The sequence below is a fragment of the Thiobacillus denitrificans ATCC 25259 genome (genome assembly GCF_000012745.1).
In the GTDB taxonomy this organism is placed as follows: domain Bacteria; phylum Pseudomonadota; class Gammaproteobacteria; order Burkholderiales; family Thiobacillaceae; genus Thiobacillus; species Thiobacillus denitrificans_B.
The window spans coordinates 1,752,136-1,864,576 of sequence record NC_007404.1; the positions used below are offsets into that span (position 1 = coordinate 1,752,136).

Annotated in this window: 101 protein-coding genes, 8 tRNA genes and 3 rRNA genes (2 of these 112 running past the window's edge); 30 read left to right on the forward strand and 82 right to left on the reverse strand. The window is 64.8% G+C overall.

The genetic code is table 11. The features are described from left to right. The 4 genes in view from TBD_RS08340 to TBD_RS08355 are tightly spaced (each overlapping or abutting the next) and all read right to left on the reverse strand, a layout consistent with a single transcriptional unit that may run on beyond the window. On the reverse strand, positions 1–1,203 hold the 5' portion of the coding sequence (locus tag TBD_RS08340; RefSeq protein WP_011312180.1) for an ABC transporter ATP-binding protein. It extends 777 nt beyond the left edge of the window; 1,203 of the gene's 1,980 nt are visible here — the first part of the coding sequence; the start codon lies at positions 1,201–1,203; its stop codon lies beyond the left edge, outside the window. Beyond that, entirely contained in the window at positions 1,200–2,606 is a 1,407-nt protein-coding gene (locus TBD_RS15135) for an ABC transporter permease (RefSeq protein ID WP_011312181.1), read from the reverse strand. Before TBD_RS15135 ends, TBD_RS08340 begins: the two co-directional genes overlap by 4 nt. Then, complete coding sequence (locus tag TBD_RS08350; RefSeq protein WP_011312182.1) at positions 2,603–3,580, reverse strand: ABC transporter permease; 978 nt, start codon at positions 3,578–3,580, stop codon at positions 2,603–2,605. The genes TBD_RS15135 and TBD_RS08350 overlap by 4 nt, the downstream gene beginning before the upstream one ends. Next, positions 3,580–5,721 carry an ABC transporter substrate-binding protein gene (locus TBD_RS08355; protein ID WP_011312183.1) on the reverse strand — a complete coding sequence of 714 codons (2,142 nt, stop codon included), beginning with the start codon at positions 5,719–5,721 and terminating at the stop codon, positions 3,580–3,582. Before TBD_RS08355 ends, TBD_RS08350 begins: the two co-directional genes overlap by 1 nt. Before the next feature lie 79 nt (positions 5,722–5,800). Between TBD_RS08355 and fabI the strand changes: the two genes are divergently transcribed. Further along, positions 5,801–6,583 carry an enoyl-ACP reductase FabI gene (gene fabI, locus TBD_RS08360; RefSeq protein ID WP_041432584.1) on the forward strand — a complete coding sequence of 261 codons (783 nt, stop codon included), beginning with the start codon at positions 5,801–5,803 and terminating at the stop codon, positions 6,581–6,583. A 43-nt stretch (positions 6,584–6,626) separates the two neighbouring features. Here the strand turns inward: fabI and TBD_RS08365 are convergent, their stop codons facing one another. From TBD_RS08365 to TBD_RS14810, 9 genes are all read right to left on the reverse strand, one after another. Beyond that, positions 6,627–8,528 carry a SurA N-terminal domain-containing protein gene (locus TBD_RS08365; protein WP_041432586.1) on the reverse strand — a complete coding sequence of 634 codons (1,902 nt, stop codon included), beginning with the start codon at positions 8,526–8,528 and terminating at the stop codon, positions 6,627–6,629. Between the two features lie 123 nt (positions 8,529–8,651). Then, positions 8,652–8,728, reverse strand: a tRNA-Asp gene (locus TBD_RS08370). A 45-nt stretch (positions 8,729–8,773) separates the two neighbouring features. Then, a tRNA-Val gene (locus TBD_RS08375) sits at positions 8,774–8,849 on the reverse strand. Between the two features lie 63 nt (positions 8,850–8,912). Further along, the gene (locus tag TBD_RS08380) at positions 8,913–9,185 is read right to left on the reverse strand and encodes an HU family DNA-binding protein (protein WP_011312186.1); all 273 of its coding nucleotides are present in this window, start codon (positions 9,183–9,185) and stop codon (positions 8,913–8,915) included. 148 nt (positions 9,186–9,333) lie between these two features. Continuing rightward, the gene (gene lon, locus TBD_RS08385; RefSeq protein ID WP_011312187.1) at positions 9,334–11,751 is read right to left on the reverse strand and encodes an endopeptidase La; all 2,418 of its coding nucleotides are present in this window, start codon (positions 11,749–11,751) and stop codon (positions 9,334–9,336) included. A gap of 117 nt (positions 11,752–11,868) precedes the next feature. Continuing rightward, a complete protein-coding gene (clpX, locus tag TBD_RS08390) occupies positions 11,869–13,140 on the reverse strand; it encodes an ATP-dependent Clp protease ATP-binding subunit ClpX (protein ID WP_011312188.1) in 1,272 nt (423 codons plus the stop codon). A gap of 12 nt (positions 13,141–13,152) precedes the next feature. Continuing rightward, entirely contained in the window at positions 13,153–13,791 is a 639-nt protein-coding gene (gene clpP, locus TBD_RS08395; RefSeq protein ID WP_011312189.1) for an ATP-dependent Clp endopeptidase proteolytic subunit ClpP, read from the reverse strand. Continuing rightward, entirely contained in the window at positions 13,791–15,089 is a 1,299-nt protein-coding gene (tig, locus tag TBD_RS08400) for a trigger factor (protein WP_011312190.1), read from the reverse strand. Before tig ends, clpP begins: the two co-directional genes overlap by 1 nt. 53 nt (positions 15,090–15,142) lie before the next feature. Continuing rightward, positions 15,143–15,220 (reverse strand) — tRNA-Ser (locus TBD_RS14810). Positions 15,221–15,316: 96 nt separating this feature from the next. Here TBD_RS14810 and TBD_RS08405 point away from each other — a divergent pair. After that, a complete protein-coding gene (locus TBD_RS08405; RefSeq protein WP_202943201.1) occupies positions 15,317–16,375 on the forward strand; it encodes an integrase in 1,059 nt (352 codons plus the stop codon). Positions 16,376–16,387: 12 nt separating this feature from the next. On the opposite strand, the gene TBD_RS08410 is transcribed toward TBD_RS08405, so the two are convergent. Further along, positions 16,388–16,777 (reverse strand): hypothetical protein, encoded by a 390-nt coding sequence (locus TBD_RS08410; RefSeq protein ID WP_041432588.1) that lies wholly within the window; start codon positions 16,775–16,777, stop codon positions 16,388–16,390. Between the two features lie 236 nt (positions 16,778–17,013). Here TBD_RS08410 and TBD_RS14290 point away from each other — a divergent pair, with 236 nt between their 5' ends. Further along, positions 17,014–17,670 (forward strand): hypothetical protein, encoded by a 657-nt coding sequence (locus TBD_RS14290; protein ID WP_049750234.1) that lies wholly within the window; start codon positions 17,014–17,016, stop codon positions 17,668–17,670. A gap of 243 nt (positions 17,671–17,913) precedes the next feature. Here TBD_RS14290 and TBD_RS08425 read toward each other — a convergent pair whose 3' ends face one another. From TBD_RS08425 to TBD_RS14820, 11 genes are all read right to left on the reverse strand, one after another. Further along, positions 17,914–18,375 (reverse strand): thermonuclease family protein, encoded by a 462-nt coding sequence (locus tag TBD_RS08425; RefSeq protein ID WP_011312194.1) that lies wholly within the window; start codon positions 18,373–18,375, stop codon positions 17,914–17,916. Positions 18,376–18,397: 22 nt separating this feature from the next. Next, the gene (locus TBD_RS08430; RefSeq protein WP_041432593.1) at positions 18,398–18,703 is read right to left on the reverse strand and encodes a hypothetical protein; all 306 of its coding nucleotides are present in this window, start codon (positions 18,701–18,703) and stop codon (positions 18,398–18,400) included. Positions 18,704–18,826: 123 nt separating this feature from the next. Further along, positions 18,827–19,279, reverse strand: coding sequence for a hypothetical protein (locus tag TBD_RS08435; protein ID WP_011312196.1), 453 nt, complete (start codon positions 19,277–19,279; stop codon positions 18,827–18,829). 15 nt (positions 19,280–19,294) lie between these two features. Next, positions 19,295–21,292, reverse strand: a complete 1,998-nt coding sequence (locus TBD_RS08440; protein ID WP_011312197.1) for a DotA/TraY family protein — start codon at positions 21,290–21,292, stop codon at positions 19,295–19,297. Continuing rightward, positions 21,289–24,012 (reverse strand): MobF family relaxase, encoded by a 2,724-nt coding sequence (gene mobF / locus TBD_RS14295; protein ID WP_011312198.1) that lies wholly within the window; start codon positions 24,010–24,012, stop codon positions 21,289–21,291. Before mobF ends, TBD_RS08440 begins: the two co-directional genes overlap by 4 nt. Beyond that, positions 24,012–26,366 (reverse strand): type IV secretion system DNA-binding domain-containing protein, encoded by a 2,355-nt coding sequence (locus TBD_RS08450; protein ID WP_011312199.1) that lies wholly within the window; start codon positions 26,364–26,366, stop codon positions 24,012–24,014. The genes mobF and TBD_RS08450 overlap by 1 nt, the downstream gene beginning before the upstream one ends. Continuing rightward, complete coding sequence (locus TBD_RS14815; RefSeq protein ID WP_148203029.1) at positions 26,363–26,533, reverse strand: type IV secretion system DNA-binding domain-containing protein; 171 nt, start codon at positions 26,531–26,533, stop codon at positions 26,363–26,365. Before TBD_RS14815 ends, TBD_RS08450 begins: the two co-directional genes overlap by 4 nt. Further along, positions 26,530–27,699, reverse strand: coding sequence for a conjugal transfer protein TraW (gene traW / locus TBD_RS08455; RefSeq protein WP_011312200.1), 1,170 nt, complete (start codon positions 27,697–27,699; stop codon positions 26,530–26,532). Before traW ends, TBD_RS14815 begins: the two co-directional genes overlap by 4 nt. After that, on the reverse strand, positions 27,696–28,151 hold the full coding sequence (locus TBD_RS08460; RefSeq protein WP_011312201.1) for a hypothetical protein: 456 nt from the start codon (positions 28,149–28,151) through the stop codon (positions 27,696–27,698). Before TBD_RS08460 ends, traW begins: the two co-directional genes overlap by 4 nt. Then, positions 28,148–28,651, reverse strand: coding sequence for a hypothetical protein (locus tag TBD_RS08465; RefSeq protein WP_011312202.1), 504 nt, complete (start codon positions 28,649–28,651; stop codon positions 28,148–28,150). The genes TBD_RS08460 and TBD_RS08465 overlap by 4 nt, the downstream gene beginning before the upstream one ends. Continuing rightward, complete coding sequence (locus tag TBD_RS14820) at positions 28,648–28,875, reverse strand: hypothetical protein (protein ID WP_148203030.1); 228 nt, start codon at positions 28,873–28,875, stop codon at positions 28,648–28,650. The genes TBD_RS08465 and TBD_RS14820 overlap by 4 nt, the downstream gene beginning before the upstream one ends. Positions 28,876–29,735: 860 nt before the next feature. Between TBD_RS14820 and TBD_RS08470 the strand changes: the two genes are divergently transcribed. Together TBD_RS08470 and TBD_RS08475 are read left to right on the forward strand one after the other, a co-directional pair. Next, positions 29,736–30,704 carry an AAA family ATPase gene (locus TBD_RS08470; protein WP_011312204.1) on the forward strand — a complete coding sequence of 323 codons (969 nt, stop codon included), beginning with the start codon at positions 29,736–29,738 and terminating at the stop codon, positions 30,702–30,704. A gap of 20 nt (positions 30,705–30,724) precedes the next feature. Then, entirely contained in the window at positions 30,725–33,217 is a 2,493-nt protein-coding gene (locus TBD_RS08475) for a S8 family peptidase (protein WP_011312205.1), read from the forward strand. 260 nt (positions 33,218–33,477) lie between these two features. On the opposite strand, the gene TBD_RS14825 is transcribed toward TBD_RS08475, so the two are convergent. Together TBD_RS14825 and TBD_RS08480 are read right to left on the reverse strand one after the other, a co-directional pair. Then, positions 33,478–34,440, reverse strand: a complete 963-nt coding sequence (locus TBD_RS14825) for a hypothetical protein (protein ID WP_148203031.1) — start codon at positions 34,438–34,440, stop codon at positions 33,478–33,480. Between the two features lie 831 nt (positions 34,441–35,271). After that, a tRNA-Leu gene (locus tag TBD_RS08480) sits at positions 35,272–35,356 on the reverse strand. Between the two features lie 76 nt (positions 35,357–35,432). On the opposite strand from TBD_RS08480, the gene hpnC reads away from it, so the two are divergent. The 5 genes from hpnC to TBD_RS08505 are packed head-to-tail and all read left to right on the forward strand — an operon-like array spanning position 35,433 to position 40,428. Continuing rightward, positions 35,433–36,278, forward strand: coding sequence for a squalene synthase HpnC (gene hpnC, locus TBD_RS08485; RefSeq protein ID WP_011312208.1), 846 nt, complete (start codon positions 35,433–35,435; stop codon positions 36,276–36,278). A gap of 2 nt (positions 36,279–36,280) precedes the next feature. Further along, on the forward strand, positions 36,281–37,126 hold the full coding sequence (gene hpnD, locus TBD_RS08490; protein WP_011312209.1) for a presqualene diphosphate synthase HpnD: 846 nt from the start codon (positions 36,281–36,283) through the stop codon (positions 37,124–37,126). Continuing rightward, complete coding sequence (gene hpnE / locus TBD_RS08495) at positions 37,123–38,397, forward strand: hydroxysqualene dehydroxylase HpnE (RefSeq protein ID WP_011312210.1); 1,275 nt, start codon at positions 37,123–37,125, stop codon at positions 38,395–38,397. Before hpnD ends, hpnE begins: the two co-directional genes overlap by 4 nt. Continuing rightward, complete coding sequence (locus tag TBD_RS08500) at positions 38,394–39,137, forward strand: SDR family NAD(P)-dependent oxidoreductase (protein ID WP_011312211.1); 744 nt, start codon at positions 38,394–38,396, stop codon at positions 39,135–39,137. Before hpnE ends, TBD_RS08500 begins: the two co-directional genes overlap by 4 nt. A gap of 13 nt (positions 39,138–39,150) precedes the next feature. Next, positions 39,151–40,428 (forward strand): serine/threonine-protein kinase, encoded by a 1,278-nt coding sequence (locus TBD_RS08505; protein WP_011312212.1) that lies wholly within the window; start codon positions 39,151–39,153, stop codon positions 40,426–40,428. 7 nt (positions 40,429–40,435) lie between these two features. Here TBD_RS08505 and TBD_RS08510 read toward each other — a convergent pair whose 3' ends face one another. The 13 genes from TBD_RS08510 to hisD form a co-directional block, all read right to left on the reverse strand. Beyond that, entirely contained in the window at positions 40,436–41,638 is a 1,203-nt protein-coding gene (locus TBD_RS08510) for an ammonium transporter (protein WP_011312213.1), read from the reverse strand. Positions 41,639–41,783: 145 nt separating this feature from the next. Then, a complete protein-coding gene (gene tatC / locus TBD_RS08515) occupies positions 41,784–42,593 on the reverse strand; it encodes a twin-arginine translocase subunit TatC (protein ID WP_011312214.1) in 810 nt (269 codons plus the stop codon). Then, entirely contained in the window at positions 42,590–43,039 is a 450-nt protein-coding gene (tatB, locus tag TBD_RS08520) for a Sec-independent protein translocase protein TatB (protein WP_011312215.1), read from the reverse strand. Before tatB ends, tatC begins: the two co-directional genes overlap by 4 nt. A 92-nt stretch (positions 43,040–43,131) precedes the next feature. Then, a complete protein-coding gene (gene tatA, locus TBD_RS08525; RefSeq protein ID WP_011312216.1) occupies positions 43,132–43,344 on the reverse strand; it encodes a Sec-independent protein translocase subunit TatA in 213 nt (70 codons plus the stop codon). Between the two features lie 16 nt (positions 43,345–43,360). After that, positions 43,361–43,699 (reverse strand): histidine triad nucleotide-binding protein, encoded by a 339-nt coding sequence (locus TBD_RS08530; RefSeq protein WP_011312217.1) that lies wholly within the window; start codon positions 43,697–43,699, stop codon positions 43,361–43,363. Further along, positions 43,696–44,022 carry a phosphoribosyl-ATP diphosphatase gene (locus TBD_RS08535; RefSeq protein ID WP_011312218.1) on the reverse strand — a complete coding sequence of 109 codons (327 nt, stop codon included), beginning with the start codon at positions 44,020–44,022 and terminating at the stop codon, positions 43,696–43,698. The genes TBD_RS08530 and TBD_RS08535 overlap by 4 nt, the downstream gene beginning before the upstream one ends. Further along, entirely contained in the window at positions 44,019–44,420 is a 402-nt protein-coding gene (hisI, locus tag TBD_RS08540) for a phosphoribosyl-AMP cyclohydrolase (protein ID WP_011312219.1), read from the reverse strand. The genes TBD_RS08535 and hisI overlap by 4 nt, the downstream gene beginning before the upstream one ends. Further along, positions 44,417–45,172: an imidazole glycerol phosphate synthase subunit HisF gene (hisF, locus tag TBD_RS08545; RefSeq protein ID WP_011312220.1), complete on the reverse strand. Its 756-nt coding sequence runs from the start codon at positions 45,170–45,172 to the stop codon at positions 44,417–44,419. The genes hisI and hisF overlap by 4 nt, the downstream gene beginning before the upstream one ends. Before the next feature lie 4 nt (positions 45,173–45,176). Then, positions 45,177–45,932, reverse strand: coding sequence for a 1-(5-phosphoribosyl)-5-[(5-phosphoribosylamino)methylideneamino]imidazole-4-carboxamide isomerase (gene hisA / locus TBD_RS08550; protein ID WP_011312221.1), 756 nt, complete (start codon positions 45,930–45,932; stop codon positions 45,177–45,179). A gap of 35 nt (positions 45,933–45,967) precedes the next feature. Further along, positions 45,968–46,654, reverse strand: a complete 687-nt coding sequence (hisH, locus tag TBD_RS08555) for an imidazole glycerol phosphate synthase subunit HisH (protein WP_011312222.1) — start codon at positions 46,652–46,654, stop codon at positions 45,968–45,970. Between the two features lie 58 nt (positions 46,655–46,712). Beyond that, the gene (gene hisB, locus TBD_RS08560) at positions 46,713–47,300 is read right to left on the reverse strand and encodes an imidazoleglycerol-phosphate dehydratase HisB (protein WP_011312223.1); all 588 of its coding nucleotides are present in this window, start codon (positions 47,298–47,300) and stop codon (positions 46,713–46,715) included. Between the two features lie 50 nt (positions 47,301–47,350). Beyond that, complete coding sequence (gene hisC, locus TBD_RS08565) at positions 47,351–48,424, reverse strand: histidinol-phosphate transaminase (RefSeq protein ID WP_011312224.1); 1,074 nt, start codon at positions 48,422–48,424, stop codon at positions 47,351–47,353. After that, positions 48,421–49,725 carry a histidinol dehydrogenase gene (hisD, locus tag TBD_RS08570; protein WP_011312225.1) on the reverse strand — a complete coding sequence of 435 codons (1,305 nt, stop codon included), beginning with the start codon at positions 49,723–49,725 and terminating at the stop codon, positions 48,421–48,423. The genes hisC and hisD overlap by 4 nt, the downstream gene beginning before the upstream one ends. Before the next feature lie 151 nt (positions 49,726–49,876). Here hisD and TBD_RS08575 point away from each other — a divergent pair, with 151 nt between their 5' ends. Then, positions 49,877–50,287 carry a Fur family transcriptional regulator gene (locus tag TBD_RS08575; RefSeq protein WP_011312226.1) on the forward strand — a complete coding sequence of 137 codons (411 nt, stop codon included), beginning with the start codon at positions 49,877–49,879 and terminating at the stop codon, positions 50,285–50,287. Positions 50,288–50,364: 77 nt separating this feature from the next. After that, positions 50,365–50,673 (forward strand): DUF2007 domain-containing protein, encoded by a 309-nt coding sequence (locus TBD_RS08580; RefSeq protein WP_011312227.1) that lies wholly within the window; start codon positions 50,365–50,367, stop codon positions 50,671–50,673. Positions 50,674–50,686: 13 nt separating this feature from the next. On the opposite strand, the gene TBD_RS08585 is transcribed toward TBD_RS08580, so the two are convergent. Both TBD_RS08585 and TBD_RS08590 read right to left on the reverse strand, forming a co-directional pair. Beyond that, on the reverse strand, positions 50,687–51,055 hold the full coding sequence (locus TBD_RS08585; protein ID WP_011312228.1) for a hypothetical protein: 369 nt from the start codon (positions 51,053–51,055) through the stop codon (positions 50,687–50,689). Further along, a complete protein-coding gene (locus tag TBD_RS08590) occupies positions 51,055–51,999 on the reverse strand; it encodes a LysR family transcriptional regulator (protein WP_011312229.1) in 945 nt (314 codons plus the stop codon). The genes TBD_RS08585 and TBD_RS08590 overlap by 1 nt, the downstream gene beginning before the upstream one ends. Before the next feature lie 152 nt (positions 52,000–52,151). On the opposite strand from TBD_RS08590, the gene lplT reads away from it, so the two are divergent. Beyond that, positions 52,152–53,369 carry a lysophospholipid transporter LplT gene (gene lplT / locus TBD_RS08595; RefSeq protein ID WP_011312230.1) on the forward strand — a complete coding sequence of 406 codons (1,218 nt, stop codon included), beginning with the start codon at positions 52,152–52,154 and terminating at the stop codon, positions 53,367–53,369. Between the two features lie 42 nt (positions 53,370–53,411). Here lplT and TBD_RS08600 read toward each other — a convergent pair whose 3' ends face one another. The 9 genes from TBD_RS08600 to TBD_RS08640 all read right to left on the reverse strand — a co-directional run bounded on the left by TBD_RS08600 (position 53,412) and on the right by TBD_RS08640 (position 60,116). Next, complete coding sequence (locus tag TBD_RS08600) at positions 53,412–53,921, reverse strand: TPM domain-containing protein (RefSeq protein ID WP_011312231.1); 510 nt, start codon at positions 53,919–53,921, stop codon at positions 53,412–53,414. Next, complete coding sequence (locus TBD_RS08605; RefSeq protein WP_041432601.1) at positions 53,915–54,778, reverse strand: TPM domain-containing protein; 864 nt, start codon at positions 54,776–54,778, stop codon at positions 53,915–53,917. Before TBD_RS08605 ends, TBD_RS08600 begins: the two co-directional genes overlap by 7 nt. 130 nt (positions 54,779–54,908) lie before the next feature. Further along, entirely contained in the window at positions 54,909–55,616 is a 708-nt protein-coding gene (locus tag TBD_RS08610; protein WP_041432602.1) for a LemA family protein, read from the reverse strand. Positions 55,617–55,652: 36 nt separating this feature from the next. Continuing rightward, on the reverse strand, positions 55,653–56,705 hold the full coding sequence (locus TBD_RS08615; RefSeq protein ID WP_011312234.1) for a class I SAM-dependent methyltransferase: 1,053 nt from the start codon (positions 56,703–56,705) through the stop codon (positions 55,653–55,655). Positions 56,706–56,796: 91 nt separating this feature from the next. Continuing rightward, complete coding sequence (locus tag TBD_RS08620) at positions 56,797–57,438, reverse strand: uracil-DNA glycosylase (RefSeq protein ID WP_011312235.1); 642 nt, start codon at positions 57,436–57,438, stop codon at positions 56,797–56,799. Next, on the reverse strand, positions 57,432–57,860 hold the full coding sequence (gene rimI / locus TBD_RS08625; RefSeq protein ID WP_041433101.1) for a ribosomal protein S18-alanine N-acetyltransferase: 429 nt from the start codon (positions 57,858–57,860) through the stop codon (positions 57,432–57,434). Before rimI ends, TBD_RS08620 begins: the two co-directional genes overlap by 7 nt. A gap of 50 nt (positions 57,861–57,910) precedes the next feature. After that, positions 57,911–58,600, reverse strand: coding sequence for a tRNA (adenosine(37)-N6)-threonylcarbamoyltransferase complex dimerization subunit type 1 TsaB (tsaB, locus tag TBD_RS08630; RefSeq protein ID WP_011312237.1), 690 nt, complete (start codon positions 58,598–58,600; stop codon positions 57,911–57,913). A 10-nt stretch (positions 58,601–58,610) separates the two neighbouring features. Next, the gene (locus tag TBD_RS08635) at positions 58,611–59,699 is read right to left on the reverse strand and encodes a PQQ-dependent sugar dehydrogenase (protein ID WP_011312238.1); all 1,089 of its coding nucleotides are present in this window, start codon (positions 59,697–59,699) and stop codon (positions 58,611–58,613) included. Positions 59,700–59,702: 3 nt separating this feature from the next. Next, positions 59,703–60,116 (reverse strand): HIRAN domain-containing protein, encoded by a 414-nt coding sequence (locus TBD_RS08640; protein ID WP_011312239.1) that lies wholly within the window; start codon positions 60,114–60,116, stop codon positions 59,703–59,705. Positions 60,117–60,276: 160 nt separating this feature from the next. Between TBD_RS08640 and TBD_RS08645 the strand changes: the two genes are divergently transcribed. The 3 genes from TBD_RS08645 to TBD_RS08655 are packed head-to-tail and all read left to right on the forward strand — an operon-like array spanning position 60,277 to position 62,989. Next, complete coding sequence (locus tag TBD_RS08645; RefSeq protein WP_011312240.1) at positions 60,277–61,674, forward strand: PhoH family protein; 1,398 nt, start codon at positions 60,277–60,279, stop codon at positions 61,672–61,674. Positions 61,675–61,696: 22 nt separating this feature from the next. After that, positions 61,697–62,461 carry a DUF4197 domain-containing protein gene (locus TBD_RS08650; RefSeq protein ID WP_011312241.1) on the forward strand — a complete coding sequence of 255 codons (765 nt, stop codon included), beginning with the start codon at positions 61,697–61,699 and terminating at the stop codon, positions 62,459–62,461. Between the two features lie 24 nt (positions 62,462–62,485). Next, positions 62,486–62,989: a hypothetical protein gene (locus TBD_RS08655; protein ID WP_011312242.1), complete on the forward strand. Its 504-nt coding sequence runs from the start codon at positions 62,486–62,488 to the stop codon at positions 62,987–62,989. A gap of 7 nt (positions 62,990–62,996) precedes the next feature. Here the strand turns inward: TBD_RS08655 and TBD_RS08660 are convergent, their stop codons facing one another. The 4 genes from TBD_RS08660 to TBD_RS08675 form a co-directional block, all read right to left on the reverse strand. Next, positions 62,997–63,584, reverse strand: coding sequence for an NAD(P)H-dependent oxidoreductase (locus tag TBD_RS08660; RefSeq protein WP_041432604.1), 588 nt, complete (start codon positions 63,582–63,584; stop codon positions 62,997–62,999). 81 nt (positions 63,585–63,665) lie between these two features. Further along, the gene (locus TBD_RS08665; protein WP_011312244.1) at positions 63,666–65,177 is read right to left on the reverse strand and encodes a class I SAM-dependent methyltransferase; all 1,512 of its coding nucleotides are present in this window, start codon (positions 65,175–65,177) and stop codon (positions 63,666–63,668) included. 30 nt (positions 65,178–65,207) lie between these two features. Continuing rightward, on the reverse strand, positions 65,208–66,641 hold the full coding sequence (locus TBD_RS08670) for a DEAD/DEAH box helicase (protein ID WP_011312245.1): 1,434 nt from the start codon (positions 66,639–66,641) through the stop codon (positions 65,208–65,210). Between the two features lie 262 nt (positions 66,642–66,903). Beyond that, positions 66,904–66,978: transfer RNA gene (locus TBD_RS08675), tRNA-Val, on the reverse strand. Positions 66,979–67,076: 98 nt separating this feature from the next. On the opposite strand from TBD_RS08675, the gene gltX reads away from it, so the two are divergent. Further along, positions 67,077–68,465 (forward strand): glutamate--tRNA ligase, encoded by a 1,389-nt coding sequence (gene gltX, locus TBD_RS08680; RefSeq protein WP_049750235.1) that lies wholly within the window; start codon positions 67,077–67,079, stop codon positions 68,463–68,465. A 46-nt stretch (positions 68,466–68,511) separates the two neighbouring features. After that, positions 68,512–68,587 (forward strand) — tRNA-Thr (locus TBD_RS08685). 50 nt (positions 68,588–68,637) lie between these two features. Here TBD_RS08685 and TBD_RS08690 read toward each other — a convergent pair. The 4 genes from TBD_RS08690 to TBD_RS08705 form a co-directional block, all read right to left on the reverse strand. Continuing rightward, positions 68,638–69,543 carry a universal stress protein gene (locus tag TBD_RS08690; RefSeq protein WP_011312247.1) on the reverse strand — a complete coding sequence of 302 codons (906 nt, stop codon included), beginning with the start codon at positions 69,541–69,543 and terminating at the stop codon, positions 68,638–68,640. A 68-nt stretch (positions 69,544–69,611) separates the two neighbouring features. Next, a complete protein-coding gene (locus tag TBD_RS08695; RefSeq protein ID WP_041432606.1) occupies positions 69,612–69,950 on the reverse strand; it encodes an ArsR/SmtB family transcription factor in 339 nt (112 codons plus the stop codon). A 272-nt stretch (positions 69,951–70,222) separates the two neighbouring features. Continuing rightward, positions 70,223–71,884, reverse strand: coding sequence for an NAD(P)/FAD-dependent oxidoreductase (locus tag TBD_RS08700; RefSeq protein ID WP_011312249.1), 1,662 nt, complete (start codon positions 71,882–71,884; stop codon positions 70,223–70,225). Next, complete coding sequence (locus TBD_RS08705; protein ID WP_041432608.1) at positions 71,868–73,127, reverse strand: TIGR03862 family flavoprotein; 1,260 nt, start codon at positions 73,125–73,127, stop codon at positions 71,868–71,870. The genes TBD_RS08700 and TBD_RS08705 overlap by 17 nt, the downstream gene beginning before the upstream one ends. A gap of 173 nt (positions 73,128–73,300) precedes the next feature. Here TBD_RS08705 and dsrO point away from each other — a divergent pair, with 173 nt between their 5' ends. Genes dsrO through TBD_RS08725 form a run of 4 tightly spaced genes read left to right on the forward strand, consistent with a single transcriptional unit; the run spans position 73,301 to position 78,694 of the window. Then, positions 73,301–74,038 carry a sulfate reduction electron transfer complex DsrMKJOP subunit DsrO gene (gene dsrO / locus TBD_RS08710; RefSeq protein ID WP_011312251.1) on the forward strand — a complete coding sequence of 246 codons (738 nt, stop codon included), beginning with the start codon at positions 73,301–73,303 and terminating at the stop codon, positions 74,036–74,038. Positions 74,039–74,040: 2 nt separating this feature from the next. Further along, positions 74,041–75,126 (forward strand): NrfD/PsrC family molybdoenzyme membrane anchor subunit, encoded by a 1,086-nt coding sequence (gene nrfD / locus TBD_RS08715; RefSeq protein ID WP_011312252.1) that lies wholly within the window; start codon positions 74,041–74,043, stop codon positions 75,124–75,126. A gap of 10 nt (positions 75,127–75,136) precedes the next feature. Continuing rightward, a complete protein-coding gene (locus TBD_RS08720) occupies positions 75,137–78,229 on the forward strand; it encodes a tetrathionate reductase subunit A (protein WP_041432610.1) in 3,093 nt (1,030 codons plus the stop codon). A 39-nt stretch (positions 78,230–78,268) separates the two neighbouring features. Beyond that, entirely contained in the window at positions 78,269–78,694 is a 426-nt protein-coding gene (locus TBD_RS08725; RefSeq protein WP_011312254.1) for a F0F1 ATP synthase subunit epsilon, read from the forward strand. A 36-nt stretch (positions 78,695–78,730) separates the two neighbouring features. On the opposite strand, the gene TBD_RS08730 is transcribed toward TBD_RS08725, so the two are convergent. Together TBD_RS08730 and TBD_RS08735 are read right to left on the reverse strand one after the other, a co-directional pair. Continuing rightward, entirely contained in the window at positions 78,731–79,360 is a 630-nt protein-coding gene (locus tag TBD_RS08730) for a response regulator transcription factor (protein WP_011312255.1), read from the reverse strand. Further along, positions 79,344–81,092, reverse strand: coding sequence for a sensor histidine kinase (locus TBD_RS08735; RefSeq protein ID WP_202943202.1), 1,749 nt, complete (start codon positions 81,090–81,092; stop codon positions 79,344–79,346). Before TBD_RS08735 ends, TBD_RS08730 begins: the two co-directional genes overlap by 17 nt. A gap of 7 nt (positions 81,093–81,099) precedes the next feature. Between TBD_RS08735 and TBD_RS15040 the strand changes: the two genes are divergently transcribed. Next, complete coding sequence (locus TBD_RS15040) at positions 81,100–81,291, forward strand: hypothetical protein (protein ID WP_202943203.1); 192 nt, start codon at positions 81,100–81,102, stop codon at positions 81,289–81,291. Positions 81,292–81,333: 42 nt separating this feature from the next. Here the strand turns inward: TBD_RS15040 and TBD_RS08740 are convergent, their stop codons facing one another. The 4 genes from TBD_RS08740 to TBD_RS08755 form a co-directional block, all read right to left on the reverse strand. After that, positions 81,334–81,765, reverse strand: coding sequence for a hypothetical protein (locus TBD_RS08740; RefSeq protein WP_041432611.1), 432 nt, complete (start codon positions 81,763–81,765; stop codon positions 81,334–81,336). 77 nt (positions 81,766–81,842) lie between these two features. Then, on the reverse strand, positions 81,843–84,947 hold the full coding sequence (locus tag TBD_RS08745; protein WP_011312258.1) for an efflux RND transporter permease subunit: 3,105 nt from the start codon (positions 84,945–84,947) through the stop codon (positions 81,843–81,845). Between the two features lie 8 nt (positions 84,948–84,955). Further along, positions 84,956–86,647, reverse strand: coding sequence for an HlyD family efflux transporter periplasmic adaptor subunit (locus TBD_RS08750; RefSeq protein WP_011312259.1), 1,692 nt, complete (start codon positions 86,645–86,647; stop codon positions 84,956–84,958). After that, positions 86,644–87,831 (reverse strand): TolC family protein, encoded by a 1,188-nt coding sequence (locus TBD_RS08755; RefSeq protein WP_011312260.1) that lies wholly within the window; start codon positions 87,829–87,831, stop codon positions 86,644–86,646. The genes TBD_RS08750 and TBD_RS08755 overlap by 4 nt, the downstream gene beginning before the upstream one ends. Positions 87,832–88,047: 216 nt before the next feature. Between TBD_RS08755 and TBD_RS08760 the strand changes: the two genes are divergently transcribed. Next, positions 88,048–88,740 carry a heavy metal response regulator transcription factor gene (locus TBD_RS08760; protein ID WP_041432614.1) on the forward strand — a complete coding sequence of 231 codons (693 nt, stop codon included), beginning with the start codon at positions 88,048–88,050 and terminating at the stop codon, positions 88,738–88,740. Then, entirely contained in the window at positions 88,737–90,128 is a 1,392-nt protein-coding gene (locus TBD_RS08765; protein ID WP_011312262.1) for a heavy metal sensor histidine kinase, read from the forward strand. The genes TBD_RS08760 and TBD_RS08765 overlap by 4 nt, the downstream gene beginning before the upstream one ends. A gap of 86 nt (positions 90,129–90,214) precedes the next feature. Here the strand turns inward: TBD_RS08765 and guaA are convergent, their stop codons facing one another. Both guaA and guaB read right to left on the reverse strand, forming a co-directional pair. Continuing rightward, the gene (gene guaA, locus TBD_RS08770; RefSeq protein WP_011312263.1) at positions 90,215–91,777 is read right to left on the reverse strand and encodes a glutamine-hydrolyzing GMP synthase; all 1,563 of its coding nucleotides are present in this window, start codon (positions 91,775–91,777) and stop codon (positions 90,215–90,217) included. A 121-nt stretch (positions 91,778–91,898) separates the two neighbouring features. After that, on the reverse strand, positions 91,899–93,359 hold the full coding sequence (guaB, locus tag TBD_RS08775; protein WP_011312264.1) for an IMP dehydrogenase: 1,461 nt from the start codon (positions 93,357–93,359) through the stop codon (positions 91,899–91,901). 214 nt (positions 93,360–93,573) lie between these two features. On the opposite strand from guaB, the gene TBD_RS08780 reads away from it, so the two are divergent. Then, positions 93,574–93,915, forward strand: coding sequence for a hypothetical protein (locus TBD_RS08780; protein ID WP_011312265.1), 342 nt, complete (start codon positions 93,574–93,576; stop codon positions 93,913–93,915). Between the two features lie 182 nt (positions 93,916–94,097). On the opposite strand, the gene TBD_RS08785 is transcribed toward TBD_RS08780, so the two are convergent. Then, positions 94,098–94,436: an RnfH family protein gene (locus TBD_RS08785; protein WP_011312266.1), complete on the reverse strand. Its 339-nt coding sequence runs from the start codon at positions 94,434–94,436 to the stop codon at positions 94,098–94,100. Next, the gene (locus tag TBD_RS08790; protein WP_011312267.1) at positions 94,433–94,867 is read right to left on the reverse strand and encodes a type II toxin-antitoxin system RatA family toxin; all 435 of its coding nucleotides are present in this window, start codon (positions 94,865–94,867) and stop codon (positions 94,433–94,435) included. Before TBD_RS08790 ends, TBD_RS08785 begins: the two co-directional genes overlap by 4 nt. A 50-nt stretch (positions 94,868–94,917) precedes the next feature. Here TBD_RS08790 and smpB point away from each other — a divergent pair, with 50 nt between their 5' ends. Continuing rightward, the gene (smpB, locus tag TBD_RS08795; protein WP_011312268.1) at positions 94,918–95,367 is read left to right on the forward strand and encodes an SsrA-binding protein SmpB; all 450 of its coding nucleotides are present in this window, start codon (positions 94,918–94,920) and stop codon (positions 95,365–95,367) included. A gap of 420 nt (positions 95,368–95,787) precedes the next feature. Beyond that, complete coding sequence (mnmH, locus tag TBD_RS08800) at positions 95,788–96,828, forward strand: tRNA 2-selenouridine(34) synthase MnmH (RefSeq protein WP_011312269.1); 1,041 nt, start codon at positions 95,788–95,790, stop codon at positions 96,826–96,828. A 25-nt stretch (positions 96,829–96,853) separates the two neighbouring features. Here the strand turns inward: mnmH and TBD_RS08805 are convergent, their stop codons facing one another. Genes TBD_RS08805 through TBD_RS08825 form a run of 5 tightly spaced genes read right to left on the reverse strand, consistent with a single transcriptional unit; the run spans position 96,854 to position 103,753 of the window. Further along, positions 96,854–99,022: a RelA/SpoT family protein gene (locus TBD_RS08805; protein WP_011312270.1), complete on the reverse strand. Its 2,169-nt coding sequence runs from the start codon at positions 99,020–99,022 to the stop codon at positions 96,854–96,856. Then, a complete protein-coding gene (locus TBD_RS08810; RefSeq protein WP_011312271.1) occupies positions 99,019–101,355 on the reverse strand; it encodes a DNA internalization-related competence protein ComEC/Rec2 in 2,337 nt (778 codons plus the stop codon). Before TBD_RS08810 ends, TBD_RS08805 begins: the two co-directional genes overlap by 4 nt. Positions 101,356–101,365: 10 nt before the next feature. Next, positions 101,366–102,046, reverse strand: coding sequence for a lipoprotein-releasing ABC transporter ATP-binding protein LolD (lolD, locus tag TBD_RS08815; protein ID WP_011312272.1), 681 nt, complete (start codon positions 102,044–102,046; stop codon positions 101,366–101,368). Further along, a complete protein-coding gene (locus TBD_RS08820; RefSeq protein ID WP_011312273.1) occupies positions 102,039–103,283 on the reverse strand; it encodes a lipoprotein-releasing ABC transporter permease subunit in 1,245 nt (414 codons plus the stop codon). The genes lolD and TBD_RS08820 overlap by 8 nt, the downstream gene beginning before the upstream one ends. 41 nt (positions 103,284–103,324) lie before the next feature. Further along, entirely contained in the window at positions 103,325–103,753 is a 429-nt protein-coding gene (locus TBD_RS08825) for a secondary thiamine-phosphate synthase enzyme YjbQ (RefSeq protein WP_011312274.1), read from the reverse strand. Between the two features lie 24 nt (positions 103,754–103,777). On the opposite strand from TBD_RS08825, the gene TBD_RS08830 reads away from it, so the two are divergent. Next, positions 103,778–104,782 carry a hypothetical protein gene (locus tag TBD_RS08830; RefSeq protein WP_011312275.1) on the forward strand — a complete coding sequence of 335 codons (1,005 nt, stop codon included), beginning with the start codon at positions 103,778–103,780 and terminating at the stop codon, positions 104,780–104,782. Positions 104,783–104,788: 6 nt separating this feature from the next. On the opposite strand, the gene rimO is transcribed toward TBD_RS08830, so the two are convergent. Continuing rightward, on the reverse strand, positions 104,789–106,120 hold the full coding sequence (gene rimO / locus TBD_RS08835) for a 30S ribosomal protein S12 methylthiotransferase RimO (protein WP_011312276.1): 1,332 nt from the start codon (positions 106,118–106,120) through the stop codon (positions 104,789–104,791). Between the two features lie 27 nt (positions 106,121–106,147). Here rimO and TBD_RS08840 point away from each other — a divergent pair, with 27 nt between their 5' ends. Beyond that, positions 106,148–106,366 (forward strand): hypothetical protein, encoded by a 219-nt coding sequence (locus TBD_RS08840; protein ID WP_041432618.1) that lies wholly within the window; start codon positions 106,148–106,150, stop codon positions 106,364–106,366. Here TBD_RS08840 and TBD_RS08845 read toward each other — a convergent pair. From TBD_RS08845 to TBD_RS08875, 7 genes are all read right to left on the reverse strand, one after another. Next, positions 106,304–107,089 (reverse strand): ZIP family metal transporter, encoded by a 786-nt coding sequence (locus TBD_RS08845; protein WP_011312277.1) that lies wholly within the window; start codon positions 107,087–107,089, stop codon positions 106,304–106,306. The two genes, TBD_RS08840 and TBD_RS08845, sit on opposite strands and share 63 nt — an antisense overlap. Before the next feature lie 154 nt (positions 107,090–107,243). After that, positions 107,244–107,513, reverse strand: coding sequence for a ComEA family DNA-binding protein (locus TBD_RS08850; RefSeq protein ID WP_011312278.1), 270 nt, complete (start codon positions 107,511–107,513; stop codon positions 107,244–107,246). 271 nt (positions 107,514–107,784) lie between these two features. Further along, a 5S ribosomal RNA gene (gene rrf, locus TBD_RS08855) occupies positions 107,785–107,897 on the reverse strand. 180 nt (positions 107,898–108,077) lie between these two features. Beyond that, positions 108,078–111,098 (reverse strand): 23S ribosomal RNA (locus TBD_RS08860). A gap of 319 nt (positions 111,099–111,417) precedes the next feature. Then, positions 111,418–111,493, reverse strand: a tRNA-Ala gene (locus TBD_RS08865). 139 nt (positions 111,494–111,632) lie between these two features. Then, a tRNA-Ile gene (locus tag TBD_RS08870) sits at positions 111,633–111,709 on the reverse strand. A 77-nt stretch (positions 111,710–111,786) separates the two neighbouring features. Further along, a 16S ribosomal RNA gene (locus tag TBD_RS08875) occupies positions 111,787–112,441 on the reverse strand (it continues 880 nt past the right edge of the window). The 16S, 23S and 5S rRNA genes sit together here with 2 tRNA genes alongside, the layout of an rRNA operon.

Below are 112,441 nucleotides of genomic sequence, written 5' to 3' on the forward strand. Positions count from 1 at the left end.
CAGGCGCAGCAGCGCCTTACCGGCGGTGGTCTTGCCGCATCCGGATTCGCCGACCAGCGCGAGCGTACGCCCGGCACGGATCGACAGCGAGACGTCGTCGACCGCGCGAACGTGGCCGATCGTGCGCTGGATCAGGCCGCGGCGGATCGGAAAATAGACCTTCAGTCCCTCCACCTGCAGCAGCGGTGCCGCGTCCCGCGCCGAACCGGGCGGTGGCGAGACCGCAGGTGCCCCCTGCGTTGGCAGCTCGCCGGCCAGATGACAACGCACGCGTTGTCCTCCGCGCACCTGCCAGTCCGGCGCCTCCTCGCGGCAACGCGCGATCGCGCTCGGACAGCGTGGGGCAAACCGACAGCCGGACATCCGCGCATCGAGCTTCGGCACCTGACCGGGAATCGTCACGAGCCGCCCATGGTCCCCCGGCCGTGGCAGGGCCTCGAACAGCATGCGGCTGTAGGGGTGCTGCGGCGCGGCGAAGAACGTCTCGCGCGGCCCCTCCTCGAGCAGTTCGCCGGCGTACATGACGCCGACGCGATCGGCGTTCTCCGCCACGACGCCAAGGTCGTGCGTGATCAGCAGCATTCCCATCTGGCGCTCGGCGCGCAGGCCACGCAGCAGCTCGAGCACCTGCGCCTGGATCGTCACGTCCAGCGCCGTCGTCGGCTCGTCGGCGATCAGCAGGCGCGGCGGGCCGGCGAGCGCCATCGCGATCATCACGCGCTGGCGCAGACCGCCGGAAAGTTCGAACGGATAGGCATCGAGCCGACGCTCCGGGTCGGGCACGCCGACCGACTCGAGCAGCGCACGCGCCGCCGCGAGGGCGTCGCGGCCCGTGCGCCGCTGGTGCAGTGCAAGCGCCTCGACGATTTGAGCGCCGACGTTGGCGACCGGATTCAGCGCGAGCATCGGTTCCTGAAAGATCATCCCCATCTGCCCGCCGCGGACCCGGCGCATCTCGCGTTCCGGCAGCGCCCGCACGTCGGTTTCGCCGAGCCGGATCTCGCCCGAAACGATGCGCCCGCCGTCCGGAAGGAGCCGCATCAGCGACAGCGCCGTCATCGACTTGCCGCAGCCGGATTCGCCGAGCAGCGCGTAGGTCTCGCCCGCGTCGACGCGGAACGACACCCCGTCGACGACGCCCACGGCGTCTTTACCCTCGCCGAACGCGGTGACGAGCCGGTCGACCTGCAACAGCGGCTTCACCGGCGCGCTCCCTGGCGGGGATCGAAGGCGTCGCGGACGCCGTCGGCGAAGAGGTTCGCCGCGAGCACGAGCGTGAACATGAAGACGAACGCGGCCGCGAGCTGCCACCAGACGACGGGCTCGCGCCCGAGTTCGAGTCGTGCGCCGTTGATCATGTTGCCCCAGCTGTACATCGTCGGGTCGACGCCGACGCCGACGTAGGAAAGCACGGCCTCGGCGAGGACGAGCCCCGAGAAATCGAGCACGATCGCGATCAGCACGAGATGGAAAACGTTCGGAAAGATATGGCGGCTGACGATGCGGACGTGGCTGACGCCGAACGCGCGCGCCGCCTCGATGTAGTCGAGCGTCCTGAGCTTGAGCGATTCGCCGCGCAGCAGTCGCGCGAGGCCGGTCCAGCTCGTCACGCCCATGATGAGGGAGAGCGCGAGCAGGCGAACGTCGGCGCGCGCCGCCGCGGTGTCGAAGGCCTCGGGATTGGACTCGATGTAGACCTGAACGATCAGCACGGCGGCGGCGATCAGCAATACGCCCGGAATCGAGTTGAGCACGGTGTAGACGTACTGGATCACGTCGTCGACCCAGCCCCGGAAATAGCCGGCGGCGATGCCGAATCCGATCGCGAGCGGCAAGGTGACGAGCGTCGTCAAGGTGCCGATCACGAGGCCCGTGCGTATGCTCTTGAGGCTGATGTAGAGCACGTCCTGGCCGACCTTGTCGGTACCGAGCACGTGGTAGCCGGCCGCGAGCTGCACGATCACGCCGGCGAGCATCAGCATCAGCGAGGCGACCACGACCACCGTCCGCGCGGGCCAGCCGAGACGGCCCCGGCGCCAGTCGGCAAGCCATCCGCCGAGCGGCCGCCGCAACCGCCTCGCCTGCCACGTGGCGAGCAAGGCGAACAGAACGAGGCTGGCGAAGAGCCCCGCAGCGAGACCGCCGAGCACGCGCAGGGCGATGTCGCCCGCGCGCGCGTCGTCACCCTTCAGATGCGCGCCGCCGTAGCGCAAGCGCGGGTAGTCGTGCACGGTTTCGCCATTGCGCTCGACGAATTCCTTGGCATAAAGCCGCGTCGCGAGAGGCGCCGAATAGGTCTTTTCCTGACGCTTCGGCAGGTCGCCGAGCAGCACGTCGAATGCCGACTTCACGTCGACCGCATAGTGGGGCGTGTCTGCAGGGCTGTCGGCGAGACGCTCGCGGTAGTGCAAGGAATCGAGCAGCCCGATCGTGGCGAACACCGCCAGCACCAGCGCCGCACCGACCGCCATCGGACGCTCGCCGACCGCCCGCCAGGGCGCGCGCAGATGCGGTCGGCGCCGGATGAACCACGCCAGCCCCAGCAAGGCGGCGACCAACAGGAAGACCAGCGCGTCGGTCCACAGGATCACCGGCTGGATCGTCATTGCAGCCGCACCCTCGGATCGACCCACGAGTAGGAGATGTCGGTAAGAATCAGGCCGACGATGTAGAGGAAGGAACCGAGGAAGACCATCGCGCGCACGACCGCGAAATCCTGCGCCTGGATCGCGTCGATCGTGTAACTCCCGAGCCCCGGAATCCCGAAGAAGGATTCGGTGATGAGGCTGCCCATGAAGAGCAAGGGCAGCACGACGACTGCGCCGGTAAGAATCGGGATCATGCCGTTCTTGAGGACGTGGCGGAACAGCACGCGCCCTTCGCCTAGGCCCTTGGCACGCGCGGTACGCGCGTAGTCCTTGCCGATTTCCTCGAGAAAGATCGTGCGATACCAGCGCGCACCGCTGCCGATACCTGCGACGACGCTGACGAGGACCGGAAGCAGGATGAACTTGAACGCATCGATGCCACCGGCGAAGCCCGATATCGGCAGCAGGTTCCACAGCTTCGCGATGAAATACTGGCCGGCGATGATGTAGAACAGTCCCGAGATCGACATCAGCACGACGCAGAGCACGACCCCCCATAAATCGAGGTAGGTCGTGCGAAAGAACACCATCAGGAGCGCGAAGCTGACATTGACCAGCAGCCCGATGACGAACACGGGCAGCGCGATCGCGAGACTCGGCCCCATGCGCGTCTTGATCTCGTGCGCGATGTCGCGGCCGTCGTCGCCCTTGCCGAATTCGAATACGAACATCGCCGCCGAATGGCGGAAGAAGATCGTGTCGGTGAAGCGCGCGCTGCCCTCGGCCTCGGCGTTGAGCAAGAGCGGCTTGTCGTAGCCGTGCTCGGCCTTCCAGCGCGCGATCGCCTCGGGCGTCACGTGCTTCGCGCCCAGTTGCAGGCGTGCCATGTCGTCGGGCGTGTTGACGACGAAGAACAAGGCGAAGGTGAGCAGGTTGACGCCGATCAGGATCGGGACGGCATAGAAGAGACGGCGCAGGATGTAGCCGAGCATCAGGCGACCTTCCGCTCATGCCGCCGCCACGCGCTCGCCGCGGGCGCGATCAGCACGACGAGCCCGACCACGAGCAAGGCGACAGGCCACAGCACCGGCCGGTTCCAGGCCGCGCGCCGTTCCTCGCGCAGCGCAGGATCGATGCGCCGGTACTTCAGGGTGTTGTTCGCCATCAGATTGGGCTTGACGTTGTGGACCCAGCCGTGGCGCAGGCCGAAGGACTTCGGGTAGTACGCGAAGATCCACGGCGCGTCGCGACGCACGATCTCGAGCATCGCGTCGATCACGGCCTGACGCTCGGGGCCGTTGTCCATGTCCTTCATGCGCTCGAACAGCCGGTCGAATTCCGGGTTGTCGTAATTGGCCGCGTTCTCGCCGCCGCTGCTGACCTTCTTGTGCGGCCCGTAGAGCAGAAAGAAGAAGTTCTCGGGGTCGGGATAATCCGCGTTCCAGCCCCATTCGAAGAGCTGGGCGTTGCCCTTGCGGATCTTGTCCTGGAAGCGGTTGTAATCGGTTCCGCGTACCACGAGTTGCACGTTGAGCTTGTCGAGCTGCTTCTTCATCCAGTCGAGCCGCGACTTGGCGTCGGGCCCCGCGGCCATCGTGTCGAAATAGAGCACGAGCGGCTGGCCGGTCTTGGCGTGACGTCCGTTCGGATAGCCCGCCTCGGCCAACAGCTTCTTCGCGGTCTCGATCGGCCGGCGCTCGATTTTTTCGCCGCGCGCCTCGTAGACGTAGGGGTTGAGGCCGGCCGGGCCCTCGACATAGCCGAACAGGCCCGGGGGCAGCGGGCCTTGCGCGGGGATGCCGCGGCCGTTGAGGAAAATGGAAATGAATTCGTCGTAGTCGAAAGCGATTGAAAGCGCCTGGCGCAGCTTGCGACGATCCTCGCCGAGCCCGCCGACGACCGGATCGAGCATGTTGAAGCCGACGTACCAGATCGACGCGGCGACCGCGGTAATGAGATGGATATCCTGCGCGCGCATGCTGGCGGTCAACTCGGGTTCGCCCTTGGCCGAAAAACGGACCGCCTGGTCGAAGCTGTCGGAACTGATACCCGAGCTGTCGTAATAGCCCTGGAGAAACTTGCTCCAGTACGGGATCGTCTCCTTTTCCAGACTGTAAACGGCCTCGTCGACGAGCGGCAGGCGCTTGCCCGCATCGGCGAGCAGCCCGGCCGCGCGATCCTCCACGCTGCCTTCGCCCGGATAGACCTCGCCGTGGAAATACGGGTTGCGCTTCAACACCATCCGCCTGTTGGGATCGTTCTCGGCAAGATAGTAGGGCCCGGTTCCGACCGGCTGCCAGTCGAGCGTGAGGTTCCTGTCGGCCATGCCCGGCTGGGCGTAGAAAGTTTCGGCCTCCCACGGCACCGGCGCGAAAAACGGCATCGCGAGCCAGTAGATGAACTGCGGATACTTGCCGCGGATGCGGATGCGATACGTGTAGCGATCGACCACCTGCGCGCCGGCAAGCGGAAAGCGATCGAGATCCAGCCGGCGTCCGGGTTGCGCCTGCGCCGCCTTCTCGAGTGCCGCGCCAAGCGCCTTGAGTCCGACGATGTGTTCGCTCATCAGGCCGAAAATCGGCGAACTGAGGCCGGGATGGGCAAGCCGCTTGATCTGGTAGACGTAGTCGGCGGCGACGAGCTCGCGCGTGCCTTGGTGGGCGAAGTCGCTGATGCGGCTCTTGCCGTCGAGCGCTGCCGACTCGAGCGCGTGATAGCGATAGCGCCCGGCTTCGTCACGCGCGAAGGCCGGGTGCGGTTGATAGCGTATGCCGGGACGGACGCGGATTTCGTACACGCTCTCGGCGATGCGCGACGACGCTGCGTCGTCGGGCAACCGCTTGCCGGACGCATCGTAGTAGCGCGGCTCAGGCACGCGCGCCGCCGTCAGCGGGACGAGGGTGTAAGGACGTTTGAGGAAATGGTATTGCAGCGGCGGCTCGTAGATCTGTCCGGTGAATTCGACCTCGTTTGCGCTATACGAACGCGCTGGATCGAGATGCTTCGGACGTTCCGAAAACGCGCTATAAAGAACCGGGGCGGCGGCTTGACTGTCCGGGTATGGGTTGTTCCACGTGTCGCCGCATCCGGCGAGCAAAGCGAGTCCGAGCAGTACCGAGCCTGTACGCGTCATGGCGCCAGTGTACCCAAGCGCGCCGTCAACGTCAGCCGTTATAATCTCGCCCTACTCAACTCTTCGCTTCGAGACCATCATGGGATTTCTTGCAGGAAAACGCTTGCTGATCACCGGTGTGATATCCAACCGTTCGATCGCCTATGGCATCGCTGCCGCGTGCAAGCGTGAGGGCGCCGAGCTGGCCTTCACCTACCAGGGGGAGCGTATCAAGGATCGCGTGACGGAGTTCGCCCAGGAGTTCGGTTCCGACCTGGTGTTTCAATGCGACGTCGGCAGCGACGAGCAGATCGACGCGCTGTTCACGGAACTCGGCACGCGTTGGGACGGCCTCGACGGTCTCGTTCACTCGATCGCCTTCGCCCCCAAGGAGGCGCTCGCCGGCGATTTCCTCTCAGCGGTCACCCGCGAAAACTTCCGCATCGCCCACGACATCAGTTCCTACAGTTTCGCCGCGCTGGCCAAGGCTGCGCTGCCGCTCATGGAAGGCCGCCAGGCCGCGCTGCTGACGCTGTCGTATCTCGGCGCAGTGCGCTCGGTCCCCAACTACAACGTCATGGGCCTGGCCAAGGCGAGCCTCGAATCCAGCGTCTACTACATGGCGCAAAGCCTCGGCCCCAAGGGAATCCGCGTCAACGCCGTGTCGGCGGGCCCGATCAAGACGCTCGCCGCGAGCGGCATCGCCAACTTCGGCGAGAAGCTCGATCTCGTTGCGAAGAACGCGCCGCTGCGCCGCAACGTCACGATCGACGAGGTCGGCAACGTCGTCGCCTTCATGCTCTCGGATCTCGCGTCGGGTATCACCGGGGAAATCACCTACGTCGATGCCGGATTCAATTCGACGGCGGGCGCCGAATCGTGAGCCGCTAAAGCCCCAAAAAAACGCGCCCGAAGGCGCGTTTTTTTTAGTCTTCCCGGCCCTCGATCGCGTTCGGCTGGATCTTGACCTTGTGGCCGGCGGTCACCAGCGCGATCAGGGCTTTCATGTCGGCGCGCTGCTGCGCCTGCATGACGCCCGACCCGATCGACTCCATGAGCATGGGATCGAGCGACGCAGGCTCGACCACGCGCGTCACGCGCACGATGCGATACGACCCGTCGGGTCGCGCAAACCCGGTATACGCCGGCGTTTTCTCAGCATTCGCGCGGAACACGGCCTTGACACCCGCCGCGTCGAGGGACGCGCCGGGCTGGCGACCGACGACCTGAAACGCTGTCCAGTCGAGACCCGACTCCTTGCCGTCCTGCAGGGACTTGATCGTCGCCTCGGCCTTTTTCGCAAGCAGCTGCGCGGTCTGTTCCGCGCGCATCGTCCGCTCGATCTCGGCCGACACTTCCGACAGCGGCCGCAGCCGGGCGGCGCGGTGCTCGACGACACGGGCGGCGACGAGCGTGCCCGGCTTGATCTCGATCGCCTCGGTGTTCTGCCTGGACTTGATCGACTCGGGGCTGAAGAGTGCGGCCGAGAGCGCCGGATTGTCGAAGGGCGGCGGTGCTGCCTTCGCGTTCATCCAGCCGCTTTGTTGGACCGTGAGTTTGGCAGCCGCCGCGGCGGGCTGCAGCGACTCGGCATTTTCATAGACGAGATTGCTGAAGTTGTCGGCAAGGTCGGCGAAGGTCTTCTGCGCCTGCTGCTTGCGCAACTCGTCGACGATCGCGGCGCGGACTTCGGCGAGCGGCGCCGCCTTGCCCGGCTCGATGCTGTCCAGGCGGATGATGTGATAGCCGAAATCGCTCTCGACGGGGCCGCGGATTTCCTTCGGCTTCATCGCGAAGACGGCGTCCTCGAAGGGCTTGACCATCATGCCACGACCGAAGCTGCCGAGGCTCCCGTCCTGCTCCGCCGACCCCGGATCCTGCGAGGTGCTGCGCGCCAATTCGCCGAAACGCTCGGGTTGCTTGCGCAGAGTCTCCATCAGCGCGGTCGCCTTCGCCTTGGCCTTGGCACGAGTGGCCGCGTCGCTGTCCTTGTCGGCCGCGATCAGGATGTGACTCGCGCTGCGCTGTTCGGGCTGACCGAACTGCGCTGCATTCGCCGCATAGTAGTCGCGGACGGCCTGTTCGCTGACGCTGATGCCGGCGACGAGTGCAGCCGCATCGAGAACGACATACTCGGCGCGAATCTGTTCGGGTTCGGTAAAGGCCGGTTTGTTGGCGGCGTAATGGCGTTCGACGTCCGCCGGGGTCACCTTGACCTCGTCGGCGACGCTGGCGACCGGCAGATCGACCCAGGAGATTTCGCGCTGCTGCGCGACCAGCCGCGCGACCTGCTCGAGCGTGGTAGTCGCGTTGAAGGCGGCGAGCGTCACCGGGCTCGTCACGCCCTCCAGCATGAACGCCTGGCGCAGTTCGTTCTCGAAGGACGCCGGGGTACGTCCGTTCTGCCGGAGGATCGCTTCATAACGCTGCGGCGAGAACTTGCCGTCCTGTTGAAACGCGGGAATCTGCCCGATCGCGGCGGCGACGTAGGAATCCGGCGCGAGGAATTTGAGCTTCTCGGCTTCGAGCAGCAAGGCCTTGCGCTCGATCAGGCTATCCAGCACCTGTTTGCGAAACGCGGCGGTTTCGGTCATCGAGGGGTCGAATGCGGGCCCGAGCGACTCGCGCAGGCGATCGCTCTGCGCCTGGATTTCGCGCGTCAATTCTTCGCGCGTGATCCCCACCTTGCCGACTTCGGCCACCACCCCGCCGCTGCGATCCCCGGACATGTAGGAGTCGATGCCGAAGAGGGCGAACGTCACGGCGATCAGGCCGAGAATGACTTTGGCCAGCCAGCCCTTTGCATGCTTGCGGATTGCTTCCAGCACTGTTTCTACTCCGGAAATTGGGTCAGGCGAATTCTCGCGCACTTTGCACCCGGCGTCTCGCCCTCCCCGGACGAAAACACGCCGAAATGAAAAAAGGCGAACTCGCGTTCGCCTTTTTGGTGTTGGCGGAGTGGACGGGACTCGAACCCGCGACCCCCGGCGTGACAGGCCGGTATTCTAACCAACTGAACTACCACTCCATGTACTGCACAAACTCGACTGCCTGCTGCTTGTTCTTACTCGGCTGGTGGGTGCTGAGGGGTTCGAACCCCCGACATTCGCCTTGTAAGGGCGACGCTCTACCAGCTGAGCTAAGCACCCGACAAAGACCAAAATTATACAAGACAAATTTCGGCCTTGCCAAGTGTCCGCGACTTTTATTTCTCAGTTGAGCGCGTCCTTCAGTCCTTTGCCGGCGCGGAATTTCGGCACCTTCGCCGCCTTGATCTTGATCGACGCACCGGTGCGCGGATTGCGGCCGCTGCGCGCCGCACGCTTGCCGACGTAGAAGCTGCCGAAGCCGACGAGCGTCACGATGTCGCCTTTCTTGAGGGCCTTCTTGACCGCGTCGACGGTCGCCTCGAGAGCGCGGCCGGCGGCGGCTTTTGAAACATCCGCCGAGTCGGCGATGGCGTCGATCAATTCTGATTTATTCACGTGTTGTCCCCTTCACTCTATGTCACAGGAAAGCCCTGTGGCCGCTTTTATAGCAACGTGAAAAACCTTGTGTCAAGCGGTTTTCCGGGGACCTCAATGAAAAATCCCGCGACTGGCGCGGGATTCGTGGCGATGTGTCGCGGGAAACCTAGTGTTTCAGCGCCCTTGCGGCCGTGCCGCCCTCCTCGGAAACCGCGATCGCGGGGGTTTCCGACTCCGATTCCTCGCTCAGCGGCTCGGGCACATGTTCGAGCGCGAGTTCGAGCACCTGATCGATCCACTTGACGGGATGGATGTCGAGCTTGTTCTTGATGTTGTCGGGAATGTCGGTGAGGTCCTTGACGTTCTCCTGCGGGATCAACACCGTCTTGATGCCGCCACGATGCGCGGCGAGCAGCTTCTCCTTCAGCCCGCCGATCGGCAGCACCTCGCCCCGTAGCGTGATCTCGCCGGTCATCGCGACATCGGCGCGCACCGGGATTCCGGTGAGGATCGAGACCATCGACGTACAGATTGCAATGCCGGCCGAGGGGCCGTCTTTCGGCGTCGCGCCTTCCGGCAGGTGGATGTGGATATCGCGCTTCTGATAGAAATCCTCCTGGATTCCCAACTTGCGCGAGCGCGACCGCACGACCGAGAGCGCAGCCTGGATCGACTCCTGCATGACTTCGCCGAGCTTGCCGGTGGTCGTCATCTTGCCGCGCCCGGGCAGGGCCACGGCTTCGATCGTCAGCAGTTCGCCGCCGACCTCGGTCCAGGCAAGGCCCGTGACCTGTCCAACCTGGTTGTTCTTCTCCGCGACCCCGAAGCTGAAGCGACGGACACCGAGATACTTCTCCAGGTTGCGCGAGGTGACGGCGATTTTCGTGCTTTGCCGCTTGAGCAGAAGCGCCTTGACCGCCTTGCGGCAGACCTTGGATATTTCGCGCTCGAGGCTGCGCACGCCGGCTTCCCGCGTGTAGTAACGGACGATGTCACGAATGGCCGACTCGGCGATCGAAAGCTCGCCGTCCTTGATGCCGTTGACCTTGAGTTGCTTGGGCACCAGGTAACGCTCGGCGATATTGATCTTCTCGTCTTCGGTGTAACCCGAAAGGCGGATCACTTCCATCCGATCGAGCAGCGGCGCGGGCAGATTGAGCGAGTTCGCGGTCGCGACGAACATCACGTCCGACAGGTCGTATTCGACCTCGACGTAGTGATCCTGGAAGGTGTGGTTCTGCTCCGGATCGAGCACCTCAAGCAGGGCCGACGACGGGTCTCCGCGGAAGTCCTGTCCCATCTTGTCGACCTCGTCGAGCAGGAATAGCGGGTTCTTCACGCCGACCTTGGTCAGGCTCTGCAGGATCTTGCCGGGCATCGATCCGATGTAGGTGCGGCGGTGGCCGCGGATCTCGGATTCATCACGTACGCCGCCGAGCGCCATGCGCACGAACTTACGGTTGGTCGCCCGCGCGATCGACTGCCCGAGCGAGGTCTTGCCGACACCGGGCGGCCCGACCAGACACAGGATCGGCGCCTTGACCTTGTCGACGCGCTGCTGCACGGCGAGATATTCGAGGATGCGTTCCTTGACCTTGTCGAGACCGTAGTGATCCTGATCGAGCACTTTCTCGGCCTTCGCCAGGTCCTTGCTGATCTTGGTTTTCTTTTTCCACGGCAGCCCGACCATGGCTTCGATGTAGCTGCGGATCACAGTCGCCTCCGCCGACATCGGCGACATCATACGCAGCTTCTTCAGTTCGCCGAGCGCCTTGGCCTCGGCTTCCTTGGACATGCTCGCCTGCCGGATTCGCTTGTCGAGCTCTTCCAGCTCAGCGCCTTCCTCGATGTCGCCGAGCTCTTTCTGAATCGCCTTGACCTGCTCGTTCAGGTAGTACTCGCGCTGGCTCTTCTCCATCTGCCGCTTGACGCGGCCACGGATCCGCTTTTCGACCTGGAGAATGTCGAGCTCGCCCTCGAGCAGGCCGAGCAGATGCTCGAGCCGCTTGTTGACGCCGATCATCTCGAGCACTTCCTGCTTCTGCTCGAGCTTGAGCGGCAGGTGCGCGACGATGGTGTCGGCCAGGCGCCCGCCCTCGTCGATCCCCGAAAGCGAGGTCAGGATTTCCGGCGGGATCTTCTTGTTCAGTTTGACGTACTGATCGAACTGGGTGAGGAGCGCGCGACGCATCGCCTCGACTTCGACCAACTCCTCGCCTTCCGCGGGCAGGATGCGCGCGCGCGCGCTCAGATGCGTGCCCGTATCCGCGACGTTGAGCACGCGCGCGCGCTGATTGCCTTCGACCAGCACCTTCACGGTACCGTCGGGCAGTTTCAGCATCTGCAGCACGGTGGCGACGCTGCCGGTGTCGTAGAGGTCGTCGGGGGTCGGGTCGTCCTGCGCTGCCGTTTTTTGCGCGACGAGGAGGATGCTCTTGCCGGATTCCATCGAGGTTTCCAGCGCCTTGATCGACTTCGGCCGCCCCACGAACAAGGGGATGACCATATGCGGGAACACCACCACGTCCCTAAGCGGCAACAGTGGCAGATCGATCTCTTCCGTGGATACGTTGTCGCTCATCATGATTTCCTGGCAAGGGTTGGGGAAAGGACGCGCGGCATGTCAACCACGCTTGTCCCAGTTGGGGGGCATAGTTTGGAATTCAAGATGGCCGACTGGTTCCCCGTCGGCCATCATCGATCAGGCTCCGGCCGCGAGCGGTTGGTCACCCTGCTCCGAGTAGATCAGCAAAGGCTGGCCTTCGCCGCTGATGAGGGCATTGTCGACGACGACCTTGCTCACGCCCTTGAGCGAAGGCAGGTCGTACATGGTGTCGAGCAGCGCGTGCTCGATGATTGAGCGCAGGCCGCGCGCGCCGGTGCGGCGCAGCAGCGCGCGCTTGGCGATCGCGTTGAGCGCATCGTCGCGGAATTCAAGATCGACGCCTTCCATCTTGAAAAGTTTCGCGAACTGCTTGGTCAGGGCGTTCTTCGGCTCGGTCAGGATCTGCACGAGCGCCGCCTCGTCAAGTTCGTCGAGCGTCGCAACCACCGGCAGACGGCCGACGAATTCGGGGATCAACCCGTACTTGATGAGATCCTCCGGCTCGACCTGATGCAGCAGTTCGGCGTCGCGCTTGTTCTCGTCGACGTTCTTGACCTGTGCGCCAAAACCGATCCCGCCCTTCTCGGTACGCCCGCGAATCACCTTCTCGAGCCCGCTGAACGCGCCGCCGCAAATGAACAGGATGTTGCTGGTGTCGACCTGGACGAATTCCTGGTTCGGATGCTTGCGCCCGCCCTGCGGCGGCACCGACGCGGTCGTGCCTTCGATCAGCTTGAGCAGGGCCTGCTGCACGCCCTCGCCCGATACATCGCGGGTGATCGAGGGGTTGTCGGCCTTGCGCGAGATTTTGTCGATTTCGTCGATGTAAACGATGCCCTGCTTCGCCTTGTCGACGTCGTAATCGCACTTCTGCAGCAGCTTCTGGATGATGTTCTCGACGTCTTCACCGACATAACCCGCTTCGGTCAGCGTCGTCGCGTCGGCGATCACGAAGGGAACGTTGAGCAGGCGTGCGAGCGTCTGCGCGAGCAGGGTCTTGCCCGAGCCGGTCGGCCCGATCAGCAGGATGTTGCTCTTTGCCAGTTCGACGTCGCCGCTTCCCGAGCTGCTGCGCAGGCGCTTGTAGTGGTTGTAGACCGCGACCGCCAGGGCCTTCTTCGCCTGGCCCTGCCCGATCACGTATTGGTCGAGAATGCCGCTGATCTCGTGCGGCGTCGGCAGATCGGAACTTGCGCCCTTCTGGCTATCGGCCTGCTGGATCTCCTCACGGATGATGTCGTTGCACAGTTCGACGCATTCGTCGCAGATGAACACCGACGGTCCCGCGATGAGCTTGCGCACCTCGTGCTGGCTTTTGCCGCAGAAGGAACAGTAAAGGAGCTTGTCTCCCGAGCCTTTGTCCGCCATGAAGTTTCCTTGCTAGTTGCCTGCTTCGTTGCGGCTGGTCAGGACCTTGTCGACCAGCCCGTACTTCACCGAGTCCTCGGCACTCATGAAGTTGTCGCGATCGGTGTCCCGATCGATCACTTCGAGACTCTGGCCGGTATGCTTCGCGAGCATGCCGTTCAGTCGTGCTTTCAAATAGAGAATTTCCTTGGCATGGATCTCGATGTCCGACGCCTGGCCCTGGAATCCGCCGAGAGGCTGGTGGATCATGACGCGCGAGTTGGGTAGGCAGTAACGCTTGCCCTTGGCGCCTGCGGTCAGCAGGAACGCGCCCATGCTCGCAGCTTGGCCGATGCAGAGCGTCGACACGTCAGGCTTGATGAACTGCATCGTGTCGTAGATCGCGAGGCCGGCGGACACCGATCCGCCCGGCGAGTTGATGTACAGATAGATGTCCTTGTCCGGGTTTTCCGATTCGAGGAAAAGCATCTGCGCGACGATCAGGTTGGCCGTCGCGTCGTTCACTGGCCCGACGAGGAAAATGACCCGTTCCTTGAGGAGGCGGGAGTAAATGTCGTAGGCGCGCTCGCCCCGACCGCTCTGCTCGACCACCATCGGCACCAGGCCGAGCCCCTGCGGTTCGGGGGCGGTCCGTTCGAAATCATATAGCATCAGGCACGTCCCATCAGTTCGTCAAAAGAGGTTGCCACATCTACCACGGTAGCCTGATCTGCGACCCATGCTACCACGTTCTCCTCGAGCGCCAGGGACTCGATCTCCTGCATCCGTTCCGGGCTCTGGTAGTACCACTGGACCACCTGATCCGGCTCCTCGTAACTCTGGGCCTGGTCCTGAATCAGGCTACGTATCTGCTCGGGCTGGGCGGCAAGCTTGTTCGCCTGCACGATCTCGGCAAGGATCAACCCGAGGCGGACGCGCCGTTCGGCCTGCCCGGTAAACATATCGGCACTAAGCTTCATCGACTGAACCCCGCGCGACTGCATGTCGGCTTCGGTCATGCGGCGCAGGCGATCCATTTCCATTTCGACCAGGCTGCGCGGCAGATCGAGCGTGCTTTTCTGCAGCAACAGCTCCATCGCCTGCTCCTTGAGCTTGGCCTGGACCCGGCGTTTGACTTCGCGCTCCAGGTTTGACTTCACTTCGGCCTTGAGTTTCTCGACGTCGCCATCTTCGACACCGAGCGCCTCCGCGAATTCCGCATCGACCGGCGGCAGTACCGGCGCCTGGACTTCCTTCACCTGCACCTCGAAATGCGCGGTCTTGTCGGCGAGTTCGCGGGCCGCGTATTCGGCAGGGAAGGTGAGGTCAAAACCCTTGCTGTCGCCGGCCTTGAGGCCAACCAGAGCCTGTTCGAAATCCTTGAGCAGACGGCCCTCGCCGATCACCGCGGCGAAATCCTCGCCTCGGCCGCCTTCGAAAGGCGCGCCGTCGACGGTGCCTTGGTAGTCGAACTTGACCAGATCGCCCTCGGCCGCCGCACGCGCGGCCGTGGCGAAGGTGCGGCGCTGCTTCTGCAGCACCTCGAGGGTTTTGGCGACGTCGGCGTCACCGAGCTCGACGACCGGGCGGTTCAGCGTCGCCGAATCGAGGGCGTCGATTTTCACCTCCGGGTAGACTTCGAAGCTCGCGCTGAAGGTCATTTCCGCCGCTGCCGACGCGTCGGCCTTGGGCTCGAACCGGGGATAGCCGGCGATTCTGAGCTGGTGCGTCTGCACGGCCTCGCCGAAGCGCGTCTTCAGGGTCTCGCCCAGGACCTCCTGCCGCACGCCGGCGCCATGTTGGCGCGCGACCGCCGAGAGCGGTGCCTTGCCAGGCCGGAAGCCATGCATCTTGACGCTGCGGGCCAAGCGCTTGAGGCGGCTCTGCACCTCGGTTTCCAGCTGATCCACAGGCACGCTGATGTCCAGGCGCCGGGCCAGACCTTCGAGAACTTCAAGATTTCCTTGCATGAGACTTCCTGGCTGAATTGGTTGAAATAGCGGAGAACTGATGTTGAAGTCGATGGTGCGAAAGGGGGGACTCGAACCCCCACGCCTTGCGGCGCTGGAACCTAAAGGCAACTGCCGTTTTGGTTTTTCGCTTTAATTACAATTAATTAAAAAATCACCACTCGAATTTTCGGGAAAATACGGGAAAATCCGGGGGTCCGAGAAAACTAAAGGCCATGAATTCTAGCGTGAATGCAAAAACCCGGAAACCTACGGCCAAAGCCCGCGATGGGGTCAAGGTCGAGAAGAACATTTACCGGCGAGGGGAGTACAGCTACCAGGTAAAGATGATGTTTGGCGGCCATGCCGTCGTGGAAACCTTCGACACCCTGCCAGAGGCTCGCGCCTTCCGGGACAGCAAAAAAGCAGCAAGCGTCATTGACCCGGACTTCAAGCGGGTGCTGGAGAGCCGCATCAAGAAGACCGAGGCGGCCAGTTCAAGCCTGGGCTGGCTGCTCAATCGGTATGAAGCGGAAGTCACCTCGGGGAAGAAAAGCGCTACATCCGAGCGCTACCGGATAGGCAAGCTGAAGCGGTACCGCATCGCCGGGCTCAGTATCTACACCATCAGTGCTGACGATGTGGCCGAGTTCCTTGGCGATCTCAAGGCTGACGGCGTGGCCTCTCCAGGTCAGCGCAAATACTGCGCCCTCCTTTCACACGTCTTCAATACGGCCGCAAAGCGCTGGCGGCTGAAGGTATCGAACCCGATCACCAGCCTGGAACTTCCTGCCGGCGGCAAGGCTCGCGATCGCCGCCTAGAACCGGGTGAGGCCGACACGCTGCTTGCTGAACTGGACAAGGAAAACGCCTACGCCGGTGCCTATGCTCGCCTCGGCATCGAGACCGCCATGCGTCGAGGCGAGCTGCTTGGCCTGGCGTGGGACGACGTGGATCTGAAAAACAGGGTGGCCGAGCTGCGCGACACCAAGAATGGCGAGGGCCGGCGCGTGCCGCTATCCAGGGCGGCAATCAAGGTCCTGCGCGCCCTCCCCCGCCCTCATAAGGGCCCCGTTCTCCCCATTGGGGCTTCCGCCTTACGCGGCGCTTGGGGTCGGGCGAAAGAGAAGGTGGGGATCAAGGATTTGAGGATCCACGACCTGCGGCACGAGGCCACCTCGCGCCTGTTTGAGAAAGGCGTGTTTGACAGCATGGAAGTCGCCAGCATCACCGGTCACAAGACCTTACAAATGCTCAAACGGTACACGCACCTACGGGCCGAGGATCTGGCGAAGAAGCTGGGTTAGAAAGGTGTCGCGTCAGGGCTCGAGAGCACTGCGAATGGCCTCCCTAACCTTCGGCTCCACCTTGCTACTTTTCGACTTCAGAAGGGCGCGCGCCGCCTCTGGGAAGACCTTGCTCCAAAGGAACCTCAGCTCTGCCGAGTACACAAAGTTCTCGTCCTCGCTTTGAATTTTCTTCAGTTCATCCGCCAGCGATTCCCGGAACTTCTTTTCAAATCCATCTGAATCCTCAGCTTCCATTTCATTCCAGCGAATGGCATTCGCAAGCGTCAAATACGCGCCTTTGCCCTGACCTGCGATAACGCCAATACCGCGATAGGCGAGGAGGAGCATGCCCTCCTGTGAGGTCGGCGCGCCGGTCGCAACATCTACGGGCAGCAAATACTGGGATGGATCGAACGGCACGGTGGTCCTCCTCCTGGATGGGGCGAAATGCAGACGGTAGCCTGCCAAGTATTCGGGCACTCGGCAATTGGCAGGGTGAGCCTTGCCCGCCACGCCTGTCGGCGTGGCAAGTCAAAAGCTGGGACTTTAGGGGCGCCTTCGGCGTGTTCCGCCTGTCGGCGGGAGCAGCGAGATTTTGAGCCATGGCAGCGGACACGAATTAGACTGTATTCCTTTTTATCGCCAGCTACTGACGTATGACATTCGACCAGCTCGACCAGCTCTTACCCGTTCTTACACTGATCTTCGGCTGGTTTCTGAGTGAGGGGAGTCATCTCCTACGGAAGAGAGGAAGCCACAGGGAGGCTGTTCGCCTCGCGCTCGCCGAGTTACTTGAACTCCGCCACTCGATGATTGGAAATCGCTTCCTGTTTGACGAGCTTGCCAAACACATTCAGTTGCCGGCGTCAGCAATATTCCAGATAAAAAACGCGCTCCCGGCACCGCTGCAAAAAGACCCCGCTTTAGCAGACCGATTTGACAAAGCCCTGACGGAGGTCGCGAAACACAACCCATTCCTCGCATTTCGCTTGCGGGGAAAGAATATTGTTAATCTCATTGAGATGGCGTTTCACCCGGAGACGATCCAAGACGACCGATTTGCCGAATTCGCGCAAAGAGCACATGAGGAACTGTATGACGAAATTCTGCCTGTGCTCAACGATGTGATTGTTAGCACGGCTCGCCACGCGGGACTTGGGGATTGGAGCAGAGCGTTCTACCTTATTCGACTAAGGCCATCAGTCAACTCAGAAGTTAGAACCGTAGTAGATCGCCTCCTCAAGTCGATAGTTGATCAGCTCAGGGCTTTAGACATAGGTGTCCCGGTCGAGCCGACCACGAATCGCTCATAGTCAAGCACCCAAGCCACCAGTTCGCGCAAGTGGCCGCGTTCGCCATCGTCCAGCGTGCTGATGGCACGAGCGACCGCCTGCGGATAAGTCTCACCCTGAGCACGCGTGATTTTTATCCCACCGCCTAGCCAGGCGCGGGACTGCAATAAGCGGCCGGCCGCCACAAGTGCTGCCGCCTGGTTGCTGTTCATTCGTGTGAAAAGGTGCGCTGAAACACTAACTCGCCTAGACCGCCAACGCTTTTCAGGGGAAAGGGTGAGCGCGGAAAAACCAAGGTGTCACCGGCGCAGGATCGTTCCAGAGGCCGCGACGTTCAGCGCGGGCTTGCTGTTCCAACCCGATCAGTGAACGGTCCCTGAGGTACTGGCGATAAGCCCACGCCATGCCGCGATCAACCATCGCAGCGTTGATGTTCATGCCGGCGACGAAGACGGTGCCTAGCCGGCGGCCGTAATGATCTGCCCCGGCATCGGACACGGTGACCACCCGTCGAAACACCATGGCGGACAAGGCTTGCCGGGCGCGTGTCCCGTACGCCTGCCGGCGCTCCGGCGCATCGATCTGAGCCAGGCGGACGCGTACAGGGCGGTTTTGTACAAGGACGTCCAGCGTATCGCCGTCGACGATGCGAACGACGGTGCCGGAGAAATCCGCGAGTGCGGCCGAGCTAGCGGCCAGCAGGACGGCGACAAGTGCGGCGCGCATAGATCGTCAAGGATTTGATCGTTTACGCAGTAACTTGTATCGCCTTATCAGCGATGGCCGCCAGCACTTCACGGCATGAGTTAACGCCGTCCGATTTCATTTCCTCCAGCAGATGCAAATATCGGCCGATGCTCAGCTCGTACCTACCCCGAAACTCCCGGCCCGCCATGTTATTCCAGGGGCCAGGCCAGCCCCACACCTCGATGCAACCCTCGTCCTCCGAGGCCTGGAGTGTTCCGTCGCCCGCTTGCACGTACACGCCGTCGACTTTGTGGTCTTCGTTACTAGTCACGGCGAGGTCGAACGATTTGCCCTGTGTTTTTTCCATAGTCCTTCCTTTCATGTAAAGACTGATTTGCGACTTCTCTGCGACTGATCCTGACCGGCACCGTCGGCAGGCTCAGGCACAACAACTGATTTGCGACTGATTTCCGACTGATTGCTCAAGCCGTCACGAGGCGACCAAGCTCGGGGAACTGATTTCCGACTGATTTGCGACGTTTTCAAGTGCGCGCCACTCGTCGGTGCCTTCGAGCAACGACACGCGCATGCGCACGTCGCGGCACCCAATCAGGTACGCGGCCCGCTCAACATCGCCAGCGCGTCGGCAATGGAGATAGAGCCGGTCAAGCTCTTCGGGCCGGCAGCTGATGGGATCCAGCGAGTCGAACAGCCAGTCCAGGTCGCCGGCTTCGTCGGCAGGCTGAGGCTCTAGTTCGGGAGCTTCGATGTGGCGGATGAACGCTGCCGTGGCCTCGTCGATAGGTGCGGCGATCGGCGAGAAAAACCGTTGGCACTTAATGCGATCGAGGGCTTTTGCTTTGCGCTCCCGCGCCATCGTCTCGAAGTGCAAGCGGGCAACGTACATAATCGATTCAGCGGTTTGTTGATCCATTTTTTTCATCCCCTTTTCGTTGATTTACAGCTTCGCTGCGGCTTTTCCCGCGAGCACCGCGGACTGGAATTTGCCCTCGTGCTGGGCCTCCTGCTGCCGGCCCAGTCCTTCCCCGACATAGCCGCCGAGCCAGCCCAGCACGCGATCGGGAATGTAGGAGACCAGGTTGAATGCGCCCTGAACGAGGCTGACCAACAGCACGGCGAATAGCATCACGCCGCCGACTACCAGCACCACCGCGCCGACGTCGAAGTTTTGGTAGCCCGCGGTTTCCCACGCGAGCGTGTAGAGCTTGAGGAGCAACGTGCCCAAGGCCAGCATGGCGAGGGATGCAACGACGAAACCGATCACCATCAGCACCGGTCGCAGGAATACCTGCATGATGAAGATGTATCCGTATTCCGTGCGTCGGCCGAGGCCTTCGCCATCGGTGTCGAGGTGGGCAAAGCTCCAGAGCGGGGCAGCCACCAGGCCTTCGGCCAGCGTGCCCAGCCACGTGACGATTCCCGACCAAAACGCGATGAAGGGAATCATCGGCACGTAGATGGAGAGGAAGGCACCGGTCCAAAAGAGAACCTGGCCGATAGTGGTGAGGCTGTCGAATCCAGGAACCTTCGAGAGCACCGTGGACACGACCGGGATCTTCGACACCAGGAAGACAGCCTGGCCTGCGCCAATGGTCGTATCGCCGAGTTTCTGCGCGACCACGAGAGGATTCACCAGGCCGCTGTCATTACCGATGCCAGCGATTCCGGCGTTGATCTTGTTCGAGAGCCAGCGCCACACCTCGCCTTCGCTCGTGAGCCTCTCAGCGAAGTCCTCCATGCCGGCCCAGGCGCCGGACAGGCGGGACATGAACTCGCCTTGCGCGCGGCCTTCCTCGATCTGCACCTCGGCGACACCCTGACCCATCTGCGAGAACGCTGACAGGTCACTGGAGAGTGTTTTGTAGCTGGATCCCAGCGACACCCAACCGCCCTTTTCCATGCTGCCCGCCTTGGCGAGCGCTTCGGACGCACGTTGCTGGATTTGCGACTCGTGCGCGGCGACGGCTTGGACAAGACCGGCCTGGTAGGCCTTGGCGATGTCGTCGACGCGCTGGCCGACGCCCGCGAAGTCGGCCCCGGTGGCGGCAGCCTGGGCCAGTTCATGGGCCAGCGTCCGCGTCTCCTTGAAGGCCTCAAGCCCGGCCGATTCTTGGGCCATGGCCACGGACGTGGCGATGGCAGCCATCGCCGGATCGCTCTTGTTGCTGCCTGCGTCGGCCTTCGCGGTGGGAAAGGAGACGGAGCCGCAGGCGAATTCGTCGGGCAGCTCAGCCGTGATGCCGCAGACCATGCGGCCTGCCATTTTCTGGCATGTGGCGTATTGCTGCGGCTCGTATTGCAGCGCGCCGTTCGCCTCGCCGGCCGCTAGCTCGAAGTTGTGGCTCTCGACGCAGGCCGCGACCTTCAGCATTTTCTCAACAGCCTCGCGGGTCTTTGGATCGACGGCCGTCGACGCCGGGGCCGTGTACTGCGTGGCGCTGGCGGACAGCTGATTGACGCTGCTCGCGAACCCCTGGACGGTGAGGTTCGCGGCGCCAATGCCTAGCACGGCCATGAGGTAGACGAAGAGCTGGGCGATCGACCAGCCCTTCACGAAGGGAACGAGCGTAACAATGCCGACGGTCAGGCGGATGGGAACCCACGTGGTACTCATGCGCTTGCCGAGAAATTCGCCCTCGTGCGCAGTCTGCACCAACCCAGCCACAACGCCGTACGACAGCCAAGCCAGGCCGAGCGAGAACAGGATGATGTTGAGGTTCGTGAAAATCGACGAGAAGATCTCGCCGCCCGGCATGGGGCCGCCAGCCGAGGGGAACAGGCCACCGGGATTACCGAAAACGGTCTGGATGAGTTTCAGGCTCTCATCACCACCTTCAGCGGCGGCCAGCATCGAGGCTGGATCAGGCGCGGCCAGCGCCAAGCCGGACACGGCCAGGCCGGCGAGAACATGGAGAAGCGCAGCGGATTTGTTCATGGTGCGAGGCCCTCGTCGTGAATGTGTTTTTGAACGTCTTCGGCCTTCCTGACGGCGCCCGCCAGGTTGCCGGTTTTGATGTGCGCGGCGAGCTCGGCGACGTCCAGCACTTTGTTGACCTGGTGTTTCTGTTTGTCGCTGAGGCCGGCGGAATCGACAGCCTTGTCCGCGACGTGGCGCGAGACCGAGACGGCGTCGAGGGCTTGCGGCGCGTTTTCTTTTTGGGTCGAGGTGCTGGCTTCGGTCGCCTCGCGATCGAGGCTTGTAGTCGATTCTGGCGCGTCGGTTTTTTCCGAGGTGGCGGCAAGCTTGAAGTCCAGGCTGGTTTCTTTGCCTTGCGCCCGGCTCATTGTCTTGGTGAGGGCCTCAACTGAATCGCGCGTGATGTACATCCGCGCCTCAAGGCGATGGCGTGACATGGCGACGTAGGTCCATTCCCTCGACGACATCGAATCGGAAGGAAGAACAAAGGCGCGATCAACGGTCACGCCCTGCGCCTTGTGGACGGTCATGGCGTAGCCATAATCGAAAACCTCAAATTGGCCCTTTTCCTCACCGACTGTGAATTTGACCGCCTTGCCGTTGTCATGGCGCGCGGTTATTTCCACCTGCCCCGTCTTGTTGAAACGCACGGATTCAACCGTGCCGAGCTCGCCGTTTTTTACTCCAAAGACAGAATTATTTTTCCCAAAAATGATCCGGTCACCAACGGCAAACTCCTTCATTCCACCGGCGGTTGGCACCTGCAATCCACCAGCCAAGCGCCCTTCGGCTTTCAAAATCTGGCGAGCTGAGTTGTTGAGATGTGCAACCTCGGAGCGAGTGGCGGCCAACATGATCGACTCACCAGGCTTGGATGGATCGCGTGCCTGCGCCCAATCGCGCACCATCTCCTGCATGGCCTGCGCCCGGGTTTCAGCGGTCTTGAGAAGCCCGCGTTCGCGCATTGACTCAAGGGCCTCGGCGGCTTTGCCATCCGCAAAAAGGCGCACGACCCGACGATCTACCTCATGTTTTTGACGAACGATGTTTTCTAACCGGGCCGAGCCCAATCGTTCGGAGAGAAGGCGGAACGCGCCGCCGGCGTCGATCGGTTGGAGCTGCCATGAGTCACCCACCATCACAGCCTTGGCGCCGGCCTTGTGGACGTGGTCCAGCACACGCGCGAGCTGACGGCTTCCCACCATCCCGCCCTCGTCGATCACGAGGATTGATTTGCTATGAAGTTGGCGCTGGCCGCTGTCGAGCTGGAAGAGCAGCGAGTGGATCGTTTTCGAATTGATGTCAGCGCCACTTTCCAAGCCAGAGGCGGCCTTACCTGCTAAGGCTGCTCCCTCCACCTCGAAGCCTGCCGCTTCCCACGATTCGCGCGCCGCATCCATGAGATATGACTTGCCGGTGCCGGCCATACCCTCGATGATTTTGACCGCGCCCGGATCTTCGCAGACATGCTTGAGCGCAGCTTTCTGTTCGTCCGTCATTGTCGGACGCGCTGCGATGGCAGCGGCGATATCGGCTCGATGACTCATGTCGGTCTGGCGGGCCATGGACTTGTCGAGAATGCCTTGCTCGATTCCGAGCATTTCGCGCGTGGTGTAACGGGTCTCGGTCGGCTCGCCGCGCATGAGGTGGCGCGGCTTGTCGGATTCGAGACGGACGAGGTCGGGATGTTTTGTCAGGTCGCGTAACGCTTTCTGGATTGCATCCGCGCCGCCCCTGCCCTGCATCTCGACAGCCACGGCTGCGGCCAACTGCTGAGGGGTGAAGGTGGAGGCCTGTTCTGTCAGTTTGCCGAGGATCTCGTCGAGGTCGAGTTCCTCGGCCTGCTGACGCGGCGCATTGCGCAAGGCCTGGATCGATTCCAGGCTAAATCCGTGCTCGGCGGCGCGGGTTTTCCAGTCGGCAAAGAGCTCATCTCGCGTAGTCGGCTCCTTTCCCTTCCTGGTGGACAGGGCGGCTACTTCGGCGGCCTTGGCTGACTTCAAGCCCTTGGCGGCAAGGGCTTCCTCGATCTGCCCGCGGCGGGTCGAGAACTCTTTCTCGACCGCTGCCGGCACGTCAACGACGCGGAAGCTCTTGCCGTCTGCTTCGACGCGCAAGCCCAGCTTCTGCATTTCGGCAGCCAGCTCGGCCCGGTAAACCGCGCCCGCGGCCATCTTCCAGCGGGTGTCGAAATCCATCGCGGTGCCGTCTGGTTGCACGTTGAGGACGGCAACGTGGGTGTGAAGCTGAGGATCCGCTTCGCGGCTCGTGCCATGCTGATACATAGCGGCGGCCACCCCTTCCACGGGGCCTGGCTCGTTCCGGCTGCGTGAGGTGAACGCGCCGGATTCTTCCAGGAATTGCAGGGCTCGTGCTGCGGCGGCATTCTGTGCGTCTTCAATTGCGCCGCGTGTTTCAGGATCGGCCACGGCCCAGACACAAGAGACCGATTTCGGAGCCGAGAACGTCAGGTCCCAGCCGCCTTTATGTTTCTCGCCCGCGTTTTTCGACAGCGCCTCGCCGGTTTCGGGGTGGAATCCCTGTAGGCCGGCCAGCAGTTGGCCTGGCTTAAGTTCGCCCGCCAGACTCATTTCCTGCGCCGCTTTACCTACCCAGCGGCCAACGTCGCCTTCCCCTGCGTAGTAGTCCTCACGCTGCGCCGCAGCGACTTCATTTTCTTGATAGGCGGCATAGCCAGCAGCTTCGCTGCCGGCACCAATGACTGAAACTGATAGCATCAGATACTCTCCTCAAGCTGGGCTGTGGCGGATTTCTTTAGGCGGATTTTTTTCTTTCGTGGAGGCTGAACCCCGGCCTCCGTTACTGGTAATACCTCGGTCGGCGGCATGGCGGCGCTGGCGCCAAGGTCGAGGAGCGTGTCCGCGATTTCCACGGCGTGGGCGATTTCGGCGATGCCTGATGGCAGCGCTGCGATGCCGACTTGTTGAGCGAGCTCGCCCGCAATGCTTTCCGTCGCTTCTTCCTTGGCCTGGTCGGCCAGTTGGCTGGACAGTGGGGTGGCAATGGGCAGCATGCGGGTTTCGAACTCAGCGGCTGCCGTTTTTTCTGTGGACTCGCCGTCGTCAAGGAAGGCCAGCGGATCGGTGGCGGTCGTGGTCTCGGGAGCAGGCGCAGACTCTTCGCCTTCGCCGGCTTCGTCGCCGTCGATGTCGTCCGCCCAGGGATTCGCGACTGGCGTTACTGCTGGTGAAGTTGGCGTTACTAGTAACGGCGCGACGTCTGCCTCTGCTGCTTCTTCAGCCCATGAGGGCACGGGCTGAGATGGTTCCTGCGCAGGGGTGGCAACAGCAGGCGCAATCGGCTGATTCGGGTAGCGCGTCCAGTCAGCGATCACGCTGGACGGACGAAAATGGTTGGGATCGGAAAACGGAATCAGGACTTCAAGCACGTCCTCGCCAATCCCCGACATCCACACTTTGACGCCGCCCAAATCAAGATCAGGGCCAAGCTGCAAGAGTTCGCTGGGCAACACCACCAGCTCGCGCTTATCCTCCCATTTCGATGTGCGATTGCCACCAGACGTGAAAATTCCGGGAGCGCGTCCTGCACCGCTGGTTATAGACACGCCAAGCCGCTCTAGGTCGCGATCGCCGATCAGATTTTCCGCGATGTACTTGGCCGTCTCCCCCGGGGAGACTTGAGCGATAACCTGGGTGCCAACCATCGAGACAATTGAGTTTGTATCGTGCTCGGAATAGATCTTTTTAACCTGGCTGATGTCCTGTAAACCGAGTACCACTCGTATTCCCTTGCTACGTCCGACCGCGGCAAGCGAGAGGACCGTTTCCACCTTCCCCAACTCAGGGAACTCATCCAGGAATAACCAAAGTTTTCTTTCCTTCGAATCACGAACCAAGTTGGACTTGATCAACTGGCCGGCGAGCCCAAGTACGGCACTGTTGAAAGCGCGGGCAAGGGTCTCGAAGCGCCCGTCGTGCTGGAGGATCACGGTTTTTACGCGCCGCGCCCCAACCTCGGTGAGCCATTCACGAATGCTAAAAATCCCAGGCCCAGGCCAAGCTCGCGCCAAGTCAAAGATGACCGCGAGGTAAGACATCAGATTGATCTGAATGCCGGCTGTCGTGACGTTCTGCTGGCCGTCGCCGAGCGCTTTCACTGCCTCGGGGAAGTAGCGTCTGGCCGCTTCGGTCAACTGGTCAACCGGGCGAGTGAGTCCCGCAACCAGGTCGGCAAAACCCCAGTCGCCTGGCTTGGTTGATTGCAACTCGACGAGGCAAGCGACCAGCACCTGCCGCGCGGCGTTTGCCCACATGGGCGAGCCGCTACCCCCGCCGGGCTCGACGATCATGCGCGCGGCGAACTCGCGCGCGGCAGACAAGGTGTCCACATCACGCGCAACAGCCCAAAGCGTGGATCGGCTATCCCATGGTGCGAAAATCACGTCCTCAACCTCGATCGCACGTCCCTTGTGCCGCGCGGTGCATGACGGAAAATCGGGGGTGAAGTCACCCTTGAAGTCAAAAATAATCGCCCTGTCGCCCCGCTCGCGCGCGGCGCGCATCAAAGGAAGCAGCGTCTGTGTTTTGCCGCTGCCGACGCCGCCGACGATCAGGATGTGGCGGGTCTCGCGGGATTTCGAGATGGGGGGCAGCTTGGGATGGATACGCAATCCGTCCGCCGCCTCCCCTTCGTCCTTCACCCACGCTGCAAGTGCCGCCGCTCCTTTAAGGCGCCGCCGGCCTCGGATATGGCGGTCCTGGGTCGCAATGACGACATCGCCGTACACCATCCAAAACACAAGCCCACCCGCCAGCAGGCCGGCGATCTGCGGCCCGACTTCAAGGGCTTTCAGGGCAGCGGGGTGCTCGGCCTGCATGAAGGCCACGGTCTTGTCGTGCAGGCGATCTCCCAGCTGCCGACCGGGAAGAAGATGATGCAGCGCGGGTTCGACGTGGAAGCCCAAGCCCTGAGACTGTAATACCCACCCCCAGCCGCCCAGGTAAAGGCCGGCAGCGGCCAGCGCACCAGCCAGGCCGCCCAGAAAGAGCGGCGCGCCCCAGCGATCGGCGCCGGTGGGCTGATTGCTTTTGCGGGTCGCCTGGCCGGTCATTTGGCGGTCTTGCGCGCTTGCTGAGGTTGAGGTTTTAGGTCGCACCGCTCTCGCGCAGCGCGCAGCAGCGGACGGATGCTCTGGGTTTTGCCGCTGCCGACGCCGCCACCGATAGTCAGGAAATGGCACTCTCCGGGATTGGAGAGGAAGGGCAGAAGACTTTTCATTTGGTCACCTTGATAGATTGGTACTGCGCTTGCAGACGCGGCTTGAGGTCGCGGTTCACGTCACGGGCGACGAGCTGGCCCAGCAGCACTTCGATCCGCTCCATCTGCTCGATCTGGCGGAACTGCATGTTGAGCGCCAAGGCCCGCATGAAGATCTCTTCCTTCTGGATCGAATCCGGATTGCCCGACACGTCCACATACCATTTCGGGTTTTCATAGCGGCGCGCCACGTCCAGGCGCAACAGGTCCATCCGCGACACACCGTCAGGGAAATCGTTTGCATCAACGAATCCGCGACCGCCAGACGGGTAGGCACTCGACTTTTCCAGCAGGCGCAGCACGTCCTGGGTGCCCCTCAGCGGAGTACGCTCGGCGAGAGCCAGCTCGCTCGGGAAATACGCCATTGAGGTGCTGGCCGCCAGGCCGGCTTGCAGTGCCAGGTAGGCACGGCCGGAAGGCTTCCGGGCGTCGGCCGCGGTCAGGCGATTAGGAGGAATGCTGTCGTTCGCGTTCTTCAGGTACGCCATCGCCGCGTCGATCTGCCTGGCGTTGAACGTGTAGCTGCGCTCGTCCCTCTTGCTGCCGGCCCCATAAAACAGACTGGCGGCCTGGACGTCGGCGTCGGGCAGTGCGGCTGCGCCTCTGCATAGGTTCGGGTACTCGCTTGCATCGCGCGAATTGCAGTAGCTGGCGTGCGTTTCGAGCACCGTTGCCGCGGCCGCGGCCTGCGAGTGCGGGGCTTCGTTCACCCTGGATTCAAGGCCCCTGTCGCCACCGAGTGGATTCCTAGCGTTGCGGCCGCCGTAGGCGCCGGCACCGCCATAGGCGCGGGTGTTTCTGACTACAGAACTTCCCGCGGCTCCAACTGCCTCGGCCACGCCGCCCGTGGCGCAACGGTTTTCGGGAAGCGATCGTTCGCCGCGCTGTTGCTCGGCTTTGAGGGCGTTGGAATCGCGCTCGACCTGGATTGCGTTGTCCTGAATGTTTTTCGCGGTCTTCTGGATCGTGTCGTTGATCGACTTCAGCATCCGGACAATATCGGTCCGCGCCGTATTCACGGCATTGAGTACAGAGGCGTCGATCACTGGGTAGGCCGCGTTTGCAGCCATTGAACACGACAGCAGGCCGGCCACAGCCAGACTGCGAAACAGTTTGTTTTTGCTCACCGGAAAATCCCCATGACACGATCGATCAATGAAGTGGGCGCGGTCGGCTTCACATTGACCCCCGCGTTCTGCCCAGCCGTGACCCCGCCGCCATATCCGCCTGACAGGCTCACATTGGTATTGCGGGTGGCGCCCGCGATGGTGTTGTCGATCACCTGACAGGCCCGGCTTTCGGCCTGCTTTTTCAGCGCGTCGCCCAATTTGCCGAGGTCCAGATCCGGGACGTTTACCGTGGCACCGATTTGGTACTGGGAATATTTCTCCAGGCAGGATTGAGCGTCGGCAACCGATTTGGATTGCTGATCGCCCTTCGCATAGATGTCGTTCAGCGCGTTGTCGAGGCCAGCGCTGGCGCTTTGCTGCATCGCCTGTCCTGTGGTGCTACAGGCGCCGGCAAAGGCCAGCTGGGGGAAGGTCAGCGCCGCGTATATCAGGAGAGACAACCGCTTCATGCGCCTTCCTTCCCGTCCGCTGCGGCCGCGCGGCGTTGGTCTCGGCGGGCCTGGAAACCGTTGACGAATGGCAAGGGCTGGGCCGCGCGCAAGTGGGATTGCTCGATCGCGCTGGCCAGCGCTTGCTCTTCGATTTCCGGGCCGCCAAACAGGTCATGGGCTGAAAGTTCGCCCTGAACGAAACCAGCGGCGAAGTCCAGGGCGGCTTTTCCGTCGAGCTGGTGGACCTCGTCGGCAAGCTCCAGCGCGTGGGCCATCAGCTTGGCCAGCCAGACAAACTGCTCGTGCATTTTGAGCGTCGTGATCCACTCAACCCTTTGCCCGACAATTTGTTCGATCTCCAACCTGGCGGGACACGACATCCTCTGCCAGTTGACTAGCCGTTGGTCCTCGCGGGGGAGCTCGACCAGGACGCGGGCAACGGTCGGAAAAATTTCCAGGAGCAAATTACGGCTGCCGAGGCCGCCATCGTCGCGGGTGGGGGTAGGAGGAATGCTCATTCGGCCACCTCCAACGCCTCAACCTTTTTCTTGATTTCCGCCAGCACCGCCAGCACCCGGTTTTCAAGCGCTGCTAGTCGGTCGTCCTCGATTTTGGCTTGCAGCGCTGTCCGAACCATGCCGGTACACAGAGCCGTGACGGTCGTTTTCTGTTCATCCGCTTGCACCGCAAGTGTCTGGAATTCCGGAGAACTTACCCGGATCGTGATGGATTTTGCTTGCATTTTCGCCTTTCGATTGATTTCGCCGCTTGCCCTCGCGGCACAGCTCAATTTTGTGCTTCCGGCGCTCGAACGCAAGCAATTCCTTTTGTAATCAATAACTTGATTTCGTATCTTACGTAAGGTACGAAACTTTTCGGGATGGCAAAAAACAGACGCGGGGGTGAAGACCGCGCCAGCACTGGCATAGCGAGACGCGTATCAAAAACGCAACATCGGAAAAATAATTTTTCTGTTGCACCGCTTTTGTCTTGCAAGCGGCGTTTTTCCCGCCAGCCGAAAAGCGGCCCGCGAGCGGCAACGATACCGATGCTTACCGTGCTGGCACGGGTGCACGCAAAAGCACAATCGCTGGATGGGATGGCACGCGGACGGCTTGCAAGAGCGCTTGCAAACGACGCTTGCACCGCTTCAATTTGCTGGCGGCGCTTTTCTCACATGAGGTGCGGCGCTGGGCAATGCGCGCCGATAGTGGCATTTGCAGACCAAGCGGAAATGCTTCCAATCCGCTTGCGTACCGCATGCGCAGTAGCATCGATGCTTGCGGGACATGGAAGCATCGCAAGCGCATGCATTGGCGCGGGCCGCTGGCCTGCGGGCAAGCCGCAAGGCTTGCAAAAACACCCGGCCCCGCTGGGAGTCGGGTGTGATATTTCCTTTGCCTTTGACTTTGACTTTGCTTTACCCGCGCCCAAGGGGCGAGGGGGTGTTGGGGTTTTGCCTGGAATGAGTGGACTGCAGGAGGTCGGCTAAAACAACCATCCGGGAACTGCCGGGGATGGGCAGGCTATGCACGTTCGCCAAGAAAAGGGAAAATCGCTCCGATAACCTCATCTGGCGCGCATACCGCGATATTGGACACCATGCCAAGTTCCGACCAACTCAAGGCTTTGTTGCGCGCGCATATCGATGGCGACGAAGAACGGTTCAGCACCGTCGCCATGCAACTGGCCGCCCATGAAGCGCGCATTGGCCACGGAAAGCTGGCGCTCGAACTGCGGGACCTCATCGACAAGGCCAAAACGCGCCAAACTCGGCAACCCATCCCTCTGGTTCAGCCGCGCGGAGAGATGGCCGACTTGCTGCAAGCCAGCTACCCGAAGGCCCGCCTCGCTGACATGGTTTTGGACAACAGCATCCAATCCCGCCTGGATCGGCTCATCCGAGAACAACGCCAAGTTGAAAAGCTGCGTTCCCACGGCCTCTCCCCGCGGAAAAAACTCCTGTTGGTCGGCCCGCCGGGCACCGGCAAAACGCTTACGGCCTCCGTTCTCGCCGGAGAACTCAACCTGCCGCTGTTTGTGGTGCGTTTGGACAGCCTCATGACCAAGTTCATGGGCGAGACCGCCGCCAAGCTGCGTCTCATCTTCGACGCCATCCGTCGCACCCGTGCGGTCTACCTGTTCGACGAATTCGATTCCATTGGCGGGCAGCGCGGTTTGGGTAACGACGTGGGTGAAATCCGTCGAGTGCTCAATAGCTTTTTGCAACTGATCGAGCAGGACATGTCCGACAGCCTTCTCATCGCTGCCACCAACCACCCGGACCTACTGGACCATGCCCTGTTCCGCCGTTTCGACGACGTGATCCGCTACACCGTCCCAGATGAGCAACTCATTGTTGAGACCCTCAAAACCAAGCTGGCTGGCTACAAAGCCCGCCGACTCGCCTGGAAGACCCTGGCCAAAGCCGCCTCTGGCCTAAGTCATGGCGACCTCACCCGCGCCTGCGAAGACGCCATCAAAGACGCCATCCTCCATGACCGCCCGATGTTGGAAACGGCGGACATCCGCGCCACCCTGGAAGAAAGAAAAGCAACCCACGACCGATAACCCACCGACCGGAGGAGGCTATGGCAGAACGTCTGCCCCACCTGATCTTCAACAGCACAGCAATAACAAAGCAGTACCAACGACCCAGCCGCAAGATTGACATCGAATTCCCCCTTAAGGAGCGAGACCGCCAGCAGCACGGCGCACAACTTCTGGAAGCTTTGCGCCAAGCCAAAACTCAGGAACCCGGCATCATCTCGGGACAGCAGACATTGGGCCGCGATGCCGAATTCACTGGCGTGTACCTAACTTTCGAAAGCGACCCTGGTTTTGAACTGGCCTTCGAAAGCTTGGGCTTCGCCCCGAGCAGAATCGAACTACTGGTGGTCAAGCAGGAAGGCGAACGAATGCTAGCCACCGTTTTCGTACCGGAAGGCAAAATCGGCTACTTCATCCGTCGGGTGGAGGCTTATCTAAATGAGGGTAAGGACAAACCCAACAAGAAGGGCGAACTCCGGCCCCAATACAAAAAACTGGTGGAAAGCATCGCCTCCATCCGTTTGGCCGCGTTGGAAGCTCTCTGGACCGACAGCCCCGATCTGTTCCCGCGCGATGAAACGCCGATCTGGTGGGAAGTCTGGCTGCGCATCGGGGACGGTTTCGATGAAGTCGGTTTCTTCCGCACCCACGCCGCACAACTGAATTTAGAAGTGGCCGATGACGAAGTGCGTTTTCTCGAACGCTGTGTAGTCCTGGTGCGTGGCAGCCGCAGTCAACTCGCCCGTTCCCTGCAACTTTTGGGTGGCATGGCTGAACTGCGCAAAGCGAAACAGAATGCCGAGCACTACACGACCATGAATGCTGTGCAACAGCACGCTGCCGTTGCTGTCGCCGCGCAGTATCTTCAGACACCAGGGCCGGATGCCCCTGCTGTCTGCATATTGGACACTGGCGTCAGTCAGGATCACCCGCTGCTGGCCCCCTTCCTTGATGCCCATGACAAACATGCCTGCCACCCGGATTGGGGAACCCATGATCATGATCGGTTGGGCCACGGCACCGCCATGGCCGGTCTCGCTTTGCACGGCGATCTGAGCGAAACCTTGGCCCAGCAGCCTTTTCCTTCTCCGAGTCACCGCTTGGAGTCGGTCAAAGTCTTGCCGCCCACCGGCGACAACCCACCTCATCTTTACGGCTATCGGTATAGCCAAGCGATGGACCGCGTGACGATTACCGCACCCCACCGCCGCCGCACCTTCTGTTCTGCCGTGACTACCACCGACTCCCGCGACCGAGGTCGACCCTCATCTTGGTCAGCGCAGTTGGACAAGCTGGCAAGCGGCATGGAAGACGGTACGCAACGCCTGATCTTCCAGACTGCCGGTAACGCCGAGCATTCCAACATTACTGACTACCCCGCCAGCAACGCCCTCGACGGCATCCACGACCCGGCCCAATCCTGGAACGTACTCACCGTCGGGGCCTACACAGGCAAGTGGCAGATTGACGAGGCAACCTACCCGGGTCGCCAGCCCATTGCCCCGGCGGGCGCACTCGCACCTACCAGTTGCACCGCCGTGAGTTGGCCCACCAGCGGACGCCAGAAATGGCCCAACAAACCGGACGTCGTATTGGAAGGCGGCAATTGGGCGCTGGACCCCGCTTTCAACTTCGCCGAAGACCTAGACAGCCTGCAACTCCTCAGTACCGGGCACGAACCACACACTAGGCCGCTGGTCACTTTCGGCGAGACCAGCGCCGCCACCGCCCTGGCCGCCCGCATGGCGGCTGTATTGCAAAGCCACTACCCCGACCTCTGGCCTGAAACCTTGCGCGCCCTGCTGGTCCACTCGTCGCAATGGACGTCGGCCATGAGGGCGGCGGTTGGCAACCTTCAGGTCAAGGGCAACGTTCGCCAGTTGCTTCGTACCTGCGGCTTCGGCGTGCCGCAACTCGACGACGCCCTATGGAGCGCAAAACACGCCCTGACGCTGATCGTACAGGACGAGATGCAACCCTTCACTACTGGAGAGAACAGCACGATCCGCGCTCGCGACATCCACTACCACGCCCTGCCCTGGCCGGCAGAGGCGCTGCGGGCGTTGCCACTGGGTACGCAGGTCGAGATGCGCGTCACCCTGTCCTACTTCATCCAGCCCAATCCCGGCCAACGCGGTTGGAGCGGAAAATTCAGCTATGCCTCCCACGGCCTGCGCTTCCGAGTAAAAGCGCCGGGGGAAAGCCACGAAGCCTTCGAACAACGCATAAATCAGGCCGCCCGCGACGAGGAATACGAACGCACTGGCGTCAGCGACAGTGATTTCTGGGTAGTCGGCTCCGACACCCGCGAACTCGGCTCATTGCATTCCGACCTCTGGCAAGGCACGTCCGAGCAACTCGCCGATTGCGGCTACCTCGCCATCTACCCCGTCACCGGCTGGTGGCGCACCCGCAAAGCCCTGAACCGCTGGCACTCCCGCGCCCGCTACGCCCTTGTGGTCAGCATCCGCACTCCCGAGGAGTTGGTGGATATCTACACGCCAGTGGCGGCGGAAATTGGCATCGCGGTCTGAATGAACAGGGTAAGCCATGCGCGCCGACCCACCGCTCAAAGCGACAGGTATGCGCTGATTCCCGCCGTTTCGCAGCATCAAGCGAGAATGACCGAAAACCCGTTCTGAAACCCTCGTCGTCGGCCTTTCCGTCGACTCGGCGCGCTGTGGGGAACTGGCGGACCTGTGGACGGGTGCGAAGCAGCCGTCCACCAGGCTGTCCAGCAGGCTTTAGCCTGTGGGCAGGCCAGTTGTCCACGGCCCATGTCGTAGCCACCGGATCAGGATCGTGACAACCGGTTTGCGCTTGCTACGCGACCGCGCATGCCCGCTGGCATAAGCTGCTCACCCACGGCCAGCGCAGCGGTGTCCTGCGCTACTTGATGCTTATGCCTGACCTCACCCGCGGCGCGGTGGGAAGCAGCCGCCTGGTCGGCCGTTTTACGGTGCACACGCTGCTTAATCCGCGCCGCAACGGAGCCCGGCACCGGCTCTTTTCCGGCATTGACCAACGCTGCGACCGCGGCGCCAATCTCGTCAGGTCCGTGGGCACGCTCAATGCGCTCAGCTTCCAGTTCGTCATCAGCGTTCCAAGTGACAATCCCCGATGATCGCTGCCGCCTGCGTTTGTTGTTGTCACTTGATCGAGGCGCAGCAGCGCTGTAGCGCGCGCGTGTGTGCGGTGCTGCTTCTTTTTCTATATCCTCTTCTATCTCTTTATTAGATTCCGGATAAGCCGGAGTCTTGTTTCCCTGCTTTCCCGATCGTTGTTTCCCTATTTTCCCGATTCTAGATTCCTGCTTTCCCGGATTCTTGTTTCCCGGTTTTTCCGAAACTGGCGTTTTTATTGGCTTTCCGGCGAGAAAATCAAAGTATTTCGCGGGATCAACCCGGTAGTGCAGCCTAGCCGGAATGCCGGCCCGCCTCTCCTCCAACAACCCGAGCACAATGAGTTTTTTTCGTACCAACTTCTGCGCATCGGGTGAGAGGCCAAGACAAAACTCCCAGCTCCCCATTGTCGCGAATATGCTTTCTTTTTCATTGTCCGGAAGCCACGCCCCCCCGGTTTGGGCCAGGAAAAACCACCCCTCTTTTTCCGGGTTGTCTATCAGGGCGGACAAGTAAGCGGCCTGCGCCAGAAAGGCGGCGGCCTGGAGATCTCCATCGAGTCGCCGCACCAGACCAAGAGGTATCGACAGGCGAGGCCCTTCAAGGGCCAGGATGACACGAGCCTCGCGTGTCATGCTCCACACCCTTCCACGAGTTCGAGCGACTGCTGTGCTCGGAGTTCGCGGACGGACAGGCCCAGGCGTTCTGCCTCAAGCTCTTCTTTCTTGGTAGGCCTCCCTCGCTGGGATCGCTTAACTGTCTCTCCGCTGGCCTGGTCCATGAAGCGCGCCAGCACGTCAAGCCGCACCCACCTGCGCCCACCCAGCGAGTAGGTAGACACGGGGAATCTGCCAGTGTGCAGTCGGTTGCGTGTGGTTTGATCCGCCCAGCCGAATGCCGCCCGGCCGGCTTCGATCGCGAGTATGGACGCGCGCCCAGGGAAAAGCCCCTGGAGGAAAATGAGTGTTTGATTCTGAGAGGACACGATACACCTTTCGCGTTTCTCGACTCACCTCATCGGATGAATCGATAACGCGGCTAGCCTTCTTCAGGCTCAGGGCATCGCTGTCGGGGCGCGGGCTGTTGGCAGGCCTATTAGTGCGCGACGTGGGTTCCGTTTAATGAGAGGGCTGCCACCCTCCAAACCACCACACCCGGTCAGGCATTCGCAGGCATCCACTCATCGGCCTTTTCCACACCCCCAGGTCGCCGCTTGCTGGAAGTGTGGCCGGTTCCGCGCACCCCGCCGGTCGTAGCCGGAAATTAGCAGGTTTCGGATCGCCACCCTCCCCCGCGGATGCTCTTTGGTCAGTGCTAAGCCCGCCTGACGAAAAAAGTATACCGAGGCTGCCCGGCCGCGGTCAATGCAAAAGGCCGGGAAAATCCGGGAAAATTTTGTGAGAAAATTTAGGTATGAATCGGTATGAAGGAGTATACCAATTCATACTAAGTTATTGATTTTATTGTGGTGCGAAAGGGGGGACTCGAACCCCCACGCCTTGCGGCGCTGGAACCTAAATCCAGTGCGTCTACCAATTCCGCCACTCTCGCGGCCCGGCCGCAAAACCTCCAACGAATAAGTGTAATATAATCAACGCGATGGTGTCACCCAAGCGGGCTCGGCATCGTGTCTAAGTCATTATTCCCATTCCGTTTTTTATTGCCGGTGCCGGTCGACCACTACGAAAACTTCCCCGTCGCGTCCTGGCTGCTGCCCGGGCGGCTACGGGAACCGGTAAGCGCCATCTATCGCTTCGCCCGCAGCGCGGACGACCTCGCCGACGAGGGCGACGCACCGCCCAGGGCTCGCCTGCAGGAATTGGCGCGCTACCACAGCGAACTCGACCGTATCGAACGCGGTGAAATTCCCGACGACCCGATCTTCGGGCGCCTCGCCGCCGCTATTCGGGCGCACGCGCTGCCGCTCACGCCGTTTCGCGACCTTCTGTCCGCCTTCGCGCAGGACATCGAGAAAACCCGCTACGCCAGCTTCGGCGAGGTCATGGATTATTGCAGGCGCTCGGCCAATCCGGTCGGACGCCTGATGCTGCATCTGTACGGCGACCACGACCCGCGCCACCAGGCCTATTCAGACGCCATCTGCAGCAGCCTGCAACTGATCAACTTCCTGCAGGACGTCGCGATCGACTATGCCAAGGGCCGCATTTATCTGCCGCAGGACGAACTCGCCGCACATCACGTCAGCGAGGCGCAAATTGCCGCGGGCGATGCCGGCGGGCTCTGGCGCATGATGATGCATAAACAGATCGAACGCGCCCGCAAGCTGCTGCAGGCCGGCGCACCGCTCGGGCGCGCGCTCGACGGACGCATCGGGCTCGAACTCCGGGTAACGATTCGCGGCGGCGAAACGATCCTGCGCAAGCTTCACGCCGATCCGGGCTGCGTGTTCGGTGCACGTCCCGTCCTCGGCAAGAGGGACTGGATCGTCATGCTCGCGCGCAGCGTTCTCTGAAGATGGACGCGCATCGCTACTGCCAGGAGCGCGCCGCCGCAAGCGGCTCCAGCTTCTACTACAGTTTCGTCTTCCTGCCGACCGAAGTGCGCCGCGCGATTACTGCGTTCTACGCACTGTGCCGCGAGCTCGACGACGTCGTCGACGAATGCCACGAGCGCCAGTTGGCCGAACTCAAGCTCGCCTGGTGGCGGGAGGAAATCGGCCGCTTTGCCGCAGGCGCGGCGACCCACCCCGCGACCCGCGCACTCGCCGACACCGCGCGGGGAGCGAGCGTCCAACCCGCGCTACTGCTGGAAATCGTCGACGGCATGGCGATGGATCTCGAGCACGCCCGCTACGCCGACTTCCGCGCGCTCAAACTCTATTGCCATCGGGCGGCCAGCGTCGTCGGCGAAATCGCCGCCGGCATCTTCGAGGGCGCGCGCGGCGAGCACGACCGCGAAGTCCGCCGCTACGCGCACGAACTCGGACTCGCCTTCCAGCTGACGAACATCATCCGCGACGTCGGGGAAGACGCGCGACGCGGCCGCATCTATCTCCCGCTCGACGAAATGGCGCGCTTCGGCGTCGCCGAGGCCGACGTGCTTGAAGGCCGCGACACCCCCGCGTTTCGGGCCCTGATGCAGTTTCAATACGAGCGGGCGGTCGCGCATTACGAGCGCGCACTCGCCACGCTGCCGAGCGCCGCGCGGCGGGCCCAACGTCCCGGCCTCGTGATGGCCGCGATCTACCGCAGCCTGCTGGATGAAATCCGCCGCGACGGCTTTCCGGTTTTGCGCGCGCGCATCGCACTGACGCCCTTGCGCAAGCTTTGGCTCGCCAGCCGCACCTGGCTCTTTCCATGACGCCGGACGTCGCGGTGGTCGGCGGCGGCTGGGCAGGCTGCGCCGCGGCGCTCACGCTGGCCGAAGCGGGCGTGCCGGTCACGCTCTACGAAGCCGGGCGCGTCCTCGGCGGGCGCGCGCGCGCCGTCGAACTTGGCGACCGCGTTCTCGACAACGGCCAGCACATCCTCCTCGGCGCATACACGAACACGCTCGAACTGATCGCGCGCGTGCATCCCGCGCCGCGCACCCCGCCGCTCTGGCGGCTGCCGCTCGCCTTCGACCAGCCGCCGGATTTCCGCCTGCGCTGCCCACGGCTCCCGGCGCCGCTCCACCTCGCGGCGGGCCTGCTCGGCGCGCGCGGGCTCGACTGGCACGAAAAGTTGACTGCAGCGCGCTGGGCGGCGGCGCTGATACGCGGCGCGGCCACGCCTCCCGGGACCGTCAGCGAACTCACGCGCGGCCAGCCCGAAAAACTGCGCGCCCTGCTGTGGCATCCGCTCTGCATCTCGGCGCTGAACACCCCGCCGGAGACGGCGTCGGCGGCCGTCTTCGCCTCGGTCATCCGCGCTGCATTCGGCGGCCGGAACGCACACAGCGACCTGCTGCTGCCGCGCAGCGACCTCGGCGAACTGTTCCCCGTTCCGGCCGCGCGGCGGATCGTCGACGCGGGCGGCGTGGTGCGCCTCGCCTGCCGTGTCTCCGGCCTCTCCGCCCGCGCCGACGGCATCACGACCCTGCTCGGCGCAGGGAACCAAACGCACGCGCACAGCCACGCGATCATCGCCGTTGCGCCGCAGCACGTGAAAGGCCTGGCGGCATCGATTTCCGAGCTCGGCGACGCGGTCGCGATGCTCGCGCACTACGACTACCAGCCCATCGCGACCGGCTACGTCCAGTACGCGCCGGACTTCCGTTTGCCGAAGCCGTTTCTGGCCCTCGCCGAAGGACCGGCGCAGTTCGCGTTCGATCGCGGGCAGAGCCATGCTCAGCCGGGCCTCATCGCCTTCGTCGCCAGTGCGGCGGCCGACCTGCCGACGGACTGGCTCGACCGCGCGGAAGCCCAGTTGAGGCGCAGCGTGCGCCCGGGTCGGCCACAATGGCGCAAACGCATCGTCGAAAAACAGGCCACTTACGCCTGCCGGCCCGGCATGGCGCGCCCCGCCGTTCGTACGCGGCATCCACGCGTTTTCCTCGCTGGCGACTACACCGCCGGCCCCTATCCCGCGACGCTCGAAAGCGCAACCCAGAGCGGGGTACAATCGGCCGCCTCTCTTCTCGAAACGCTATGAAAAACTACCTTCCTCGTCCCGACCTGCTTGCCGGTCGCGTCATTCTCGTCACCGGTGCGAGCGCCGGTCTCGGCCGCGCGGCCAGCCTGGCCTTCGCGCGCCACGGCGCGACGGTCGCGCTGCTCGCGCGCAACGAAGCCAAGCTCGAAGCGGTGTACGACGAGATCGTCGCCGCCGGCGGCCCGGAGCCGGCGATGTTTCCCTTCGATCTCGCCGTCGCGGACGATCGCAGCCTCGAGAACCTGGCCGGAACGCTCGCGCACCACCTCGGCCGGCTCGACGGTCTGTTGCACAGCGCCCACCAGTTCTTCAGTCTCACGCCGCTCAGCCTGCAGACGCTCGAGCAGTGGCAGACCCTCATGCGCGTCAATCTGATCGCGCCCTTCGCCCTCACCCGCGCCGTGATGCCCTTGCTGCAGCAGGCGCCGGACGCGTCGGTCGTCTTTACCGGCGAGACCCACGGCCATTCGCCGAGTGCATACTGGGGCGGCTACGCCGTCGCGAAGTCGGGGCTGGAGACGCTGACGCGCATCTGGTCGGACGAGCTCGCAAGCAGCGAGAGCCTGCGCATCAATACGCTGATTCCCGGCCAGGTCGCGACCACCTTGCGCGCGCGCACCTACCCGGGCGTCGCCGCCGAAACCCTGCCGAGCCCGGAAGCTGTGATGCCGTGGTACCTCTTCCTGATGGGCGAAGACGGCCGCGAGGTCCGCGGCCAGACGGTGGAATGCCACACCTGAGCCGACCTTCCTGATGAACATCGGCCGTTACGAAATCATCGACGGAATCGGCCAGGGTGCGATGGGCACTGTTTATCGGGCGCGCGACCCGCTCATCGAGCGCACCGTCGCAATCAAGACCGTGCCCATCGCGCAGTTGCAGGCGGAAGGGGCGGACGCCGAATCGCGTTTCCTGCGCGAGGCACAAAGCGCCGGGCGGCTTTCGCACCCCAATATCGTCACGATCTACGACGTGGGAGAAGCCGACGGCATCGCCTACATCGCGATGGAGTACCTGCCCGGCGCGACGCTACGCGACCTGATGAACAAAGGGCCGATGCCACTCGACCTCGTGCTCGACACGGCCCTGCAAATGCTCGAGGCCTTGGCGTTCGCTCACGAGCACGGCGTCATTCACCGCGACATCAAACCTGCCAACGTCGTCGTCGTCGGCCATCGGGGGCGCATCAAGCTCACCGACTTCGGCATCGCCCACCTCGCCAACAGCGGCCAGACCCAGCTCGGACAAATGCTGGGCTCGCCACGCTACATGTCACCCGAACAAGCCATGGGGCGGGAAGTCAATGGCCGCTCGGACATCTTTTCGCTCGGCGCCGTTCTCTACGAAATGCTCACCGGGCGCTATGCCTTCGACGGCGACAGTTTGCCGACCATCGTCTATCGCGTGATCCACGACCCGCCGGCCCCCATCGCCAGCCTGCGCCCGCAGATCCCGCCTGCCCTTGTCACACTCGTTGGCCAGATGCTGAACAAGAATCCGGCCGCACGCCCTGACGCACGCACACTCGTCAGCGCGTTCCATGGGCTGATGCCGACGGTTCCGCAGCGTCTGCAGGCGGCCTGCGGCAAAGACGTTTCACCCGTTCTGCGGGTATTGGCGTTCACGGCGCCGATAGGCGTCTTTTTGCTGATCGGCGTGAGCGTCATCGTCATCGAACGCTTTCTCGGCCTGCCCGGCACGAGTGGACCGCCCCAGGCGCGCGCCCCGGCCGCAGCCCAGGTTGCAAGCGTCGGTCCGCCGCCTCCGGCCCTGCCCGAGCTTGCGCCGAACGATCGCGCCGCCCCGCCGGATCGCGCTACCGACGAAAATGGCGCCAGTGCGCCCGCCACCGATGCCTACCTCGAAGGACTCGACCGCAAGCGCGTCGAACTTCGCATCAAGCGCGCCGAATTGCTGCTGAAATACACGCGCCAGCACCCCGACGTCGTGCAGATCGACGCGCAGCTCGATCGGCTCCGCGCCGAGCGAAACCGGCATCTACGTCAGCTACAGAAGCAGGCTGCCGACTGACGGACGCTTACCAGTTCGTCTCCCGCTCGGCGGTCGCCGATACCTTGTGGATGCTGAGGTCGGCGCCGGTGAACTCGGCCTCCGGATCGAGCCGCAGACCGACGCCGAGCTTCAGCGCACCGTAGACGAGCGCGCCACCCGCAAGCGCGATCCCCACGCCGCCGAGCGTGCCGACGAGTTGCGCCCCGAGGTTTACGCCGCCGAGCCCGCCGAGCGCCTGTGCGCCGAAGATTCCCGCCGCGACACCGCCCCACGCTCCGCAGAGACCGTGAAGCGGCCACACCCCGAGCACGTCATCGATCTTCCATCGGTTCTGCGTGACCGTGAACATGCCCACGAACAGCGCGCCGGCGATCGCCCCGGTCGCAAGCGCTCCGAGAGGGTGCATGAGATCCGAACCGGCGCACACGGCGACAAGGCCTGCGAGCGGACCGTTGTGGATGAAACCCGGGTCGTTGCGCCCGACAATCAGCGCCGCCAGCGTTCCCCCGACCATCGCCATGAGCGAATTGACCGCGACCAGACCCGACACCGCGGCGATGAGCTGGGCGGACATCACGTTGAAGCCGAACCAGCCGACGGTCAGGATCCAAGCCCCCAGCGCGAGAAACGGGATGTTCGAAGGCGGGTGTGCCGACATCATCCCGTCGCCCTTGTAGCGCCCGCGCCGCGCGCCGAGCAGGAGCACCGCCGGCAGCGCGATCCAGCCGCCGACCGCATGCACGACGACCGACCCGGCGAAGTCGTGGAATTTGGCGCCGGTCGCCGCGGCAAGCCAGTCCTGAACGCCATAATTCCCGTTCCAGACCATGCCTTCGAAGAAGGGATAGACAAAGCCGACGAGCGCGAAGGTCGCGGCGAGCTGCGGATTGAAGCGCGCGCGCTCGGCGATGCCGCCGGATACGATCGCGGGGATGGCCGCCGCAAAGGTGAGCAGAAAGAAGAACTTGACCAGCGCGTAGCCGTTCTGGGCCGACAAGGCTGCCGCGCCCGAAAAGAAGCTCACGCCGTACGCGATACCGTAGCCGATGAAGAAATAGGCGATTGTCGAGACCGAGAAGTCGGTCAAGATCTTGACCAGGGCGTTGACCTGGTTCTTCTTGCGCACCGTGCCGAGCTCGAGAAAGGCGAACCCCGCGTGCATCGCGAGCACCATGATTCCGCCGAGCAGGACGAAGAGGACGTCGCTGCCAGATTGCAAAGCTTCCATGCTTTCCCCCAAGTGAATGGGGGCGAGAGAAGCAAGCGGCATTCCAGCCTGGATGGGCCTTTACGGGGCGGGAAGAACGCCCTAAGTCCGTGCGCACTGCACCGCCGAAGTGCGTGAATGCGAAAATGCGCCCCGTTAGCGTGCGCTACTTGTTGTCGGTCGACTCGCGTTCGATCCGGTCGAGCTCTTCGTCGAGCGCGGATTCCGACAGCGGTGTGTAATCGGACTCGGCTTCCGGCTGAGGTTTGGTAATCAGCGCCGCGACCAGAATGCCGAGTTCATACAAAAGCCATACGGGCACTGCGAGCATGAACTGAGAGATCACGTCAGGCGGGGTGAAGATCGCGCCGATAACGAAGGCGCCGACGATCACGTAGGGACGGATCTCCCGCAGCTTCGCGACCGACACCATGCCCATCTTGACCAGCAGCACGACCGCCACGGGCACCTCGAAGGTGATCCCGAAGGCCATGAACAGCGTGAGCACGAAATCGAGGTATTTGCCGATGTCGGTCATCACCGCAACGCCGGCCGGCGCGATCCCGACGATGAAGCCGAACACCACGGGAAAGACAAGGAAATACGCGAAGGCCATGCCGAGCAGGAACAGCAGCACGCTGGCCACCACCAGCGGGATGCCGATACGCTTTTCGTGCTGATACAGACCGGGCGCGACGAAGGCCCATATCTGATAGAACACCCACGGCATCGCCAACAGGAACGCCGTCATGAGCGTGACCTTCACCGGCACGAAGAACGGCGTCGTAACCTCGGTCGCGATCATCTGCCCGCCCTCGGGGAGGGCCGACAGAAGCGGTTGCGCCAGCACGGCATACAGGTCCTGGGCCCACGGGAACAAGGCGATGAAGACGACGACGATCGCAATGACCGCGCGCAACAGCCGATCGCGCATCTCGATCAGATGCGAAATGAAGGTATCTCCCTGCGCGCTCATGCGGGTCTGGTGCTGGTGGACGACGGCTCGCCTGCCGCCCGGTTCTGATCGGGTTCTTCAAGCGGCAGAGTCTGCTGCCTAACGTCCGGCTGAGCCGGCTCGGCGTCGGCCGTTTGCGGGGGAGTCTGCGCGTTTTGCGGCTCATTGCGCACGCTCTTGTCGAGCATGTCGACCTCGCCGCGCAGATAGTCGTCGACGACGCTCGCCTGCTGCTCGACGCCGCTTGCCGCCGACTCGACCGATTGCTTGAAGTCCTGGCCGACGCGGCGCATCTCATCCAGCTGCATTTCGCGGCTGATGTCCGATCGCACGGTCGACACATAACGCTGCATGCGGCCGTAAAGGTGCCCGGCCGCACGGGCGACCTTGGGCAGCCGCTCGGGACCGACCACGACGAGCGCGACGATGCCGATGACGATGAGTTCGGTAAAACCGATGTCGAACATGTCAGGAATCAGGAGTCGGGATCAGGAGCCACAGGTCAGGGAGAGGCCACGCGCGCCCCTGACCCCTGGATCCGGATTCCTGGCCCTGGATCTCAGGAGTTCTGCTTGTCCTTGACTTCGGCGTCGATCGTATGACCGCCCTTGTCGCTTTCGCTGATCTTTGGCGCGTCGTCCTTCATCCCTTCCTTGAAGCCCTTGACCGCGCCCCCGAGGTCGCTGCCGATGTTGCGCAGTTTCTTGGTGCCGAAAATCAGCAACACCACGACCAGAACGATCAGCCAATGCCAGATGCTGAAGCTGCCCATGCGATATCTCCTTTACTCAAGCGCGCTTGGCGGGATCGCCGCCGCCGAACACGTGTACGTGAATGTGGAATACTTCCTGGCCGCCTCCGCGGCCGGTATTGATGAGGGTCTTGAAACCGGCGTCGAGCCCCGATTCCTTCGCCAAACGCGGGGCCAGCAGCAGCATCTTGCCGAGCAGGTCCTGGTGCGCGACCGTGCAGTCGGCCAGCGACGCGACATGCAGCTTGGGAATGATCAGCAGATGCACGCGCGCAAACGGATGGATGTCGTGGAAGGCGAGTAATTCCTCGTCTTCATAGACCTTGCTGGCGGGCAGTTCGCCTCGGACGATCTTGCAGAAGATGCAGTCACTCATGTCGATCCACCTTGCCGGTTCGCTTTTTCCGTCAGCCCCGAAAGCCCCTCGCGGCGCGCCAGTTCCTCGAGCACGTCCGCCGGCTTGAGGCCCTTGTGCGCGAGCAGTACGAGCGTATGGAACCACAAATCCGCGACCTCGTAGATGATCTTTTCCGCCTGGTCGTCCTTCGCGGCCATCACGGTTTCGGTTGCCTCCTCGCCGATCTTCTTGAGGATCGCGTCGGTGCCCTTGGCATAGAGTCGGGCGACGTAGGAAGCGTCCGGCGAGGCCTGCTTGCGCGCCTCGAGGATTTCCGCCAGGCGGTCGAGGATATCGCTCATCTGCGGTAGATCTCGTCAGGATTCTTCAACACCGGCTCGGTCGCCACCCAGTCCGCGTGGCCCCGATCATCGGTCGTGAGCTTGTGGAAGAAACACGAGCGTCGTCCCGTATGACAGGCGATGCCTCCCAATTGTTCGATCTTGAGCAGAATGACGTCGTTGTCGCAGTCGAGACGGATTTCGCTGACCGTCTGGACGTGACCCGATTCCTCGCCCTTGCGCCACAGCTTGTGGCGGGAGCGGGAAAAATAGACGCCGCGGCCGGTGCGCGCGGTTTCCTCGAGCGCTTCCCGATTCATCCACGCCACCATGAGGATTTCCCCGCTCGCCGCATCCTGGGCGATCGCCGGGACGAGGCCCTGGGCGTCCCATTTCACCGCGTCGAGCCAGTCGCTCACAGGCGCACCTCGATTCCGTGCCGCTTCATGTAGGCCTTGGCCTCGTCGACCCGGTATTCGCCGAAATGAAAAATGCTCGCGGCGAGGACGGCATCGGCCCGGCCTTCGCGCACGCCGTCGACCATGTGTTGCAGCGTTCCGACACCCCCGCTGGCGACGATCGGAACGTCGACCGCGTCGGAAATCGCGCGCGTCAATTCGAGGTCGAAGCCGGTCTTGGTGCCGTCGCGGTCCATCGAGGTCAGCAGCAACTCGCCCGCGCCGAGGCTTTCCATCTTCTTCGCCCACTCGACCGCGTCGAGGCCGGTCGCCGTACGCCCGCCGTGGGTGAAGACCTCCCAATGGTCACCCACGCGCTTGGCGTCGATCGCGACGACGATGCATTGGCTGCCGTAGCGGTCGGCGGCGTCCTTGACGAGCTGGGGGTTGGTGACCGCCGAGGTGTTGATGCTGACCTTGTCGGCACCGGCGTTGAGCAGTCGCTGCACGTCGGCGACCGCCCGCACGCCGCCGCCGACCGTCAGTGGAATGAATACCTCGGACGCGACGGCTTCGACGATGTGCAGGATCAGGTCGCGGTTGTCGCTCGACGCGGTGATGTCGAGAAAGGTCAGTTCGTCGGCGCCGGCCTCGTTGTAGCCGCGCGCGATTTCGACCGGGTCGCCGGCGTCCTTCAATTCGACGAAGTTGACGCCCTTGACGACGCGACCGTTGGTCACGTCCAGGCAGGGGATGATCCGTTTGGCGAGCATCGAATCAGACGCCGAACACGCCGCCCGCGAGTTCGTCGGCGAGCTTCTGCGCTTCGGCGAAGTCGAGCGTGCCCTGATAGATCGCGCGCCCGGTGATCGCGCCGATGATACCGTCCTTGGCGACCGCCGACAGTCCGCGCACGTCGTCGAGATTGGTCACGCCGCCGCTCGCGATGACCGGAATCGACAGCGCCTGGGCCAGACGTTGTGTCGCGTCGATGTTGACGCCCGTCAGCATGCCGTCGCGACCGATGTCGGTGTAAATGACCGCCTCGACGCCGTAGCCCTCGAAACGCTTGGCGAGATCGACGACGTCATGGCCGGTGAGCTTGGACCAGCCCTCGACCGCGACCTTGCCGTCACGGGCGTCGAGCCCGACCATCACGTGGCCGGGGAAGGCATCGCAGGCCTCATGCAGGAAGCCGGGATTCTTCACGGCGGCGGTGCCGATGATGACGTAGCGCACGCCGTCGTCGAGATAGCGCTCGATCGTCGCGAGGTCGCGGATGCCACCGCCGAGTTGTACCGGCATCTCGTCGCCCACGGCCTCGACGATGGCCTGGATCGCAGCATCGTTGACGGGCTTTCCGGCGAAGGCGCCGTTGAGATCGACGAGATGCAGGCGCCGCGCGCCATGCTCCTTCCAACGCCGCGCCATCGCGGCCGGGTCCTCCGAGAACACGGTCGCCTTGTCCATTTCGCCCTGTTCGAGGCGCACGCAGTGTCCGTCTTTAAGGTCGATTGCGGGAATGATTAACATGGCTGGTCAACAGGTCGAGCAGAAGGTGAGAAGAGTCAGGCGCAGCTTGCGCCGGAGAGATCGCAGGCCGAGGCGTGCTCGCCCGGATTCCAGGTCACGAAGTTTCCGAGCAGCGTGAGCCCGGCGTTCTGGCTTTTTTCCGGGTGGAACTGGACGGCGAAGATGTTTCCGGACGCGACGGCGCAGGTGAACGGAAAGGGGTAATGCGAGAAGCCCGCGATCAAGTCGGGCGTCGTCGGCTGCACGAAATAGCTGTGAACGAAGTAAAAGCGTTCGCCGTCCTCGATTCCGGACCACAGCGGATGCGGCGCGCCCTGGTGGACGTTGTTCCAGCCCATGTGCGGGACCTTGAGCTTGTTGCCGCGATCGTCGTGCATAGCCTCGTGCGGAAAGCGCTGCACGTTGCCAGGAAGAATCCCGAGGCAGGCCGTATCGCCTTCCTCGCTGTGCTCGAAGAGCACCTGCATGCCCATGCAGATGCCGAGGAAGGGCTTGCTGCGCGCGGCCGTGGCGATCGCCTCGCGCAGCCCGCGCGCGTCGATCTCGCGCATACAGTCGCGGGCCGCGCCCTGGCCCGGGAACACGACCCGACCGGCTTCGGCGATCACGTCCGGACTGGAGGTGACGACCACCGTGGCGGACGGCGCGACGTGCTCGATCGCCTTGGACACCGAGCGCAGGTTGCCCATGCCGTAGTCGACGACGGCGATATCGACGCTCACGCTCCGGCTCCCGCTGAGGAAGGTCGCGCTTGAACACAGCAGGCGAAGCGGACCATCGTCACAGCGCACCTTTGGTCGAAGGGGTCACGTCGCCCAGCCGCGCGTCGGTCTCGACCGCCATGCGCAGCGCGCGGCCGAAGGCCTTGAAGATCGTTTCGGCCTGGTGGTGCGCATTGATGCCGCGCAGGTTGTCGATGTGCAGCGTGACGCCCGCATGGTTGACGAAGCCGCGGAAAAATTCGAGAAACAGGTCGACGTCGAAATCGCCGATGCGCGCACGCGTGTAGTCGACGTGGTATTCGAGTCCCGGACGCCCCGACAGATCGATCACGACCCGCGACAAGGCCTCATCGAGCGGCACGTAGGCGTGGCCGTAGCGGCGAATGCCCTTCTTGTCGGCCAAGGCCTTGGCGAACGCCTGCCCGAGCGTGATGCCGGTGTCTTCGACGGTGTGGTGAGCGTCGATGTGCAGGTCGCCCTTGGCCGCGATGTCGAGATCGATCAGACCGTGGCGCGCGATCTGGTCGAGCATGTGATCGAGGAACGGCACACCGGTCGCCAGCCTGGACGTGCCCGAGCCGTCGAGATTGAGGCTGACCGTAATCTCGGTTTCGAGGGTATTGCGGCTGACTTGGGCGGTGCGCATGGCGACGTTTTTCGGACGGTAAAAAGGATTTTAGCAGGCCGCTGTCGTTTTCAGCACAGGGCTTTCAAGGCGTCTACGAGCGCATCGCATTGTGCGTCGGTGCCGACCGTGATGCGCAGGAAGGGCGCGATGCGCGCCGGATTCTTGAAATGGCGGACGATGATGCTGCGCTCGCGCAGCCGCGCAGCGAGCGCCTCACCGTCATGCGCGGGATGACGCGCGAAGATGAAGTTGGCCGCGGACGGCAGGACCTCGAAACCAAGGCTTTCCATGGCGTCGACGAGCCGGGTGCGCGTCGCGATCACGCGCGCGCAGATCGATTCGAAATAGGCGCGGTCCTCGATCGACGCCAGGGCACCCGCCTGGGCGAAGCGGTCGAGCGGATACGAATTGAAACTGTCTTTCACGCGATTGAGCGCTTCGATCAGCGGGGCCTGGCCGACCGCATAGCCGACGCGCAAGCCGGCGAGCGCGTGCGACTTCGACAGCGTGCGGGTGACGAGAAGCTGCGGATGGCGCGCGACCAGCGGCACGGCCGAGTCGCCGCCGAAATCGACGTAGGCCTCGTCGATGACGACCACCGAGTCGCGATTGGCCGCGAGCAGGCGCTCGATCTCGCCCAAGGCCAGCAGCCGTCCGGTCGGCGCATTCGGATTCGGGAAGATCACGCCGCCCTTGGGCGCAAGATAATCGTCGACCCGGATCTCGAACGCGTCGTCGAGCGGAATCGCGCGATGAGCGATCCCGTAAAGGCCGCAGTACACCGGATAGAAACTGTAGGTGATGTCGGGAAAGAAGACCGGCCGCTCGTGCTTCAGGAGCGCAAGAAACGTGTGCGCCAGCACTTCGTCGGATCCGTTGCCGACGAAGACCTGATCAGGGGAGACCGCGTGGTACGCCGCAATCGCCGCGCGCAGCCGGTCCGAATTCGGGTCGGGATAAAGGCGCAGCGTGTCGCCGACTTCGCCGCGCAATGCCTCGAGCACCCTTGGGCTCGGGCCGTAGGGATTCTCGTTGGTGTTGAGCTTGACCAGATTGGCGAGCTTGGGCTGTTCGCCCGGCACATAGGGCGTCAGCGCGCCGACCACGGCGCTCCAGTACCTGCTCGTCGACGTACGGCTCATTTGTGGGTCAGGCGATATTCGGCGGAACGCGCATGCGCCTGCAGCCCCTCGCCGTAGGCGAGCGTGGCGGCGATGCGGCCGAGCGTCTGCGCGCCGGCCTCGGACACGTGGATCAGGCTCGTGCGTTTCTGGAAGTCGTATACGCCTAAAGGCGACGAGAAGCGCGCAGTACGCGAGGTCGGCAGGACGTGATTCGGTCCCGCACAGTAATCGCCGAGCGCCTCGCAGGTATTCTTGCCCATGAAGATCGCGCCGGCATGGCGCAGCTTCGGCAGCAGCGCCTCGGGGTCGCTCACCGCGAGCTCGAGGTGCTCGGGCGCGATCGCGTTGGCGATCGCCGCGGCGTCGTGGAGGTCGTGCGTCCGGATCAGCGCGCCGCGATTGGTCAAGGAGGTGCGGATCACCTCGGCGCGCGGCATCTCCACGATGAGCTGGTCGATCGCGGCGGCGACCGCGTCGAGATAGTCCGGGTCCGGCGACAGCAGGATGGACTGTGCGAGTTCGTCGTGCTCGGCCTGCGAAAAGAGATCCATCGCCACCCACTCCGCCGGCGTGCTGCCGTCGGCGATCACGAGGATTTCCGACGGGCCGGCGATCATGTCGATGCCGACCGTACCGAAAACGCGGCGCTTGGCCGCGGCCACGTAGGCGTTGCCGGGGCCGACGATCTTGTCGACCTGCGGCACGGTTTCGGTGCCGTACGCCAGCGCCGCGACCGCCTGCGCGCCGCCGATGGTGAACACGCGGTCGACGCCGGCGATCGCCGCGGCCGCGAGCACGAGCGCGTTGCGCTCGCCGCCGGGCGTCGGCACGACCATGACGAGTTCGGCGACGCCGGCGACCTTGGCCGGAATCGCGTTCATCAGGACCGACGAGGGATACGCGGCCTTGCCGCCGGGTACGTAGAGCCCGACGCGGTCGAGCGGCGTAACCTTCTGCCCGAGCACGGTGCCGTCGTCTTCGGTGTAGGTCCACGAGCCCTGCAGCTGTTTTTCGTGGTAGCGACGCACCCGGTCCGCGGCGGCCTCGAGCGCCGCGCGCGTGTCTTCCGGCAAGCCCGCGAGGGCCGCCGCGAGTTCCGCCGCGCCAAGTTCGAGACTGGCTGCCGAGGGCGCCGGCAGGCGGTCGAAACGCTCGGTGTATTCGAGCACCGCCGCGTCGCCGCGGGTTTTGACCGCGTGCAGAATCGTCGCAACGGCCTCCTCGATCGAGGCATCGGTGGCGTCGTCGAACTGCAACAGGCGGGCGAGACGCGCCTGAAAGTCAGGCTGGGCGCTGTCGAGGCGGGTAAGCGTGAGCACGGGGGATTCTGCTTTTAGAAGGCTGTCGAAACGTACGACCGGGATTGTACCCGTTTTGCCCTGGATGGGCGTCCGTTCGGGGTTTTCCGAGCCCGATCAAACCCATTCCGGGAATTAGACAAAGTCCAGATTGCTGATTATCATAAGGCGCATGCATTACACGCGCGACAACATGGCCGGCCTTTTGCGCAGCCACGACATCAATCCGACCCACCAGCGGATCGAGATCGCGCACGCCCTGTTCTCGCGCCACGAGCATCTTTCGGCGGACCAGGTCATGGCGATCGTCAATACGCGCCACTCCGAAACCTCGAAGGCGACGGTCTACAACACGCTCAAGCTGTTTCTCGAGAAAGGCCTGGTGCGCGAGGTGATCGTCGACCCGAGCAAGGTGTTCTTCGACCCCAACACGACGCCGCACCATCACATCTACGAGATCGACAGCGGAAAGCTGTCCGACATCGACGCCGAACACATCCAGATATCGGGCCTGCCTCCTCTTCCCCCGGACATGGTGACGGAAGGCATCGACCTGATCGTGCGCGTGCGCCGCAAGGCCTGACTCGGCCTCGCGCGGCAACCGGTTCAGCGAACCGTCCCGCGCCGTCGGACCCGTCTTCGCTTCACGCCGGAGCCCCGATGAAACGCGTACACGTCGCCCCCACGCTGCTCGACGCGCAGCTCGCTGCCGACGCCCTGTCGAGCCTCGGCATTGCGACCCGCATCCTCAACGCGAACGCTGCCGGCGCGCTGGGCGAGCTGCCCTTCCTGCAAGTGCAGCCGGAGGTCTGGGTGGATGACGATGCCCAGGCAGGGCGGGCGCGCGAGGTGCTCGCCGCCTTGCACGCGGCGATCCCGCGAACCGAAAAAACCTGTCCGCGTTGCGCCGAGAGGAATCCGGGGAATTTCCTGAGCTGCTGGCAGTGCGGCGCGCCCCTGCCCGAGTAAGCGCCCGGCGCGGTCAGGATGCCTCGATGTCCTTCGTCAACGACTCGAGATGCTGCTGGTACTGACGGGCAAAAATCCGTTCAAGCTCGTCGATCGCCTCGGCGGCAGCGACACCGTGCACCAGATGGCGCGTCATCTGACCGGACGCTTCGTGGAAGATCCGGTTGCGATCGAGCATGGGATAGGTCTGCATCAGACGCTGGATCGCCTTGACCACGTTTTCCTGCGCCGGGCGCGGAATCGGCAGCGGCTCGGCGGGCGGGGCGACGGCGCGGTCCGCGCTTTCCTTGCCGGCCAGGAATTCGGCGAAATCGAGCAGGGCCTGTTGCCGGGACTCCGACAGGGAGTGGAACAGCGACCTCAGCCGCTTGCCGTCGGGCATCAGCGTGCGCGGCCCTTGAACGGTCGCCGGAACGGCGCGACGTCGATGTTGCACTGCTGGAACTTGTTTTCGACGAAGCTGATGAAGGCGTCGAGCAGTTTGCTGCGGAATTTCTCGGGTGCGTAGACCATCGACAACTCGCGTGTCAGCCGCGGATTGAGCGGAACTGCGACCAGGGTTCCGAGCTGGATCTCCTTCGTCACCGTAGACGCCGACATGATCGCGACGCCGAGGCCGGCCTCGACCGCGCCCTTGATGGCCTCGCGGCTGCCGAGTTCCATTTCGATGTGCAGGTCGTCCGGATTGACGCCGTGGTCCTTGAAAAAGTCGTCGACGACTTCCCGCGTGCCGGAGCCGTGCTCGCGCGACACGTAGCGCTGGTCGGCGATTTCGCGCGCGCTTACGTTCGAACGCGTCGCCAGGGTGTGGGCAGGGGCGCAGATCATCACGAGTTCGTCCTCGCAACACGCCACGGTCGTCAGGTTCGGGTTGTGGGACGGGGCCTCGATGAGACCGACGTCGAGCGAATGGTCAGCGACCTTGGCCGCGACCGTTTCCGAATTGGCGACGGTCAGCCGCGCCTGAACCTGCGGGAAGCGCTCCTTGAACTCGCCGAGAATGCGCGGCAACTGGTATTCCGCGATCGTCGTCGACGCACCGATCATGAGCGGTCCGGTCACCTGCCCGGTCAGCTCACCGACGCGCGCTTCCATCTCGCCGCTCAAGGCAAGAATCCGTTCGGCGTAGCCGAGCACGAGCTCGCCCGCAGGAGTCAGCGAAATCTTGCCGTGGCTGCGTTCGAACAGGCGGGTATTGAAATGCTCTTCGAGCTGCTTGACCTGAAACGTGACGGCAGGCTGCGTCATGTACAGAATGTCGGCCGCCTTGGTGAAACTGAGCTGTTTGGCGACGGTGTAGAATACTTGGAGTCTGCGGTCGGCCATTAATCCCCGCCCATGGGTCAGAAAAGTTTTTTATTCAAGCACAAACCCGCCCGTGTTGAAACCACCCGTTCATCAAACCCTTGTAATCACGGGGCTTTCACGTCCGTTCGCATGGACGCGCAAGGCGCCCCCCCGCCACTAGCCACTCCGACTTGAACCGCGCTTTCTACACCATCCTGCTGGCGCAGTTCCTGTCCGCGCTGGCCGACAACGCGCTGCTGTTCGCAGCCATCGGCTTGCTGACCTTTTTCTCTGCGCCGGAATGGCACTCGCCCCTGCTGCAGACGGTTTTCGTCATCGCCTACATCGTATTGGCGCCCCTGGTCGGGCCTTTTGCCGACGCCTTGCCCAAGGGCCGCGTCATGCTCATCGCGAACACAGTCAAGTTCGCCGGCTGCCTGGTCATGCTCGCCGGACTCCACCCGCTGCTGGCCTACGCGCTCGTCGGCATCGGCGCGGCGATGTACTCGCCCGCCAAGTACGGCATCCTCACCGAGTTGCTGCCGCCGGAAAAACTCGTCGTCGCGAACAGCTGGATGGAAGGCGCGACCGTCGCTGCAATCGTGCTCGGTGCGATCATCGGCGGCGCGCTCATCAACCCCGATCTCGCCCGGAGCATTCTTTTCAGCCTCGGCCTCGACGATCAGCTGATCGCACCAAAGTTCGCCATCGTCGCCATTACCGGTCTCTACTTCGCGGCCGCGGTCATCAACCTCTTCATCCCGCGTCTGCCGATCGACCACACCCTGCCGAGCAAATCTCCGCTGTTCATCCTGCACGACTTCTGGCACAGCTTCCGGCTGCTCTGGCGCGACCCGCTCGGACAGGTCTCGCTGGCGGTGACGACGCTGTTCTGGGGCGTGGGCGCAACGCTGCGCCTGCTCATCATCGCGTGGGCCGCGCTCAACCTGAAATACGGACTCGACCAGGCGACGCAGCTCACCGCCGCCAGCGCGTTCGGGATCGCGATCGGCGCGGTGCTCGCCGGCAAGTTTGTCCGTCTGCAGCGCGCGGTGAGCGTGTTGCCGGCCGGCATCCTTCTCGGCTTCGTGCCGATCGCGCTGATCTGGGTGGAAAGCCTGATCCCGGCCGTGCTGCTACTGACCTTTGCCGGCATTCTGGCGGGCTACTTCGTGGTGCCGATGAACGCCCTGCTGCAGCATCGCGGCCATCTTCTGATGGGCGCCGGCCATTCGATCGCGCAACAGAATTTCAACGAGAACATCAGCATTCTGCTGCTGACCGGCGCGTACGCGCTCATGGTGCGGGCTGACTGGCACATCCACACCATCGTGCTCGTATTCGGCCTCTTCATCAGCAGCATCATGTCGCTGATATGGCTGCGCCATCGCAACGACGTCGTGCACTAAAAGCCGACTGGGCCGGTTAAGGGCAAGCTCTGCCTGCGGCCCTCAAAGGACGACGGGCCGGTTGTCCAGCTCGTCGGGATTTTCCCCTGACGACGCCTCAGCGGGAAAATGCGTGGCGAGCAGCGTGCTGACCTGCGCGACCCCTTCGATGGCGCCACGCTCGAACTCGCCTCGGCGGAATGCCGCCTCCATGGCCTCCGCGACCCGCTCCCAGGCCGCCGCGTCGACCTTCGCGGCGATGCCTCGGTCCGCGACGATCTCGATGTCGTGATCGGCAAGCAGCAGGTAGATCAGCACGCCGCTGTTGTGTTCGGTATCCCATACCCGTAAGGTCGAGAAGGCTTCGAGTGCGCGCTCGCGACCGCGCACCCCGCGCCAGACCTCGCCAGGTGGCAGGCTGTTCTCGATGGCAAAACGGATTTCCCCACGGTGGCGTGTTTCCGCAGCGCGCACCGCCGACTCGATCGCGTCGAGCGTGGCCTGCGGGAAGGCGCGCTGCCAGGCGCGCGGCGGCATGAAGAGATGCCTGAACCAGCGGCGGAAATTCACCATGATCCCGAGGCGCCCCCGCCGCCGAAAGCGCCCCCTCCGCCACCGAAACCGCCACCGAACCCTCCGCCGCGGCCGCCAAATCCGCCTCCCCGGCTGGCCCAGCCGCCGCCTCCGTGCCAGAACCCTGTCACCACGCCGGCGAAAACGAACAGCGCGATCAAGAGCAGCATGGGCGTCATGCCGAGCAGCATCGCGCCGACGGCGCCGCTGCCGAGCGCGGCAACCCCGCCGGCCGCAGGGCGACTCATCAGCAGCGAGAGCAGCCAGCCCGCCGCCATTCCCCCTACCACCAGAAGCACGAACGAGGCTTCGCCTTCCACCGCGGATTTACGCTCGGGCGGGGGAAGCGCCTCGCCCTCGATCAGACGCATGACCTGCTCGACACCGGCCACGATGCCACCGTAGAAGTCGCCCGCCTTGAAACGCGGCGTGATCGTTTCGGCAATCACGCGCCGGGCGATCGCATCGGGGATCGCGCCCTCGAGACCGTAGCCGACTTCGAGGCGCAGGCGACGGTCATCCTTGGCGATGATCAGGATCACCCCGTCGTCGGCCTTCTCGCGGCCGATTTTCCATTGCTCGGCGACGCGGATGCCGAATTGCGCGATGTCCTCGGGCTCGGTCGTCGGCACGATCAACACCGCGATCTGGCTGCCCCGCTCGGCCTCGAAGGCGGCAAGCCTGCCCTCGAGTTCACCGACCTGAGCGGGCGTAAGCGTGGCAGTGAGGTCGGTCACGCGCCGCGCGAGCTCGGGCACCTCGATCTGCGCGAGCGCACTCGACGCCACCAGCAGCAGAAAAACGCCCAGGGCATGCCCGACGCGGCGCCGGGCGCCGAGGAGACTGTGGGTCAGCATCCTGATCTTGAGGGAGCAGCCAGCGCGCCATCGGGCGGCACGGCCGCCGTGGCAGCTCGCGGCTTGCGTCGCTCCCGTGACACGTGTCGTCCCTTCCACCCAACGCGTCCCCGGCGACGCGGTCGACGGGTCAATAGCCCGCTGCACCGCTGCCCGCCGGGGCGCCTTGGTTGGCAGGCGCGTTCGCCGGTGCGCCCGGTGGCGAACGCAGTCGTTCCGGCGCCGCGGCAGGCGCTTGCGTGCCGAAGTCGACGGTGGGCGGCGCCGCGATCGCGCGCTCGTTCTCCACCGTGAAGGTCGGTTTGGTCTCGAAGCCGAACAGCATCGCGGTGAGGTTGCTGGGAAAAGACCGCACGGTCACGTTGTACGTCTTCACCGCGGCGATGTAGCGGTTGCGCGCGACTGCAATGCGGTTCTCGGTGCCCTCCAGCTGCGCCTGCAAGTCGCGGAATGCGCCATCGGCTTTCAGTTGCGGGTAGTTTTCGGCAACCAGCAAAAGCCGGGAGATCGCCCCGGTGAGCTCACCCTGCGCGGCGATGAAGCGCTGGAACGCGGCTTCGTCGTTGACGAGCTCGGGTGTCGCCTGGATCGCGCCGACGCGCGCGCGCGCTTCGGTGACGCGCGTCAGCACCTCGCGTTCGTGCGCGGCGTAGCCTTTCACGACATTGACGAGGTTGGGCACGAGGTCGGCCCGCCGCTGATACTGGTTGAGCACTTCGGCCCAGGTCGCGCTGATGTCCTCGTCCGTCGTCTGCAGCGTGTTGTAGCCGCAACCGGAAAGCATCAACGCCAGCAATGTCGCACCTAGCCATTTGAATGCGTCGGGCCATTTGAGCATGTCGGTCTCCTGGAACACTCGGGTCATGAACTGAGTTTAGGCTACGCCCCAGGTCGCAAACAGCGGATCGGATTCCGGGAGCTGCGCCGCGTAGCGGTCGTCCTGCGCGCGCTTGAGCCCGCGCTCGACATAGGTTTCGACCTTCTTGAAACCCGCGCGCTTGATCAACGTTCCGACCCAGGCCATGCGCTCCATCGGATGCAGCTCGGTCCAGAGCTTGATCACCTTGGGCGGAAAGTAGCGGTTCGAGAGCGTCACCACGAACATGCCGCCCGGCTTCAGCACGCGTTTGGCCTCGGCGACGATCTTGTGCGGCTGGGTCAGGTATTCGAAGGACAGCGTGCACACCACGGCGTCGAAGCTCGCGTCGGCGAACGGCAACTGCGGGTCGGCATTGATGTCCTTGACGATACGCTCGGCAAGCTGCGTGTTGTCGTCGAGTTCCTCGGCGTTGAGCCCGAGGCCCGCCGCCGATTGTACGGTGTCGGGCAGGTGCGAGCGCCAGCCGGCCATGAGGTCGAGCACCCGGGCGTTTTCCGGCAGGACGGTGCGGTACAGCGCCTGGATGCGGCGCGCGCAGACGGCGTCGACGTGGGCGACCTTGCGCGCCTGCCGGTAGAACTCGGCGTCGGGGCTTTCGTCCTCGCGCTGGAACGAATCTGCGCGCTCGAACTCGGTCGGCGTCTGCATCTGGGTTTCCATGCCGCTCCATTCCAGCAACTGGCCGACTTGGCCAACCGGCTCGGTGGAGACGTCGCTCTTGCCGCTGTCGATGCTGAATATCCGGCCCTGCAGCGGATGGCTGAAGTTGGCGACGAAGCTCGTGTCGCCCCGCTTCATCACGCGGAACATCGGGCCCGGCGCGTCGTCGGCGTGCAGCAGTTGCGAGGGATAAAAACGCCCGACCTGAAGCGGCGCGATATCGCTGCGAAAGACCTCGGTCGGCACTTCGTGCTCGATCTTCGGGCCGACGTCGACCTGCGCATCGACGGGCGGCGTGTCGCCCGGAGCCCAGAGGACGACCTGATGGCGGCCCAGATCGGAAAAATAGTTGACGCGAAAACGCAGGGCGGAATGTAGAAGTTTCATGTGTCGGATCGGTGAAAAGCTGAAGGTGCGAACTGCCGAATGCGCGCGGAAGCAGCCGCGCGGCGTCGACGGTTTTCGCGAAGGTCGAAATTCATAGCCGCTGGATCGTGCGCCGCGCGAGGCACAGATCCTCCCACGCGCGCGCCTTGTCGGGCAGGTTGCGCAGCAGGTAGGCCGGATGATAGGTCACGACGAGCGGGATGTTCTGGAAGCTATGCACGCGGCCGCGCAGGCTGCCGAGCGCCGCGTCGGTGGCCAGCAGGCTTTGCGCGGCGAAGCGTCCGAGCGCGAGAATGAGCTTCGGCTTGACGAGGTCGATCTGGGCCAGCAGATACGGCATGCACGCGGCGACTTCGTCGGCTTCGGGGTCCCGATTTCCGGGCGGCCGCGACTTCAGGACGTTCGTGATGTAGACATTGTCGCCACGCGCGATGCCGATCGACGCCAGCATCGCGTCGAGCAACTTGCCCGCCTTGCCGACGAAGGGCTCGCCGAGCCGGTCCTCGTCGGCACCGGGGGCCTCGCCCACCACCAGCCAGTCGGCTTCGCGGTCACCGACGCCGAGCACGCCCTGGGTGCGCGTCGCTGCCAGCCTGCAGCGGGTGCAGTGGGCGACCGCGTCGCTCAGCTGCTCCCAGCCGCAGACCGGCGCGCGTGCCTCGGACGCGGTATCCCGCAGCCGCCAGGCGGGGGCGATCCCGAGTTCCTTATATACGTCGTCCCGGCTCAGCACTGCAGCGCCTTTTTCATGATCAGCGCGTCCTCGCGGCCCTCGCCGGCCGGGTAATAGCCGCGGCGGACCGCCAGATCGGTAAACCCGCTGCCGTGGTAGAGCGCGATCGCCGCGGCGTTCGAAACGCGTACCTCGAGGAACAGCGCGGCGGCGTGGTGGGCACAGGCGCAGGCCAGACAGTGCCCGAGCAGATCGCGGCCGAGACCGTGGCGGCGCCACGCCGGTGCGATCGTGAGGTTGAGCAGATGCGCCTCGCCTGCAGCCGCCATCATCACGTAGTAGCCGATGAGCTCGCCGTCGGCTTCGCGCACCCACATGCTATGGCCGGCCGCGAGCGAGTCGGCGAAGTTGCCGCGGCTCCAGGGGTGTGTGTAGCTCGCGGCTTCGATCCGCTCGACCCGCGGCAGGTCGGCGTCGGCCATCGGCCGCACGCGGTGCGCGATCTCGTGCACCGCCACCTCGGGCAGGCTGCTCACGCCTGCGCCCTCGCCCGCCGCTCGTCGACCGTCAACGCGACCTTGTCGCGCAGATAAATCGGTGCGGCGAGTGCTGCATCGACGCCCTCGCCGCGCGCGAAAGCCGCGGCGGCAAGCGGCGCCATCGCGGCCGCGTCGGGCATCAGCGTATCGTCGACGCGGACCAGCGCGTCGACGAGCGCGCCACGCAAGCCGGCGTCGAGGACCGCAAAACCGTTGCCGGCGCCGACCCAGTCGCCGTCCTCCGGCACCTGCACCGACTCGGGCAGCGCCAGCCGCGGTGCGACCCGCGCCTGCCACGCCGCGCCTTCACGTGCGTAGGCCGCCCAGTAGACCTCGGACATGCGGGCGTCGAGCACGGTCAGCACCCGCGGTGCGCCAGTCTGTTCGGCGATGGCTTCGAGCGTCGACACGCCGACGACCGGGCAGCCGGCGCCGAGCGCCAGTCCCTGGGTGACCGCGCACGCGATGCGCAAGCCGGTGAACGAGCCCGGTCCCGCGCCGTAGGCGATGCCGTCGAGCGCGGCGAGGCGGACGTCGGCCGCGCGCAGCAAGTCGTCGACCATCGGCAGCAGCAGACTGCTGTGACGTTGTTCGGCGAGCACGCGGCGCGCTTCGACCTGGCCATCCAGCCACAGCGCCGCGGAGCACCACTCGGTAGAAGTATCGAGGACGAGCAGTTTCATGGCCGCAATTTTACCGTTCGCCCCGGTAGACGACGCGATAAATCGCGCCCGCGTGGTCGTCGGAGACGAGCAGGCTGCCGTCGGGAAGCACCAGCACGTCGACCGGCCGTCCCCAGGCCGAATCGCCCTGGACCCAGCCGTTGACGAAGGGCTCGTAAGCGACGGCGCGATTGCCCTGCAGCCTCACGACGCTGACGCGGTAACCGTTTTTCTCGCTACGGTTCCACGAGCCGTGTTCGGCGATGAAGACCGCGTTGCGATAGCGTGCCGGGAACTGCCTGCCGTCGTAGAACCGCATGCCGAGGCTCGCGACATGGGCGCCGAGATTCTGCACAGGCGGGGCGAACTCGGCGCAACGCCGCGTTTTGCCGAATTGCGGGTCGGCGATGTTGCCGCCGTGACAGTGCGGATAGCCGAAGTGCTGACCGATTTCGGCGAGGCGATTGAGTTCGTCCGGCGGCGCTTCGTCGCCGAGCCAGTCGCGCCCGTTGTCGGTGAACCACAGTTCGCGCGTCTGCGGATGCCAGTCGAAACCGACGCTGTTGCGCACGCCGCGCGCGACGACCTCGATCGTTCCCGTGGCAGGATCGAGACGCGAGATCATCGCGTAGCGCTCCGGATCGGGTGCACAGATGTTGCACGGCGCACCGACCGGCACGTAGAGCTTGCCGTCTGGGCCGAAGGCGATGAATTTCCAGCCGTGGTGGGTTTCGTCCGGGTAGGCGTCGCTCACGACTTCGGGCCGCGGCGGCCGCGCGAGCTTCGCCTCGACGTCGCGCAGGCGCAGAATGCGGCCGACGGCCGAAACGTACAGATCGCCGTCGCGAAAGGCCACTCCGACCGGCATCTCGAGCCCGTCGGCGATCACGACAGGTGCGCGCGTGCCGCGCAAGGGGATCGCATACACCTTCCCCGCGCGCATGCTGCCGACGAAAAGCGTGTTTTTGCCGAGCGCCATCTGCCGCGCGTTGGGCACACGCGCGAACACTTCGATCGCAAAGCCGGGCGGCAGTTCGAGTCGGGAAAGCGGCAGCGGCGCGGCGCGCGCCGCGCCGAGCACGGCGAACGCCAGCGCGAGGAATACGGCCCATCGACCCATGCGCTACTCCCTTGAAGCCGGGTTGAGCGGAATCACGATCTCGAAACGCACGCGCGCCCACGGATCGCGCACCTCGGCAAGCCGGACGATACGCGCATCGAGCGTCTGTCCCGCGTCGAGCAACCGCGCGACGTCCGCATTCTCCCGCCGCGGCACGTAGCCGATCTTGTGGCCGTGCCACTCGACGCGCACCGCTTTCGCGTCGTGGCGATTATCGGGTTCGCGCACGAGCGTCAGCGCGTCGCCGACCTGCATCTGTGGCCAGAGCGTCTTGCCCGCATGATATTGAAAGCCTGCGAGCGGGGAATCCTGCAAGACGATGTGAGCGGCGGTCTCGGCGTGCAGCGCCTGCGCGCCGAGGCAGGCGAGAAGCACACAGACCCGGCGCATCGAGGACAGCAATCCGGTACCGGTCATCGGGTCACTTCCGGGCGGGAAAGCAGACCATTCTACTGAGAAACGGGACGGCAAAACCGCGTCAACGTCCTGACGATTGGTTTACGCCGAGGACTCGACAGCGGGCCTTCGCCTTGAGGTAGGATGAACGCACCCTCATTCCCGGATCGCCTTCCCTTACATGCCGAGAAAAACCGCCACCGCGACCAAGCTCTTCGTTCTTGACACCAACGTGCTGATGCATGACCCGACGAGTCTGTTCCGTTTCGAGGAACACGACGTCTACGTGCCGATCGCGACGCTCGAGGAACTCGATCAGCACAAGAAGGGCATGACCGAGGTATCGCGCAACGCCCGCCAGGCCAGCCGTTTTCTCGACGAGATCGTGCGCAAGCTCGACAGCATCGACGAAGGCGTCCCGCTCGCGCCGCACAGCCACAATGCCGCGACCGGCAGGCTCTTCCTGCAGACGCAAGCGATCAGCGGCGACATTCCCGTCAATCTGCCGACCTCGAAGGTCGACAATCAGATCCTCGGCGTCGTGCTCTTCCTCTCGCGCCACCACACCAAGCGCCAAGTCATCCTGGTGTCGAAAGACATCAACATGCGGATTAAGGCGCGCGCGCTCGGACTGCCGGCGGAAGACTACTTCAACGACAAGGTCCTCGAAGACACCGACCTGCTCTACCCGGGCCTGCGCGAACTGCCCGCCGACTTCTGGGACACGCACGGCAAGGGCATGGAATCCTGGCAGGCCAACGGCCATACCTATTACCGGGTCAAGGGGCCGCTCGTGGCGAGCCTGCTGCCGAACGAATTCGTCTTCCAGGAAGGCGCGAGTCCGCTTTACGCCAAGGTCCTCAAGGTCGAGGGCAAACACGCGGAAATGGTCACGATCAGGGATTTCGGCCATCACAAGAACAACGTCTGGGGCATCACCGCGCGCAATCGCGAACAGAATTTCGCGCTCAACGTGCTGATGGACCCCGAGATCGACTTCGTCAGCCTGCTCGGCCAGGCGGGAACGGGCAAAACGCTGCTGACGCTCGCGGCTGGGCTCGCCCAGGTCCTCGACAAGAAGATCTACTCCGAGATCATCATGACGCGCGTCACGGTGCCGGTCGGCGAGGACATCGGTTTCCTGCCGGGCACCGAAGAGGAGAAGATGACGCCCTGGATGGGCGCGCTCGAGGACAACCTCGACGTGCTCAACAAGAGCGACGACGAGGGCGGAGACTGGGGCCGCGCCGCGACGCAGGACCTGATCCGCTCGCGGATCAAGGTGAAGTCGCTCAACTTCATGCGCGGGCGTACCTTTCTCAACAAGTTCCTGATCATCGACGAGGCGCAGAACCTCACGCCCAAGCAGATGAAGACGCTGATCACGCGCGCCGGCCCCGGAACCAAGGTCGTCTGCCTCGGCAACATCGCGCAGATCGACACCCCTTACCTGACCGAAGGCAGCTCCGGCCTCACCTACGTCGTCGATCATTTCAAGGGCTGGCCACACAACGGGCACGTCACGCTGCAGCGCGGCGAGCGTTCGCGTCTGGCGGACTATGCTGCAGAAGTGCTCTGATCAAAACCGCTAAGGAAAGACGATGGCCCGCGCCGCTTTCAGACCCTGGATCTTCGCCGCGGCCGCCGTCGCGCTCAGTGCACCCGCACATGCCGTCGACTGGAACGAATTGCTGCGCGGCGTGCTCGGCCAGCCGTCGGGGCAAACGGCAGCGACACCGAGCGTCGACGCGCTTTCCAATGCCGAGGTCAACGCCGGACTTAAGGAGGCGCTGACCCGCGGCGCCGACGCGGCGGTTGCGCAACTCGGTCGCCCGGACGGTTTTTTCGGCAACCCCCAACTCAGAATCCCGCTGCCGCCTGCGCTGCAAAAAGCCGAGAAAGCGATGCGCCTGCTTGGCATGGGCAGCCAGGCTGACGCACTCGTGCTGTCGATGAACCGTGCCGCCGAAGCCGCCGTGCCCGCTGCGCGCGGCCTGCTCGTCGACGCGGTGAAGCAGATGACGCTCGAAGACGCGAAAGGCATCCTGACCGGCGGCCAAACCTCTGCCACCGACTTCTTCCGCGCGAAGACCGAGACGAAGCTGGCCGAGCGCTTCCAGCCCGTCGTGAAGTCAACGACCGACAAGATCGGCCTCGCCCAGCAGTACAACCGTTACGCCGGAATGGCCCAGCAATTCAATCTGGTCGACCCGGCGCAGGCGACCGTCGAGGACTACGTGACGCGGCAGGCGCTCGACCGGCTCTACACGCTGATCGGCGAGAAGGAGGCGGCGCTGCGCGCGAACCCGCTCCAGGCCGGCAGCGAACTGCTGAAAAAGGTTTTCGGCGCCGCGAGCGGCCAGTAGCGGCGCGGTACAGGGGATGCCGCGATGAAAAGGACGCATCGGAGCACCACAGCCCTTCTATTCGCCGGCCTCCTCATCGCCTCTCCCCTCCACGCCTGGGAAGTCGGCGAGTTCAGGCAGGGCATGAATCGCAGCGAGGTCGAGCAGACGCTTCGGACCTGGAACTTCGACAGGATCATGACCTCGGGCAGCGACGCACTCTTCGCGTACGACCTGCCCAGCAACCCCGCCGGACGCCGCTTCCTGTTCACCTTCTGCAACAACCGATTGGTCGCCTTCGACCAGGAAGTCGAACCGGCCTTCCGCCACTTCGTCGTCGTCGCGTCGAACTATTCGAACCAGTACGGCAACCCGCTCAAGGTCATCCCCTACTCGAGCGTCATCGCCACCGGCGAAAAAAACCTGCTCGCGATGTTCTGGCGCAAGGGCACCGACTACCTCGGCGTCAAATACGTCCTCTATCCGACCAGCGAACAGCTCTCGATGACCTGGCAGGTCAGCAACAACTGCTGGGAGGCGCCGCGCTAGCGGACCGTCAATCCGCGCGCGGTTTTCGCACGCGCTTCGGCATCGTGTCGGCGCAGTGACCGAGCGCGATCACGAGCGCCGGCGTCTCGCCGGGCGGAAGACGCAAAGCGCGTGCGAGGGCAGCCGCGTCGAACCCGCCGATCGGGCAGCTGCCGAGCCCGAGGTGCGCGGCCTGCAACAGCAGGTGCGCGGCGGCGAAGTGGCACTGGCCTTGCGCCCAGGCGGCGATCGCCTCGGCCCGGTAAAAGGCGCGGTACATTTCGTGTAGCGGCGCGACCGGACCGCCGCGCGCCTCGGCTTCGAAACGCGCACGTACGTAATCCGAGTCGGGTTCGAGAGCATCGACGAGCGCGACGATGGTGATGAACGCCGGAGCCGTCGCGGCGGCGGGCTGGCCGAAGCATGCGCGCGCGAGTTCGGCGCGCTGCGCCGCATCGATAACCGTGAGGAAACGCCAGGGTTCGAGACCGAAGGCAGAAGGCGCAAGCCGCGCCGCCTCGATCAACGACACCAGTTCGTCATCGGATGGCGGCCTCCCGGCGACGAAACGCCGGCAGGCGTAGCGCTGCTGAATCGCGCCGAGAACGTTCGCCATCGTCGGTCCAGATAAAAAATCCTGCTCCAACGATAGCAAACGACCGGCCATGCGCCGGCATGCGTGCCGGCGAACTGCCGATCACGTTTCCTCGAGCAGGCCCTGACGGGCGAACAGCCAGAGCTGGCGTGCCGTGAGTTCATTGACGGCCGCTTCCGGCAGGTCGACGCCGGCCGCGGCGAGCCAGGCCTGCATGGCAGCGCTCAGCTCGGGCAGCGCACGGTTGCCGTCGAGCAGTGCGAGCAGCGCGCGCCCGGCCGCGTCGAGATCAATCGCGACGTGGCGGCGGCCGCTCACGACCCAGCCCGGCGAACGCGCCTGCAGGCGGGCGAGCGCGTTCGCGCGCGGGTGCGAACCGGGGTCGATGACCACCGGCCCCGCACTCGGCGTTGGCATGACGGCATGAGCCATCACGAGCTGAAACAGCGCCGTGCGGAACGCCCCGTCGTCGACCTCGGCGACGACGCCGCAGTCGACCATGACCGAACCGGCGGCGGCCTGCAGATCGGCATAGGTCAGCGCGGCCGGATAGCGCGCCGACAGGACCATGAGCGCGGCCTTCATCACGGGCGGCGCGACGCGGAAAGTGTTGCCCGCCGGGTTGAGGAAGGCCTGCTCGGTCGCCTGCTCGAGATCGATCTCCTCGTCGCAGCGCAGGTCGGCGTAAAAGGCGAGTTCGCGCAAGGCGTCCGCGCGCGCGGGATGCGGGTCGGCGGGTGCATCGGCACGCGCGATGAGGGCGCGGCGAAACCGCGTCGCCAGCGCGGCGTCGAGCGCCGCCTCGGCGTCGCGCCAGCGCTCGGCCCGGCGGCGTGCGTCCGCTTCGCCTCCGTCGTCGAATTCGACCACCGCGTGACGCGGCCCGGCTTCGCCGACGTAGCGCAAGGCGTGTGCGGCAAGCGCCGCGTCAAACCGGCCGAACTCGAGCGGCGCATTGAATTCGGCCAGGTATTCATGGAACAGATAGGAGGGCGCGGCCGTGCGGAGGTAGGCGATCTCCTTCAGCAACGCGGGGTCGGTCCATTGCGCCTCGAGTTCGTCGAGTACCCGCAGCGCCGCCTCGTAACGCGCCGGCGCAGGCTGGTCGGCGCCGGTCCGCGCAAGCAGCGCGGCCCGCAGCGGCTCGAGCGACCGCCAGCCCGCGGCGACGTTGAAGCTGATGTAGGCGATGCCGCGCGGGGCGAGGTGGCGCCGGCAGAGTTCGAGCAGGGCCTCCTGCACGGCCGGGGGCACCCAGGAAAACACGCCGTGCGCGATGATGTAATCGAATTCGCCGAGGTCCGCGGACAGCGCCGCCAGATCGCCATGCACGATGCGGACGTTCGACAGGCCGAGCGCACGAATGAATTCAGCGCCCGCCTCGGCCTGGACGCGCGAGAGTTCGATGCCGACGCACTGCGACGCGGGCCAGCGCCAGGCGAGCGGAATCAGGTTGCCGCCGCTGGCACACCCCAGTTCGAGGATGCGGGCGCACGTCGGATCGGGCGCGTCGAAGCCGTGCAGCCGCGCCAGGGCGGCGAGGAAATCCGGCTGGGTCTCGGGCAGCGGCAGGCTGTCGTAGGGCAGTTCGTCGTAACTCTGCAGCGTGTCCATCGCGCCGATTGTAGCGGCCGGGTGGCGCGCTCAGTGCCCGCGCGAACCGGGCTTGGCCGAGAACAGCGCCGCCTGCGGCCGCGGCTTGCGCGGCTGGGCCGGCGAATTCGGCGCGGCCGCACGGCCGCTCGCAGGCTTGACGGGCGCCGCGGCCGATTTCCCCTGGGCCGGCCGGTTCGCATTGCGTCCGCTACCTTGCCCGCCGCGCCCGCCCTGGCCCTGGCGCGGCCCGCCGTTCTGGCCGGCGCGCGATGCGCCGCGCCCCTGCGGCGGACGTGGCGGACGCTCGTCGGACATCAGGTCTGCCTTGGCCGGCGGCACGAAGCCCGGCTCGATCTCGACGCGCACGATCGCGCGCTTGATGAGCTTCTCGATGTCGCGCAGATAGCCCATTTCCTCGTCGTCGACGAGCGAGAGCGCGGAACCCGTCGCGCCGGCCCGGCCGGTGCGGCCGATGCGGTGAACGTAGTCCTCGGGGACGTTGGGCAGTTCGAAGTTGACGACCTGCGGCAACTGGTCGATGTCGATGCCGCGCGCGGCGATATCGGTCGCCACGAGCGCCCGCACGCTGCCGTCCTTGAAACTCGCGAGCGCCTTGGTGCGCGCGGACTGGCTCTTGTTGCCGTGGATGGCCGCTGCGGTGATGCCATCCTTGTTGAGCTTCTCGGCGAGCTTGTTGGCGCCGTGCTTGGTGCGCGTGAAGACCAGCACCTGCTGCCAGTCGTGGTGCTTGATCAGATGCGCGAGCAGGTCGCGCTTGTGCGCCTGCGGCACGCGGTGCATCGATTGCTCGACGACCTCGGCCGTCGTGTTGCGGCGTGCGACTTCGACGCTCTTCGGATTGTTCAGCAGGCCGTTCGCGAGCGTGCGGATCTCGTCGGAGAAAGTCGCCGAGAACAGCAGGTTCTGGCGCTGTTTCGGCAGCACGGCGAGCACCCGCCTGATGTCGCGGATGAAGCCCATGTCGAGCATGCGGTCGGCCTCGTCGAGTACGAGGATTTCGACCCCGGACAGGTCCACGGTTTTTTGCGCGACATGATCGAGCAGGCGGCCCGGCGTTGCGACGAGGATGTCGACGCGCGCCTTCAGCGCCTTGAACTGCGGGTTGATGTTGACGCCGCCGAACATGACCATCGACGTCAGCGAGAGGTATTTGCCGTAGGTCTTGACCGATTCCTCGACCTGCGCCGCGAGTTCGCGCGTCGGCACCAGGATCAGGCAGCGCGGCCGGCCGGGCTTCGGCGCGACCGCCGCGCGGGTCGATAGCTGATGCAGGATCGGCAGCGTGAAGCCCGCCGTCTTACCGGTGCCGGTCTGCGCCGCGGCGAGCAGATCGCCGCCGGCGAGCACGTGCGGAATCGCCTGAGCCTGGATCGGCGTGGGCGCCGTGTAGCCGGCGTCGGCGATCGCGCGCAGAATGGGTTCGGCCAGCGCGAGGCTGGCAAAGGTGGTTTCAACAGTCATGTAGGTTTCCTGCGACGGCCTGTCACCTTCGCAGTGACACCAATCGAGGCAGACGAATAGGGGATCGTGAGATCGGGGTAAGAGAACCGCGCACCGATTGGCTGGGTGCGGGAGGCCGCACTATACCGACTAAGCGGACGGCCGGCAATGCGCGTCCCGCCCGTGCTTCCCCGCGCCGGGCGACGCGGGAACGGCTTGCGCCGATGCGACGCGCGGCAAAAAAAAGACCTGCGATCGACGCAGGTCTTTTCATGTATTCGGGTGGTGGGCAGTACAGGGTTTGAACCTGTGACCCCCGCCGTGTGAAGGCGATGCTCTACCGCTGAGCTAACTGCCCCGAAGCGGCGCGAATTAAACCACACCCGCGCCGGCGAGGTCAATTTAGCGGCGCGCCGATCCGGTAAAATGGCGCCTTTTTCACGCCCGCATCACCCCATGATCCGCACCCGCTTCGCCCCCTCCCCCACCGGCTACCTGCACATCGGCGGCGCGCGCACCGCGCTTTTCTCGTGGGCGTTCGCGCGTCATCACGGCGGGCAGTTCGTCCTGCGCATCGAGGACACCGACATCGCACGCTCGACGCCCGAGGCCGTGCAGGCGATCCTCGACGGCATGGCGTGGCTCGATCTCAATCACGACGAAGGCCCGTTCTACCAGACCCAGCGCCTGTATCGCTACAAGGAAGTGATCGAGCAGATGCTGGCCAGCGGCGACGCCTATCACTGCTACTGCAGTACCGAAGAGCTCGACGAAATGCGCGAGGCGCAACGCGCGCGCGGCGAAAAGCCCCGCTACGACGGACGCTGGCGCCCCGAGCCCGGCAAGACCCTGCCGGTGCCGCCGTCGGGGGTGCAGCCCGTGGTGCGTTTCCGCAACCCGACCGACGGAACGGTGGCGTGGAAGGATCTCGTCAAGGGTACGATCGAGTTCTCCAACGCCGAACTCGACGACCTCATCATCGCGCGCGCCGACGGCACGCCGACCTACAATTTCTGCGTCGTCGTCGACGACTGGGACATGCGGATCACGCACGTCATCCGCGGCGACGACCACGTCAACAACACGCCGCGCCAGATCAACATCCTCAAGGCGCTCGGCGCGACCGTCCCCGAGTATGCCCACCTGTCGATGATCCTCGGCGACGACGGCACCAAGCTCTCCAAGCGCCACGGCGCGGTGTCGGTCATGCAGTACTTCGAGGAAGGCTATCTGCCCGAGGCGGTGATCAACTATCTCGCCCGCCTCGGCTGGTCTCATGGCGACGCGGAACTGTTCGACCGCGAGCAGTTCGTCGAGTGGTTCGACCTCGACCACATCACGCCGTCGGCCGCACAGTTCAACACCGAGAAGCTGCGCTGGCTCAATCAGCAGTACATCAAGGCGGCCGACGACACCCGTCTGGCCGGCCTCGCGCGTCCCTTTCTGATCCGCAACGGCGCGACGCTCGACGATGGACCCGATCTCGCTGCGGTCTGTGCCCTGGTCAAGGAGCGGGCGGCAACGATCGAAGCGCTCGCCGACGCCGCGACGCTCTTCTACCGGGTCCTCCACCCGACGCCCGAGCTGCTCGCCCAGCACGTCACGGCCGAGGTGCGGCCGGCGCTCGCCGATCTCGCGACGCGCCTCGAAACGCTTGAATGGGAGCGTGGCGCGATCAGCGCGGCGTTCAAGGAGACGCTCGCCGCGCATGGGCTGAAGATGCCCAAGCTCGCGATGCCGGTGCGCGTGCTCGTGACCGGCGAACCGCAGACGCCGGCGATCGACGCGACACTCGAATTGCTCGGACGCGAAAAGGTCCTCGACCGCCTCAGGGCGGCGCTCTAGCTCGCCACAAGCGGAAACGAATCCGCTATAATGCGCGCTGTTTTTCGCCGGCGTAGCTCAGTTGGTAGAGCAGCGCATTCGTAATGCGAAGGTCGTCAGTTCGATTCCGATCGCCGGCACCAGTCGTAAAAAAACGCCGCTCATCGAGCGGCGTTTTTCTTGCCCGCGTCCCCTAGCCTCCCGCTTTTCCGCCCGGCCCGATCATCAGAACGTCCGCGGTCGTGGCAAGCGCGACGTCGCGGCTCACGCTGCCGAGCAGCCAGTCGTGCAGCCCTGCGCTCTCACCGTGGCGGCCGAGGACGACGAGGTCGACGCGATGGTCGTCGATGTACTGGCAGAGCGCGGCGGGCGGGAAGCCGGCGACGACGCGGCGCGCGACCGACGCGCCATGTTCGAGCGGCGCGAGCAGCGCGTCGAGCTGGCGTTCGGCCTCTCCGCGCAGGCGCGCGAGCCAGTCGGCGATGTCGACCTGCTCGTATCTTGCCCGGCGCAGGCGATGCTCGACCTCGCTGCCCTGGACGTGGAGGGCCTCGACCTCGGCACCGCTCGCGAGGCTCAGGGCGTAGGTCACGACGTCGGCGGACAGCGGCGAAAAGTCCACCGCCGCGAGCACCCTGGCGTAGGCGTCGGTGGCCGGCCTGCGGACGATGAGGACCGGATGATGAATGCCCCGCATCAGGCGCGCGGCGGTCGAGCCGAGGAACAGGTCCATGAGCGTGTTCTCACCGCGCGCTCCGATCACTACCAGGTCGGCGGACACGGCGTCGGCATACGCGCCGATCTCGGTGTGGGCACGGCCCAGCCGGGTGGCGGTCTCGACGGCTATCCCAAAGGTGTCGGCGACGCCCGACGCGATCGCCTGCAAGCGCGTGCGCTCGGCCTCCTGGAAATCCTCGTCGTGCCGACTGAATTCGTCCTGCGTCAGCGTCAGGCTCGGATACAGTTCGAGTGGCCGCACGACATGGAGCAGATGCATCGTGCTGCCGTGCTGTTTGGCGATCTGCGCCGCGCGCTGCACGACGCGCTCCGAGAAGTCCGAGAAATCGGTGGCGGCGACGATCGTACGCAGGCTGGGCATGGCGACTCCCGAGGAAACTGGTTTCCTCCATCATAGGTCGCCGCGGGGCCCACGCGGGGCCAGGCGTGTCACGCCATTTGAGGGGGAGCGACGGCCGCGGCCGCAAGCCCCGGCAGGCAGGCTTCGCCGCTGCAGCAGTGCGCGGTGAGATAGGCGAGCAATGCCTCCATCGTCTCGTAGCGCGCCGTATAGATGACGAAGCGCCCGTCCTGCCGCGAGGCCGCCAGCCCGGCGTGGCTCAGTTCCTTCAGATGAAACGACAGCGAGGACGGGGCGATGCCGGTCAGTTCGCTGACCCGCCCCGCCGGTAGCCCGCCGGGGCCGGCGCCGACCAGAGTGCGGAAGATGGCCAGGCGCGAGGCCTGGGCGAGCGCAGACAGGGCCGCGACGACGTCTTTCATTTCCATGTTTCGATTGCCATCAAATGAACAAACAAAACGCCCGGGGCTGGCCCGGTCGGTCATGCAAGAAGCGTGAAGCGGCGAGTATCGCGCGGGGCCCCGCGCGACGTCTGTCGGCTTCGGCTGATACCTGTGTCAGACAGCCAAAGTCGCCGCGGCACGCGGATCGACGGTCAAGCGGGGCGCGGCGCACGAGTGAGAAAAGTGCACGGCGCGGCACAGGGGCAGAAAAAGCGCCCCGCCGTGCGGCGGTCGAGAGCGCGCCGCCGGCGCCGCGGTCAGTAGATGAGGGGAGCGCTCGCAGTCGGCGCAGGCGCCTCGGGCGCCTGGCCGAGGTAATCGCGGGCGACCGCTTCGGCGGCGCGGATGCCGTCGATGCCTGCAGAGAGAATGCCACCCGCGTAGCCTGCGCCCTCGCCCGCCGGGAACAGGCCGCGCACGTTGAGGCTTTGCAGGTCGCCGCCGCGGGTGACGCGTAGCGGCGACGAGGTCCGCGTCTCGACGCCGGTCAACACCGCGTCCTGCATCGCGAAACCCTTGATCTGCCTGTCGAAGGCGGGCAGCGCCTCGCGGATCGCCGCGATCGCATAGTCGGGAAGCGCGGTCGCGAGATCGGTCAGACGCACGCCCGGCTGGTACGAGGGCTCGACGCTGCCGAGCGCCGCCGAGGGCCGGCCCGCGAGGAAGTCGCCGACGAGCTGGCCCGGCGCGCTGTAGTCGCCGCCGCCGAGCGCGAACGCGTGGGCCTCCAGCTTCCGCTGCAGTGCGATGCCGGCGAGCGGGTCGTCGCCCGGGAAATCGGCCGGCGTGATGCCGACGACGATGCCTGCGTTGGCGTTGCGCTCGTTGCGCGAGTACTGGCTCATGCCGTTGGTCACGACGCAGTTCGGCTCCGAGGTCGCGGCGACGACGGTGCCGCCCGGGCACATGCAGAAGCTGTAGACCGAGCGGCCGTTCGTCGCATGGTGCACGAGCTTGTAGTCGGCCGCGCCGAGCAGCGGATTGCCGGCGTTGGGCCCGAGCCGCGCGCGGTCGATCAGCGACTGCGGATGCTCGATGCGAAAGCCGATCGAGAACGGCTTGGCTTCCATATGCACGCCGCGCGCGTGCAGCATCGAAAAGGTGTCGCGGGCGCTGTGTCCGAGTGCGAGGACCACATGACGGCTCGCAAGCGTTTCCCCGTTCGCGAGCATGACGCCGGTGATGCGGCGGCCCGCCGCGCCGTCCTCGAGCACGAGGTCGGTCACGTGCTGCTGGAAGCGGATCTCGCCGCCGAGCGCTTCGATTTCGCGCCGCATCGTCTCGACCATGCCGACCAGACGGAAGGTGCCGATGTGCGGCTTCGACACATAGAGGATTTCTTCCGGCGCACCGGCCTTGACGAATTCACTCAGCACCTTGCGCCCGTAGTGCTTGGGGTCCTTGACCTGGCTGTAGAGCTTGCCGTCGGAGAAGGTGCCCGCCCCGCCCTCGCCGAACTGCACGTTGGATTCGGGATTGAGCACCTTCTTGCGCCACAGGCCCCAAGTGTCCTGCGTGCGCTCGCGCACCGCCTTGCCGCGCTCGAGCACGATCGGCCGAAAACCCATCTGCGCCAGCACGAGCGCCGCGAAGATGCCGCAAGGGCCGAAGCCGACGACGATCGGACGCTCCTCCAGGTCCCGCGGCGCGTGGCCGACGACGTGGTAGCGCATGTCGGGTGTCGGCGCGAGATGGCTGTCGTTGCGGAATTTCTTCAGCAACGCGGCCTCGTTCCTCACCTCGACGTCGACCGCATAGACGAGCAGCAGCGCGTGCTTCTTGCGCGCGTCGTAGCTGCGCTTGAAGATGCTGACGCCGAGAAGTTCGTCGTCGGCGATGCCGAGCCGCTGCAGGATCGCCGCGCGCAAGGCCGCGGGCGGATGGTCGAGCGGGAGTTTGAGTTCAGTCAGTCGCAGCATGAAGGGTACTCAGGTAATTCAGGGCGCCCTGCCCCGCGGCGCGTCCCGTGGCGAAGCACGCGCTCAGCAGGTAGCCGCCAGTCGGCGCTTCCCAGTCGAGCATCTCGCCAGCGCAGAACACGCCGGGCAACGCGCGCAGCATCAGATCCGCGTCGAGCGCGTCGAAGCGCACGCCGCCGGCGCTGCTGATCGCCTCGTCGAGCGGGCGCGGGGCGACGAGCGTGAGCGGCAGCGATTTTATCGCGGTGGCGAGGCGCGCCGCGTCGCGCAGCGCTGCCGGCGTCAGCAATTCGTGCAGCAGCGCGGTCTTCACACCCTTGAGGCCGAGCCGGCTCTGCAGATGGCTCGCGAGCGAGCGAGCGCCGCGCGGGTGCGCCACTTCCGTTTTCGCCCAATCGGCCGTCCGGTCCGGCAACAGGTCGAGCGCGACGGCGACGTTTCCCTGCGCCGCGATCGTGTCTCGCAGCGGCGCCGACAGCGCGTACACGAGCCCGCCTTCGACGCCGCCGTCGGACAGCATCAGCTCGCCCCGGCGCGTGTGGGGATTGCCCCAGTAATCGGTGAAGCGGAGTCCGACGGTCTTCACCGGCTGGCCGGAAAAACGCGTGCGCAGGAATTCGCTCCAGCCGCCCGCGACGTCGAAGCCGCAGTTCGACGGCTGCAAAGCGGCGACGTCGACGCCGCGCGCGGTGAGCAGCGGAACCCAGGCGCCGTCCGATCCGAGCCGCGCCCAACTACCGCCGCCGAGGGCGAGAACGACCGCGTCGGCGCGCACCCTCCGCTCGCCGAGCGGCGTCTCGAGACGCAAGGCGCCCGACGCGTCCCAGCCAAGCCAACGGTGGCGCACATGGAAGCGCACGCCGAGGCCGCGCAAGCGGTGCAGCCACGCCCGCAGCAGCGGCGCCGCCTTCATGTCTTGCGGAAACACCCGCCCCGACGAGCCGACGAAGGTCTCGATGCCGAGCTCGTGGACCCAGGCACGCAACGCTGCCGGCGGAAATGCGTCGAGCAACGGCGCGATCCGCGCGGCGCGCGTGCCGTAGCGCGAGAGGAAGGCGTCGAACGCCTCGGAATGCGTGATGTTCATGCCGCCGACGCCGGCCAGCAGGAACTTGCGCCCGACCGACGGCATCGCGTCGTAGAGGTCGACCTGCGCCCCGCCCTGCGCGAGCACCTCGGCGGCCATGAGCCCGGCGGGGCCGGCACCGACGAGGGCGACTTGCGGAACAGCGTGGGGGGACATGGGGAGCGGGCGAGCCTGAAGACCCCGCATTCTATGCGCCTCGTGCGCGGCGCGTTAACGGGCGAGTGGCGGCGACTACGAACAAGTACCTAGCGCGATAGAGAATCTACCCACTGTTGGAAGGGTCTTGGCGGGCTTAGTCTGTAATCGCACGCTCAACCAGGAGGCCGACCATGTCCGACAACCCTTCCCCCTCCCGCCGCGCCTTCCTGCAGGCGATCCCGGCGATCACCGCGGGTCTCGCGCTGCCGGCGACCGCACGCGCGGCGCCCCACAAACACCACTGGGCGATGCTGGTCGACGTCCGCAAGTGTATCGGCTGTCAGGCCTGCACCGTCGCGTGCATCATGGAAAACGCGCTACCGGAAAACAGTTTCCGCACGCTCGCCTCCACCTACGTCGTGCAGCAGGAGACCGAGGGCCGGACCACGGCCGGCACCTACATGCTGCCGCGCCTGTGCAACCACTGCGAGAATCCGCCCTGCGTGCCGGTCTGCCCGGTCGGCGCGACGTTCAAGCGTGACGACGGCATCGTCGTCGTCGACGGCGACCGCTGCGTCGGCTGCGCCTACTGCGTCCAGGCCTGCCCCTACGACGCGCGCTTCATCAACCACGAAACGAACAAGGCCGACAAGTGCACCTTCTGTGCGCACCGGGTCGACGCGGGCCTGCTGCCGGCCTGCGTCGAAACCTGCGTCGGCGGCGCCCGCGTCTTCGGCGATCTGAACGACGCCAAGGGCGAATTGCGGCGCAGCCTCAACGCGGCGAAGAAGAACGGCGACGCCATCAAGGTGCTCAAGCCCGAAGCCGGCACCCGCCCCAATGTTTTCTACGTCGGTCTCGACGACCGGTTCCAGGGACGCGTCGAGGGCGAGGCAGCCCTCTGGCAACCCACTGCCCACGGAGTCTGATCATGAACCCATCCATCGTCGAAGTCGTCAACGTGTCGCGCGAAGTCGCGTGGCTGCCCTGGGCCGTCCAGTATTTCTTCCTGATCGGTCTCTCGGTCGGCGCATTCCTGCTGAGCCTGTCGTGGTTCGTGCTGCGCTGGCCGGCCTGGCAGCGCGTGAGCCGGATCGCCCTGCTCGGCGCGCTGACCTGCGGCCTGACCGCCCCCGTCGCCCTGCTCGCCGACTTGCATCAGCCAGGGCGCTTCCTCAACTTCTACCTGCACCCGAACCTGGATTCGTGGATGGCGTGGGGGGCTTTCTTCATCCCCCTGTACCTCGCGGGCCTCGTGCTCTACAGCTGGCTGGCCTTGCGCCCCGACCTGAAACGCCTGGCCGACGCCGGCGGACGTGGCGCCGCCCTCTACCGCGCGCTGGCGTACGGCGGTCATGACAGCCTCGGGGCGATCCGCGCCGCGACCGTGCTGGCGCTCGCCGGGGCGGGCCTGGTCGCGCTCTACACGGGCATGGAGGTGATGGTCGTCAGCGCCCGCCCGCTGTGGAACACGCCCTTCCTGCCGCTGCAGTTCTTCCTCACCGCGCTCGCCGGCGCGATCGGCCTCGTGCTCGTGCTCGACCGCCTCGTCGGCGACGGCCACGCGGCGACCGAGGCGCCGCTGCTGCGCCTGCTCGCGATGACCCAGGTGCTGGTGCTGGCGGTCGGTGCCGCCTGGCTGCTGCTCGGCATGAGCGGCCTGTCGCTCCGCCACGCCGAAGCGCTGGCGCAGGTCGCGCCCTCGGCCGGCTGGCGGATCACCGCGGTGTGGGCGGCGGGCAGCGCGCTCGCGACGCTCTGGCTCGCGCTTCGGCGTCCGCAGTGGCGTCTGGCCGCGGGCCTGATCGCCCTGCACAGCGCGTGGATGATGCGCTGGACGGTCTTCATCGGCGGCCAGGGCATCCCCAAGACCGGCGCCGGGTACTACAGCTACGCCCTCCCCCTCGGCCACGACGGCATGCTCGGCATCGTCGGCACCGCAGGGCTCTGGATCGCCGTGCTGATCCTGCTTATCTCGGTTCTGCCGTGGGGCGACACGCGTCGTGCCCAGGCCTAAGGAGACTGTCATGACCACCTTCACCACCCGTCGCAAGATTCTCGCCTTCGGGGGCCTGGCCGCCTTCGGCACCGGCTTCAGCGCCACCGCCAAGCGCATGGTCAGCCCGCTGCTCGACGGCGAGGCGCCCAAGGCCCAGTACCACGGCGCCTCGCTCGCGCCCGAGTTCAAGATCGACCCGGCGACCGGCGCGCTCGAGGTGAACCCGGCGCAGCAGGTGAGCTACACGAGCTGTCTCGGCTGCACCACCCAGTGCGGCGTGCGCGTGCGCATCGACCGCGCCAGCGGCAAGGTGCTGCGCGTCGCCGGCAATCCCTACAGCCCACTCTCCACCGAGCCGCACCTGCCGATGAAGGCCTCGATCCGCGACAGCTTCGTCGCGATTTCGGGCTACCAGGACAAGGGGCTGGCGATGCGCTCGACCGCCTGCGGCCGCGGCAATGCCGTGCTCGAGCAGATGGACTCGCCGTTCCGCGTCCTGCGTCCGATGAAGCGGGTCGGCCCGCGCAATTCGGGGCAATGGGAACCGATTTCCTTCGAGCAGCTGGTGCACGAACTGACCGAGGGCGGCGACCTTTTCGGTGAAGGCCCGGTCGAGGGCCTCAAGGCCCTGCGCGACCTGAAGACGCCGATCGACCCGCAGCGCCCGGAACTTGGGCCCAAGGTCAACCAGGTCGCGCTGATCACGAGCGTCAACGACGGCCGCCTGCCTTTCGCCAAACGCTTCATGCAGCAGGCCTATGGCACGATCAACTTCGTCGGCCACGGCTCCTATTGCGGCGGTGCCTACCGCTCCGGCTCCGGCGCGCTGTTCGGCGACATGAAAAAGATGCCGCACGGCAAGCCCGATTTCGCCAACACGGAATTCGCGCTGTTCATCGGCACCGCGCCCGCCAACGCCGGCAACCCGTTCAAGCGCCAGGGCGCGATGCTGGCCCGCGGCCGCAGCGACGGCAAACTGAACTACGTCGTCGTCGACCCGGTGCTGACCAACACCAACAACCTGGCGGCAGGCGAACGCGGCCGCTGGGTTCCGATCAAGCCCGGCACCGACGGCGCGCTGGTCATGGGCATGATGCGCTGGATGTTCGAAAACGGCGGCTACGACGCCAGGTATCTCTCCCACCCCAACCTCGCGGTGGCGAAGGCCGCCGGCGAGCCGTCGTGGAGCAACGCGACCCACCTCGTCGTCGTCGAACCCGGCCATCCGCGCCAGGGCCGTTTCCTGCGCGGCTCCGACCTCGGGCTCGAACTGCCCGAGGACGAACGCTACAAGGACAAGGACCCCTTCGTCGTGATGGGCGCCGACGGCGCCGTGCACCACGACCAGGCGACCGGGCCGGCGCAGATCTTCGTCGACGGCACGGTCGAGGTCGGCGGCGCCCCGCTCAAGGTCAAGTCCTCGCTGCTGCTGCTGCACGAGCAGGCGCTCGCGCACAGCCTCGAGGAATACGCCGCGGCTTGCGGCATCCCAGCCGGTACGATCGCCGCCCTCGCCAAGGAATTCTCGAGCCACGGCAAGCGCGCGGCGGCCGTCGCGCACGGCGGCATGATGGCCGGCAACGGTTTCTACAACGCCTACGGCGTCGTGACGCTGAACGCGCTGATCGGCAACCTGAACTGGAAGGGCGGCCTCGCGATGAACGGCGGCGGCTTCAAGGACGTGGGCGCCGGCCCGCGCTACGACCTCGAAAGCTTCCCCGGCATGATCGAGAAGCCTAAGGGTCTCCCGCTCGGCCGCAACGCCCCCTACGAGAAAACCGCCGAGTTCGCCGCGAAGAAGGCTTCGGGCAAGGCCTACCCCGCGCAGGCGCCCTGGTTTCCGAATGCGCCCGGCCTCGCCACCGAGTGGCTGACCGGTGCCGCCAACGGCTATCCCTACGGCCTCAAGGCACTGTTCGTCTGGAGCGCCAACCCGGTGTACGGCATTCCGGGCCTGCGTGCGCAGGTGGAACAGGACTTGAAAGATCCTAAGAAGATTCCGCTGATCGTCGCCGTCGATCCGCTCATCAACGAAAGCAGCGCCTTCGCCGACTACATCGTGCCCGACTCCCTGCTGTACGAAAGCTGGGGCTGGGCCACGGCCTGGGGCGGCGTACCGACCAAGGCGAGCACGGCGCGCTGGCCGGTGGTCGAGCCCAAGGCCGACAAGCTGGCGGACGGCCAGGCGATCGGCATGGAGACCTTCTTCATCGCGCTCGCCCGCGCGCTGGCGCTGCCCGGTTTCGGCCCGGGCGCGATCGCGGACATGGACGGCGACACCTACCCGCTCGAGCGGCCGGAAGACTGGTACCTGCGCGGTGGCGCGAACATCGCCTGGCTCGGCAAGGAACCGGTCGCCGACGCCAGCGACGATGACATGCTGCTGTCCGGCGTCGAGCGCCTGCGGCCGCTGCTGGAGCGCACGCTCAAGCCCGAGGAGGTGCGCAAGGTCGCCTTCATCCTCGCCCGCGGCGGACGCTACCAGCCGGCCAAGGAGACCTACAGCGCCGACAACCCGGAATGGATGACCAACCGTTTCGACAAGGGCCTGCAGATCTACAACGAAAACCTCGGCGCGGCGAAAAACAGCATCACCGGCAAACGCTTCGTCGGCTGCGCGACCTGGGCCGAGCCGGGCTTCGCCGACGGCAGCGCGATGCGCACGCACTACCCCGAAGCGGAGTGGCCGCTGCAACTCGTCAGCTTCAAGTCGGCGCTGCAGAACTCCTATTCGATCGCGGCCTCGCGCCTACGCGGAATTCACCCGGAAAACCCGGTGCTGATGCATCCGGCCGACGCGGCGCGCTTCGGGCTGAAAAACGGCGACGACGCGCTGATCCGCACGCCAGGCGGCAGCGCGCGCGGCCGCGTGATCGTCCACGCCGGAGTGATGCAGGGCGTGCTCGCGGTCGAACACGGCTTCGGCCACCGCGAACTCGGCGCCCGCGCGCACCGCATGGGCGGCACGCGGCAGCCCGAGATCGCGGCGATCGGCGCCGGCGTCAACCTCAACGACCTCGGTCTGGCCGACCCGACGCGCCAGGGCAAATCGGTCTGGGTCGATGCGGTGTCGGGCACTTCGGTGCGCAACGGGCTGCCCGCGAGCGTGGCGCGCGCGTAAGCTTCACACCGAGGCCGCACGAGCGAGAGGAGACGAAGCATGGCAATGACGATGCGCCTGGACGTGGTGAGTGTCGAAGGCTCACTCTTCTCGGGCATCGTCGAGTCGGTCGTCGCGCCGGCCGAGATGGGTGCGGTCGGCATCTACCCCGGGCATGCGCCGCTGCTCACCCGTCTCAAGCCCGGCGCCGTGCGGCTGAGAATTCCGTATCAGGCCGAGGAGGAGATCGTCTACGTCTCGGGCGGCATGCTCGAGGTGCAACCCTACAAGGTGACGCTGCTCGCCGACGTCGCGATGCGGGAAAAAGCGCTCGCGGAAGCGGACCTCCACGCTGAGAAGCACAGGGCCGAAGCGGTCCTGAAGGACCGCGTCACGGCGGACGCCTACGCCCGGCTCGAAGTGGAGCTGGCGAAGGCGCTCACCTACGTGCAGGGTGTGCAGAAGTTGCGTCGGCGCGGGTTTTAGGCAGGCGCGGCGGGCAGGGCCCGAGCGGTCCGCCGCTCAGTCGAGATCGGCCGGATCGGCGCGCAGCATCAGCCGCGCCAATTCGGCGGCCGACCCGGTGTGCGTCTTTTCCATGACGTGCTGGCGGTGCACGTGCACCGTCTTTTCGCTGATGTCGAGTTCGCGCGCGATGAGCTTGTTCGGCAGGCCGCGCGCGACGCGGCGCGCGACCTCGCGCTCGCGCGGCGACAGTCGCTCGAGCAGCGCATGCGCCTGGTTGCGGCGCGCCTCGACGGCGAGATCGTCGCGGCTGCGCCGGACCGCCTGCCCGACCGCGTCGAGCAGCGCCTGATCCTTGAACGGCTTTTCCAGAAAATCGCAGGCCTCCTGCTTCATCGCCTGCACGGCCAGCGAGACGTCGCCGTGCCCGGTGATGAAAATCACCGGCAGCACCTCGCCGCGCGCGCGCAGAACCTGCTGCAGTTCGAGCCCGCTCATGCCCGGCATGCGGATATCGAGCACGAGGCAGCCGGGCGCGCCGGGCCGGTACGCGGCAAGAAATTCGTCGGCGCTGGCGTAGGCCTGCGCGCGCCAGCCGACCGAATCGAACAGGAACAGCAGCGAGCGGCGCAGTGCTTCGTCGTCGTCGACGATATGGATCAGAGCGGTGTCAGGCGAGCTGGGCATCGGCGGGCAGCGTGAAGAAAAAAGTCATGCCGGGCGGGGCGGCGTTGGCCTCGGCCCACAGGCGACCGCCGTGGGCCTCGACGATGGTCTTGCAGATCGACAGGCCGAGTCCCATGCCGTCGGGCTTGGTCGTAAAAAAGGGCTCGAACAGGTGCTGCGCCGAGCCCGCCGGCACGCCGGCGCCGCGGTCGCGCACGCCGATCCGGTAGTGAGGTCCCACCTGGTCGAGCACGAGCCCGATCGCGCGCTCGCGCGGCGCAAGCTCCTGCATCGCGTCGGCGGCGTTTTTGAGCAGGTTGAGCAGAACCTGCTGCATCTGCAGCACGTCGGCGTCGACGACCGCGCCGGCCGGCAGGCGGTCGTCGATCTCGACGCGCGGCGCGGCGGGCAGCATCGCGCCGAACAGCGTCGTCGCCTCCTGCACGACTTCGCGCAGCGGGCGCTTTTCGCGTACGGCCGCGCGCTTGCTCGCGAACGCGCGGATGCGGCGCACGATGCCGCCGGCGCGCTCGGCCTGCACGGCGATTTCCTCGCTCGCCTCGGCCAAGATCGCGGGGGTATAACGCCCGCTCTCGAGCCGCCGCAGCAGGCTCTGCGCGTAGTTGCCGATCGCGGCGAGCGGCTGGTTCAGTTCGTGGGCGAGCGTTCCCGAGAGCTCGCCGAGGACCGAGAGACGCGAGAGATGATCGAGCTGCTCCTGGTGCGCGCGCATGCCGGCCTCCGCCGCGTCGCGCTCGGCCAGCGCTGCGCGCAGCGCGGCCGTGCGGGCGTGGACCTGCTGCTCGACGCGAACGGCGTGTATCACCCAGCCCCCCAGCGCCGCGAAAAAGAACAGCAGGAACGGCCAGTGACGGCGGGCGAGCGCCTGCAGCGTGTTCTCGCCCAGATAGCTGTAGGGCCCGATCTCGAGGTCGCGAAACAAGTCGTGCACCGGCCGGTAGTCGACCGGCGCGGTCCAGGCGTAGCCCTTGGGCGTGGGCGGCATCGCCAGCAGCGCGGCGGCGACCGCCTTGGCGAGGCGCAGATCGGTGTGACGCAGCGTCGCGATCGGCCAATCGGGATAGAGCTCGGTCGACAGGCCGCAGCTGAAGCCGGGCTCGCGGCGCGGTGAGAGCACCTTGAAGTCGGCGAGCCGCACGGCGCCGCTGCGCGCCAGTTCCTCGAGCAGGCACGCGCGCACGATTCCGGCGTCGGCCTCGCCGTCGGCGATCGCGGTCACGATGCGCGATATCGGAAAGCCGAGGAAATCGAGCTGCGCGAAGTCCTCCGGTTCGATCCCCTGCCGCCGCAGTTCGCGCCATGCCACCTGAAACCCGCCGAACGCCTCCTCGCCCACGGCCGCGACACGCTGGCCCTTGAGATCGGCGAGCACCTCGAGATCATCACGATCTGCGCGGGCGATCACTGCCGAACCGATCGCCCGCGCGGGGGACGGCACGCTCGGCGAATCGAGCGTGGCGATGCGGCTGATCCCGAGCTCCGATTCGAGCGCGGCGTAGTGGCCGCTGTTGGTGATGACGAAATCGACTTCCTCGCGACGCACCGCCTCGCGCAAGCCGGCCGCGTCGTAGTAGGCGAGCGCGAAACGCCGTCCCGGCAGGGCCGACCCGAGATGCTGCGCGAGCGGCCCCCAGTCGGAAAACGCCGCCTCCCAGCCAAGAAAGGCGAGCACGCCGATCCGCACCGGAGCGGCTTCGGCCTGCGCCCGCGCGGCGGGTACGAAAACGAGCACGGCCAGAATGCCGATGACGATCCGCTGGATTCGCCGCAATGAATTGATCCGTGCGCTCCTTTCGATCTGGCTGGCGCGCTGTCGATGGCTTGGCGATGGACCGGCATGGAACGTGCAGCGCGCGTTCGCCCAGTTTATCGACATGCTCGCCTGGCGTCAGCCCGGCCGGTCGCGCATTCGTCGAGCGACCGCGCGCTGAGGGCGACCCGCGTCGGCCTCGGCGACGCGCGCTGCCGACGGCCTAGTGCGAATGCATCGCGGCCGGCGCCGATTGCGTCTTCTGCATCGGTGTGAAGCGACCTTGCTGCGCCGGCTCGCCGGCCAGCGCGAGCGACACGACGACCTTCATGTCAGGTGCGAGTTCGAACTTGCCCGCGCCCTTCATCCGGTTGTCGCCCGCTGGCGCAAGCTTCACGCTCGCCTTGCCCTTGCTCGAGAGCAGGGTCGCAGTGCCGCGGGCACCGTCGGTGGCGATCTTGTTGCCGCCGTGGTCGGTGACGTAGACGCTGACCTCGCCCGCCTTGACGACGAGTTCGAAGTGGTACTGCCCGACCATGCGCAACTGCCCGCCGTGCGGCGCGGTCTGCGTGTCGAGATAGTCGTCGCTGTGGGCGAATGCGCCTTGCGAAAACAGCAACGCGGCGGCGAGGACAATGGGCTTCAGAGGGTTCATGCTGCGGCTCCTTGAGATGAAAAATAAAGATTGCGGATTGCGGAGGCTTCGCATCGCGTTTCTCCTGTCGGTTCGAATCAGAAGTTTTCCTTCGCGCCCTCGGCGATGAGTTTGCGCGTGGGTTTTTCGCCCCACAAATAGAACATCACGGGCGTCAGAATCGTATCGAGCAGCGTGGAACTCACGAGCCCGCCGAAAATCACGACCGCGACCGGGTGCAGGATTTCCTTGCCGGGATCGCCGCCCGACAACAGCAGCGGAATCAGCGCGAAGGCCGCGACCAGCGCGGTCATGAGCACGGGTGTCAGGCGTTCGAGGCTGCCGCGAATGATCATTTTCCGGTCGAAGTTCTCGCCCTCGTGCGCAACGAGGTTGATGTAGTGGCTGATTTTCAGGATGCCGTTGCGCGTACTGATGCCCGCCAGCGTGATGAAGCCGACCAGGCTCGCGACCGACAGCGCGCCGCCCGACATCCACAAGGCGATGACGCTGCCGACCAGCGCGAGCGGAATGTTGCCCATGATCATCAGCGACAGCACCGCCGACTTGTAGCGGCTGTACAGAACCAGAAAGATCATCGCGAGCGACACCAGCGAAAGCCCGGTAATCAGCCGGCTGGCTTCTTCCTGCGCCTGGAACTGGCCTTCGAGCTGGGTGAAGTAGCCCTCCTGCAGCGGATAGCGGGCGAGCTCGGCGCGAATGTCGCGGACGATCTGCGCCATGTCGGTGCCGTCGCTGTTCGCCATCAGCACCATGCGGCGGCGGCTGTTCTCGCGCAGGATCTGGTTCGGCCCGTCGCTGTCGTCGATTTCGGCGATGAGGCCGAGCGGGATGCGTCCGCTCGGCGTTTCCACCAGCAGGCGGCTCAGGCCCTGCGCGCCGCGATCGGCATCGTCGAGGCGGATCACGACGTCGAAGCGGCGGCTGCCTTCGATGACCTGCGCGACCGTCGCGCCGTTCGAAAGCGTCTCGAGCGCGGTGTTGATCGCCGCGGGCGTGACACCGTACTGCCTGGCCTTGGCGTAATCCACGCGGATCTGCAGCTGCGGGATGCGCACCTGTTTTTCGAGCTGCAGGTCGACCAGCCCCGGTATTTTGGCGAGCCGCGTCTGCAGATCCGCGGCAACGCCGCGCAGCGTGTCGACGTCGTCGCCGAAGATCTTGAGCACGATTTGCGCGCGCACGCCGGACAGCATGTGGTCGAGCCGGTGCGAGATCGGTTGGCCGGTGTTGACCGAAGCCGGCAGCGCCGCAAGGCGGGTACGAATGTCCTGCAACACGGTGTCACGGGAGCGCGCGGATTCTTTCAGATCGGCGTCGATCTCGCTGTAGTGCACGCCCTCCGCGTGCTCGTCGAGTTCGGCGCGGCCCGTTCGCCGCCCGACCTGGGTCACTTCGGGTACCTGCAGGATCAGCTGCTCCGCCAGGGTGCCGATGCGGTTGGCCTCGGATAGCGAGGTCCCCGGGTTCATGACGACCGAGATCGTGAGCGTGCCTTCGTTGAACGCGGGCAGGAAGGATCGCGGGAAGAACGGCACCGCCGCCGCCGCGAGCGCCACGGCGAGCAGGCCGCCGCCGAGCACGAACTTGGCGTGGTCGAACGACCAGCGCAGCAGGCCCGTGTCCCAGTGCTTGAGTTTGGCGACCACGGGGCTGTCCGCGTGCTCGAGGCGCTTCATCTTCGGCAGCAGGTAGTAGCACAGCACCGGGGTCAGCGTGACCGACACGAGCATGCTCGCCAAAATCGAGACGATGTAGGCGACGCCGAGCGGCGCGAACAGGCGGCCCTCGATGCCGGACAGGACGAACAGCGGCACGAACACGAGCACGATGATCAGCGTCGCGTAGACGATCGCCGAGCGCACTTCGAGCGTCGCCGCGGCGATGACGTCGAGCACCGGAATCCTGTCGCCCTCGGCGCGATTCTGCTTGAGGCGACGGAACACGTTCTCGACGCCGACGACCGCGTCGTCGACGAGTTCGCCGATCGCGATCGCGAGCCCGCCCAGCGTCATCGTGTTGATCGACAGCCCGAAATACTTGAAGACGAGCACTGTGATCAGAATCGAGATCGGGATCGCGGTCAGCGAAATGAAGGTGGTGCGGAAATTGAGCAGGAACAGGAACAGCACGACAGCGACCATGATCGCGCCGTCGCGCAGGGCTTCCTCGACGTTGCTCACCGAGCTTTCGATGAAATTCGCCTGCTTGAACAGGATGTCTTTCGCCGCAATCCCCGCCGGCATGTTCTTGTTCAGTTCGCCGAGCGCGGCCTCGATTTCGCGGGTGAGCTTGACCGTATCGGCGCCCGGCTGCTTCTGCACCGACAGGATGACCGCGGGCTTGCCCATGAAGCTCGCGTCGCCGCGCTTGAGGCGGGCCGCGAAGTCGACCCGGGCGACCTGTTCGAGCACGACCGGGATGCCGCCGCGGTAGTCGATCACCAGGCCCTTCAGGTCTTCGAGCCGGGTCGTGCGCCCGATATTGCGAATCAGGTATTCCTGCGCCTGCGATTCGAGAAAGCCGCCGCTCGTATTGGTCGCAAAATTCGCCATCGCCCGCTCGATCTGTTCGAGCGTGACGCCGAGGCGATCGAGCGCGACCGGATCGGGCGTCACCCGGTATTGCTTGACCTCGCCGCCGATCGGAATCACCTGCGACACGCCGGGAATCGTCAGCAGCCGCGGGCGCACGACCCAGTCCGCCAGTTCGCGCACCTGCATCGGATTCGCCCGCGTCGGGTCGGCGGTCATCGCGATCAGCATGATCTCGCCCATGATCGAACTGATCGGCCCCATCTGCGGCGTGACCCCGGCGGGCAGCTGCTCCTTGACCAGGGACAGGCGCTCGGCGATCTGCTGGCGGTTGCGGTAGATGTCGGTACCCCAGTCGAACTCGACGTAGACGATCGACAGGCCGATGCCCGAGACCGAGCGCACGCGCGTGACGCCCGGGATGCCGTTCATCGCGGTCTCGACCGGAAAGCTGATGAGTTGCTCGACCTCCTCGGGCGCCATGCCCTCGGCTTCGGTCATGAGCGTGACGGTGGGCTTGTTGAGGTCGGGGAACACGTCGACCGGCAACTGCTTGAGCGTGAGCATGCCGTAGACGAGCAGCAGCAGCGACGCTGCGACGACGAAAAGGCGCTGTCTGAGGCTGGCCTGAATGAGGGTCTTGAACACGCCGGCCCCTAGCGGATCTGTGCGAGCGATGCCGCGCCCTGGGTCACGACGCGGTCGCCTTCATGCAGGCCCTCGACGACCGCGACGGTATCGGCGTCGATCGCCTGCGCGCGCACCGGCTTGGCCACGAAGCGCTCCGCCGATGCGTGCACCCAGACAGTCGTCTCGCCGCCGGCGTTGCGGGTGAGGCTCGTCTGCGGCAGCGCGACGCCGCGGACCGTCTGCCGCGTCTCGACGAACACCTTCACCGGCTGGCCGACGCTCAGCACCGGCACCGGCGGTTTGACGGCGAACTGCATCGGCAAGGCCTGTTCGCGCAGTTGATAGCTCTGGCCGATGAACGCTAGCGCGAGCGGTTCACCGCCCGCGGTCGTGCCGGCGGCGCCCGCCACCTGCCCCGAGAGCGCGGAGTCGTAGGCGACCGCCTCGACGCGCAAGCGGGTCGGATCGACGATCTCGAACAGGACTTCGCGCGCCTCGACGACCTGTCCCGCGACCACCGCGGCCTGGCTGATCACGCCCGCGACCGGCGCGCGCAAGGCTTCGCGCTGATAGAGACTCGCCGCGACCGCCGCCTTGCGCGCCCTGAGGCTCACCGCTTCGGCGCGGGCCGCCTCGATCTCCTTTTGCGGCAGGCTGCCGACGAGCTGCTCGAGCCGTGCGGCGCGCCGTTCGGCAAGCCCGAGTGCGCTCGCCAGCTCGGCGAGTTGCGCCTGCTGATTGCCCTTCTCGATGCTGCTTGCCGCCGGTTCGACGTAAGCGAGGACCTGGCCCTTGCGCACCTTCATGCCGATCGCCGGAAATCCGCCCTTCGGCTGGGCGACGCGCCCCGACTGGCTCGACTGCACCCGCCCGCTGAAGCTCGGATCGGGCATGACGTGGCCGTTGAGTTCGACCGTCCTGGCGATGTCGCGCGGCTCGCCGAGCACGGTCCGGATACCGAGCAGCCGTTGCACGGCCTTGGGTACGAAGACACCGCCGTCCGGCAGCCGCTTCGCCGAAGCCCCGCCCCGGGCCACGCCCGCGGCCGGCATCGTCGCCGGCTTGGTTTCCTCACCGTGGTCGTCGTCGCCGTGGGCGAAACCGGGCACGCTGTGGGCCGCGAGCGCCACGGCGGCGAACACGGGCAAGGCCAGCGCCAGTGTCGTGTTCCGGCGGCGGCGCACGCGCCGTCCGAGAAGCAGCAGCGCCACTAACACGCCAAGGCCGGCCGCCGCCCATTTCCCGGACTCGAGCCAGTCACGACCGGACTCGGTCCCGGCCGGCGAAGGCGGTATCTCGAGTGTGCCGACCAGCAAATCCTGGAGCCCCTCCGCTTCGACGCTCACGACGATTTCGTAGGTGCCGGCCTGCTTGAGCCAGTCCGCCGTCGCCTCGTAGCGGCCGTCTTCGGTCGCGTGCAGCGGAAGCTTGCGCTCGCCGCTTTCCAGTTGAATCTTCGCGTCGAGAATCGGCTCGTTGGTCGCATAACGGTCGGCGTAGACGCTGAGCCTGCCGTCCTTGAGTTCGCCGGCGAGTTCGACCTCGGGCGAGGTCAACTCGAAGCGTCGACCCCCCGTATCGATCTGGACGGGCAACGCGACCTCGGGGCCGTGGCTGTGGTCGTCGCCGCCACCCGCAAGGACGGACGACGCGATCGACACCAGCAGCACCGCGAGGGTCCATGCCGCGAAAGCCGACCTTGGATTGACAACGATCACGGCAAAACTCCTTGAGCTTGATTGAGGCGGGCGCGGGCCAGCGCCTGGGCGATCTGCTGTTGGCTGTAGGCCTGTTCCGCCTCGAAGGCCGCCGTGCGAACGCGCATTAGCGTGAACAGGTCGGTTTCGCCGAGATCGAAGGCTTTCTGGATCAGGCCGAGGTTTTCGCGCGCCGCGTCGCGCTGCTGCTGCGCGAGCGCAAGCAACTGGTCGGCGGCCGCGAGTGCCTGCTCGGCCTGCTGTCTGCGGTGCTCGAGCGCGACGCCGAGGCGGCGGTATTCGCTCCGCGCGCCCGTCAGCGCAGTCTGCGCGGCGCTCGTAAGCGGCAGATTGCGTGCAGCGGTGGCCAGAGGCAGGCGCAGTTCGAGCGCGACGGTGTTCGCGTAGGGTTCGCGCGCGTTGCGCTCGCGGCGCGTGCTGAGGGCGACTTCGGGATTGTCGCGACGCGATTGCCGCGCCACCTCGACCTGCGCCTGCGCGACGTCGATCGCCAGACGCGCTTCTTCGAGCAGCGGATGGTCGTCGGACAAGGCTTGAGCCCGCGCGTCCTCGGCACTGTCCTCAGGCGGCGTGGTGTCGCCCGTCAGCGCGGCGTAGGCCTGCTCGGCCTGCAGCAGCTCGCTGCGGCTTTGCAGCAAGATGGCCTGCGCGCTGCGCCACTCGTTCTGCGCCAGATTCAGGTCGGTCCTCGCGAGTTCTCCGGCGCGCACGCGCTTGGCGACGTCTTGCGCAAGCTTTTCGGCGGTCTGCACGCGCGCTTCGTCAAGCTGGATTTGCGCCTGCGTCGCACGCAGTTGCCAGATCGTTTCGCGCAACTCTCCGGCGAGCTTCAAACGCAGCGCGCGGATGCTGGCCTCGAGCCCGGAGCGGCCGGCGTGGGCCTCGCGTTGGCGCGCCCCGCGTTGGCCTGGCAGCCACATCGGCATCTCGACCCCGGCTTCCCACTCGCGGGCCCCGGCGTCGTCGTTCAATTGGTCGCTGCGATGGCCGACGACGAGCGCGGGCGCGCCCGGCAGCAGGCTGTTTGCCGCGACCGCCTGGGCATCGCTCTCGGCGCGCCTCGCTTCGAGTACTCGGGCGTCGGGATTCCGATCCCAGGCCTGATCGAGGGCCGTGCGCAGGTTCCCCGCGCAGGCCGGCTGGGCGAGGAGCAAGCCGACGAAAATCAACACCGTGTGTCGCATAATGTTCTCGAGTGTCCGGACCGCGTCTCGGCGCGACCGGCTCGCCGTCGCGCAGGCAGGATTACGTCTTCTCCCGCCGGGACGACACGTTTTGGTGACGGCATCTTGGCGCGCTGCGCCCAACAGCAATCTGACGCGAGGGTTACAAATCTGTAATGGGTGCCGGCGCGGCGAGGCGCTGTGGCAGGATGCGGGCTCTTCCCAGGGTTTTACGTCATGAAAATTCTGATCGTCGAAGACGAGCCCAAAACGGGCGCTTACCTCAGGCAAGGGCTCACCGAAGCCGGCTTCGTCACCGATCTCGCCCGCGACGGGTGGGACGGACTGGAACTCGCCAAGTCCGGGCATTACGACCTCATGATTCTCGACGTCATGTTGCCCGGTCTCGACGGCTGGCAGGTGCTCGAAGGCGTGCGCCGCGCTGGCATCGGTACGCCGGTGCTGTTCCTGACCGCGCGCGATCGCGTCGAAGACCGGGTCAAGGGGCTGGAACTCGGCGCCGACGACTATCTCGTGAAGCCCTTCGCCTTTGCCGAACTGCTCGCCCGCGTCCACAGCCTGATGCGCCGCGGGCAGGCCGCCCTCGAGTCGGCCGTGCTCAAGGCGGCGGACCTCGAACTCGATCTGCTGCGCCGCCGCGCGACCCGCGCGGGCCGCCGGATCGATCTCACGGCCAAGGAATTCGCCCTGCTCGAACTGTTTCTTCGCCGTAAAGGCGAAGTGTTGCCGCGTAGCCTGATCGCATCCCAGGTGTGGGACATGAATTTCGACTCGGACACCAATGTCATCGACGTCGCGGTGCGGCGGCTGCGCGTCAAGATCGACGAAGGCTTCGACGCCAAACTCATCCACACCGTGCGCGGCATGGGTTACGTGCTGGAGACGAGCGCGGAAAGCGCAGCTTCATGAGACCGCTGTCGCTGACCGCCCGGATCAGCGCGCTTTTCGCCGTGGCGGCGACCGTGGTCCTGCTCGTCACCGCGTATTTCCTGACCCAGGCGGTGGAGGCCCATTTCAAGGCCGGAGACCGCCACGAACTCGACGGCAAGCTCGAACTCGTCCGCAGCCTGTTCGCGCGCGCCGACACGCCGGAGAAACTGGCCGCGCTGCCGCACCGGCTCGACGATGCCCTGATCGGTCACCACGGACTCGCCGTGGCCGTGACCGACGCGGCAGGCGAACGCTGGTTCACGACCTCGGGTGCGACGTTCCCCGACACGCTGCTGCGCGACTGCCAGGCCCGGCCGGCCGCCTGCACCTCGGGAAGCCTGCGCGAGTGGGAACACGCCGGAAGACCTTACCGCGGCACGGCGGTCGCGATGCGGATGCCGCAGGGTGGGACGTACACCGTGGCCATCGCGCTCGACATCGCCCACCACGCCGAGTTCATGACCAAGGCGCGCTCGGTGCTCGGCGTGGCCATCGTGTTGGCGGCCCTCGCGACGGCCGGGCTGGGATGGGTCGTCACCCGCTGGGGGCTTTTTCCCTTGCGCCGCGTAACGGCGACGGTGGCCGGCATGTCGGCCAAGCATCTGGCGGACCGCCTACCGACCGCGGGGCTGCCGGCCGAACTGCAGCCGCTCGCCTCCGCCTTCAACGCAATGCTCGCGCGCCTGGACGATTCGTTCCGGCGGCTGTCCGCGTTCTCCTCCGACATCGCGCACGAGCTGCGCACGCCGATTTCCAACCTCATGACCCAGACCCAGGTCGCGCTCTCCAATGCCCGCGGCAACGAGGAATATAAGGAAATCCTGTACTCGAATCTGGAGGAGTACGAGCGCATGGCGCAGATGGTCGGCGACATGCTCTATCTCGCGCAGGCCGACCACGGCCTGCTCAAGCCGGGCCTCGGCGTGGTCGACCTCGCGAGTGAGACCCGCGATCTGTTCGACTATTTCGAAGCGTGGGCGGAAGAGCGTGGCGTGTCGCTGGCGCAGGCCGGCGCAGCTTCGGTGCCCGGTGACCGCCTGATGCTGCGGCGCGCACTCAGCAACCTGCTTGCGAACGCGATCCGTCATACACCAGCCGGTGAGGCCGTGACGGTGTCGTTGGCGATGCACGGCGGACAGGCGGAAATATTCGTCGACAACCCCGGCATGCCGATTCCGGCGCAACACCTTCCCCATCTCTTCGACCGCTTCTACCGCGTCGACCCGGCGCGCCAGCGCAGCGGCGACGGAGCGGGACTTGGCCTTGCCATCGTGAAATCGATCGTCGAAGCGCACGGCGGCTCGATTGGCGTCACCTCAACCGCGCAGAGGACGCGCTTCCGTCTCGTCCTACCGGCGGAGGGGTGAGGAAAACGCTGCGGCACCTCGCTCCGCACAAGGCTCGGGCCGGCCGACAGAATGCTTAGGTATGTGTTGCCGCTATCCGCGGCGGACTATTCCCACTCGATCGTCGCCGGCGGCTTGCCGCTGACGTCGTAGACGACACGATTGATGCCGCGCACTTCGTTGATGATGCGGTTGGAGACCTTGCCGAGCAGCGTGTACGGCAGTTCGGCCCAGTGGGCGGTCATGAAATCCTGGGTCTGCACGGCACGCAACGCGACGACGTAGTCGTAGGTGCGACCGTCGCCCATGACGCCGACCGATTTCACGGGCAGGAAGACGGTGAACGCCTGGCTCGTTTTCTCGTACCAGCCCGACGCGCGCAATTCCTCGATGAAGATCGCGTCGGCGCGGCGCAGCAGGTCGGCGTATTCGCGCTTGACCTTGCCGAGGATGCGCACGCCGAGGCCCGGCCCCGGGAAGGGATGGCGATAGACCATGTCGTGCGGCAGCCCCAGCGCGATGCCGAGTTCGCGCACCTCGTCCTTGAAGAGTTCGCGCAGCGGCTCGAGCAGTTGCAGGTGCAGCGTCTCCGGCAGGCCGCCGACGTTGTGATGGCTCTTGATCGTATGCGCCTTCTTTGTCTTGGCGCTGGCCGACTCGATCACGTCGGGGTAGATCGTGCCCTGGGCGAGCCACTTGGCTTTGGGCAGCTTTTCGGCTTCTTCCTGGAAGACGTGAACGAATTCGCGGCCGATGATCTTGCGCTTCTGCTCGGGGTCGCTGACGCCTGCCAGTTCGCGCATGAAACGCTCGGTCGCGTCGACGTGGATGACCTTGACACCAAGGTTCTGGGCGAAGGTCTCCATCACCTGCTCGGCTTCGTTCAGGCGCAGCAAGCCGTTGTCGACGAAGACGCAGGTGAGCTGGTCGCCGACCGCGCGATGCAGAAGCGCGGCGACGACGGAGGAATCGACACCGCCCGAAAGACCGAGGATGACTTCGTCGCTGCCGACTTCGCTACGCACCTTGCCGATCGCTTCCTCGACGTAGTCGGGCATGTTCCAGTCGGAGCCGCAGCCGCAGATGTCGTGCACGAAGCGGTTGAGGATGTGCTTGCCCTGCAACGTGTGCGTCACTTCGGGATGGAACTGCACGCCGTAGAAGCGGCGGGCTTCGTCGGCCATGCCGGCGATCGGCGTCGCGGCGTTGCTCGCCATGAGCTTGAAACCTTCCGGCAGCGCGGTGACCTTGTCGCCGTGGCTCATCCATACGTCGAGCATGCCGTGTCCCTCGCCGGTGACGCGATCCTGGATGTCACGCAGAAGCTGCGTATGCCCGCGCGCGCGGATTTCGGCGTAGCCGAACTCGCGCTTGGCCGCAGACTCGACCGCTCCGCCCAACTGCGCGGCCATCGTCTGCATGCCGTAGCAGATGCCGAGCACCGGCACACCGAGCGTGAACACGACGTCGGGCGCACGCGGCGTCTCGTCCTCGTACACCGAATTCGGTCCGCCCGACAGGATGATCCCCTGCGGCGCGAACTCGCGCACGAAATCCTCGCTCACGTCGTTGGGGTGGAGTTCGCAATAGACCCCGGCCTCGCGCACGCGGCGCGCGATCAGCTGGGTGTACTGGGAACCGAAATCGAGAATGAGGATTTTCTGGTGCATGTCAGGGGTCAGGATTCAGGATTCAGGGGTCAGGGATGGGGTGGATTCGGCGTGGCGCAAAAGAAAAAGCCACGCGCAGCGTGACTTTCCCTGACCCCTGAATCCTGGCCCCTGATCCCTGTCACTCGACACGGTAATTGGGCGCTTCCTTCGTGATCTGCACATCGTGCACGTGCGACTCGCGCACGCCGGCGGAGGTGATCTCGACGAACTCGGCCTTGGCATGCATGTCGGTGATCGTCGCGACGCCGAGGTAGCCCATGCTCGAGCGCAGCCCGCCCATCATCTGGTGGATGACGCCGAGCACGCTGCCCTTGTAGGGCACGCGGCCTTCGATCCCCTCGGGAACGAGCTTCTCGGCGCTCTTTTCGTTGTCCTGGAAGTAGCGGTCACTCGAGCCTTGCTGCATCGCGCCGAGCGAACCCATGCCGCGGTAGGACTTGTACGAGCGGCCCTGGAACAGTTCGACTTCGCCTGGCGCTTCTTCGGTACCGGCCAGGAGGCCACCGAGCATGACGCAGTTCGCCCCGGCGGCGAGCGCCTTGGCGATGTCGCCTGAGTAGCGGATGCCGCCGTCGGCGATGACGCCGACGCCGCTGCCCGCCAGGGCGTCGGCGACGTTGGCGACCGCCGAGATCTGCGGCACGCCGACGCCGGCGACCATGCGGGTGGTGCAAATCGAGCCGGGGCCGATGCCGACCTTGACCGCGTCGGCGCCGTGTTCGACCAGGGCCGCGGCCGCCGAGGCGGTGGCGATGTTGCCGCCGATGACCTGCACGTCGGGATACGTCTGCTTGACCCAGCGCACACGCTCGAGCACGCCCTTGGAATGCCCGTGCGCCGTGTCGACGACGATGACATCGACCCCGGCCTCGACCAGCGCCGCGACCCGCTCCTCGGTACCTTCGCCGGTGCCGACCGCGGCGCCGACACGCAGACGACCCATCGCGTCTTTGCACGCCAGCGGATGCTCGGTCGACTTCTGGATGTCCTTGACGGTGATCAGGCCGCGCAACTCGAAGTCGTCGTTGACGACGAGCACGCGCTCGAGTCGATGCTTGTGAAGAAGCGCCATCGCTTCGTCACGGTTGGCGCCTTCCTTCACGGTCACCAGCCGTTCCTTCGGCGTCATGATCGCCGACACGGGCTGGTCGAGACGGGATTCGAAGCGCAGGTCGCGGTTGGTGACGATGCCGACGACGCGTCCGTCCTCGATCACGGGCAATCCCGAAATCCGCTTGGCCCGCGTGATCTCGAGCACCTGGCGGACGGTCATTTGCGGCGCGACGGTGATCGGGTCCTTCACCACACCCGACTCGAAGCGTTTGACTGCGGCCACCTGCGCGGCCTGCATGGCCGTGTTCATGTTCTTGTGGACGATGCCGATGCCGCCTTCCTGAGCCAGCGCGATCGCGAGGCGCGCTTCAGTCACCGTGTCCATCGCCGCCGACAGGAGCGGCAGATTGAGCGTGATCGAACGGGTCAACTGGGTGGCGAGGCTGACTTCGCGCGGCAGAATCGCGGAATGGGCCGGAACGAGCAGAACGTCGTCGAACGTCAGCGCTTTTTGCAGAACACGCATGGGCTTTCCTTAATGCAAAGCGGAATTATACGCGGCCAGTCCGGCGCGGCACAAACGCAGGGCAGGCGCCGTTGGTCGTAATCTACTAAGGTGAAGCCCATGCATTCGATTGACTCGCGCCGGTGATGCGGCTAACTTTGCTCCAGCATTCCGATCTGCTGGGGCGGCAGCCAACGCCCGATCTTGAAGCCATACAACTCGAGGAGAAAAAACAATGTCCAAAGTTTTGCTTGCCCTGACTTCCGCCGCCTTGGTGGCCCTCTCCGGCTGCGCCACCAACCAGCCCGCGGACACCTCGGCAGCGGCTGCGCAAACGACGCAGGGCGGCATCAGCGCCGAGGCACAGGCCGCGCTCGCCCAGGCCCAGGCCGACGTCAAGGCCGCGAAGAGCAAGAACGCGCTGTGGACGACCGCCGATGCCGCGCTCAAGGCGGCTGAAGAAGCCGCGAAGAAAGGCGACAGCGCGACCGTCATCAAGCAATCCAAACTGGCCAGCGACCACGTCCAGAAGGGACTGGCCCAGCTCAACTACCCGACGCTGAAGGTCGGCGACTAAGCCCTCCTCCCGGCGCAGCAAAAAAGCCTTCCGGATTCACGCCGGAAGGCTTTTGTTTTTGTGGGTGTCGCGGTGTGCCTTATTTTTTCTGCGAGTGCTGAGTCGGGCCCTGCCCGCGGCTGCAAGCTTTTCATATCGGCATGGGTGTTGGCCAGCAGACGACGCGCGGCGACAGAGCCGTTTCAGGTCGGCTCGGGTCCGCCCGCCTCTGGCGTAGCCGCGTCGCCACCGCCCTTGCGCGTGACCTTGCCTTCTTCCGCGCGCTTGCGCCGCACCTCCTTGGGATCGGCGATCAACGGCCGGTAGATCTCGACCCGATCGCGGTCGCGCACGGGTTCATTGAGCTTGACGAGCTTGCTGAAGATTCCGACCTTGTTGCGCGCGAGATCGATTTCCGGAAAAGCCTCGAGCACGCCCGACGCGCGGATCGCGTCTTCGACGGTCGCGCCCTCGGCCAGCTGGACGTTGAGCAAGGGCTGCTCGGACGGCAGCGCGTAGACGACTTCGACGTTCAGGCTCATGCGGCGTATATCTCGTCTGCGCGGTGCACGAAGGCATCGACGAAGGTATTGGTGATGTGGCCGAAGACCGGCGTCAGCAACGCTTCGAGCACGCGGCTGGAGAAGGTGTATTCAAGTCTGAAGTCGACCTTGCACGCGTCTTCGCCGAGCGGGAGGAACAGCCAGTCGCCTTCGAGATGGGAAAAGGGACCGTGCTGCAGGCGGATCCGCATCTCGCGCGGGTGAACCTTGTGATTTTCCGTCGTGAAGCTCTGCCGTATGCCCATGTAGGCGATGTGTATCGTGGCGACGGTGCGATGTTCGTCACGATGTTTGAGTTCTGTTCCACCGCACCAGGGGAGAAAGTCCGGATAGTCCTCGACCCGATCGACGAGTTCGAACATGCGTTCAGGGGGATGCGCCACCAGCACACTTTTTTCCACGCGCGCCATCGATCGCTGAAGCCTTGTAAAATCAAGAATTGTACGCAAGCCGACCCGCCATGAGCATCGCCGACAACAAAAAAGCCTTCCACGATTACTTCATCGAGGAGCGTTTCGAGGCTGGCCTCGTGCTCGAAGGCTGGGAGGTGAAGGCGATCCGCGCCGGCCGCGTGCAGCTGAAGGAGGCCTACGTCGTCGTCAAGAACGGCGCCGTCTACCTGATCGGCTGCCACATCAGCCCGTTGCCGACCGCATCGACGCATATCCATCCCGACCCCACGCGTTCGCGCAAGCTGCTGCTGCATGCCGCCGAAATCAACAAGCTCATCGGTAAGACCGAACGCGCCGGCTTCACGCTCGTCCCGCTCGACATGCACTATTCGAAGGGGCGCATCAAGCTTGAAATCGGCCTCGCCAAGGGCAAGAAGCAGCACGACAAGCGCGCCGCCGAGAAAGACCGCGAATGGCAGCGCGAGAAGCAGCGGCTCGTCCGCTCGGCGCAGCATTGAGCCGCATCCGTAGAGGATGCTTGACCGTTCCACGCGGCCGCCTTTGATTTCCCTTGCATAGTCGTTGAAAGCGTGTCTAGAATCGTCGGCACGTCGACACTGGGTAGGTCTGATGGCCGCGCTTCCCGTTTATCAAGTTGAATTCATTCCGCTCGAACGCCGTCTAGGCGAGCGTCGCGCAGCCCCTGCCACCGAAGCGCTGCCAAGCGGGATCCGGACCGACCGACGCAGGGCGACAGGCCGGCGAGCCGAGGATTGCCCTTCGGCCCGCCCCAAAGCTCCTTAGACCACCTTCGCCTCACCGCGGGGCACGTGCCTTTGCTACGCGGCGCCGAGCTTGCGCTGCGGCTCGCGCCACGCCGCAGCGCCGTCCGCATGGGACAATAGACGCTGTCCGGATTTCCGAAAGTCGAACTGCACTTGCCCGTCACCGTCGCAGAACTTCCCGCCTTCGCACACATCATCGATGCGCGTTCCCCCGGCGAGTTTGCCGAGGACCACATACCGGGCGCGATCAATCTTCCGGTGCTGGACGACGCCGAACGCGCGCGCGTCGGCACGCTCTACAAGCAGCGTTCGAGCTTCGAGGCGAAGAAGCTCGGCGCCGCGCTGGTCTCGCGCAACATTGCCGCGCACCTCGACGCATGGTTCGCCGACAAGCCGAAGTCCTATCGTCCGCTGGTCTACTGCTGGCGCGGCGGCAGCCGCAGCGGCGCGCTGACGCACGTGCTGCAGAAGATCGGCTTCGCCGCCGAGCAGCTCGACGGCGGCTACAAGGCCTATCGCCGCCATGTCGTGAGCGAGCTCGACCGCCTGCCCGCGCTGTTTCGTTTTCGCGTGGTCTGCGGCCCGACCGGCAGCGGGAAGAGCCGGCTTCTGCATGCGCTTCGCGAAGCCGGCGCGCAGGTGCTCGATCTCGAAGGCCTCGCCGCGCACCGCGGGTCGCTGCTCGGTGCGCTCCCGGGGCAACCCCAGCCCTCGCAGAAGCGCTTCGAGAGCGCGATCTGGTCGGCGCTGACGCACTTCGATGCCGGCGCCACGGTCTTCGTCGAATCGGAAAGCAAGAAGATCGGCGCCCTGCAGGTGCCGGATGCCCTCATTCGCGCGATGCGCGCGAGCCCCTGCGTACGGCTCGACGTGCCGCTCGACGCCCGCGTGGGCCTGTTGAGCGAAGACTACGCGCATTTCCTCGTCGACCCGCAGACGCTCAACCGGCAGCTCGGCCATCTCGCGGGACTGCGCGGCGGCGAGACCGTCGCCGCTTGGCAGGCCTTGGCCGCACGCGGCGCGTGGAACGAACTGGTGGCCGACCTGCTGGCGCAGCACTACGATCCGGCGTATTTCAAGTCGCTGTCGCACAACTACCCGCCGACCGCCGCCGACCGGACGTTTCACGCCGCCGATCTCTCGCCTGCCGGCCTGCGCGACCTCGCCCGCGCGATCCTCGACGCCGCGCCCTGAGCCGCGGGCGCCTGGCTGCAAAACCCTAGCTGCGCCTCACCTCGACGACGTTCTGCACGTGCTGCAGGCGGGCCAGCAGGCGGGACAGCTGCTGCAGCTCCTTGATGCGGACCGTGAGCTGCATCTGCGCGTACTCGCCGCGGGTCTCGGTGTTCACGCGCAGCACATCGAGCTTGTCCTTCGCAATCACGTCCGACACGTCGCGCAGCAAGCCCTGACGATCGAAGGCCTTGAGCCGGATGTCGACCTCGAAACCGGTGCCGAGATCGAGCGCCCATTCGGCGGGCATCTGCCGGGCCTGGTTGGCGCGCCTGAGCGACGCGCAGTCGGCCCGGTGCACGGTGACGCCGCGCCCGACCGTGGTGTAGGCGACGATCGCCTCGGGCGGCCGCGGCTTGCAGCAGCGCGCCATCGTCAGCGGCACATCGCCGAGTCCCGGAATGACGACCGGGCTGCCCGAGCCCGGACGGGACCGCGGCTTGGCCGTCGGCGCAAGCGCTGGGGGCGCCTTGCCCGGCTCCTGTAGCGCGCCGACCAGATCGCGCTGGCCGACGTCGCCGCGCCCGAGCGCGGCGAAGAACTCGTCGACACTGGAAAACTTGAGGCGCTGGGCGAGCTTTTCGTGGTTCACGTCGCCGACGCCGAGGCGCTTGAGTTCCTTGTCGAGCAGGCTGCGGCCGAGGTTCACCTGCTCGCCGACGTCGCGCTGACGGAACCACGCCCGCACCTTCGACCGCGCGCGATGCGTCGCGAGATAGCCAAGTGCCGGATTGAGCCAGTCGCGGCTCGGCGTGCCTTCCTTGGCGGTCACGATCTCGACGCGCTGGCTGTTGTCGAGAACCGTGTTGAGCGGGACCATCGCGCCGTTGACCTTCGCGCCGCGGCAGCGATGGCCGAGATCGGTATGCACGGCGTAGGCGAAATCCACCGGGGTCGCGCCGCGGTCGAGCGCGACGACCCGCCCCTGCGGCGTCAGCACATAGACCTGGTCGTGGAAGAGCTCGGTCTTGAACTGCTCGCGGAATTCGCTGCTGTCGGCGACGTCGTCCTTCCATTCGAGGATGCGCCGCAGCCACGCGATCTTCTCCTCGTACTGCGCGTCCTGCTTGCCGCTTTCCTTGTAGCGCCAGTGCGCCGCGACACCGAGTTCGGCGTGGCGATGCATGTCGAAGGTGCGTATCTGCACCTCGAGCGCGCGATCCTCGGGCCCGATGACCGCGGTGTGAAGCGAGCGGTAGTCGTTGCTCTTGGGCTGCGAGATGTAATCGTCGAACTCACCGGGAATCGGCTGCCACAGGTTGTGCACGAGGCCGAGCACGGTGTAGCAGTCGATTTCCTGGCGCACCAGGACGCGCACGGCACGGATGTCGTACAACTGCTCGAAGCTCAGATGCTTGCGCCGCATCTTGTTGACGATACTCGCGATGTGCTTGGGCCGGCCCGTCACCTCGGCCTCGATGCCGTGCAGCGCCAGTTCGGCCTTCAGGCGTTCGATGATCCCGAGGATGTAGGCCTCGCGATCGGCGCGCTTTTCGTCGAGTTGCGCGGCGATCGTGCGGTAGGTTTCCGGTTCGAGGTAGCGGAAGGCCCAGTCCTCCATCTCCCACTTGATCTGCCACACGCCGAGACGGTTGGCCAGCGGGGCGAAGAGCTCGCGGGCCTGTTGGCCGAGCGCCTCGCGCAGCGCCGCGCGTTCGTCGGGGTCGTCGCCCTCCGGCGCGGGCGACGCGGCGCAACGCAGCGCGTGGGTACGCTCGGCGAGCTTCAGCAACACCACGCGAATGTCCTCGACCATCGCCAGCACCATCTGACGCAAGGCTTCGAGCTGGGCGTGGGGATCGATGCGTTTGTCGGTCGTCGTGGCGGCCAGCGACTCGATGCGGGCCATCGCCGCGACCCCGCGCGCGAGCTGGGCAGCGCTGTTGAAGCGCTCATCCATCTCCGCCTCGTCACCAAGACAGGCGTGCAGCAGCGCCGCCGCCACCGCGTCGGCACCGACCTTGAGTTCGGCGGCGATCAGTGCACTGCCCACGCTGTGCGCGAACGCCTCGCTGCCGCCGAGCCGCTCGTAGGCGTAGTCGAGCGCGCGCCAGGGCAGATCGTTTTCGGCAACGGGCAGCACGCGTGCGAGGGCTTGCCGCGCCGACTCGCGGTCGGTCGCTTCGTAGCAGCGCGGGCGGACAATTTCGTTCATGACGGGGGGGCGTGCCAGTAACGGCGGTGGGCGGGTCGATATTCTGAGGCCGTCACTCCGGCTTGTCCAAACGTCAGGCGCACGAGCCCCGCCCGATCGCTTCGCAGCACCTGCGAGCCGGCCTCGCGGAAACGGCCGACCACCTCGGGATGCGGGTGGCCGAAGCGATTGCGGTGGCCGACGGTGAACACCACATGCTCGGGGTGGACGCGGTCGACGAATTCCGCGATCGACGAGGTGCGGCTGCCGTGGTGCCCGGCCACGAGCACCGTCGCGCCGATATCCTGGCCTGACTCGAGGAGCTCGAGTTCGCCGCGCCGCTCGGCGTCGCCGGTAATCAACAGGCTCTGCGTGCCGGCGCTGACCCTGAGCACGCAACTGAAATCGTTGTCGCTGCGCTTGCCCCCTTCGTAGGCGGCCCGCGACGGATTGAGGATGGCGAAACGAACGCCGTCCCAGCTCCAGCGCTGGCCGCGAGCGCAGCGCCGCGGCTCGGGCGCGCCGCGTAAGAGCGGGCTGTCGGCCGGCAGCCCGTGCAGGAGCCAGCCCGTACGGAGGTCGCGCAGCACCGAGCGCAGCCCCCCGCTGTGGTCGTTGTCGTCGTGCGAGACGATCAGACCCGATAGCTCCCCGACGCCGATCGCCCGCAGATACGGAACGACGATGCGCTCGCCGGCGTCGCTGTCGGCAAATGCCGCACCCGTGTCGTACAGCAACGCATGGCGAGCGGTACGGATCAGGATCGCCGTCCCCTGTCCGACGTCGATCACGTCGGCGCGAAATCCTCCGGGCGCAAGCGTCTCTACCGGGGAAAATGCGAGCGGCAGAAAAAACAGTCCGCCAAGCGCGCGCGCCGGGAAGCCTCGCGGCAACAGCAGCCAGAACGTGCCGGCGAGCGCAAGCGCCGCCGTCCATGGCTGCGGGGCGGGCCGTACCATGACTGCCCAGGACAGGTTCGACGCCCACGCCAGACCGCTGCCCAGCCATTCCATGACCGCTGCCGCCGCATCCCACAGCGGCGGCACGATGACGCCGAGCAGCGCGAGCGGCGTGACGAGCCAACTGACGACAGGGATCGCGACCGCGTTCGCGAACGGCGAGACGAGCGACACCTGCTGAAATAGCAGGAGCAGCGCCGGCGCAAGCGCGAGCGTCACGGCCGCCTGAACGCTGATCCAGCCGCGCAGCTTGGCGGGCCGGGCGACTCGCCCGAAGCTCACCCACAGGATCGCCGCCATCGCGCCGAAGGACAGCCAGAATCCCGCGGACACGACGGCCCAGGGATCGATCAGCAGGACGATGAGCAAGGCCCAGAGCAACGCAGAAAACGGCCGGGGCTCGCGCCGGCCCCAGAAGGCCAGCGCGAGCACGGCCAAGGTGAAAAGCGTGCGCTGCGCCGGCACCTGAAACCCGGCGAGCAGCGAATATCCGAAGGCCGCCAGGACCGCGGCGATCAAGCCCGCCTGCCGGGCCGCGATGCGTTCTGCGGCGCGCGGCAGGCGACGCCACGCCGTCGCGACGAACCAGCCGGCCAGCGCGGCGATCATCGTGACGTGCAGTCCCGAAATCGACAGCAGATGGTTGACCCCCGTGCGGGTGAACGCGCGCCATTGCGCGTGCGGAATGCTGCGCTGGTCGCCGACGACAAGCGCGGCGATGACGCCGGCGTAGGGACCATCCTCGAGCCGGGTGAAAATCCGGCTGCGGATGTCGGCGCGCGCCGCCGCGATCCGGCCTCGGGCGGTCGCCGCTTGTGCTGCGAGGCGTCGCGGCACGGGCTTCTCGCGCACGTAGCCCGACGCGGCGATCCCCTGCTCGAGCATCCACGCCTCGAGGTCGAAGCCGTGCAGATTGTGCGTGCCGTGCGGGATTTTGAGGCGCACCGTCAGATGCCAACGCTCGCCCGCCCGCATGCGGACCTCGCGCACGCCGTCGCGCGGCCAGTAACGCGCGAGCTGCACGCGCGGCATGGTCGGCACGCCCGGCGTAAGAACCTTTTCGACATCGAGGACGAAGCGTTCGCCGCGGGCGTCGGCATGCGGCAGCGCGGCAATGACGCCGACGAGCTCGATGTCGACGCCCTGCCAGTGGTCGGGTAGCCGTTCGGCAAGACGCAGTTCGGCGCGCCATGTCGCCCAGGCGACGCCCAGGGCCGCGCACAACAGCGTGATGGCGGCGCGGCGAAGGAGCGCGGCCGGCCCTGCGGAAAAACGCGGCAGCAGAAGCACGGTCGACAGCAGCGGCAACAGCCAGAGCCATGAGGTCGGCGGCAGCTCGGCCTGCTGCTGCAACCAGCCTATCCCGAGGCAAAACGCGAGGAGATAGGCCCGCATCGCGCCGCGGTTACGCCGCCTGCAATGTCCCGTCGACGAGGCGCAACTGTCGATCCATGCGCGCGGCGAGCTCGACGTCGTGGGTGACGACGACGAGGCTCGTGCCCTGTTTGCGGTTGAGCTCGCGCATGAGATCGAACACCGTGTCGGCCGTGTGGTGGTCCAGGTTGCCGGTCGGTTCGTCCGCGAGGATGCATGCCGGACGTGTCACGACCGCACGCGCGATCGCGACCCGCTGACGCTCGCCGCCCGACAGTTCACCGGGGCGATGAGCGAGGCGATGCGTCAGCCCGACCGCGTCGAGCACTTCCGCGGCGCGCGCCAAGGCCTCCGCACGCGCGACGCGCCGGATGATGAGCGGCATCGCCGCATTTTCCACCGCCGAAAATTCCGGCAGCAGATGATGAAACTGATAGACGAAGCCGAGTGCGGTGTTGCGCAGCCTGCAGCGCTCGGCCTCCGAAAGCGCGAACGGGTTTTTTCCGAGAAGCGCGACGTCGCCGCGCGTCGGCGTGTCGAGTCCGCCGAGAAGATGCAGCAAGGTGCTCTTGCCGGAACCCGACGCGCCAACGATAGCGAGCGACTCCGCGGTGCCGACCGCAAGGTCGACCGAACGCAGCACCGGCACGTCGACCTTGCCCTGGCGGAATGTCTTGCCGAGCCCGCTGCAGCGCAGCACGGTTTCATTCATAGCGCAGCGCCTCGGCGGGGTTGATGCGGGACGCGCGCCAGCTCGGATAGAGCGTCGCGAGCAGGCTGATCAGCAAGGACACGCCGCCGATCAGCGTGACCTCGCTCCAGTCGAGCTTTGAGGGCAGCTCGTTGATGTAGTAGACGTCGGCCGGGAAGAGATCCATGCCTGCCATGCGCTCGATGATTGGCACGACGGTCTCGAGATTGAGCGCGAGGAATACACCGCCCGTCACCCCGATCGCGGCGCCGAGCACGCCGATGAAGGCGCCCTGCACGATGAAGATCGCCATGACCGACCCCGGTCGGGCGCCGAGGGTGCGCAGGATCGCGATATCCGACTGTTTGTCGGTGACCGCCATCACGAGCGTGGAGACGATGTTGAACGCGGCAACCGCGACGATCAACAGCAGGATCAGGAACATCATGCGCTTCTCGATCGCAACGGCGCGAAAGAAATTGGCGTGGCTCTGGGTCCAGTCGGTGAGGTAGTAATCGCCCGTCAGCGTTTGCGCGAGTTCGCGCGTCACGAACGGCGCACGGAAAAGTTCATCGAGCTTGAGGCGCACGCCCGACACGTCCTGCCCGAGTCGCAGCAGCTTCTGCGCGTCCTGCAGATGGATCAGGGCGAGGCCCGAGTCGTATTCGAACATGCCGGCCTCGAAGATGCCGGTAACCGTGAACTGCTTGACGCGCGGCATGACCCCGGCCGGCGTGATGTTGCCCTGCGGCGTGAGCAGTACGAGCTTGTCACCCGGAAAGACGTTCAGCGCGCGTGCCAGTTCTCCCCCAAGGATGATGCCAAATTCGCCGGGCTTGAGGTCGGTCAGGCGCCCGGCTTTCATGTGCCGCGAAAAATCGGCCACCGCGTTTTCCATCCCGGGGACGATGCCGCGAATGATCGCCCCGCGGACCATGTCGCCGTTGGCGAGCATGCCCTGCGCATTGACGTAGGGCGCGCCGGAGACGACATCCTTGTTGCGCTGCGCCTGCGCCAGCACGGAACGCCAGTCGGCGAGACGGTCCCCCGGACCGCTGATCTCGAGATGCGCCGCGACGCCGAGGATGCGCGCACGCAGTTCCTCCTGGAAGCCGTTCATGACCGACAGCACGACGATCAGCGCCATCACGCCGAGTGCGATGCCGCCCATCGAGACGACGGAAATGAAGGAGATGAAATGGTTACGGCGCTTCGCGTGGGTGTAGCGCAGACCGACCAGTAGCTCAAGAGGAAGCAAAACGGGACCCGCTGGATGAATCGGTCGAGTATGCCATAGCTCTACTCGCCGAGCAGGTGCAAGACCACGCTGCGCGTCTGCGGCGCGCGCCGGTGTTCGAAGACGTAGATACCCTGCCAGGTCCCGAGGAGCGGGACACCGTCGGCGACCGGAATGGCAAGGTGAGTCTGCGTCAAGGCGGCGCGGACGTGAGCCGGCATATCGTCCGCACCTTCGAGGACGTGTTCGTAAATCGGGTCGCCCTCGGGCACCAGCCGCGACAGAAAGCGTTCGAGATCGCTCTGCACGGTCGGGTCGTAATTTTCCTGTATCAGGAGGCTCGCCGAGGTATGTCGGATGTAGAGCGTCAGCAGGCCGCGCTCGATCAAGCTCGCGCGCACGCGAGCCAGGATTTCGTCGGTGCAGGCGTAGAGTCCCTTGCCGCGGGTCGGGACCGTGATGGTGTCGATGATCTGACGCATGGATGCCATTTTAGCTTTGCTACACTCGCAGCCATGCTGCTTCTCGTTCCGCATCTGTTCCCCTCGCAGCGCCTGCTCGACGTCGCCACGGCCAATCTTCGCCTCCCCGCCCTGCAGACGCTGCTCGCGCGCGGCACGCGCCGGCGGGAGCCGGCCGAGGGAACATTGGCCGCCGTCTGCAAGGCACTCGGTATCGCCCGCCAGCAGGACTGGCCGCTCGCGCCGCTCGCGCTCGAGTCCGAGGGCGAAGCGGCGGGAGACGACTACTGGCTGCGCGCGGATCCGGTGCATCTTCGCGTCATGCGGGACCGCATCGTCCTGCTCGCGGGCGACGAAATCGGGCTCGCGCAAGACGAGGCAGATGTGCTTGCGGGCGCAGTCGCCGCGCACTTCGGTGCGGAACTCAGCCCGCGGCCACTTCGCCCTCATCGCTGGTATGTCCGCCTCGCACATCCTCCGGCCCTGGCGACGACAGGGCTCGCTGCGGCGATCGGCCGCGAGGTCGACCTGCTGCTGCCCGAAGGACGCGACGCCATGCGTTTCCGTGCATACCTGAACGAAGTGCAGATGCTGCTGCACGAGCATCCGGTCAACCTGCGACGCGAAGCCCGTGGCGAGCTGGCGGTCAATTCGCTTTGGCTCTGGGGCGGCGGTACACGGCCTGCACCCGTTGCAGGACCCGTGCCCGCGCTCCGCGCGAACGCGGCCGAAGCGCGGGCGGCCGGCAGTTTTTGCGGCGCACAGCTTCGTCCCGTACCGGAACGCTTCGACAAGGCGTTACTCGAGGGCCAAGACCTCATCGTCCTCGACGCCTTGGAACGGCCGGGGCAGTATGGTGACGCGCAGGGGTGGCGTGAAGCGCTCGGGCGACTCGAAACGAACTGGTTCGCGCCGCTGCTCAGAGCCCTTCGCGTAACGCCAGCGCGTCGTGTGCAAGTCCGCGACCCCGTCAGCGGCCATGGCCTCGATCTGCGTGCGTCGGGCTTATGGCAAGTCTGGCGACGCTCGGGTCCCCTCGCCTCGCTGCTTGCCGAGTAGGCGGCTTCAGACCGGTGTCGCCCAGAGATCGTGGGCGTCGGCTTCGTCGACTTTCACCGTGAGGCGCGTCCCGGGCTTCAGACCGAAGACGCCCTCCAGATAGACGACGCCGTCGATCTCGGGGGCGTCGGCGTGGCTGCGCGCAAGCGTGCCGACTTCGTCCTCCTCATCGACCAGGACCTCGATCGTCCTGCCGATTTTGGCGTCGAGCCGGGCCGCAGAAATTTCCGCCTGCGTTTCCATGAAGCGCTCTAGCCGCTCGTCTTTCAGTTCTTCGGGAACGGGGTCCGGCAGCTCGTTGGCAACGGCGCCCTCGATGGGCGAGTATTTGAAGCAGCCGACGCGGTCGAGCTGTGCGTGCTTGAGGAAATCCAGCAGTTCCTCGAACTCGGGGTCTGTCTCACCGGGGAAGCCCACGATGAACGTCGATCGCAGCGTAAGCTCGGGCACGGCGGCCCGCCAGGCATGGATGCGGTCGAGCGTTTTTTCGACCGCGCCGGGCCGCTTCATGAGCTTCAGGATGCGTGGGCTCGCATGCTGAAAGGGAATGTCGAGGTAAGGCAGAATGACGCCGTCGGCCATCAGCGGAATGACGTCGTCGACGCTCGGATAGGGATAGACGTAGTGCAGCCTCACCCAGGCGCCGAGACTCCCGAGGGCGCGCGCGAGTTCGGTCATGCGCGTCTTCACGGGGCGTCCGCCCCAGAAGCCCGGGCGATACTTCACATCGACTCCGTAGGCGCTCGTGTCCTGCGAGACGACGAGGAGCTCCTGCACGCCGGCGCTCACCAGCGCTTCCGCCTCGTGCATCACCTCGCCGATCGGACGGCTCACGAGATCGCCCCGCATCGACGGAATGATGCAGAAGCTGCAACGGTGATTGCAGCCTTCGGATATCTTCAGGTAGGCATAATGACGCGGCGTGAGCTTGATGCCGCCCGGCGGGATCAGGTCGGCGAACGGATCGTGCGGCTTCGGCAGCGCGCCGTGCACCGCTTCCATCACCTCGTCGAGCGCGTGCGGCCCCGATACCGCCAACACCTTGGGATGGACCTCGCGTATCAGTTCGCCTTTCGCGCCGAGACAGCCGGTGACGATGACCTTGCCGTTCTCCGCAATCGCCTCGCCGATCGCCTCGAGCGACTCCTGCACCGCAGCGTCGATGAAACCGCAGGTATTCACGACCACGACGTCCGCGTCGTCGTAGCTGCCGACGATGCCATAACCCTCGGCGCGTAGCTGCGTGAGGATGCGTTCCGAATCGACGGTGGCCTTGGGACAGCCCAGTGAGACGAAGCCGACCGTCGGTGTACGCGCGGTCTTTGCTTTGGTTACCATGACGTTCAATCCTGATGGAGCAATGAGATGTATATCGTGGCGATCGGCTGGGCGTACGTGATTCTCATGATGGCGATCACCGCGAGCAGCGTCGGCAAGGCGCTGGCCATCCTGGTCTTCCTCGGCGCGTTGCCGATTGCGCTGTTCGTCTACGTCGTCGGAGGACGCAAGCGGCGGGTCCGTTCAATGACCGTGTCCGATCAGGTAGCCGACCAGCGCAACGCTACCGATCCCGAGACCGATTAAAGCGAGTTGCTGCAGCGTCGCGCCGATTTCCGCGCGCTTGTGCAAGCCCGGAATCAGGTCGGACAGCGCGACGTATAGCATGCTCGCGCCGGCGAGTCCCAGCAATACCGGCGTCCATCCTTCGAGCATCGAGAGCGCGTAATAACCCACGAGGGCGCCGACCAGCGTCGCCACGCCCGTGACGAAATTCAGCAGCAGGGCGCGCCCGCGGCTGTAACCGGAATGCAGCAATATCAGGAAGTCCCCGATCTCCTGCGGAATTTCGTGCGCGATGATCGCAAGTGCCGTGACGACGCCGAGGCGGAAGTCGGCGAGGAAGGCGCCCGCGATGATGACGCCATCTACAAAATTATGAAACGTGTCGCCCACTGTGATCATCAGGCCGGATCGGCCGTGATCATGGCCGTGGGCCGGGCGGGAATTCCCGCCGTGCGCTTCGCAAATTTCCTCGTGGCAATGTCGCCACAACACGAGCTTCTCGAGCAGAAAGAACAGCAGGATGCCACCGAGCAAGGCCTTCGCCACCGTTTCGATGTCGCCGCCGATTTCAACCGCCTCTGGCAGGACCTCGAGCAGCGAAGCGCCGAGCAATGCGCCGATCGCGTAGCTCACGAGTACCGGAATCCAGCTCGGACGCGCCGACAATGCCAATGCGCCGGCAAGCAGGAAGCTCAGCAGACTGCCGGCGGCAGTTGCGAGCAGAATGACGGCGAGGGTGGACATGTGAACCCGGCAGCAAGAAAGCGAGGGATTATACCGGGGGACCTTCGCTCCGCAGCGAGCGGGGTGTACGAACCCGAACGGCGCTCGCTCCGAGAAGCGGTTTGACGCTGCGCGACTCGCCGTCACGCAGCGCCCGGGGTGGCTCAGGCCAAGGCTATTGCTTGGTGCCGGGCGCCCCGACCGTCAGTTCGCCCTGCAATTTCTCGACACTCGCCTTGCCGAAGCCCTTGACCTTGTCCAGCTCCTGCACGCTCTTGAACGCCCCGTTAGCGTCGCGGTAGCTGATGATCGCCTTGGCTTTCGCCGGCCCGACGCCGCGGATCGCTTCGAGTTCGGATTGCGTCGCCGTATTGATATTGACCGCGGCGAACGCCGGGAACGCAAGAAGACCGGCCAGTACCAACAGATTTCGAGCCAATTTCATAGTTTTCTCCCTTTAATGGTTAAGGTGGGCCCTCTGCCCACGTCGTGACGTTAACCGGAAGAAGCGTGCCTGGGTATTCAACTAAAGTTGTAGGACACAATTAAGCGATTGAATAAATTGAACAAATAAATCCTTTGCCCGGGCGCGAATGGCGCCGTAACGCCGTACACGTGGGTCGGGAACCGCCCGATTCCCGCGTCGTGCAATAAAAAACCCCCTCTTTGCGGGAGGGGGTTTTTGGTATCCGGTGTTGATGCCGGAGGTATAAGGAGTCTGACGATGACCTACTTTCACAGGCGAATGCCTACTATCATTGGCGCGGGAGCGTTTCACCGTCCTGTTCGGGATGGGAAGGGGTGGTTCCACTCTGCTATGGTCGTCAGACAAAGGGGTGGGGATCGAGGTTTTGGACCTTGACCCCGCATTCGGATTGTCTGGGGTGCCGTTGATCTTGCGATCTTCAGCCGACTGTTTTATTCACGCTGACCGAGGTCGGCGTGCAGGAAGAAGGTATTGGGTTGTTACTGCATCGTGTACACACACTGCACTGCTTCTCAAAATTATAGGATCAAGCCTCACGGGCAATTAGTACGGGTTAGCTTAACGCATTACTGCGCTTCCACACCCCGCCTATCAACGTCGTGGTCTTCGACGACCCTTCAGGGCACTCAAGGTGCCAGGGAAGACTTATCTTCAGGCAAGTTTCACGCTTAGATGCTTTCAGCGTTTATCTCTTCCGTGCTTAGCTACCCGGCGATACGACTGGCGTCATAACCGGTACACCAGAGGCACGTCCACTCCGGTCCTCTCGTACTAGGAGCAGCCCCCGTCAATCTTCCAACGCCCACGGCAGATAGGGACCAAACTGTCTCACGACGTTTTAAACCCAGCTCACGTACCACTTTAAATGGCGAACAGCCATACCCTTGGGACCGGCTACAGCCCCAGGATGTGATGAGCCGACATCGAGGTGCCAAACTCCCCCGTCGATATGAACTCTTGGGAGGAATCAGCCTGTTATCCCCAGAGTACCTTTTATCCGTTGAGCGATGGCCCTTCCATACAGAACCACCGGATCACTATGACCTGCTTTCGCACCTGCTCGACGTGTCAGTCTCGCAGTCAAGCCTTCTTTTGCCATTGCACTATCAGTACGATGTCCGACCGTACCTAGAAGACCTTCGTACTCCTCCGTTACACTTTGGGAGGAGACCGCCCCAGTCAAACTGCCCACCATGCACGGTCCCCGATCCAGATAATGGACCCAGGTTAGAACCGCAACGACACCAGGCTGGTATTTCAACGACGCCTCCACGAGATCTAGCGACCTCGCTTCACAGGCTCCCAGCTATCCTACACAAGTCCCGTCACAGTCCAATGCAAAGCTACAGTAAAGGTTCATGGGGTCTTTCCGTCTAGCCGCGGGGAGATTGCATCTTCACAAACATTTCAACTTCGCTGAGTCTCGGGTGGAGACAGTGTGGCCATCGTTACGCCATTCGTGCGGGTCGGAACTTACCCGACAAGGAATTTCGCTACCTTAGGACCGTTATAGTTACGGCCGCCGTTTACCGGGGCTTCGATCAAGAGCTTGCACCCCATCAATTAACCTTCCGGCACCGGGCAGGCGTCACACCCTATACGTCCACTTTCGTGTTTGCAGAGTGCTGTGTTTTTATTAAACAGTCGCAGCCACCATTTCACTGCAACCCCATCGGCCTTCGCGAGCAAGTCGCTACAACCTACCGGGGCGTACCTTATCCCGAAGTTACGGTACCAATTTGCCGAGTTCCTTCACCCGAGTTCTCTCAAGCGCCTTAGAATTCTCATCCTACCCACCTGTGTCGGTTTGCGGTACGGTTCTCGTTTACCTGAAGCTTAGTGGCTTTTCTTGGAAGCTTGGTATCAGTGACTTCGGCTCCAATGGAGCACCGTCATCGTGTCTCGACATTAACCCCCCGGATTTGCCTAAGGGATCTGCCTACGCACTTAAACCGGGACATCCAACACCCGGCTCACCTAACCTTCTCCGTCCCCACATCGCAGTAAACGAAAGTACGGGAATTTTGACCCGTTTCCCATCAGCTACGCATCTCTGCCTCACCTTAGGGACCGACTCACCCTGCGCCGATGAACGTTGCGCAGGAAACCTTGGGTTTTCGGCGAGGGGGCCTTTCACCCCCTTTATCGCTACTCATGTCAGCATTCGCACTTCTGATATCTCCAGCACCCCTTACAGGACACCTTCGCAGACTTACAGAACGCTCCTCTACCATATGCACAAAGTGCATATCCGAAGCTTCGGTTACGTGCTTAGCCCCGTTACATCTTCCGCGCAGGACGACTCGACTAGTGAGCTATTACGCTTTCTTTAAAGGATGGCTGCTTCTAAGCCAACTTCCTAGCTGTCTATGCCTTCCCACATCGTTTTCCACTTAGCACGTCATTTGGGACCTTAGCTGTCGGTCTGGGTTGTTTCCCTCTTGACACCGGACGTTAGCACCCGATGTCTGTCTCCCATGCTCGCACTTCACGGTATTCGGAGTTTGCTATGCCGCAGTAAGTCGCAATGACCCCCACTAACATTACAGTGCTCTACCCCCGTGAGTGATACATGAGGCGCTACCTAAATAGCTTTCGAGGAGAACCAGCTATCTCCGGATTTGTTTAGCCTTTCACCCCTATCCACAGCTCATCCCCTAATTTTTCAACATTAGTGGGTTCGGACCTCCAGTGCGTGTTACCGCACCTTCATCCTGGCCATGGATAGATCATCCGGTTTCGGGTCTACGCCCCGCTACTATGCGCCCTATTAAGACTCGCTTTCGCTTCGCCTCCCCTATTCGGTTAAGCTCGCAACGGAACGTAAGTCGCTGACCCATTATACAAAAGGTACGCAGTCACCCCTGCTTCAAACACCCTCCGGGTGTTCTCGCAGGGCCACTACAACGCTGCGCGTTGCAGCACCCATTTCACTCCTTCTTAATTACTTTTGAGTCGCTCGCTTGCGCTCGCTCCTCGAAAGAATCGAAGGTGCTTGAAGCAGGGGCTCCCACTGTTTGTATGCATGCGGTTTCAGGATCTATTTCACTCCCCTCCCGGGGTTCTTTTCGCCTTTCCCTCACGGTACTGGTTCACTATCGGTCGACTACGAGTATTTAGCCTTGGAGGATGGTCCCCCCATGTTCAGACAGGATTTCACGTGTCCCGCCCTACTTGTCTCATGCCTAGTTCCACACTCTTGTTTTCGCGTACGGGGCTATCACCCACTATGGCCAGACTTTCCAGACTGTTCCACTAACAAGAATGCTAAATCATGAAGGCTCTTCCCAATTCGCTCGCCACTACTATGGGAATCTCGGTTGATTTCTTTTCCTGCAGCTACTTAGATGTTTCAGTTCACTGCGTTCGCTCTACCCACCCTATGTATTCAGGTGGGAGTGGCCCAAAGGGCCGGGTTCCCCCATTCGGAAATCTCCGGATCAAAGCTCTATTGCCAGCTCCCCGAAGCTTATCGCAGGCTTACGCGTCCTTCATCGCCTGTAGTCGCCAAGGCATCCACCACATGCACTTAGTCGCTTGACCCTATAATTTTGAGGACTGAATTCTCTTGCGATCATCCAGTCTCGCATTACAGATGTGTTTGCTACCCCACCACCCAGCTCGGCATCAGGCTCATCACTGAACCCAATATTCCAGGTGACAGGGTCGATACAATTTCAACCCATGTTGATGCATTCATCACAAATGCATCACCTTCTTCCAAATTGTTAAAGAACAGCCGTTACGCATAACGCGTAAGCACTAAAGTCAGCGACTTCACTGCTTACGATTCACACAGATTCACACAGATAGGTACTGCGTTTTTCCCGACCCTTAATCCCGACCCCTGATCCCTGGATAGTGGTGGAGGATGACGGGATCGAACCGACGACCCCCTGCTTGCAAAGCAGGTGCTCTCCCAGCTGAGCTAATCCCCCTCTGAACTTCGATAGCCTTCGCATCGCGGCGTTGCTCAACGCCTTGTGTGCACCAGCACACGGCGGCGTCTCGCGCCTTGCGCTGCTCGACTCTCAAAGTTCAGAGCCAATCAGCATCCGGCCAAGCCACCACGCTATCTGGTGGGCCTGGCTGGATTTGAACCAGCGACCCCACGCTTATCAAGCGTGTGCTCTAACCAACTGAGCTACAAGCCCGGTCTCGCCGTTCCATCCATCGAAACAGCTTCTTATCGACAACCGATAGGTGTGAGTGTTGCAGCAGCTTTCTCTAGAAAGGAGGTGATCCAGCCGCAGGTTCCCCTACGGCTACCTTGTTACGACTTCACCCCAGTCATGAAACCCAGCGTGGTAAGCGCCCTCCTTGCGGTTAGGCTACCTACTTCTGCCAGATTCCACTCCCATGGTGTGACGGGCGGTGTGTACAAGACCCGGGAACGTATTCACCGCGACATGCTGATCCGCGATTACTAGCGATTCCGACTTCATGCTCTCGAGTTGCAGAGAACAATCCGGACTACGATCGGCTTTCTGGGATTGGCTCCACCTCGCGGCTTGGCAACCCTCTGTACCGACCATTGTATGACGTGTGAAGCCCTACCCATAAGGGCCATGAGGACTTGACGTCATCCCCACCTTCCTCCGGTTTGTCACCGGCAGTCTCATTAGAGTGCCCTTGCGTAGCAACTAATGATAAGGGTTGCGCTCGTTGCGGGACTTAACCCAACATCTCACGACACGAGCTGACGACAGCCATGCAGCACCTGTGTTCCGATTCCCTTTCGGGCACTCCCGCATCTCTGCAGGATTCCGGACATGTCAAGGGTAGGTAAGGTTTTTCGCGTTGCATCGAATTAATCCACATCATCCACCGCTTGTGCGGGTCCCCGTCAATTCCTTTGAGTTTTAATCTTGCGACCGTACTCCCCA

What these genes read in the sequence shown, in the direction of transcription:
- TBD_RS08470 (WP_011312204.1), top strand. Translation starts at nt 29,736, where the DNA reads ATGCCAAGTTCCGACCAACTCAAGGCTTTGTTGCGCGCGCATATCGAT.
- TBD_RS08720 (WP_041432610.1), top strand. Translation starts at nt 75,137, where the DNA reads ATGACCACCTTCACCACCCGTCGCAAGATTCTCGCCTTCGGGGGCCTG.
- TBD_RS08765 (WP_011312262.1), top strand. Translation starts at nt 88,737, where the DNA reads ATGAGACCGCTGTCGCTGACCGCCCGGATCAGCGCGCTTTTCGCCGTG.
- dsrO (WP_011312251.1), top strand. Translation starts at nt 73,301, where the DNA reads ATGTCCGACAACCCTTCCCCCTCCCGCCGCGCCTTCCTGCAGGCGATC.
- TBD_RS08725 (WP_011312254.1), top strand. Translation starts at nt 78,269, where the DNA reads ATGGCAATGACGATGCGCCTGGACGTGGTGAGTGTCGAAGGCTCACTC.
- TBD_RS14290 (WP_049750234.1), top strand. Translation starts at nt 17,014, where the DNA reads ATGACATTCGACCAGCTCGACCAGCTCTTACCCGTTCTTACACTGATC.
- TBD_RS08590 (WP_011312229.1), bottom strand. Translation starts at nt 51,999, where the DNA reads ATGGCCGACCGCAGACTCCAAGTATTCTACACCGTCGCCAAACAGCTC.
- lon (WP_011312187.1), bottom strand. Translation starts at nt 11,751, where the DNA reads ATGATGAGCGACAACGTATCCACGGAAGAGATCGATCTGCCACTGTTG.
- nrfD (WP_011312252.1), top strand. Translation starts at nt 74,041, where the DNA reads ATGAACCCATCCATCGTCGAAGTCGTCAACGTGTCGCGCGAAGTCGCG.
- TBD_RS08635 (WP_011312238.1), bottom strand. Translation starts at nt 59,699, where the DNA reads ATGGGTCGATGGGCCGTATTCCTCGCGCTGGCGTTCGCCGTGCTCGGC.
- TBD_RS08755 (WP_011312260.1), bottom strand. Translation starts at nt 87,831, where the DNA reads ATGCGACACACGGTGTTGATTTTCGTCGGCTTGCTCCTCGCCCAGCCG.
- TBD_RS08615 (WP_011312234.1), bottom strand. Translation starts at nt 56,705, where the DNA reads ATGAAACTTCTACATTCCGCCCTGCGTTTTCGCGTCAACTATTTTTCC.
- fabI (WP_041432584.1), top strand. Translation starts at nt 5,801, where the DNA reads ATGGGATTTCTTGCAGGAAAACGCTTGCTGATCACCGGTGTGATATCC.
- TBD_RS08670 (WP_011312245.1), bottom strand. Translation starts at nt 66,641, where the DNA reads ATGACTGTTGAAACCACCTTTGCCAGCCTCGCGCTGGCCGAACCCATT.
- rimO (WP_011312276.1), bottom strand. Translation starts at nt 106,120, where the DNA reads ATGGTAACCAAAGCAAAGACCGCGCGTACACCGACGGTCGGCTTCGTC.
- TBD_RS08700 (WP_011312249.1), bottom strand. Translation starts at nt 71,884, where the DNA reads ATGCTGCGACTGACTGAACTCAAACTCCCGCTCGACCATCCGCCCGCG.
- tig (WP_011312190.1), bottom strand. Translation starts at nt 15,089, where the DNA reads ATGCAAGGAAATCTTGAAGTTCTCGAAGGTCTGGCCCGGCGCCTGGAC.
- TBD_RS08845 (WP_011312277.1), bottom strand. Translation starts at nt 107,089, where the DNA reads ATGTCCACCCTCGCCGTCATTCTGCTCGCAACTGCCGCCGGCAGTCTG.
- hpnD (WP_011312209.1), top strand. Translation starts at nt 36,281, where the DNA reads ATGGACGCGCATCGCTACTGCCAGGAGCGCGCCGCCGCAAGCGGCTCC.
- TBD_RS08695 (WP_041432606.1), bottom strand. Translation starts at nt 69,950, where the DNA reads ATGGAAATGAAAGACGTCGTCGCGGCCCTGTCTGCGCTCGCCCAGGCC.
- TBD_RS08575 (WP_011312226.1), top strand. Translation starts at nt 49,877, where the DNA reads ATGCATTACACGCGCGACAACATGGCCGGCCTTTTGCGCAGCCACGAC.
- smpB (WP_011312268.1), top strand. Translation starts at nt 94,918, where the DNA reads ATGAGCATCGCCGACAACAAAAAAGCCTTCCACGATTACTTCATCGAG.
- TBD_RS08640 (WP_011312239.1), bottom strand. Translation starts at nt 60,116, where the DNA reads ATGACCGGTACCGGATTGCTGTCCTCGATGCGCCGGGTCTGTGTGCTT.
- TBD_RS08505 (WP_011312212.1), top strand. Translation starts at nt 39,151, where the DNA reads ATGAACATCGGCCGTTACGAAATCATCGACGGAATCGGCCAGGGTGCG.
- lolD (WP_011312272.1), bottom strand. Translation starts at nt 102,046, where the DNA reads ATGAATGAAACCGTGCTGCGCTGCAGCGGGCTCGGCAAGACATTCCGC.
- tatC (WP_011312214.1), bottom strand. Translation starts at nt 42,593, where the DNA reads ATGAGCGCGCAGGGAGATACCTTCATTTCGCATCTGATCGAGATGCGC.
- clpX (WP_011312188.1), bottom strand. Translation starts at nt 13,140, where the DNA reads ATGGCGGACAAAGGCTCGGGAGACAAGCTCCTTTACTGTTCCTTCTGC.
- TBD_RS08810 (WP_011312271.1), bottom strand. Translation starts at nt 101,355, where the DNA reads ATGCGGGCCTATCTCCTCGCGTTTTGCCTCGGGATAGGCTGGTTGCAG.
- TBD_RS08430 (WP_041432593.1), bottom strand. Translation starts at nt 18,703, where the DNA reads ATGGAAAAAACACAGGGCAAATCGTTCGACCTCGCCGTGACTAGTAAC.
- TBD_RS08780 (WP_011312265.1), top strand. Translation starts at nt 93,574, where the DNA reads ATGTCCAAAGTTTTGCTTGCCCTGACTTCCGCCGCCTTGGTGGCCCTC.
- clpP (WP_011312189.1), bottom strand. Translation starts at nt 13,791, where the DNA reads ATGCTATATGATTTCGAACGGACCGCCCCCGAACCGCAGGGGCTCGGC.
- TBD_RS08510 (WP_011312213.1), bottom strand. Translation starts at nt 41,638, where the DNA reads ATGGAAGCTTTGCAATCTGGCAGCGACGTCCTCTTCGTCCTGCTCGGC.
- hisB (WP_011312223.1), bottom strand. Translation starts at nt 47,300, where the DNA reads ATGCGCACCGCCCAAGTCAGCCGCAATACCCTCGAAACCGAGATTACG.
- TBD_RS08435 (WP_011312196.1), bottom strand. Translation starts at nt 19,279, where the DNA reads ATGAAAAAAATGGATCAACAAACCGCTGAATCGATTATGTACGTTGCC.
- TBD_RS08605 (WP_041432601.1), bottom strand. Translation starts at nt 54,778, where the DNA reads ATGCTGACCCACAGTCTCCTCGGCGCCCGGCGCCGCGTCGGGCATGCC.
- guaB (WP_011312264.1), bottom strand. Translation starts at nt 93,359, where the DNA reads ATGCGTGTTCTGCAAAAAGCGCTGACGTTCGACGACGTTCTGCTCGTT.
- TBD_RS14825 (WP_148203031.1), bottom strand. Translation starts at nt 34,440, where the DNA reads ATGACACGCGAGGCTCGTGTCATCCTGGCCCTTGAAGGGCCTCGCCTG.
- TBD_RS08705 (WP_041432608.1), bottom strand. Translation starts at nt 73,127, where the DNA reads ATGTCCCCCCACGCTGTTCCGCAAGTCGCCCTCGTCGGTGCCGGCCCC.
- tatB (WP_011312215.1), bottom strand. Translation starts at nt 43,039, where the DNA reads ATGTTCGACATCGGTTTTACCGAACTCATCGTCATCGGCATCGTCGCG.
- TBD_RS08840 (WP_041432618.1), top strand. Translation starts at nt 106,148, where the DNA reads ATGTATATCGTGGCGATCGGCTGGGCGTACGTGATTCTCATGATGGCG.
- TBD_RS08740 (WP_041432611.1), bottom strand. Translation starts at nt 81,765, where the DNA reads ATGAACCCTCTGAAGCCCATTGTCCTCGCCGCCGCGTTGCTGTTTTCG.
- TBD_RS08475 (WP_011312205.1), top strand. Translation starts at nt 30,725, where the DNA reads ATGGCAGAACGTCTGCCCCACCTGATCTTCAACAGCACAGCAATAACA.
- TBD_RS08825 (WP_011312274.1), bottom strand. Translation starts at nt 103,753, where the DNA reads ATGGCATCCATGCGTCAGATCATCGACACCATCACGGTCCCGACCCGC.
- TBD_RS08425 (WP_011312194.1), bottom strand. Translation starts at nt 18,375, where the DNA reads ATGCGCGCCGCACTTGTCGCCGTCCTGCTGGCCGCTAGCTCGGCCGCA.
- guaA (WP_011312263.1), bottom strand. Translation starts at nt 91,777, where the DNA reads ATGCACCAGAAAATCCTCATTCTCGATTTCGGTTCCCAGTACACCCAG.
- TBD_RS08600 (WP_011312231.1), bottom strand. Translation starts at nt 53,921, where the DNA reads ATGGTGAATTTCCGCCGCTGGTTCAGGCATCTCTTCATGCCGCCGCGC.
- TBD_RS08850 (WP_011312278.1), bottom strand. Translation starts at nt 107,513, where the DNA reads ATGAAATTGGCTCGAAATCTGTTGGTACTGGCCGGTCTTCTTGCGTTC.
- TBD_RS08585 (WP_011312228.1), bottom strand. Translation starts at nt 51,055, where the DNA reads ATGCCCGACGGCAAGCGGCTGAGGTCGCTGTTCCACTCCCTGTCGGAG.
- TBD_RS14815 (WP_148203029.1), bottom strand. Translation starts at nt 26,533, where the DNA reads ATGAAAAGTCTTCTGCCCTTCCTCTCCAATCCCGGAGAGTGCCATTTC.
- TBD_RS08465 (WP_011312202.1), bottom strand. Translation starts at nt 28,651, where the DNA reads ATGAGCATTCCTCCTACCCCCACCCGCGACGATGGCGGCCTCGGCAGC.
- TBD_RS15040 (WP_202943203.1), top strand. Translation starts at nt 81,100, where the DNA reads ATGCCGATGACGATCCGCTGGATTCGCCGCAATGAATTGATCCGTGCG.
- TBD_RS08530 (WP_011312217.1), bottom strand. Translation starts at nt 43,699, where the DNA reads ATGAGTGACTGCATCTTCTGCAAGATCGTCCGAGGCGAACTGCCCGCC.
- TBD_RS08460 (WP_011312201.1), bottom strand. Translation starts at nt 28,151, where the DNA reads ATGAAGCGGTTGTCTCTCCTGATATACGCGGCGCTGACCTTCCCCCAG.
- TBD_RS08805 (WP_011312270.1), bottom strand. Translation starts at nt 99,022, where the DNA reads ATGAACGAAATTGTCCGCCCGCGCTGCTACGAAGCGACCGACCGCGAG.
- TBD_RS15135 (WP_011312181.1), bottom strand. Translation starts at nt 2,606, where the DNA reads ATGACGATCCAGCCGGTGATCCTGTGGACCGACGCGCTGGTCTTCCTG.
- hisA (WP_011312221.1), bottom strand. Translation starts at nt 45,932, where the DNA reads ATGTTAATCATTCCCGCAATCGACCTTAAAGACGGACACTGCGTGCGC.
- TBD_RS08500 (WP_011312211.1), top strand. Translation starts at nt 38,394, where the DNA reads ATGAAAAACTACCTTCCTCGTCCCGACCTGCTTGCCGGTCGCGTCATT.
- tsaB (WP_011312237.1), bottom strand. Translation starts at nt 58,600, where the DNA reads ATGAAACTGCTCGTCCTCGATACTTCTACCGAGTGGTGCTCCGCGGCG.
- rimI (WP_041433101.1), bottom strand. Translation starts at nt 57,860, where the DNA reads ATGGCCGACGCCGACCTGCCGCGGGTCGAGCGGATCGAAGCCGCGAGC.
- TBD_RS08690 (WP_011312247.1), bottom strand. Translation starts at nt 69,543, where the DNA reads ATGCCCAGCCTGCGTACGATCGTCGCCGCCACCGATTTCTCGGACTTC.
- TBD_RS08450 (WP_011312199.1), bottom strand. Translation starts at nt 26,366, where the DNA reads ATGACCGGCCAGGCGACCCGCAAAAGCAATCAGCCCACCGGCGCCGAT.
- TBD_RS14820 (WP_148203030.1), bottom strand. Translation starts at nt 28,875, where the DNA reads ATGCAAGCAAAATCCATCACGATCCGGGTAAGTTCTCCGGAATTCCAG.
- hisF (WP_011312220.1), bottom strand. Translation starts at nt 45,172, where the DNA reads ATGCTCGCCAAACGGATCATCCCCTGCCTGGACGTGACCAACGGTCGC.
- TBD_RS08830 (WP_011312275.1), top strand. Translation starts at nt 103,778, where the DNA reads ATGCTGCTTCTCGTTCCGCATCTGTTCCCCTCGCAGCGCCTGCTCGAC.
- mobF (WP_011312198.1), bottom strand. Translation starts at nt 24,012, where the DNA reads ATGCTATCAGTTTCAGTCATTGGTGCCGGCAGCGAAGCTGCTGGCTAT.
- TBD_RS08535 (WP_011312218.1), bottom strand. Translation starts at nt 44,022, where the DNA reads ATGAGCGATATCCTCGACCGCCTGGCGGAAATCCTCGAGGCGCGCAAG.
- TBD_RS08440 (WP_011312197.1), bottom strand. Translation starts at nt 21,292, where the DNA reads ATGAACAAATCCGCTGCGCTTCTCCATGTTCTCGCCGGCCTGGCCGTG.
- hisC (WP_011312224.1), bottom strand. Translation starts at nt 48,424, where the DNA reads ATGAGCCGTACGTCGACGAGCAGGTACTGGAGCGCCGTGGTCGGCGCG.
- TBD_RS08650 (WP_011312241.1), top strand. Translation starts at nt 61,697, where the DNA reads ATGGCCCGCGCCGCTTTCAGACCCTGGATCTTCGCCGCGGCCGCCGTC.
- TBD_RS08665 (WP_011312244.1), bottom strand. Translation starts at nt 65,177, where the DNA reads ATGGACACGCTGCAGAGTTACGACGAACTGCCCTACGACAGCCTGCCG.
- TBD_RS08655 (WP_011312242.1), top strand. Translation starts at nt 62,486, where the DNA reads ATGAAAAGGACGCATCGGAGCACCACAGCCCTTCTATTCGCCGGCCTC.
- TBD_RS08730 (WP_011312255.1), bottom strand. Translation starts at nt 79,360, where the DNA reads ATGCCCAGCTCGCCTGACACCGCTCTGATCCATATCGTCGACGACGAC.
- TBD_RS08580 (WP_011312227.1), top strand. Translation starts at nt 50,365, where the DNA reads ATGAAACGCGTACACGTCGCCCCCACGCTGCTCGACGCGCAGCTCGCT.
- hpnE (WP_011312210.1), top strand. Translation starts at nt 37,123, where the DNA reads ATGACGCCGGACGTCGCGGTGGTCGGCGGCGGCTGGGCAGGCTGCGCC.
- TBD_RS08660 (WP_041432604.1), bottom strand. Translation starts at nt 63,584, where the DNA reads ATGGCGAACGTTCTCGGCGCGATTCAGCAGCGCTACGCCTGCCGGCGT.
- TBD_RS08350 (WP_011312182.1), bottom strand. Translation starts at nt 3,580, where the DNA reads ATGCTCGGCTACATCCTGCGCCGTCTCTTCTATGCCGTCCCGATCCTG.
- gltX (WP_049750235.1), top strand. Translation starts at nt 67,077, where the DNA reads ATGATCCGCACCCGCTTCGCCCCCTCCCCCACCGGCTACCTGCACATC.
- TBD_RS08790 (WP_011312267.1), bottom strand. Translation starts at nt 94,867, where the DNA reads ATGGCGCGCGTGGAAAAAAGTGTGCTGGTGGCGCATCCCCCTGAACGC.
- TBD_RS08645 (WP_011312240.1), top strand. Translation starts at nt 60,277, where the DNA reads ATGCCGAGAAAAACCGCCACCGCGACCAAGCTCTTCGTTCTTGACACC.
- TBD_RS08760 (WP_041432614.1), top strand. Translation starts at nt 88,048, where the DNA reads ATGAAAATTCTGATCGTCGAAGACGAGCCCAAAACGGGCGCTTACCTC.
- TBD_RS08610 (WP_041432602.1), bottom strand. Translation starts at nt 55,616, where the DNA reads ATGCTCAAATGGCCCGACGCATTCAAATGGCTAGGTGCGACATTGCTG.
- TBD_RS08785 (WP_011312266.1), bottom strand. Translation starts at nt 94,436, where the DNA reads ATGAGCCTGAACGTCGAAGTCGTCTACGCGCTGCCGTCCGAGCAGCCC.
- TBD_RS08355 (WP_011312183.1), bottom strand. Translation starts at nt 5,721, where the DNA reads ATGACGCGTACAGGCTCGGTACTGCTCGGACTCGCTTTGCTCGCCGGA.
- tatA (WP_011312216.1), bottom strand. Translation starts at nt 43,344, where the DNA reads ATGGGCAGCTTCAGCATCTGGCATTGGCTGATCGTTCTGGTCGTGGTG.